The following is a 114503-nucleotide window of genomic DNA, read 5'->3' as shown; positions in this document are numbered from 1 at the left end:
TCATCCTCGATTCCACCTGCGAGATCGGCACGCAGGACCGCGTGGGCCTGGACTACAAGGACCTGCCGCGCGATGTCGGACCCGGCGACGTGCTGCTGCTGAACGACGGCTTGATCGTGCTGGTGGTCGATCGCGTGCTCGGCACCGAGATCTTCACGACCGTGCGCGTGGGCGGCGATCTGTCCAACAACAAGGGCATCAACCGCCAGGGCGGCGGCCTTTCTGCGCCGGCGCTGACCGCCAAGGACATGGAGGACATCAAGACCGCCATGGCGCTTGGCGCGGACTACGTGGCCGTGAGCTTTCCGAAGAACGCCACCGATATGGAAATGGCGCGGCAGCTGGCCAACGTGGCGGGACAGCCACATGGCCACAAGGCCCGCATGATCGCCAAGATCGAGCGCGCCGAGGCGATCCGCCCGGGCGTGCTCGAAGAAATCCTGCAGGCCTCGGACGGCATCATGGTGGCGCGCGGCGACCTGGCCGTGGAAGTTGGCAACGCCGCGGTTCCCGCGTTGCAAAAGCGCATGATCAAGCTAGCGCGCGAAGCCAACAAGCTGACGATCACCGCCACCCAGATGATGGAAAGCATGATCGTCAATCCGGTGCCGACGCGCGCCGAGGTGTCCGACGTGGCCAACGCCGTGCTGGACGGCACCGACGCCGTGATGACGTCGGCCGAAACCGCCGCCGGCCGCTATCCCGTGGAAACCGTCGAAGCCATGGCCGCAATCTGCCTGGAAGCGGAAAAATCCGAAGTGGTGCAGCTCGACACCGACTTCCTGAACCAGACCTTCGCGCGCATCGACCAGTCGATCGCCATGGGTGCGCTGTTCACGGCCTATCATCTAGGCGTGAAGGCCATTGCCGCGCTGACCGATTCCGGCGCCACCGCGCTGTGGATGAGCCGCCACCGCATTCATGTGCCGATCTACGCGATGACGCCCAACCTTGCCTCGCAGCGCAAGATGCAGCTGTACCGCAACGTGGTGGCGCTGCCGTTGCAGTCCAGCACGGACCGCGACGAAGCGCTGGAGCAGGCCGAGGAGCTGCTGCTTGCGCAGGGCGCCGTGCAGCGTGGCGATTTCATCGTGCTGACAATTGGCGAGCCGATGGGCCAGCCGGGCGGCACGAACACGCTCAAGATCGTCCGGGTGGGCGGCGGCCGATAGGAAAACGTCCCATGTGGCGCGGCGGACAGACCGGGGCGCCACCGATGCGCGAACCTGCCCGGCGCAGCATCCAGAAGAATTCAGACATACCCAAGCTTTTTACATTCAGGAGTTAGACATGCCACTCGTATCCATGCGCCAGCTGCTGGACCATGCCGCCGAGAACAACTATGGCCTGCCGGCCTTCAACGTGAACAACCTCGAACAGGTGCAGGCGATCATGCAGGCCGCCGACGAGGTCAATGCTCCGGTGATCATGCAGGCGTCGGCCGGCGCGCGCAAATACGCTGGCGAGCACTTCCTGCGCCACCTGATCGAAGCCGCCGTGGAAGCCTACCCGCACATCCCCGTGGTGATGCACCAGGATCACGGTCAGTCGCCGGCGATCTGCCAGGGCGCGATCGATCTCGGCTTCTCGTCGGTGATGATGGACGGCTCGCTCAAGGAAGACGGCAAGACGCCGTCCGACTACGAATACAACGTCGACGTGACCCGCAAGGTGGTGCAACTGGCCCACGCCGTGGGCGTGACAGTGGAAGGCGAACTGGGCTGCCTGGGCTCGCTGGAAACCGGTGAAGCCGGCGAGGAAGACGGCATCGGCGCCGAAGGCAAGCTCGACCACTCGATGCTTCTGACCGATCCGGAGCAGGCCGCCGACTTCGTCAAGGCCACCCAGCTGGACGCCCTGGCGATCGCCATCGGCACCTCGCACGGCGCCTACAAGTTCACGCGCAAACCCACCGGCGACATCCTCGCCATCGGCCGCATCAAGGAAATCCACGCGCGCATTCCGAACACCCACCTGGTGATGCACGGTTCGTCGTCGGTGCCGCAGGAGCTGCTCGAGGAAATCCGCAAGTTCGGCGGCGACATGAAGGAAACCTACGGCGTGCCCGTGGAAGAAATCCAGGAAGCCATCAAGTACGGCGTGCGCAAGATCAACATCGATACCGACATCCGCCTGGCGATGACCGGCGCGATCCGCCGCTTCTTCGTGGAGAACCCGAGCAAGTTCGATCCGCGCGAATACCTGAAGCCGGCCCGCGAAGCCGCCAAGCTGGTGTGCAAGGCCCGCTACGTGGCGTTCGGCTGCGAAGGCCAGGCCAGCAAGATCAAGGCCGTGTCGCTGGCCGACGTGGCTGGCCAGTACAAGGCCGGCAAGCTCGCCCAGGTCGTGCAGTAAATCGCATTGCCGCCCCGGCCGCGCTGCGCGCGCACGGGGCGTTCGTACTTCATGGGGCTTCGCATCGTGCGTGAAGCCCCGCTTGTTTTCAGCCGCCGCCGCACTCACACCATGTCTGACGCCCTCTACGAATCCTCCATCCAGTCCCTGCCGCTGCTCGGCCGAGGCAAGGTCCGCGACAACTACGCCGTCGGCGACGACAAGCTGCTGATCGTGACCACCGACCGCCTGTCGGCATTCGACGTGATCATGGGCGAGCCGATTCCGGCCAAGGGCCGCGTGCTGAACCAGATGGCCAATTTCTGGTTCAGGAAGCTGGCGCATATCGTGCCGAACCACGAGACCGGCGTGAGCGCCGAAAGCGTGGTGGCGCCCGACGAAGTGGCGCAGGTGCGCGGCCGCGGCGTGGTGGTCAAGCGCCTGAAGCCGATCCTGGTCGAGGCAGTGGTGCGCGGCTACCTGGCCGGCAGCGGCTGGAAGGACTACCAGAGCACCGGCAAGGTGTGCGGCATTGCGCTGCCGGCCGGTCTGCAGAATGCGCAGAAGCTGCCCGAGCCGATCTTCACGCCGGCGGCCAAGGCCGAGATGGGCGAGCACGACGAGAACATCTCGTTCGAGGAAGTCGAGCAGCGCATCGGCCGCGAACTGGCCGAAAAAATGCGCGAGATCTCGATCCGCCTGTACAAGGAAGCGGCCGAATTCGCCGCGACGCGCGGCATCATCATTGCCGATACGAAGTTCGAGTTCGGCCTGGACGAAGACGGCACGCTGACGCTGATGGACGAAGTGCTGACCGCCGATTCGTCGCGCTTCTGGCCGGCCGACTCCTATCAGGTGGGCACCAATCCGCCATCGTTCGACAAGCAGTTCGTGCGCGACTGGCTCGAAGCCGTGCGCATCGACGGCAAGCCGTGGCCGAAGACCGCGCCGGCCCCGAAGCTGCCCGACGACGTGGTGCGCAAGACCGCCGACAAGTACCAGGAAGCACTGACGCGCCTGACCGGCGAGCAGCTGCAATAAGCCGCAAGAGGTTCCAGACATGAGTGATGCAGCAAAGCCGGTGGTGGGCGTGGTGATGGGCAGCAGTTCCGATTGGGACGTGATGCAGCACGCCGTGGCCATGCTCAAGGATTTCAATGTGCCGTTCGAAGCGCAGGTGGTTTCCGCGCATCGCATGGCCGACGACATGTTCCGTTACGCCGAAAGCGCGCGCGGTCGCGGCATTCGCGCGATCATCGCGGGCGCCGGCGGCGCCGCCCATCTGCCGGGCATGATTGCCGCCAAGACCATCGTGCCGGTATTCGGCGTGCCCGTGCCGTCCAAATACCTGCGCGGCGAGGATTCGCTGCTGTCGATCGTGCAGATGCCCAAGGGCGTGCCCGTGGCCACGTTCGCCATTGGCGAAGCCGGTGCCGCCAACGCCGCGCTGCACGCGATCGCCACGCTGGCCGCCACCGACGACGCGCTGGCCAACGCGCTCGAAGCGTTCCGCGCCCGTCAGACCGAAGCGGCCCGCGCCATGACGCTGCCCGTGTAAGGCCGTCCGCCGCCGCAGCCACATCGCATCCACGTCGTAGTTGCCGTACCCGACCCCGTAGTTACCGAAGCCGAGCCATGCCGACCGATATCCATCCTCACCTGTCCGAAGCGCACACGCCGGAGTCGCGCGCCGAATTCGGCGTTGGCGGCCCCAGCGCCCCGATCCTGCCCGGCGCGTGGCTGGGCATGCTCGGCGGAGGCCAACTGGGCCGCATGTTCACGCATGCCGCACAGTCGATGGGCTATCGCGTCTGCGTGGTCGATCCGGACCAGGACAGCCCCGCCGGCAATGTGGCCGATCGCCATATCTGCGCGGCCTATACCGACGAGGCCGCGCTGGCCGAAGTGGCGAGCCTGTGCGAAGCGGTAAGCACCGAGTTTGAAAACGTGCCGTCGATTTCGCTCGACCGGCTCGAGCAAGCCGGCGTGTTCGTCGCGCCGCGCGGCTATTGTGTGTCGATCGCGCAGAACCGGATCGGCGAGAAAAAGTTCTTTGCCGCGTGCGCCGAGCGCACCGGCGTGCCGCCCGCGCCGCACTGGGTGATCCAGCATGACGCCGATGTCGACAACGTGCCCGAGCACGTGCTGCCCGGCATCCTGAAGACCGCACGCATGGGTTACGACGGCAAGGGCCAGGCCCGCGTGAAGACGCGCGACGACGTGCGCGCTGCCTGGAAGGCGATGCAGCACGTGCCGTGCGTGCTGGAACAGATGCTGCCGCTGCAGTACGAGGTCTCCGTGCTGGCGGCGCGCGCCGCCGACGGCAGCACCGCGACCTGGCCGCTGGCGGAAAACGTCCATCGCGACGGCATTCTGTTTGCCACCACGATGCCGTCGACCAGCGTCTCGGGCGACATCGCCACACGCGCGCGCGCTGCCGCCGCGATGATCGCGTCGGAAATGGGTTATGTCGGCGTGCTGTGCATCGAATTCTTCGTGCTGACCGACGGTACGCTGGTGGCTAACGAAATGGCGCCGCGTCCGCACAATTCGGGCCACATCACGATGGACGCCTGCGAAACCAGCCAGTTCGAGCAGCAGGTGCGCGCCATGGCCCGCCTGCCGCTGGGCAGCACGCGCCAGCATTCGGCCGGCAAGATGCTCAACCTGCTGGGCGACTGCTGGTTCGAATTCGGGTTGGAGCGCACGCCGGCATGGAACGAGGTGCTGGCGCAGGCCGGCGCCAAGCTGCATCTGTACGGTAAAAACGACGCGCGCCCGTCGCGCAAGATGGGCCACGTGAACTGCGTGGGCGACGACGCGGCCGCCGCGGCCGCCGCGTTCGATGTTGCCGCGCGCGCCTTGCATATCGCGCTCTGATTCCGGGCCATACCGAATGTCCTCACGTATGCCCACGGCCGCCGAACTTGACGAAGCGGTCCGTCTGCTCGAAGCGGGCCAACTGGTGGCCTTTCCGACCGAGACCGTGTACGGGCTTGGCGCCGATGCCGAAAACCCGGAAGCCGTCGCGCGCATCTTTGCCGCCAAGGGCCGTCCCTCGAATCACCCGGTGATCGTCCATGTGGTGGACGGCGCCGATGTCAGCTACTGGACCGACGAGGTCCCCGAGGCCGCGCACAAGCTCATCGATGCGTTCTGGCCCGGCCCGCTGACGATCATCCTCAAGCGCGCCGCGCATATTCCGGCCGCAGTGGCCGGTGGCCAGGACAGTATCGGCCTGCGTTGCCCATCGCATCCGGTAGCCCAGGCGTTGCTGGCGCGCTTCAAGCGCGGCCGCGGTGGTATCGCCGCACCTTCCGCGAACCGTTTCGGACAAGTGAGCCCGACCACCGCGGAACACGTGCGCGACGAGTTCGGCGGCACGGTGTACGTGCTGGAGGGCGACGGTGTGGACGTGGGGATCGAATCGTCGATCGTCGATCTGTCGCGGCTCGATACGGCGGGGCCGGTGCTGTTGCGCCCCGGCGCCATCACCGCGGCGATGATGGCCGATGTGCTGGGCACGGTGCCGCTGCCGCCCGACGCCGCCGCGCCGCGTGCGTCCGGTACGCTCAAGGCGCACTACGCGCCCCGCACCACGCTGACCCTGGCGCAGCCCGATGCGCTGCCGCAATACGTGCAGGCGTTGCCGGAAGGCCAGCGGCTGGCGTTCATCGGCCATGCGCCGGCCAGCGCCGACCCGCGCTGCGTCTTCGTGCAGGCGCCGGCCACGCCGGAGGCCTATGCGCAGGCGCTGTACGGGCTGCTGCGCCGGCTAGACAAGGAAGGCTATCAGCGGCTGGTGTTCGAGCCCGTACCCGATGACCATGATTGGGACGGTGTGCGGGATCGCCTGGGCCGCGCGGCGGCGGCATTCGAAGATCGCTGAGCCGTCAGCACAACGCCTCGGGCCCGACAGCGGCCCGCCTGCCGACAACAAAGGGCGCCGCGGCGCCCTTTGTCATGGATGCGATGCGCGCGCCCGGGGCCGTGCCGGATCCGCGAACCAAGGCACGGTGGACCGGGGCGCGCCGATTCATGCGCCGATCAGCGCGCTGAGCTCGGCGTCACATGGCACGACCGGTCAGGGCGCGCCCTTGTAGACCCATTGCATCAGCGCGTCATGCGCCTCCTGCGCGGCGGATGCGTTGGCATGGTTGATGTAGGCCACCACCACATAGCGCTCGCCGTTGAGCGCATCGACGTAGCCGGCCAGTGCGCGCGTATCGGACAACGTGCCGGTCTTCAAATAGGCGTTGCCCGCCGCATTGGCGCGCGTGAGCCGGTTGCGCAGCGTACCGTCAACGCCCAGGATCGGCAGCGAATCCATCAGCACGGGCCCGACGTCGCTGGCCAGCGCCTGCTGCAGCAGGCGCGCCATGTCGTAGGCGCTGATCCGTTCGTCGCGTGACAGCCCCGAGCCGTTCTCCAGCACCAGCCCTGGCATGTCCAACCCCTGGCGGGTCAGCCAGCGCTTGATCACGCGCGTCGATTTCTCGGTGCTGGCCGGGCCGGCGCGTTCCATTTCCGCGCCGATCGTCAGGAACAGCTGGCGCGCCATCACGTTGTTCGAAAACTTGTTGATGTCGCGCACGATGCTCGACAGTGGCTGGCCATAGTGGCGCGCCAGCAGGAACGCGCCACGCGGCACCGTGCCGCTGCGCAGGCCCGGCGGCCTGGCGAAGCGCCCGCCCGCCGTCTGCCATTCGGCGACGAAGCCGCCCCAGATGAAATCGCTGTGCGACAAGGTGGCCAGATTGACGACCTGCTCGCCGCAATCGCTTGAATACGCGCCGTCGAACGACGCGATCACGGTGCCGTCCGGCTGCGGCATGATGCTCGGCGTGGCGCGCGATCTCCCGTCGCCGCAGCGGCCGTTGGCCAGCGTCATGTGATTGTCGACCCGCAGTTGCGCCAGCGCGGGCGTCACGGCGACGTCCACGCTGCGCTTGGCGGCGTCCGGTGTGATCGTGAACGAGAGCGTCTTGAATGCGTACAGCAGCGCATCGGGATTGACGTTGTAGGCGCGCTGCGATTCGCCGTCGATGGTGTAGCCGCTATCGCCGCCCTCGGCAAAGAAGCTGCGGTCGAGCACGACGTCGCCATTGATCGTGGTGGCGCCCGTGGCGCGCGCCGTGGCCACCAGCTTGGCCATTTCTTCGGGCACCAGCTTCGGGTCGCCACGGCCGCGCAGATAGACGTTGCCGTTGATCACGCCGTCCGGGCCCGGCTGGCCGTCGGCGTACAGCGACGTCAGCCAGCGGTATTCGGGGCCCAGCAGCTGCAGGCCCGCAAACGTCGTGACCAGCTTCATGGTCGACGCCGGGTTCATCGGCGTCTGCGCGTTCCAGCTGACGCGGGCCTGCGGCGCGCCCACTTTGACGACATAGAAGCTGGTGGCGGACAGCGGCACGTGCGCACGCTGCAAGGCTGCGGTGACCGTAGACGGCAGACCGGAACGCGCGGCGGCCGGATCGGCGGAGGCCGCTGTCTTGGTCGAGGCGTGCTGCGTGCTGGCGGCCTTGGCATGCCGGACGGGTTTGGCGTGGGCTCCGGACAGGCCGAAGACGAGCAGCACAGTCGTCGCGATGACCGGAGACAGGCTGCGAAGGAACAGGGGCGGGCGGTTTGGCATGGCGAGCATGTTAACGCATGGCCCATGCCTGCCGGATGACGTCATGCGGCCGTTTCAGGCCCTATTTCCTTGCGGAGGTCGACCACGCGCCGCGTGGCCGAGCCGTGAGGCGATTTTAGTTTGCCGACTGGCAATCCTGCGTGGCGACATTGGCCGCGGCCGCCGGCCTGGCACCCGAATTTGCGCCCGGCGTGGCGTTCGGGATCGGGAAGATCAGGTCATACGCCCAGTTGTAGAAGAACGCATAGACCATGTAGAAGCCCGCCACCGCAATATCCATGATGAAGGCGTCGATCAGGCTGATGTTCAGGTACCACGCCACCGACGGCAGGAACACCAGCAGCAGGCCGCCTTCGAACAATATCGCGTGCAGCACGCGCACTGGCGTGGACTTCTTCAACTGCCCGGTGTAGCGCAGCATCGCGCGGTCGAACAGGATGTTGTAGACGTAGTTCCAGGTGGCCGCGATCAGCGATGCCACCGCGCCGACGATCCCCATCTGGTGCAGCTCGTAACCAAACACCAGACTGGCAAGCGGCGCGAAAGCCATCAGGCCGATGAGCTCGAAGCCTACGGTATGACGGATCCGGTCTGCAGTGGTGCGCATGGTGCTCTCCTCGTTGCCAAATATGGCGAAACAGCGATGGGTACGGATTCTATCGGCAAGACAGCTAACGGCAAGTTGGATACCATCTGGTTTTCCGATACATCGCCGCCCGAAGCGCAGAGGAGCCGTCATGAGCCTGTCGATCGATCAACTGCAGGCGTTCGCCGCCGCCGCGGAAACGGGATCGTTTTCGGCTGCGGCACGCCGGTTGGGCAAGGCGCAATCGGCGGTCAGCGCGGCGGTCGCCAATCTCGAAATCGATCTGGACAGCGTGCTGTTCGACCGGAGTGCGCGCTATCCGGTGCTGACGCCGGCCGGCGAGCGATTGCTGGTGGAAGCGCGTGTGATCCTGGAGCGCTGCGAGCATTTTCGCGGCGTGGCCCGCAGCCTTGGCGAAGGCGTGGAGTCGCGTCTGACGCTGGCCGTCGACGAGCTATATCCGGAAGAGACGCTCGGCGTGCTGCTCGACGAGTTCTCGCAACGTTTTCCCGCCGTGGAACTGGAGCTGCTGTTTCCTCTGATGGAGGACGTCAGCCGCCTCGTGCTGAGCCAATGCGCCGACCTCGGCATCATGTGGCGCCAGGAAGTGTTGCCCCCTGAACTGGCGTTCCACGCGCTGGGGTGGGTCCCGATGCCGATCATCTGCGCGCCCGACCATCCGCTGGCAGCGCAGACGCGCGTCGACTTCGAGGAACTGAAGCGCTATCGCCAGTTGATGGTGGCCACGCGCAGCGACAGCGAAGAGAAGAAGCGCTTGCGTATCGCCGCCGAAGTCTGGTGGGTGGAAAGCCAGTGGGTGATCGTCGAACTGGTCAAGCGCAGGCTGGGCTGGGCCTTCGTGCCCTGGCACGTCGCCGCCAACTCGCCCGCGGCGGCCGGGCTGGTGTCGCCGCACCTGACCTTCCAGGACCAGGACTGGCCCGTGGCGATGGAACTGGTGTGGCACAAGCAGCGCCGCCTCGGCAAAGCCGCCGCGTGGCTGCGCGAGCGCGTAAGCCAGCAGGCGTTGCCGGTGCCGGAGGGGCGGTAGGCGCGGGGGCGTCTAGCGGTCGATAAACCATCGCCCGAAGTTGGCGGCACGCCAATCCGCCCGGGTCGGCGGAAACGCGATGGTCTGGATTTCGAACGTGCCATCGCCGGCCTCCACGGCGGCATCGGTGTAACGAATCTCGCTCCCACCGATGACGAATTGATTGCGGTGTGACCACGGTTGGAAATGGTAGTGGCGTTGCGCCAGTAGCTCGCCGCCCACGGTGTAGACGCGCAGGCGCGCATCGTTCAGCTTGCTACCGGGCTCCCCGTCGATGTTGCAAACTTCGATGACATATTGCGAGCCGGCGATCATCTCTTCGACGGACCCGCAGTCCCACGCTCGGGGCTTCAGGTTAGCGGCATGGACGATGACGGCGATGAACAAAAGGAGACAGGTTACGAACAGCGTGCGCAGCCGGATGTAGATCTTCTCGGACATGATTGGAAGCGCTCAAGGATCGTAGGTCAGGCGGACGACGTTGGCCGTCAGCCAGTCCCAGTACGTCGGAGGAAACCGCAGGAATTTCTCTTCCGGGAGATCGATGTTCTGGGTTTTTGTGGCGTCGGTGTAGCGGATGCCGTCTGCGAGATATTCAATCTCGCCCAGCCGGGAAAACCGCAGTATCAGAAAGGAGCGCTGCGCCAGCAGGCGGCTTTGATCGACTGAGTAAACCCGCAACCGGCCCCGCTCTTCGCCCGTCTCGAAATTCACGTGGAAGCAAAGTTCGGTTCGATATTCCACACCTGAAAACGTCCTGACTGGTCTGTCGCAAACGCGTGCTTCGCGATCCGAATAAGTCGCCGCGAGAAACAGGCCGAATGGAATCGCCACAAGCGCAAACAGATAGGCGAGTATCAACAGGGAAATGTGCGCGGTTTGAAACAGCCTTTTCAGCATTGCTTTTCCAGGTCGACGTGTATCGGATGCGACAGACGCAACGTTGCGAAATCCGAATAAATCAGAAAGTCGCCCCCACGGTTGTGCTCAGCCTGCCAGGCCCGAAAATCCCGGTTACGGACCGGGTAGTACACGCTTTCTGGCTCAAGCCTGTCTTTGATCGCCACCGGAAGCAATTTCGTGTCATCGGGTTCCAGTCTCACATCGAGCCAGGATCCTTCTTCGACTAGGTCGCTCAAAAAATGGGCGAGCGCGGCGACAGGTAGCACTACCAAGCCCCGTTTGTTCCAGTGTCCCAAGTACTGTGATGAGCGGTGCGAGTCTTGAAACGAATAGCTGTCGCGCATGTACAGATGCACATGAGTGATGCATGCATGAACCCGATAACAAGTGGGCTCGCTCTCGCTGACGCTGGTCCGAGGAAGCTGCTCCCGCGATAGCTCTGCCTGTGCGATGGCCGCGTAAAAGTTGAACCTGCCAAGCGCGGCCGACAGGTCCGTCATGCCGATAGGCAGCCATTTCCCACCGCTGACCGGCGCATGAGACAAAGTGTGTTGCATCCCGACGCCCACATATTGGTATTGAAATTCGCTGTGCAGCTTCTGCAAATCTCCGCGACAGTAGGCGAACGTATCAAGGACGCCGGTGAATTGCGGCTCAGTCTGCAGAAATTTCTCCAGATTTTTCCGCAGCGCTTCCCTCGATATTCTCGTGTCGAGTTTCCTCAAGAGTTCGTCATACCGCTCGCGAACCCGTCCAAATCTGAACAGCCATTTCAACCGGATCGTCTTGGTATCGATCATGTCGGGGTCATATCGACCCTCGACATAGGTCCGCTTCTTGGCGTCATACCGATGCGCATTAAACCGCCGTCCGTGGAACCAGCGTTCGGCGAACTGCGCGGCAACTGGAAAATCCTCCGCGCGCATGGCGGCCGGCAAGTCATACAGGTCGAAGGGCGCGAGCCCGCGTGCCTGTTGGGCCGGGGCACTATCAAAGAAGCGATAGGTGGGTCGCGCGGTAACTGGCGGTGGGTGCTCCGCCTTGGATGCGTTTGCTGCGTCAGTTGAATCCGCGCCACGGGGCTGCGCGGTGTAGTACGGCCAGTCAAATAGAGGTGGCGGAGCCTTATGCAGGCTCAGGCCGAAATCCTTGATGTCCATCGGCGTGCAGGCACGCCGCCCGTCATAGAGCTTCCAGCGTCGCTCGATCGCCAATATCGGATCGAGCTTGTTGCGGATGTATGGCTGTGGTGCCTTGAACTCTTTGGCGCCTTCAAAAGACATGTCGCCCCCTGGGAAATTGGGGGCGACAGCCGGAACGCTAGCGCGATCGTTCCTGGCTGTCTCTCATCGTTTTACGACATCACTGCGTCGCCGCCGCCGACCCACCCGCCCCCTCCGCCTTCCCCACCTCCACGTCATGCCCATGCCATCCGCCGCCCAGCGCCTTGATCAGCGTGATGGCTGCCGTGTACTGGCGGCCCATGATTGTCAGCGTGGTGTTTTCCGCCGTGTAGGCTGCGGTTTGCGCGGTCAGCACATCGAGCAGGCCGGCCGTGCCCGCCTTGTAGCGGTTGTTGACCAGCGCGAGCGCTTCACGCGCGGAACGCAGCGCGTCGTTCTGCACCGCCGACTCTTGTTCCAGCACGCGCGCCGACGCGAGGTTGTCCTCGACTTCCTGGAATGCCGTCAACACCGTTTGCCGATAGTTGGCGACCGTTTCGTCGTACGCTGCCACCGCCTGCGCCTTGTTCGCGGCGCGCAGGCCGCCGTCGAACACGGTGCCGGCCAGGCCCGCGCCAAGTGACCACACGCGATCGGGCAGCGACAGCCAGCGCGCCAGCGTGCTGGCTGTCAGCCCACCGGTGGCTGACAGCGAAAGCGTCGGATAGTAGGCCGCCTGCGCCACGCCGATGTTGGCATTGGCCGACGCCATGCGCCGCTCCGCGGCAGCGATATCGGGACGGCGTTCGAGCAGTTGCGAAGGCACTGCCACCGGCACGACCGGCAGCGTATCGCGCGAATCGACCGCAGCGATGTTGAGTTCCGCGGGCGGCTTGCCGACCAGGATCGCGATCGCATGTTCCAACTGCGCGCGCGTGATCTGGATGTCGAGCTGCTGGGCCTGCGCGGACTTGAGCTGCGTTTCCGATTGCAGCACGTCGGAGCGCTGCGCGGTGCCGGCCTTGTACTGGTTCTGCACCAGTTGCAGCGACTTGGCGTAATCGGCCACCGTACGATCGAGCAGTGCGCGCTGCGCATCGGCCACACGCAGCAAAAAATAGCTTTGCGCCAGCGTGGCCTGCGTCGACAGCAGCGTCGATGCCAGATCGGCCTGACTTGCCTGGGCGCCGGCTTCGGCGCTTTCCACCTGCCGCCGCACGCGTCCCCAGACGTCGATCTCCCAACTGGCCGACAGCGTGGCGCTTTGTCCGTTCACCACGGCGCTGTTTGCTCCGGCCGCCCCGCGCGACACCTTGGCGTTGGCGCCAAGCGTGGGGAAATAGCCGGCGCGGGCCGCTGCCAGCGACGCCGCGGCCTGCCGATAGACCGCTTCGGCTGCCTTGATGTTCTGGTTGGACACCTGCACCTGCGACATCAGCGCATCGAGCGCGGGATCGTTGAAGACGCGCCACCAGTCGGGGCGCGACATCGCGTCCTGCGGCTCGGCGGTCTTCCAGTCGCCCGTCCACGCGGGCATCGTGTCGCTGGCTTCCTTGAACGCTTGCGGCACGGGCGCATCGGGACGCTGGTAGTCGGGGCCCACGGCGCAGCCGGCCAGCATCGCACAGGCGAGCGCGACAACCGGGAAGGAGGGGTAGCTACGAAACATGACAGTTGCCTTCTTCAGTGTTCGAGACGCGGCGCGGCGCCATCGCCTGCGTCGCGGCGACGCCGCGCGCGCCAGGCGTTGACGCGCAGACGCCAGCGATCCAGCGTCAGATACACCACGGGCGTGGTGTAGAGCGTCAGCAATTGGCTGACCACCAGGCCGCCCACGATCGAGATGCCCAGCGGCGCGCGCAACTCGGCGCCGTCGCCACGGCCCAGCGCGAGCGGCACGGCGCCCAGCAGCGCAGCGGCCGTGGTCATCATGATCGGGCGGAAGCGCAGCAGGCAGGCGCGATAGATCGCTTCGCGCGGCGTGAGTCCCTCGCGCCGCTCCGCGTCGATGGCGAAGTCGATCATCATGATCGCGTTTTTCTTCACGATACCGATCAGCAGGATCACGCCGATCAGCGCGATGATGCTGAAATCGGTCTTGAACAGCAGCAGCGCCAGCAGCGCGCCGACGCCCGCCGAAGGCAGCGTCGACAGGATCGTCAGCGGATGCACATAGCTTTCGTAGAGGATGCCCAGCACGATATAGATCGTGATGATCGCCGCCAGAATCAGGATCGGCTGGCTCTTGAGCGAATCCTGGAACGCCTTGGCGCCGCCCTGGAAATTGGCCTGCAGCGTTTCCGGCGCGCCAATTTTCGCGAGCGCCAGGCGGATCGCGTCGGTGGCCTGCGACAGCGAGAAGCCTTCGGCGAGGTTGAACGAGATCGTCGACGCGGCGAACTGTCCCTGGTGGTTCACGCCAAGCGGCGTGCTGGTCGGCGTCACGCGCGCAAAGGCCGACAGCGGCACGCGGTGGCCGCCGCCGGTGACCACGTAGATGTCCTGCAGCGCGTGCGGACCCTGCAAATATTCCGGGCTCAGTTCCATCACCACGCGGTACTGGTTCAGCGGGTGATAGATGGTCGAGACGAGCCGTTGGCCGAACGCATCGTTGAGAATCGCGTCGATCTGCTGCGCCGTGACGCCAAGTTTCGATGCGGCATCGCGGTCGATGATGACCGAGGTCTGCAGGCCCTTGTCGTTGGTGTCGGTGTCGACATCCTCGATGCCCTTGATGTTGGAGATCGCCGCGCGCACCTTGGGCTCCCACTCGCGCAGCACGTCCAGGTCGTCGGACTGCAGCGTGAACTGGTACTGTGAACTGCTTTGCCGCCCGCCCACGCGGATGTCCTGCACCGATTGCAGGAACAGGCTTGCGCCTGGCTCCTTGGCGAGCTTGCCGCGCAGCCGCGCGATGATCTGGTCGGCCGATTCACGGCGCTCCGACAGCGGCTTGAGCGTGACGAACATCTGCCCCGTATTGCGCTGCGATCCGCCGGTGAATCCGGTGACGTTGACCACCGCCGGGTCGGACTGCACGATCTTGATGAAGTTGTCGAGCTTGGTGCGCATCAGCTGGAACGACGTCGCCTGGTCCGCGCGGATAAAGCCGATCAGGCGGCCGGTGTCCTGCTGCGGGAAAAATCCCTTCGGCACGATCACATACAGATAGACGTTCAGCGCGATGGTCAGCAGCAGCACCACCCACACGACCGGACCGTGCCTGAGCGCCACGCCCAGCGTGCGCGCGTAGCCGTTCTGCAGCGACATGAACATGCGCTCGGTGGTGCGGTGGAAACGTCCCTGCGTTTCCTCGCGCACCGGACGCAGCAGCTGCGCGCACATCATCGGCGTGGTGGTCAGCGACACCACCAGCGAAACCAGGATCGCCACCGACAGCGTGATCGCGAATTCCTGGAACAGCCGGCCGACGATGCCGCCCATCAGCAGCAGCGGGATGAACACGGCGATCAGCGACAGGCTCATCGACAGTACCGTGAAGCCGACTTCGCGCGCGCCGCGCAGGGCCGCCGCCACCGGTTTCATCCCTGCCTCGATGTGGCGCGAGATGTTCTCCAGCACCACGATCGCGTCGTCGACCACAAACCCGGTGGCGATGGTCAGCGCCATCAGCGACAGGTTGTTCAGCGAGAATCCCGCCAGGTACATGATCGAGAACGTGCCGACCAGCGACACCGGCACGGCAACGCTAGGGATCAGTGTGGCGCGCACGTTGCGCAGGAACACGAACACCACCATGATCACCAGCGCCACCGAGATCATCAGCGTCTGCTCGACTTCGCGCAGCGACGCACGAATGGTGGGCGTGCGGTCCATCATCACGTCCATCGAGATCGTGGCCGGAATCATCTTGCGCAACTGCGGCAGTATCTCGTTGACGCGATCCACGGTCTCGATGATGTTGGCGCCAGGCGAGCGATTCAGCACCAGCAGCACCGACGGCTTGCCGTTGGCCGACCCCGCATTGCGGATGTCCTGCACCGAATCGACCACGTTGGCCACGTCCTGCAGCCGCACCGGCACCGCGAACGAGTTGGGCCCGCGGTTGTTGACGTTGCCGCCCGTGGCGCCGGTGCTGATGGTGGTGGTGCCGCTGCTGGTGGTGATGGTGGTGGTGGTGACGCCGTTGACGGTCTTGGTGCTGACGTTGCCGCCCGCCGCCGCGTTGGCGGTGCTGGCGATCAGCGCGCCGGCCGAGGTCGACGAATAGGTGCCCGGCGTCGCGTAGCGGATGATCAGCGGCATGTAGTCCTGAGCCGCCATCGCCTGATCGTTCGCGTACACCTGCCACGCCGTGTTGGCATTGTCGAGAATGCCCAGCGGACGATTGGCGTTGGTGGCGCTGATCGTGTTGCGCACATCCTCCAGCGAGATGCCGTAATGATTGAGCGCCGTGGGATTGAGCTCGACACGCACGGCGGGCAGCGACGATCCGCCGATCGTCACCTGACCCACGCCTTCCACCTGCGAGAGCTTCTGCGAGAGGATCGTCGACGCCGCGTCGTAGAGCTGGCCGCGCGTCATGGTTGGCGACGTCAGGCCGATGATCATGATTGGCGCGTCGGCCGGGTTCACCTTGCGGTAGGTCGGGTTGTTCGGCAGGCTGGTCGGCAGCGTGGCGCGCGACGCATTGATCGCGGCCTGCACGTCGCGCGCCGCGCCGTCGATGTCGCGCGACAGGTCGAACTGCAGCGTCACGCGCGTGGAGCCCAGCGAACTGTTGGACGTGATCTCGGTGACGCCGGCGATCGCGCCGAGCGCACGTTCCAACGGCGTGGCGACGGTGGCGGCCATCGTCTCGGGACTGGCGCCGGGCAGCGAGGCCGATACCGAGATCGTCGGAAAATCCACCTGCGGCAATGGCGAGACGGGCAGCAGCCGGAACGCGGCAATCCCGGCCAGCAGGATGCCGATGGTCAGCAGCGCGGTGGCGACCGGGCGATGGATGAAGGTGGCCGACAGGTTCATCAGAGATTCGGCTCCTGCGGACGCGCGGCCGGCCCGTTGGTGCCGTGTCCGTCGTTGCCGCCGTGTCGATCGTTGCCGCCGCCCTCGTCGGGATCGCCGAACTTGCGGCTGCGCCATGCCTTGAGGCGATACGCGACGCGATCGAAGGCCAGGTAGATCACCGGCGTGGTGAACAGCGTCAGCACCTGGCTGACCAGCAGGCCGCCGACCATCGTGATGCCGAGCGGACGGCGCAGCTCAGACCCGATGCCGGTGCCCAGCATCATCGGCAGCGCGGCCAGCAGGGCGGCCATGGTGGTCATCAGGATCGGGCGGAACCGCAGCAGGCACGCCTGATAGATCGCATCGCGCGGCTTCATGCCGTGTTCGCGCTCGGCCTCCAGCGCGAAGTCGATCATCATGATGGCGTTCTTCTTGACGATGCCGATCAGCAGGATGATGCCGATGATCGCGATGATGCCGAGGTCCTGGCCCGACACCAGCAGCGCCAGCAATGCACCCACGCCGGCCGACGGCAGCGTCGAAAGAATCGTCACCGGATGGATCGTGCTTTCGTACAGCACGCCCAGCACGATATACATCGTCACCACCGCCGCCAGGATCAGCCACAGTGTGTTGGAAAGCGATGCGCGGAACGCCAGCGCGGCGCCCTGGAACTCGGTGGCCATCGAGATCGGCAGGCCGATTTCCTGCTCGACCCGCGTGATCTTGTCGACCGCGGCGCCCAGCGATTCGCCCGGCGCCAGGTTGAACGAGATCGTCGCCGCCGGAAATTGCCCCTGGTGGTTGATCACGAGCGGGCCGGTGCGCTCGGAGATGCGCGCGATCGACCCCAGCGGCACCTGGCCGCCCGACGACGACGGCAGGCGCAGTTCGGCCAGCGAGGCCGGACTGACGCGGAACTCGGGCATCGTCTCCAGCACCACGCGATACTGGCTCGACTGCGTGAAGATGGTCGAGATCAGGCGCTGGCCGAACGCGCTGTACAGCGCGCTGTCGATCACCGCCGTGGTGATGCCAAAGCGCGCCGCGGCGTCGCGGTCGATCTCGACGAACGCGCGCAAGCCGTTGTTCTGCTGGTCGCTGGCCACGTCGCGCAACTCGGGCTCCTGCTTCAGACGCTCCACCAGCTTGGGCACCCATTCGGCCAGCACGGCCGGATCCGGATCCTCGACGGTGAACTGGTATTGCGTGCGCGCCACGCGGTCCTCGATGGTCAGGTCCTGCACGGGCTGCATGTATAGCGATACGCCGCCCAGCTTGTGCACCGCGTCCTGCAGGCGCTGCGTCACGACTTCCATCGAATCGCGCTCACCCTTGGCCTTCAGGTTGATCAGCATGCGGCCCGCGTTGATGGTCTGGTTGGTGCCGTCCACGCCAATGAACGACGACACGCTGGCCACCGCAGGATCCTGCAGGATGATCTTCTGCACGGCTTCCTGCTTGCGTCCCATCGACTGGAACGAACTGGTCTGCGCGGCCTCGGTGATGGCCTGGATCACGCCGGTGTCCTGCACCGGGAAGAAGCCCTTGGGCACCAGCAGGTAGAGCAGCCCAGTCAGCACCAGCGTGCCGACGGCCACCACCAGCGTCGCGGTCTGGCGCGCCAGCACCCAGTCCAGTGCGCGCCCATAGTGGTGGATCACGTTGTCGAAGAAGCGCCCGGTGGCGATATGGAAGCGCGACAGTTCGCTCTCGGGCACATGGCGCAGCAGGCGCGCGCACATCATCGGCGTCAGCGTCAGCGAGACCACCGCCGAGATCAGGATCGACACCGCCAGGGTGATGGCGAATTCGCGGAACAGCCGGCCCACAACGTCGCCCATGAACAGCAACGGGATCAGCACGGCCACCAGCGAGAAGGTCAGCGAGATGATGGTGAAGCCGATCTGTTTCGATCCCTTCATCGCCGCTTCCATCGGTGGATCGCCTTCCTCGATGTAGCGCATGATGTTCTCGATCATCACGATGGCGTCATCGACCACAAAGCCGGTGGCGATGGTCAGCGCCATCAGCGTGAGGTTGTTGATCGAGAACCCCGCCAGGTACATCACGCCGAAGGTGCCCACCAGCGACAGCGGCACGGCCACGCCCGGGATGATGGTGGCCGGCACGTTGCGCAGGAACACGAAGATCACCATCACCACCAGCGCGACGGCCAGCAGCAGTTCGAACTCGACGTCCTCGACCGAGGCGCGGATGGTGGTGGTGCGATCGGTCAATTGCTGCACGTGCACCGAGGCCGGCAGCGACGACTGCAACTGCGGCAGCAGCGCCTTGATGCGGTTGACCACCTCGATCACGTTGGCGCCGGGCTGGCGCTGGATGTTCACGACGATGGCCGGCCGAGCGTTGGCCCATGCGGCCAGCCGGCTGTTCTCGGGACCGTCGACGATCTCGGCCACGTCGGTGATGCGGATCGGCGCGCCGTTCTGGTAGCCGATGATGATCTGCCGGTATTCGTCGGCCGATTTGAGCTGGTCGTTGGCGTCGATGGTGGACGCGCGCGCCGGACCGTCGAAGCTGCCCTTGGCGCCGTTCACGTTGGCGCTGCCGATGGCCGTGCGCAGGTCGTCGATCGACATGCCCAGGTTGGCCAGCGCCGTGGGATTGGCCTGGATGCGCACCGCCGGCCGCTGGCCGCCGCTGATGGTGACCAGGCCCACGCCCTGGATCTGCGAGATCTTTGCCGCCACGCGCGTATCGACCATGTCCTGCAGCTTCGGCAGCGGCAGCGTGTCCGACGTCATCGCCAGCGTCATGATTGGCGCATCGGCCGGATTGACCTTGCTGTAGACCGGCGGCATCGGCAGATCGGCCGGCAACAGGTTGCTGCCCGCATTGATAGCGGCCTGGACTTCCTGCTCCGCCACGTCCAGCGACAGCGACAGTTCGAACTGCAGCGTGATGACCGACGCGCCGCCCGAAGACGACGAGGACATCTGCTTGAGGCCCGGCATCTGCCCGAACTGCCGCTCGAGCGGCGCAGTGACCGACGAGGTCATCACGTCGGGGCTGGCGCCCGGATAGAGCGTGGTGACCTGGATGGTCGGGTAGTCGACCTCGGGCAGGGCGGAGAGCGGCAGCAGCCGGAATGCCACCAGCCCCGACAGCAGGATGGCCAGCATCAGCAAGGCCGTGGCGACCGGCCGCTCGATGAAAATGCGTGAGGGATTCATGCCGCTCCTCGACTCCTCGCGTTACTGCTGCGGCCGCTGGCCGACGCTGGCGGCGGGATTTGCCGGCGTGTTGGTGGTCGGATTCGGATTGGTGTCCGCGTCGCGCAGGCGGCGGCGCTCGCCGCCCGCGGCGGATGCGTCGCTGGCAGCGCCATGCGCGCCGCTCGCGCCACCGTGTGCCGCGCCGTGCGCACCGCTCGCGCCATTGCGCCGTCCGCGCGCGCGCGCCGAGCTCGCTGGCGTCAGTTGCGCCGCCCGCGCGGCCGGGTCCACCGCTTCGACGACCATGCCTTCCTTGAGCCGGTCGGCGCCGTCGACCACCACACGCTGGCCCGGCTCCAGGCCCTTCAGCACGACGGTGCGGCTGCCATCGGTCGGTCCCAGTGTCACCACCTGCACCTTGACCGCGCTGTCGTCGCCGACCACATAGACGAAGGTGCCTTGCTGGCCGCGTTGGATCGCCGCCACCGGGATCACGGTGGCGTCTTCCATGGTGTCCACGCGCGTGCGTACATTGACGAACTGGTTCGGGAACAGCATGCCGTCGGTATTCTGGAAAATGGCCTTGAGCTTGACGGTGCCGGTGGTGGTGTCGATCTGGTTATCGGTGGTCAGCAGCGTGCCTTCGGCCAGTTGATTGCGCATCTGGCGATCCCACGCCTGCACCGACAGCTTTTCGCCCGCATTAAGCTTCCGGAGCACGGTCGGCAGGTTGTCCTCGGGGATCGTGTACAGCACGGTGATCGGCTGTATCTGCGTGATCAGCGCAATGCCATTGGTGTCGCCGGTGCTGACGATATTGCCCGGATCCACCTGGCGCAGGCCGATGCGGCCGGAGGTTGGCGCCACGATGCGCGTGTAGCTGAGCTGCAGCCGCGCGTTGTCGACGTTGCCCTGGTCGGTCTTGACCGTGCCTTCATACTGGCGCACCAGCGCGTCCTGGGTATCCACCTGTTGGCTTGAAATCGAATCCTGCGCCAGCAGCGTCCTGTAGCGTTTCTGGTCCAGCCGGGCGTTGGCCAGCAGCGCCTGGTCGCGCGCGAGCTGACCCACCGCCTGGTCGAGCGCGGCCTGGAACGGGCGCGGGTCGATTTCCGCCAGCACGTCGCCGGCCTTGACCATCTGGCCTTCCTTGAACAGCACCTTGATCAGCGGACCCGACACCTGCGCGCGCACAGTGACGTTGGCCACCGGCGTGACGTTGCCCAGGCCATTGAGCACCACATCCATGTTGCGTTTGCCGACCGTGTTGACCACCACCGGCGAGCGCGGCATGGCGTTCGGCCCACCGGGGCCGCCCCCTGCGCCCGGCCCGCGCCTGCCCGCCGCGCCGCTGGCGCCCGCGGGCGCGGCGACGGCGCCTTCCTGCGCGGCCTTGCGCTGGCTGTGCCAGTACCAGCCGGCGCCTGCCAGCACGACGATCACCGCGACGGCGATCCAGACACGGCGGCGCGAGCGGGCCGGGCCGCGCGGCGGATTGGGGGGAAGAGGCTGACCTTGTTCTGGGTGGGACATGACCGGAATCCTGGGAACGGCACGACGAAAAAGGAGCGCGTGCCAAACGGTATTCGCACAGCGACTTGTGACGGCGAAGTGGCAGCAGTATGCCGCATCGCGAGGGCAGGGCGACTCGCCGTCTGATGGGATGGCGCCCGGCAGGGCGCGTCATGGGATGAAGAATAATGTGCCGCCGCCATCCCACGTATTTCGCCCCTTCCCGCTTTTATTACAGCGGATTACGAGCGGCGCGGGTGTAACCTCCGGAAACAAAACGTCTGAGCCGATTTGCAATGTGCAGGCAGCGGCCTGACTATCATGGTGCCTATGCGAACGAATCAGCCTACCCAGATTCTCGTCGTCGATGACGATCCCGAACTGCGCGACCTCCTGCGCGAATACCTGACATCGCAGGGCTTTGCCGTGTCGGTGCTTCATGACGGCGACGGCCTGCAGGCCCGGCTCGAGCGTGAGCGGCCGGCGCTGATCGTGCTGGACCTGATGATGCCCAAGGTGGACGGCCTGACCGCGCTGCGCAACCTGCGGGCCAAGAACGACGACATCCCGGTGATCCTGCTGACCGCGCGCAGCGACGAGATCGACCGCATCGTCGGCCTGGAGATTGGCGCCGACGACTATCTCGGCAAGCCGTTCTCGCCGCGCGAGCTGCTGGCGCGCATCAACGCGGTGCTGCGCCGCAAGCTGGCACGTCCGGCTGCCGCGCCGGAGGACCGCGAATCGATGACCTTCGGGCCGTTCCGCGTCAATTTCCGCCAGCGCTCGCTCGATCGCAACGGCCAGGCCGTGTCGATCAGCGACACCGAGTTCGCCTTGCTCAAGCTGCTGCTGATGCATCCGCTCGAAGTGCTGTCGCGCGAGCGGATCGTCGAGCTGATGTACGGCACGGCGAACGGCATCAGCGATCGCGGCATCGACGTGCAGATCTGGCGCCTGCGCCGCCTGCTCGACGAGGACGCGCAGCGCCCGCGCTATATCCAGACCGTGCGCGGCCGTGGCTATACCTTTGTGCCGGACGAGGCCGAGGACAGTATTCCGCAATGAAGCTCCGGATCGACACCCTGTTCGGCCGCATGGCGCTGCTGATTGCCGCCGTGCTGGTGATCAGTCATTTCTCGTGGCTGGCGATCCTGCGCATGGACCGGCGCCAGCAGCAGATCGACTATTCCGTCGAACAGATGCTCTTCCAGCTGGACAGTATCGAACGGGCGCTTGACGCCCGGCCGCCCGTGCAACTGCCCAGCCTGGTGGAAGTGGCCGACAACGCCGAGGCGGACCAGCATGCGGCGGCGCCGCGTGCGGGGCGGCCGCGCCGGCTCGTCGAACAGTTCACGGGACGCTTGCCGCAGGGTTCCGAGGTCAGGCTCGAGGACGAAGCCTCCACGCCACGGCTGTGGATCAAGCTGCCCAATCGCAACCGGTGGATTGCGATGCCGATCCTGTTTGTGCACAACCCGCCGCCGGACAACCGGCTGATTCCGGGCGTGGTGCTGGTGGTGGGCGTGGCTATCGTGTTTGCGCTGTTCGTGGCATGGCAGCTCCAGCGGCCCGTGCGCGACATGGCCGAGGCGGCCGAAAAGCTCTCGCGCCAGCAAAGCGTGGCGCCGCTGCGCGAGCGCGGTCCGCATGAATTACGCCAGTTGATCGAGCGTTTCAATCGCATGGTGGCCGATCTGGTGCGCATCGACCAGGAGCGCAACACCATGCTGGCTGGCATCGCGCACGATCTCAAGACGCCGCTGGCGCGGCTGCGGCTGCGCGCCGAGATGCTGGCCGATCCGAAGGCCGCCGCCGGCGTTACGCGCGACGTCGATTCGATGTCTGCCATCGTCGAGCAATTCCTGACCTTTGCGCAGAGCAGCGAGCCGACCGCGCGGCCCGTGCCGGTGGACAAGCGCATCGTCGAACTCGCCGCATCGCTGCAGGAACAGGATCGGCAGGTGGTGTTGGAACTCGCCGCCGGCGAGGGCTTCCGCATGATCGCCACGCAGCTGGACCGCATCATCGGCAATCTCGTCGACAACGCCTACGCCTACGGCGCGCCGCCCGTGTACGTGGCAACGGCGCGCACGCAGGAAGGCTGGCGCCTGACGGTGGAGGACCAGGGCCCCGGTATTCCGGACGACGCCATCGAGCGCGTCACCATGCCGTTCGTGCGGCTGGATCCGGCGCGCGGCGGCAATGCGCATTCGGGGCTGGGGCTGGCCATCGTGGATCGGCTGGTCAGGCAGTCGGGCGGACGCCTGTCGATCGCCAATCGCACGGAAGGCGGCTTGCGCGTGGAGATGCTGTTTCCGTTTGCGGCCATCGCCCAGGCGGCCTGAGCAAAAGGCGCCGGGCCAGATTTATCGCGCCGAGCCATGCATCGATCGGCGCGCACCATGCAGGCTGGGGCAGGAAGGCTGTGGTCCTCAGGCCTTCTTCTTTTCGCCGATGCGGCTTTCCTTGCCTGCCAGCAGCTTGGCGATGTTGCCGCGATGACGCACGATCAGCAGCACGCTGATGACCAGAATCGCGCCCGCCACGATATCCACGCCTTCGATCAGCACGTAGAAGAACGGCGCGAAGATCGCCGACACCAGCGCGGCCAGCGACGAATAGCGGAAGAAGAACGCGATGATCAGCCATGTGGCCAGCGTACCGGCGCCGAGCACCGGATCGATGGCGAACAGGATGCCCGCGGCCGTGGCCACGCCCTTGCCCCCCGCGAAGCGGTGGTAGAGCGGAAACAGGTGTCCGAGGAACACCGCCAGCGCCACCATCGCGATGCCGGTTTCATCCACGCCGTACGCGGGCCCGAAATGCTTGGCCAGCACGACCGCCACGTAGCCCTTCAGGCCATCGCCGATCAGCGTCAGGATGGCGGCCTTCTTGTTGCCCGTGCGCAGCACGTTGGTGGCGCCGGGATTGCCGGAACCGTAGCTGTGGGGATCGGGCAGGCCCATGACCTTGCTGACCACGACGGCGAATGAGACCGATCCGATCAGATAGGCGATGACGGCAAAAATCAGGTTGACCATTATGTGGGGACAAGACAAGGGATTTCAGGCTGGCGCGATTGTAGCGCGCCGTCGCGTCCGGGGACTCCGTGATTTCCCGGTATCGACGCATCAGTCCGGCAGCGCGCATTCCACGGGCTTTGCGCCCAGCACGTCGGTCAGCACGGCCGGCGCGATGCTGACCAGATAGCCGCGGCGCCCGCCGTTGATGTACAGCGTGTCCAGCGCCAGCACAGATGCCTCGACATAGACCGGCAAGGTCTTGCGGGTGCCGAACGGCGACGTGCCGCCCACCATGTAGCCGCTGTGGCGCTGCGCCACTTCAGGCTTGCACGGCTGTACGCTCTTGCAGCCGATCTGGCGCGCCAGATTCTTGGTCGATACCGAGCAGTCGCCGTGCATCAGCACGATCAGCGGCCTGGCGGCTTCGTCCTCCATGACCAGCGTTTTCACCACCGCATGCTCGGGCACGCCAAGCTGGCGCGACGATTCCGCGGTGCCGCCGTGGTCGACGTAGTCATAGGGATGTTCGCCGAATGCCACGTTGTGCTTGCGCAGCCATTGGGTAGCGGGAGTCTCGGAAACGTGCTTGGTCTTGCTCATGATTCGTCGAAACCGCACGGCGTCAGCCGCGCGGATGGTGGTGCAGGTGCAGCTCGCGCAGGCGTTCGCGCGCCACGTGCGTGTAGATCTGCGTGGTGGAAATATCGGCGTGTCCCAGCAGCATCTGCACGACGCGCAAGTCGGCGCCGTGGTTCAGCAGATGCGTGGCAAACGCGTGGCGCAGCGTATGCGGGGACAACGGCGCATGCACGCCCGCCGCGCGCGCGTGTTTTTTGATCAGGTGCCAGAACGTCTGGCGCGTCATGCCTTCGCCGCGTTGCGTGACGAACAGTTCGTCGCACGCGCGGCCGGCCAGCAGCACCGGCCGGGCTTCGGCAAGGTAGCGCCGCAGCCAGTCGCCGGCCTGCACGCCAAACGGCACCAGCCGCTCCTTGTTGCCCTTGCCGCCCACCACGCGCGCCACGCCTTCGTTGAGGCCGATCTCGATCGTCTTCATGGTGGTCAGCTCCGACACGCGCAGCCCGCTCGCATACATCAACTCCAGCATCGTGCGGTCGCGCAGGCCCAGCGGCGTATCGGTGTCGGGCGCTTCGAGCAGCGCTTCCACCTGGCCTTCGGTGAGCGTCTTGGGAAAACGCGGCGGCTGCTTGGCGGGGCGCAGCAACAGGCATGGATCGGCCTCGATCAGATGCTCGCGCAGCGCCCAGTGGTAGAAGCGGCGGAATACCGCGAGGCGGCGATTGGCCGACGATGCGCGCGTCTGGCCGTGTCGCGCCGAGAAATATCCGGACAATGCCGCATCGTCGACGGTCAGCAGCGCGCATGTTTCGCTCTCGTGCAGCCAGCGCGCCAGCATCGCCAGATCGCGACGGTACGCGTCGATGGTATTGCGCGACAGGCCGTCTTCCAGCCAGAGCGCATCGCAGAACCGGTCGATCAGCGACAGGTCGTCGTCGAGCGTGGCCGTCATAGCAGCATCGCGCCTTCGTGGCGCAGCAGCCAGCGCTTGACGCCCAGATGAAAGCCTTCCTCGCCGTGATGCGCGAAGCCGCCCAGCCCGTTGGCCGCCACCACGCGATGGCATGGAATCACGATCGGAAACCAGTTCTGCCCGCAGGCCTGGCCCACGGCGCGCGGCATGCTCTGCAGCGTCTTGGCGATGGTCCCGTAGGTGGTCAGTCCGCCGCGCGGCACGGCGCTGATGGCGTGCCATACCTTGCGCTGGAAATCGGTGCCGCGCGTGGCCAGCGGCAGGTCGAAGCGGTAGTCGGGATCGTCGTAGTAGGCGGCCAGCTGTGCGGCCACGCGCTGCGCCAGGGCGCCGGACGGTGCGATCGCGGCAAAGCTGTCGGGCAGGTAGACGATCTCGTGGACAAGCGCGCCATCGTCATCGACACGAATGCCGACTTTGCCGAACGGTGCGGGCAGGATGGCATCGAAGGGACGTTGCATGGCAAAAGGCAAGGCGGAGGCGCCGGTTGATAGGGCAGGCATGAATTTTATGCCGATTTCGCGCGCCTGCCGCCGCCCACGAAAAAGGGCCACCGAAGTGGCCCTGAATTGGCGGCTGCCGGCTTGCCGGAGCCGTCCGGATTACTGTTCGAGCTTGATGTTCTGAACCTTCACCAGGGTCTTCATCTTGTCGAATTCCTTCTTGATCTCGGCGGCGTGCTGCGCCGGCGTGTTGCCGGACGGCTCGGCGCCGGCGGCGCGCAGCCGGTCGGCAAAGCCCTTGTCCTGCAGCGCCTTGACGACCGCGCCGTTGAGCTTGGCGATGACGTCGTCAGGCGTGCCGGCCGGCGCCACCAGACCATACCAGGCCGGATCGTTCGGCTCCTTCAGGCCCATTTCGCCGAAAGTCGGCACATCGGGCAGGCCGTCCACGCGCTTGTTCCACGCCACCACCAGCGCGCGCAGCTTGCCGGCCTTGATGTACGGCATCGACGACGGCAGGTTGTCGACCATGATCGGCACCTGGCCGGCCAGCACGTCGTTCAGCGCCGGGCCCGCGCCACGATACGGGATGTGGACCATGAAGGTCTTGGTCGATACCTTGAACTGTTCGCCCAGCATGTGGCCGAAGCCGCAGGTGCCCGACGAAGCGTACGAATACTTGCCCGGATTGGCCTTCAGCACGGCCAGGAATTCCTTGTAGTCCTTGGCCGGGAAGTTCGGGTTCACCGCGATCACGTTGGCCACGTTCGCCACGTTGGCGATGGGCTTGAAGTCCTTGATCGGATCGTAGGAGAGCTTCGGGTTGCAGGCCGGGTTCACGGCCATGGTCGACACCGTCGAGATGCCGATGGTGTAGCCGTCCGGGGGGGACTTGGCGATCGCGTCGGCACCGATCGAGCCGCCGCCGCCGGCGCGGTTTTCCACCACCACCGGCTGGCCCAGGATGCGGCTCATCTGGTCGGCCACGCCGCGGCCCACGATATCGGTGGTGCCGCCCGGCGCAAACGGAATGATCAGGCGGATCGGCTTGGTCGGATAGTTGCTTTGCGCGTGTGCGATCGAAGCCACCGACGCGGCGGCCGCGATGGCGATGGTCAGTGCGGTTTTGCCAGCTTGCATTTGAAGAGAGTCTCCCGTTCTAAAAGCCGGGCGGATCGCGCCCGGGGAGGTCATGAATCGCCGGCGTGCCGCGGGTTGCGGCGGTGCGCCGGCGTGCTTGAATTCAGCCGCCCAGCAAGCCGCGCTTCAGATCGCGGTCCACCGGGTGTTCACCGAGAAAAATGCGCAGTACGGCCTGGTAGAAATCTTCACCCGGAATGGTCTGCCCGCGCGGAATGCCGTTCAGAGTCACGGCGGTGCCGCCGTCGGGGGTGAAATCGAAATTGATGATGTCGCCGCGGTGCGCCGCGCCCATCTGCGTCATGGTCCGTTCCAACTGCGCCACGCGATCGGACAGCGAGCGCATTTGCAGCGCCGAATGGTTGTCGCGCAGGCCTTCGTTGAGCGCCTTGACGAACGTCGCCGAGTCCACCTCGCGCAGCGGACGGATCTGCAGGCGCTTCGGCCCCGGCGTACCCAGCACCACCGTGGCGTTGCGCGCGCGCTCGGGCAGGTACAGCGCCGCGGCGTAACCCTTGATCACGAAGACTTCGCGCAGGCCCGTGCCATTGAGCGGCAGATGCTTGCCGCCCAGCCGCGCCGCGTCGTCGAAGCGCACGCCTTCGATCTCCTTGGCCGATGCCGTGGGCAACAGCAGGCCGAACGCCAGCGTTGCGCACAGCGAGGCGGCAAGGCGGCGGGGAAATGCGGATCGGCGGGGCGTTGACGGCTCGGACTTCATGGTGCGACGGGCGGCGAGAAGCTGCCGGCAAGACGAAATTCAGCGTGCCATGCTGCAGGAAGTCTGAAAGAATACCCATCCGGATCTGCCCTAGGCTTCACTTTTGGCGAAGCCTGCCGTCGGCCCCGACGACAACCAGAAAAATATCTCGAGACATGTCTTCCGCCCTGTTGCTGGTGCCGGATTTCAGCCTGATTCTGATCGGCTGGCTGCTGGTGCGATACACCTCCTTCGATCGCGGTTTCTGGGGCGGCGTCGAGCGCCTGGTGTATTTCGTGCTATTCCCGGCGCTGCTGTTGCAATCTACCAACAGTGCCAAATTCGATTTTTCCTCCACGTCGGCGATGCTTGGTCTGGCGCTGGCGACCATGGCCTTCGGCATGGTGACCGGCTATCTGGTCAAGTACGTGCTGCGCCCGGATCCGATCGATTTCGCCTCGGGTTTGCAGACTGCATTCCGCTTCAATTCGTATATCGCGCTCGCGCTGGCTGCGCGCCTGGGCGGCAGCGAGGGGTTGGCGATGATGGCGCTGGTGGTGGGCGTGACCGTGCCGATCTGCAATATCGTCGCGGTGTGGGCGCTGGCCAAGCATGGCGAAGCGAAATTGCTGCGCGAACTGGCGCGCAATCCGCTGATCGTCGCCACGGCCATGGGCCTCGTCACCAACCTGCTCGGCCTCCATCCGCCCGAGGTGATCGCGATGACGTTGAGCCGTCTCGGCTCGGCGTCGACGGCGCTCGGGCTGATGACCGTCGGCGCCGGGCTGCAGCTGAGCGGCGCCACGGGCAGCGTGGGGCCGATGGCGTGGTGGACCGGCGTGAAGCTGCTGGCGATGCCGTGTTTTGCATGGATCGTCGGCCGTCATCTGCCGCTGACCACGCTGCAGTACCAGATCGCGGTGGTCTATGCGGCGTTGCCCACGGCTTCCAGCGCCTACATCCTGGCGGTGCGTATGGGTGGTAATGGGCCGATGGTAGCGGCGACGATTTCGGCGATGACGATCGCTGCCATCGTCACCACGCCGGTGTGGCTGTCGCTGGTCAGCTGACGGCGGCGCTTTCCTGGGCCAGCGCCCAGTCGATATGCTCGCGCACCAGCGGCGTGGCGTCGTTGCGCCGGGCGAGCAGGGCGGCCCGGATGCGCGCGGCCAGCGCCGCATTGTCGTGCGACGCCGCGCGCAGGCTGTTGCCCAGGCCCACCGCCAGGTTGCGCAGCCAGCGTTCATGGCCGATGCGCCGGATCGGGCTGCCTTCCAGCCGCTGATTGAATTCCGCCTCGCTCCAGCCGAACAGCTCGACCATGTCGGGCGAATCGAGGCCGTTGCGCACATCGAAATCGGGCAGCGTGGCGCGATGCGCAAACTTGTTCCACGGACACACCAGCTGGCAGTCGTCGCAGCCATAGACGCGATTGCCCATGGGGGCACGCAACGGCTCTGGGATCGCGCCCTTGTGCTCGATCGTCAGGTAAGAAATACAACGGCGCGCGTCCAGCCGATACGGTTCCAGGATCGCGCCGGTGGGGCAGATGTCGATGCAGCGGCGGCAGTTGCCGCAATGCGGCGCTTCCGGGGCATCGGCCGGCAACGGAATATCGACCAGGATTTCGCCGAGGAAGAACATCGATCCGCCATCGCGATCGAGCAGCAACGTGTGCTTGCCGCGCCAGCCCAGGCCGCCCTGGCTGGCCAGCGCCACTTCCATCACCGGCGCGGAGTCCGTGAACACGCGATAGCCGAACGTGCCGATCTCGGCTTCGATGCGCGCGGCCAGTTGCTGCAGCCGATTGCGCAAGACCTTGTGGTAGTCGCGGCCGCGCGCATAGAGCGAGATCGCTGCGGTGGCCGGATCTTCGAGCCGCGCCAGTTCGTGGCGGCGCCAGTCCTGCGGGCCCTGCGCGGGCAGATAGGGCATGCGCGCGACGATCGCGCGCACCGTGCCGGGCACCAGTTCGCCGGGCCGCGCGCGCTTTGTGCCGTGGTTGGCCATATAATCCATGTCGCCGTGGTAGCCCGCCTGCAACCACGCCAACAGGCCCGCCTCGGCGTGCCGCAGGTCGACATCGGCGATGCGTATCGCATCGAATCCCAGCTCGCAGCCCCAGGCGCGAATCGACGCCGTCAGCCGCGCCATGTCCTCCTCGCCTGCCTGCCAGGACGCATCAGGCGCCTGCGCGGCGGACTGCGGGGACGTCGCGGACACGGAAGACAACGGAGAGGGGGCGGGCGCTGCACGGTCGATCATCCCTGAATTGTACGCAATGCCTTTGCTCGAAGAACGCATCCTGCCGCTTCCCGATGAAGCCGCCACGCACCGGCTGGGCGCCGCACTGGCCCAGGCGGTGAGCCAGATGCCGCCGCGCACGGTGCATGTGCAACTGTCCGGCGACCTCGGCGCGGGCAAGACCACGCTGTCGCGCGCCGTGCTGCGCGCGCTCGGCCACGCCGGCAAGGTGCGCAGCCCCACCTACACGCTGTGCGAGCCCTATGCCGTGCAGCGCGCCGATGGCTCGGCGCTGACCGTTTACCACTTCGACCTGTACCGTTTTGCCGATCCCGAGGAGTGGATCGACGCCGGTTTTCGCGACTGCTTTGCCGAGCCCGCCTTCAATCTGGTGGAATGGCCCGAAAAAGCCGGTCGCCTGCTTGGGGAACCCGATTTGCACGTGTTGCTCCAATCGGACATTCGCGGGCCGCGAATCGTCGATAACGAGGCCGAAGCGGGCGCCGATCGCCGCATGGCAACATTGCGCGCCTATACTCCCACTGGACTTATCCTGCTGAACGCATGCTGATCAAGCGACTCGCCACCGACCGACCCGATGGACCCGACGGACTGCTGCAGGCCCGCCGCAAATGGATGGCGCAGGCCCTGAAGTTTGGCGCCGGGACGGTGGTGCTGTCCCTGGCCGGACCGCAGATCGCGTTCGGCGCCGGCATCGTGGCCGTGCGCGTCTGGCCCGCGGAAGACTACACGCGGGTGACGATCGAATCCGACGAGAAGCTCGTCGCCGTGCATCAGATGATCCGCAATCCGGACCGCCTGGTGGTCGATATCGACGGCCTGGACCTGTCGCCAACGCTGCGCGAACTTGTCGCCAAGATCACGCCGAACGATCCCTATATCCAGTCCGTGCGGGTTGGCCAGAACCGGCCGCGCGTGGTGCGGATGGTGTTCGATCTCAAGGAAGACGTGTCGCCGCAGGTGTTCACGCTGCTGCCGATCGGCGACTACCGCAACCGTCTGGTATTCGACCTGTATCCGGTCAATCCGCCCGACCCGCTCTGGAAGCTGGTGCGCGACACCGAAGACAAGCAGCGCCGTTTCGCCGCGACCACGCCGCCGCCGGGCAACGATGCGGTGGCGGGCGCAGCGGCCGGAGCCGAGGAAGACGCGATCGGCGCCATCGTGCGCAAGTTCGAGGATCGCGGCCAGCTGCCGCCGGCCACCACCGCGCCGCCGCCGGCTGTGGCGGCCGTGAAGCCGAAGCCGTCCACGCCGTCCGCGTCCGACAAATCCACCGTTGCACCGCCGCCCATTGCGCCGCCGATCGCCCAGACCAACGTGCCGCCGCCGAGCCAGTTCAAGATGCGCCGGCTGCTGACCGTGGCCATCGACCCGGGCCATGGCGGCGAGGATCCCGGCGCAATCGGCGCGGCGGGCTCGCGCGAAAAGGATGTGGTGCTGCAGATCGCCTCGCGGCTGCGCGCCAAGATCGATGCGCAGCCCAACATGCGCGCGATGATGACGCGCGATTCGGATTTTTTCGTGCCGTTGAACGTGCGCGTGCAGAAGGCGCGCCGCGTGCAGGCCGACCTGTTCGTGTCGATCCACGCCGACGCCTTTGTGTCGCCGGAGGCCAAGGGCGCATCGGTGTTTGCGCTGTCCGAGCGCGGCGCCTCCAGTTCGGCCGCGCGCTGGCTGGCCAACAAGGAAAACAACGCCGACCTGATCGGCGGCACCAATATGGGCAACAAGGACGCTCAGGTGTCGCGCGTGCTGCTCGATCTTTCCACCACGGCGCAGATCAACGACAGCATGCAGGTCGGCAAGGCCGTGCTGTCGGAAATCGGCGGCATCAACCGGCTGCACAAGGGCAGCGTCGAACAGGCCGGCTTTGCGGTGCTCAAGGCGCCGGATATTCCGTCGATCCTGATCGAGACCGCGTTCATCAGCAACCCCGAGGAAGAACGCAAGCTCAACGACGACGCGCACCAGGAGCAATTGGCCAACGCCATCCTGCGCGGCATTCGCGCCTATTTCGCGAAGAATCCGCCGCTGTCGAAAAACCCGTCGGTGTGAGCGGGGATACGCCGCAATCCGCGGCAATCGGTGGCAACAAAAAACGGCGCCGAGGCGCCGTTTTTCATGTGCGGGCGGGCGATGTCACGCGCGCACCGCGTTGCGTTCTTCCTTGACGTCGTCGCGATTAGCGTAGCGCGCGGCAATCACCGAGCAGACGATCAACTGCAACTGGTGATAGACCATCAGCGGCAGCACCAGCAGGCCCAGCGCCGGATGTCCGGCAAACAGGATCTTGGCCATCGGGATGCCGTTTGCCAGGCTTTTCTTCGAACCGCAGAACACGGCCGTGATTTCGTCCTCGACCGAAAACCCGAGGCGTCGCGCCGTAAAGGTGGTGGTGCCCAGGATCACGAACAGCAGCACGGCGGCGATGCCCATCACGGCGCCAATGGTCTGCCAGTGGTACTGGTGCCACAGTCCGGCGGCGGTGGCATCGCAGAACGACGAGTAGACGATCAGCACGATCACGCCGCGGTCGATCTTGTTGGTGATCTGCTTTTTCTTGGCCAGCCAGTTGCCGATCAGCGGACGCGCGGCCTGCCCGAGCGCGAACGGCAACAGCAGTTGCAGCGCCACGCCCATCAGTGCGCGGCCCAGCGGCATCGATGCGCCGCTGGCGCTGATCACCAGGCCCATCAGCAACGGCGTCAGCGCCATGCCGATCAGGCCAGAGATCGTCGCGTTGAAAATGGCGCCCGGGACATTGCCGCGTGCCATCGACGTCATGGCCACGGAGGACGAAACGGTCGACGGCAAAGCGCACAGGTAGAACACTCCCAGCAGCAATTCGGGCGGCAGCGTGTTGCGCAGCGACAGCATCAGCAGCGCGCCGACGATCGGAAACACGATATACGTGAAGCTCTGCACGAACACATGCAGTCGCCAGTGCTTTGCGCCGGCCACCAGTTTGTCGCGCGACAATGCCGCGCCGTGCAGGAAGAACACCAGCGCGACACCGAGATTGGTGACGATGCCAAGGTGCAGCGGGCCGTCGCCGGTGCCGATTTGCGGGGCGATCAGCGCGATGCCGATGGCGGTCAACATGATCAGGACGAATCCGTCGATCAGGTCATAGATTTTCTTGAAGGGAGCGAGGATGGCGGACATCGGGATAGTGCGTAAGGGTTTCCGCTTGGTATTGGACGCCTGTCTTGTCTAGAATGCAAATTCATTTATTTCATTCATTCATTTGACCGTTGCATGAATTACACATTGCGGCAGTTGCGGGTGTTTCTGGCGGTGGCGGCGCATGGCAGCTTCAGCCGCGCGGCGGACGCCGTGGGCCTGACCCAGCCCGCCGTCAGCCGCGGCGTGGCGGAGCTTGAGGAAGCACTTGGCGTGCGCCTGCTGGATCGCACCACGCGCGAGGTGGTGCTGACCGATGCGGGAACGGCATTGGTGCCGGCGTTGGAGCGCCTGTTGGGGCAGTTGGACGACACGCTTGAGGAAACGCGCCAGCTTGGCGAGCGTTATCGCGGCCGTGTCGTGATCGCCAGCGCGCCGACGATTTCCGCGCGCCTGATGCCAATGTACGTCGCGGCCTGCGCGAGCCAGTATCCCGAGATCCGACTGTATGTGCGCGACAACGTCCAGGCCGACGGCCTGGAGCAGATCCGCGCTGGCGCCGTGGACTTTGGGGTGCTGATCGACCCGCTGGCGCGAGAAGGGCTGACCATCGCGCCGCTGGCCACCGACCCGTTCTGTTTCGTCTGCCGCCGCGACCATCCGCTGGCGAATGCCGATTCGGTGCCGTGGCGTGCGCTGCACGGCGAACGGCTGGTCCTGCTCGACTTCGCGTCCGGCAGCCGGCCGCTGATCGACCGGATTCTGGCGCGGCACGGCGTGGCGCCCCAGGTCGTGCAGGAACTAGGGCATTCGGCCAGCGTGTTCGGCATGGTGGAAGCGGGCATCGGCGCGTCGGTGCTGCCGTCGTTCTCGCTGCCGTTGCCCGAGGCGTCGCCGCTGGTATCCCGGCCGCTCACGCCGCGCGAAGAGCGCAGCATCGTCATGGTCCGGCGCGAAGACCGGTCGCTGTCGCCAGCCGCCGCTGCGGTCTGGCACATGGTCCAGACCATGCCGATTCCGTCCGAGGCCGTCGCCGTCTGACTACAGCGCGCGTGGCACGGCGGTGATCATCGCCGCTTCGAGCGCAAAGCTGCCATCTGGCTGCACGCGATAGCGGTCACGCACTTCGGCGGGCGCCTTCTGCCACAGGTGCAGGATGGCCGCTTGCGCAACCTCCGGCGTGCGCATGCGCGCTACCCAGCTGTCGAATTCGATGTCGATGCGCCAGACCGGCGACACATCGACACTGAATCCCGCCGTCTCGCACATCTGCGCCCATGCCGTCGGGGTGTAGTCGCGGATGTGCGACGGATCGCGCAAAAGTTCCACCGATTGAAGCCAGGTGTCGCAAAGCGGATCTTCGGCGCCGACGATGTCGATCAGCACGATCTTGCCGTTCGGCTTGAGCACGCGGCGGATCTCGCGCAGCGCGGCCGGAACATCGCGCCAATGATGCGCGCTCATCCGCGACACCACGGCGCAGAAGCTGGCGTCGGCGAACGGCAGCACTTCGGCTGCGCCCTGTTGCGTTTTGATATGGCTCAGGCCGCGATCGCGCGCCGCGTGGGCCACCACATCGAGCATTTCCGCCGACAGGTCGTACGCCACCACTTCGCTGGCCATTGCCGCCGCGGCGAAGCTGGCGTGCCCCGCGCCGCAGCCCAGGTCGAGCACGCGGCTGTGCGGCACCGGTTTGAGGTGCGCCAGTGCCAGCTTGAGTTGTTCCAGATCGGCGCCTTGCGCATGCACGGTGCTGGTGAGGTAGGCGTTGGCGGTGGCGCCGAATTGGGCGGCGACGAGTTCTTGTTGTTGCATGAGGGGTGCCTCGTTCTTGTGCAGGTGAAAAAAGGTTGTCCGGCCCCGGGGGTTCACGTACTGTAGACGCCGTGTTTTCCCGGTACAAGTCACACTTTTATCCTGGTATAAGAGTCACCAGCCATGCCTGTAGAACCGGTGGGTCCCTCTTCGCGAGAAGCCGAACTTGGCGCATTTCTACGCAGTCACCGCGAGCGCCTGACGCCGGCCGATGTCGGCCTGCCACCGGGCAGACGTCGCCGCACGCCCGGCCTGCGGCGCGAGGAAGTGGCGCAGTTGTCCGGACTCAGTGCCACCTGGGTGACTTGGCTGGAGCAGGGCAGGCCGGTGGCAATGTCGGCGCGCGCGCTGACAAGCCTGGCGCTGGCGCTGCGACTGTCGCGCGCCGAGCGCGCCTATCTGTTCGCGCTGGCAGGCAAGCCCGAACCGCGGCAGGACGCCGAGCCCGCGGTCCCGGCGGCGCTGCTGGCCAGCGTGCAGGCGATTGCCGCGCCAGCGTATTTGCTCGATCGGCAATGGACGGCGCTGGCCTGGAATGCCGCCGCGGCGTCGCTGTTCGTGGGCTGGCTCGATCCAGATAGCGAGGAGCGCAATCTGTTGCGTGCGATGTTCCTGTCGCCGCCGCTGCAGGCGCTGGTGGAAGACTGGCCGCATCGCGCCGCGCGGCTGGTGGCCGAATTTCGCGTCCATAGCCTGCGCCACGCCGAGGATCCGCCCACGCGCGCGCTGATCGATCGGCTGCTCGAGGACAGCCCGGCTTTTGCCCAGGCATGGCGCTCGCAGGATGTGGAAGAGCGGCAGGGCGGCCGCCGCGGCTTCCATCACCCGGCGCGCGGGTTGGTCTACTACGAGCAGTTGTCGCTGGTGCCGCCGGCGTCGCCGGGCCTGATGCTGGCGATGCTGTTGCCGGCGGAGACCATTGCGGGGACGTAGCGCTTACTTCGGCTGCATCCGGATCGCGCCGTCAAGGCGGATCACTTCGCCGTTCATCATCGGGTTGCCGATAATGGCCTGCACCAACCTCGCATATTCGGCCGGTCGCCCAAGCCGCGGCGGGAACGGCACCATCTTGCCCAGTGCGTCCTGCACTTCCTGCGGCATCCCCAGCAGCATCGGCGTTTCGAACAGTCCTGGCGCGATCGTCATGCAACGCACGCCATCGCGGGACAAATCGCGTGCAATGGCCAGCGTCATGCTGACCACGCCGCCCTTGGACGCGGCATACGCGGCCTGGCCGATCTGGCCGTCGAACGCTGCCACCGATGCGGTATTGATGACGACGCCGCGCTCGCCCTCGGCGTCGGGCGTGTTCTGCACCATGGCCGCCGCCGCCAGCCGGATCATATTGAAGGTGCCGATAAGGTTCACGCGGATCGTCTTTTCGAATGCATCGAGCGGATGCGGGCCGTTCTTGCCCACGGTCTTCGACGCCACGGCGATTCCCGCGCAATTGACCAGCCCGGACAGACGGCCCAGCTTCAGCGCGGCGTCGACCGCGGCCTGGCCGTCGGATTCGGACGCGACATCGCATTTCACGAATTGCCCGCCCAGTTTGCTGGCCAGCGCCGTGCCGGCCGCTTCGTTGAGATCGGCGATCACGACCTTGCCGCCGGCGTCGGCCAGCATTTGGGCGGTGCCCGCCCCCAGACCCGACGCTCCGCCGGTGACGATGAAAACGTTCCCCTGGATGTCCATCCGCTTGTCTCCTTGTTGTGAGTGCCGTTTACGTTAACGTAAATCGGTGCGCAAGGAAACGGGAACGATGAAGGGTTTGCCACCGGGCCTGCGGGCGGCCCCGGCGTTTCCCCCAAACGGGTGTCGCAAACAAAAACGGCCTGGGAAAACCCAGGCCGTTTCGGTGTCGGATGCGGATCGTGCGACTTACTTCAGCGCATCGAATACGCTGGCCGTGATCTTGTCGACATCGCCGACGCCCGAAATCTTGCGGTATTTCGGCGGTGCGACGCTGGCCGAGGCGTCGCCCTTGGCGGCCCAGTCGGAGTAGTAGTCGACCAGCGGACGGGTTTGCTGCGAATAGACCTCGAGGCGCTTGCGCACGGTCTCTTCCTTGTCGTCGTCGCGCTGAATCAGGGGTTCGCCAGTCTCGTCGTCGACATCGGGCGTCTTCGGCGGATTGAACTTGACGTGATAGGTGCGGCCGGATGCCACGTGCACGCGGCGTCCGCTCATGCGCTCGATGATCGCGTCGAACGGCACGTCGATTTCCAGCACGTAGTCGATGGCCACGCCGGCTTCCTTCATGGCCTCGGCCTGCGGGATCGTGCGCGGGAAACCGTCGAAAAGATAGCCTTTGGCGCAGTCGGGCTGCTTAAGACGGTCTTTCACGAGGCCGATAATGATGTCATCGGACACCAGACCGCCTGCGTCCATCACCTTCTTGGCTTCGATGCCCAGCGGCGTGCCGGCCTTGACCGCGGCGCGCAGCATGTCGCCCGTGGAAATTTGCGGAATGCCGAACTTCTCGCAGATGAACTTGGCTTGCGTGCCTTTGCCGGCGCCAGGCGCGCCCAACAGGATCAAACGCATTTACGGGTCCTCAAGGTATTTGAATTCGGTCTGGCGGGAGGTATCGACGGAGGGTAACGCCGCAACTTGACGCAGGACTTACGCGTCGTCATGCCGGACGTGAAGGTCAAGGCATATGGCGCGGTCCACGCATGCACGGCGCCCGAAGCGCTGCGGCGACTGGCCGGTCGTGTCGACGACGGCAGCGGCGCGCATCCGGGCTGGCTCGATCTCTATCTCCCCACCGAGCCTTTGCCGACGCGCGCGGCGCGCCAGCGGGCTCTGTATCGGCAGGCATTATGCCATGGCGCATAACGATTCGGCCTGCACTGAAGTTGCAGCAGTATGAACTTCAACGGACAACTGCGGTCTATGCGGCCGCCAGCCACGCCCGTGGCAGCCTCAGGGGCCGTCCTGCGCCATGCCTTGCGCCCACAGTGCGCGCACCCGTTCCAGGTCCGCCGCGGTATCGACGCCCGGTGCCGGCGCGGCATCGGTGACCATCACGCCGATGCGCTCGCCGTGCCACATCGCGCGTAACTGTTCCAGCGCTTCGGTTTGTTCGAGCGGCGCGGCGGCCAGCGTGGGAAAGCGGCGCAAAAATCCAGCGCGATACGCATAGATACCGATATGACGCAGCACCGGCATGTCCGGCAGCGGCACCTGCGCCGAAGCGGCGGGTTGCTGCGGCACGGCGGCCCAGGCGTCGCGCGCCCAGGGGATCGGCGCGCGAGAAAAATACAGCGCGCGCCCCGCGTTGTCGCACACCACCTTCACCACGTTCGGATTGAACACGTCGGTCACGTCATGCAGCGGATGGGCGGCCGTGGCCATGGCGCAGTCCGGATGGGCAGCCAGATACAACGCGACTTCGTCGATCAGGGTCGGGTCGATCAGCGGTTCATCGCCCTGCACATTGACCACGATGGCGTCGTCGGCAAGCTGCAGTTGCGCGGCGACTTCGGCCAGGCGGTCGGTGCCGGAGGCGTGGTCGGCGCGCGTGAGCGTAGCCTGCACGCCGTGCGCGGCGCAGGCCGCCGCCACTTCGGGCGCGTCCGTGGCGACCACGGTGCGCTGGGCCGACGACGCATGCGCGCGTTCGGCCACGCGCACGATCATCGGATGGCCGCCGATATCGGCCAGCGGCTTATTGGGCAAGCGGGACGATGCCAGCCGGGCCGGTATCACCACCGTGAATGCGGGAATGCTCATGGGCGTCGACAGGGAAGGACGGCGGATCAGTTGCCGGCCGGGCCGGCCGGTTCCACGGGCACCACGCGCCCCGGCACGGTCTGGCGCGCTTCATCGGCCAGCATGACGGGGATGCCGTCGCGGATCGGGTATGCGAGTTTGTCCGCGTGGCAGATCAGTTCCTGAGCGGCGCGGTCGTATTCCAGCTTGGCCTTGCACAGCGGGCAGACGAGGATTTCAAGCAGCCGGTTGTCCATCCTGGTGTTCCTTGTCGAGACCGTTCGTCGCGCCCGTGGCGGTGGTATGCCCGGTGGTAACGGGAGTGGCGACGGACGGGTTGCGCGCCATCACGGCGCGGCGGATTTTGTCGATCAAGCCCGCATCGATCACGGGCGTGGTGGGAACGACCCAGATCCTGGGGTCGTCGAAGCGCTCGCATTTTACGGCATCCTTCTCGGTGATCAGGATCACGTCGGCATCGAGCGCGCTGTCGTTGCCCGCAAACGGGTCGTCGGCAAAGTCGTAATGGTCGGGCAACGGCATGGTGGCGGTCGGCGACAGTCCCGCGCGCCGCAGGCTGGCGAAGAAGCGTTCCGGATTGCCGATGCCGGCGGCAGCCAGCACGCGTTTGTCGGCAAACTGCGAGACCGGGCGCGCCATGGTCGGATCGATCAGTTGCCACGCCTGCTCCAATTCCAGGCGCATGCCGTAAACATCGGGTTTGTCGGGCGTCGCCTTGAAGTTGGGGTCGTTGATCAGCGTGGCGTCGCGCGGACGGCTCAACGGTTCGCGCAGCGGGCCGGCCGGCAGCAGCAGCCCGTTGCCGCCCATGCGCGCATCGAACATCACGATCTCGAAGTCGCGCTGCAACCGGTAGTGCTGCAGGCCGTCGTCGAGCAACAGCACGTTCACGCCGGGGTGCGAGACCAGCATCGTCTGCGCGCATAACGCGCGATCGGGGAACACCCAGACCGGCACATCGGCAGCGCGTGCAATCAGCAGCGGTTCGTCGCCGACATCGCTCGCCTTCGAGGTGGGCTTGACGCGGCGCGGGTGCCGCAGCTTCACGCCATAGCCTCGCGACACCACGCCGGGCCGCAGGCCCGCCTCGCTCAGCGCCTGCGCCAGCGCGATCACGGCCGGCGTCTTGCCGGTGCCGCCCACCGTGACATTGCCCACCACGATCACGGGCATCGGTAGCCGCGTGGACTTGAACCAGCCGCGCTGGTAGGCGATGCGGCGCGTGCGCGCGATGAGCCCGAACAGCAGCGACAGCGGCCACATCAGCCAGGCAAACCAGCCGCGGCGTTGCCACTGGGCGGTGACGAAGTCGGCAATTCCGTGTCGGGGAGCGGGCATGGGCAGCGGTGAAAAGGGGCGGAGCGGACGCCCCCGTCGCCGGGACGTCCACTGAATGCAGACATTATGGGCATCGCGCGGCGCACGCGGCAAGTTTGCCGTCCATCTCACGCGGCGCGGCCGGAACGGCGCCTCAGCGCTGCTGCGTGCTTTGCGTGGCGAAGGTCAGGCGCGACAGGCCGGCCACACGCGCGGCCTCCATCACATTGATCACGGCCTGGTGCGTGGCCTGGGCGTCGGCATTGACGATGACCACCGGCGGCGGTCCGTTGCCGGCCGGGCCCGCCGCGCTGCGTAACTGGTCGGCCAGGCTGGTGACGTCCTTCTGTTCGAGGATCTGCTTGTTGACGGAATAGACGCCGCGCGCCGACACCGACACGACGATTTCGCTCGGACGCTGCTGCGCGCGGTCGGCGTCGGCCGTGGGCAGCTGGATCTGCAGTTCGGTAAAGCGCGAGTACGTGGTCGTGATCATCAGGAAGATAAGGATCACGAGCAGCACGTCGATGAGCGGGATCAGGTTGATCTCCGGCTCCTCGCGCCGCTGGCGGGAACGGAAACGCATGTTGGCGTGCTCCGGTGCGCGTCAGCCCCGCCGTTGCGGCAGGATGGCGTCCAGGAAGGCGGTGGCGCGGAATTCCAGCTCCGCCACATAGTCGTCGACCAGTCGGCGGAAATAGCGCCAGAAGATCAGCGCGGGAATGGCCACGATCAGGCCGAAGGCGGTGTTGTAGAGCGCCACCGAGATACCGTGCGCCAGTTGCTCGGGATTGGCGCCGGTGCCGCCCTGATTGCCGAAGATCTCGATCATGCCGACCACGGTGCCCAGCAGGCCCATCAGCGGCGCCACCGAGGCAATCGTGCCGAGCGCATTGAGGTAACGCTCGAGCTCGTGCGCAACGATGCGGCCGGCTTCCTCGACTACGTCCTTCGCGGCATCGCGCGAGGTCTGCGGCTGCAGCACCACGTGGCGCAGACCGGCGGCCAGCACGCGGCCGAGCGGCGAATTCTTTTCGAGATTGCTGACGACTTCCGGCGTGGCCTTGCGCTGCTGCGCGGCGGACAGCGCCTCGTCATAGAGCTTGGGCGGCAGGATCTTGCTGCGCTTGAGGGAAACGAAACGTTCGACGATCAGTGCAAGCGCAATGACAGACGCGAGCAGCAGCGGCCAGATCGGCCAGCCGGCCGCTTGAATGATGGAAAACACGTGGACCCCCGAATTCTACGAACGAACGACAGACCCGAAACGGAACAAACGGAACAGCTAGCTGGACGAAATGCGTGGCAGCCTTTGATGCACGTCGACTTCGCAACGTGCAGCGGCAATGCTCGAAAAATTGCAGGCGCCACTCTAACCCGCGCCTTGGCGCGCGGCAAGCCACGGGGATCAAGCCCTTGTCTGCGGCTTTCCACACCAAACCGGGATAGTGCTGTGGACGGTTTGTGGAAAGCCTTCGGAAAAGCCGGCTAAGCCTTTGATCGTAAAGGACATCGCAGGGCCTGCCTGATTTTTGGGCAAAGCGCCCGAAACAGGCCGCCCATCCGCCGCAGGGGGGTGTCTGCAACTGTTTTCGCACGGTTGGTAACCATTTCGAGGGGCTTTCCACACGTGGCAGGGACAGCATTGTGGACCGGCTGTGGAAAGCAGTCTAAGAACCACCCTAAAGTACTGATTTAAAAGCCGAAGTTTTCCGCTGCTCAAAGAATGTGCAAACGACGTCCGGGCAGATAAGGATCGTCAATCAGACAAGTCGCAGAGTTTCCACATGGAAACAGGACAGGACTGTGGACCGGTTGTGGATAAGCGTGGGAGAAGCGACGTAAACCGTTGATCCGTATGGAAAGCCCGCGTTGTGCCTAAAAAACGGGCAACCGATGGTATTAGCCTGTCCGGCTGATTGACATGGGCATCGGCAGACGCGGGCCGTTACCACAGCACAAGCCGGCTGGGAACGTATACGTTGTCCACAGATCCAGCTCTTGACAAATCATTTATCCAAAACTTCTGTGGATAACTTTGTGAACAAGCCCGCACCGATTTCGATAAGTGTTTGACGCGTAAGGTTTTCTCTTACATTGCCTGTTTTTTGGCCCCGGCCGAAAATTCATAAGAATCAATGGCTTGTACGGAAGTATGCGGATCCTGGGGAAATGCATGTGAGGTGTGCGCTGCCTCTTGACAGACCCGTTATGCTGTGGACATGTCCATCCGACGCCGCCTGTGCGGTAGCCGCGCCATGCCAGAGAATGAGAACCCTTCGCGTTTTGCGCCGCCTCAGCCGCTCTCCCGCACCCGTGACGTCATCCCCGTCAGCGAACTCAACCACGCCATCGCCGGTGTGCTCGAACGCAGTTTTCCACTGGCGTGGGTAAGGGGAGAAATCTCAAATTTCACCCGCGCGGCCAGCGGGCATTGGTATTTCTCGCTCAAGGACGCGCGCGCGCAGATCCGCTGCGTGATGTTTCGCGGCCGCAACCAGCATGTCGACTTCGCCCCGCGCGAGGGCGAAGCCGTGGAGGTGCGCGCCGTGGTGTCGATGTACGAGGCGCGCGGCGAATTGCAGCTCGGTGTCGAGGCGATGCGCCGCGCGGGCCTTGGCAATCTCTACGAAGCGTTCCTGCGGCTCAAGGAAAAACTTGCACAGGCCGGTCTGTTCGATACCGAACGCAAGCGGCCGATCCCGTCGCATCCGCGCGCAATCGGCGTGGTGACCTCATTGCAGGCGGCCGCGATGCGCGATGTGCTGACGACGCTCCAGCGGCGCGCGCCGCATGTGCCGATCATCGTCTATCCGGTGCCGGTACAGGGCGCCGGCGCCGCCGAAAAGATCGCCGCGATGCTCGATGTGGCCAGCGCGCGGCGTGAGTGCGACGTGCTGATCCTGTGCCGCGGCGGCGGCAGCATCGAGGACCTGTGGTCGTTCAACGAGGAAGTGGTGGCGCATGCGATCGCGCGCAGCGCGATGCCGGTCGTGTCCGGGGTCGGCCATGAAACGGATTTCACGATTGCCGATTTTGTGGCCGACGTCCGCGCGCCGACGCCGACGGGCGCGGCCGAACTGGTCAGCCCCGATCGCGCGCATCTGTTGCAGGCCACGCGCCGCGCCCGCGATGCGCTGGCGCAATGCATGGATCGCCAGCTCGAACGGCGCGCCCAGCACCTGGAATGGCTGGCGCGGCGCCTGCGCAGTCCGCAGTCGCAACTGCAGGAGCGCCGCGCGCGCGTCGACAATCTGGCGCGACACTTGCGTGCGGCATTGCGCGATACCGTGTCGGCGCAGCGGCATCGTCACGATGTCCTTAAGATGCGCTGGCGCGCCTGCAAGCCCGATGTGGCGCGCGCGCAGGCGGAACTGACGCGGCTGGCCGCGCGCATGGAAGCGGCGGCCGAGCGGCGCCACGAGCGCGAGTCGCAGCGGCTGGCGCGGGTATCCGGCGCGCTGGAGTTGCTGGCGCCGCAACGCACGCTCGAACGCGGCTATGCGGTGTTGCTCGACAATCGCGGCCGCGCATTGCGATCACCGGCCGAATTGCGCGCGGGCAGCGTGATCGAAGCGCGGCTTGCGCAGGGCAGTGCCGACATCGAAATCGCCGGCGTGCAAGCCAAGCTGGAGACGTTCTAGATGCATTCCGTTGAGACTGATTCTCAATCGATAGAACGGGTTTCCTGACTGGCCGCGCGGGAAACTAACATGACACCAGGGGGCTTTCCGGGGCCGTTTGCGCGGGTCTGGCAAGTCACCTACAATCGGCCACTCTCCCCACCCAACAGAGACAGAACAATGGAACACACGCTCCCTCCTCTTCCGTACGCGCATGACGCCCTGGCTCCGCACATCTCCAAGGAGACCCTGGAGTTCCATCATGACAAGCACCACCAGACCTACGTCACGAACCTGAACAACCTGATCAAGGGCACCGAGTTCGAAAACGCGTCGCTGGAAGAAATCGTCAAGAAGTCGTCGGGCGGCATCTTCAACAACGCTGCCCAGGTCTGGAACCACACCTTCTACTGGGAATCGATGAAGCCGAACGGTGGCGGTCAGCCGACCGGTGCCCTGGCCGACGCGATCAACGCCAAGTGGGGTTCGTTCGACAAGTTCAAGGAAGAATTCACGAAGGTTGCCGTCGGCACGTTCGGTTCGGGCTGGGCCTGGCTGGTCAAGAAGACCGACGGCTCGCTGGACCTGGTGTCCACCTCGAACGCCGCCACGCCGCTGACCACCGACGCCAAGCCGCTGCTGACGTGCGACGTGTGGGAACACGCCTACTACATCGACTACCGCAATGCCCGTCCGAAGTATGTCGAGGCATTCTGGAACGTCGTGAACTGGGATTTCGCCGCGAAGAACTTCGCCTGAGCGAATCTGTAGCGTGACAAGATAGTTTTAAAAGCGGCGCGATAGTCTGGAAAAAATCTAAACGATCGCGCGCTAAAGTTTTGTGAATGGCACCCCAAAAGTTGGAGACCGACTTTTGGGGTGTTTTCATTTATGGGTACGCCCGCGCTGTTAAGACAGACAGACGGACAGACGGTCGTTCAGTCGCGTCCCAGCGTGTTACGCCGCAATAGGGGTCCGGGCTTCCCGACGCAATTCCTGAGGGCTTGCGCCATAGGTGCTGACGAAGACCTCGCGGAGGTGGTTGCGGTCACGAAAGCCGGTTTCTCGCGCGATGACTTCCAAGGGGTGGCGGCCGCGCTCAATCATGGTGCGTGCCGTCTCGATGCGTAGCTGTTTTATCGCCTTGGCTGGCGATTGGCCGGTCTCGGCCTGGAAAATGCGCAGAAACTGCCGCGTACTGAGATGGGCGGCGCGTGCCAGTTCCTCTACGCGCAGGGGTCGTGCCAGGTTCTGGCGCGCGTATTCGAGTGCAGTCTGGATGCGGTCCGATTTCGGCGCGAGCTTCAGCATTGCGGACTGCTGGGACTGGCCGCCGGCGCGTCGCTGGTTCATGACCATCACGCGCGCGACTTTGGTTGCCACTTCATGGCCCAGGTCTTGTTCGACCAGACCGAGGGCGAGGTCCATGGCAGCGGTCAAGCCAGCCGATGTCCAGATGCCGCCATCCACAACGAAGATGTGGTCGGATTCGATCTGCGCGTTGGGGCAGCGGGCCTTCAGCGCATCGGCGTAGGCCCAATGGGTGGTGGCGCGCTTGCCGTCGAGCAGGCCGGCGTCTGCCAGAACGAATGCGCCGGTACAAAGTCCCGCGGTCCGGCGCGAACGTTTCGACGCCGCCCGGACAAAATCCAGTTCCGCAGCCGTGCTGGAGCGCTGGGTCGGGTCGACAATGCCGCTGATCATCCAGGTATCGGCATCAGTGCTCTTGTGAATGGGCTCGGTCTTGACGGAGATGCCTAGCGACGCATGGACGTCCCCACCCGATAGCGAGTAATTGGTCACGGCGTACACGCGCTCGCGGGCCACGACGTTGGCGAACTCGAACACGGATTGTGTACCGATGGCCATGACCTGGAATTCGTCCGTCAGAAAATATCCGATTCGATGCATCGCTCCACCCGCACTGCTATCCGAAAAACCGGATTATAGGTGGCTCGCGAAATATATGCCGGTCAGGAAAAATCGACGCTGGCCCCCGGTGGCGATCGCCGTACTCGATGCTTCGGCGCTCTCAGGCCGGGGTGCAGGCGGCTTCCAACGCGGTGCGCGTTTTGTCTTCGGATGCTGGGCGGCTGCCGGCTGTCTGGCAGCTTTCCAATGCCGAGGACAGCCAGTCCACAAAAACGCGCAGCGCCATCGATTCACGCGTCCTGCATGCATAGATGGCATGGATCGGCCGGGCTAGCGGGCGGCAATGCGCGAGCACCTCCTTGAGCCGTCCGCTGGCAAGGTACGGCGTTGCCACGGTATCCCAGACCTGAATGACCCCGCCATTCTGCAAACCATATTGAAGCAGCAGGTCCATGTCGTCGAAGACGATGGATTCGGGCAGCGGGTGCCGGATGCTTCGGCCGTCCAGTGCGAAGCCGAATTCCAACGGTCTGCCGTCGCCCTGATGGGAAGCGTGCGCCGTGCGATGCGATGACAGGCTTTGCACCGTGTCGGGACATCCATGTCGCGAAATGTAGAGACCGGCTCGCCACCGTGATCAACTGGTACGTTCCAACCTGACGGCTGAAATGGCACGAATCCTCGAGCTCGCCCAGCCGGACCGCGCAATCGATGCCATCGCGGATCAGGTTCGACGAATGCCGTGGCGTGGAAACCTGCAGGCTGACATCCGGATATTGGAGACGGAAGCGGGCGATGTGTGGCATCAACTGGCGTGCAATGTCGCCGGGCAGTTCGACACGCAACTTGCCGCTCGCTTGTCCTGCACACGATCCGATCTTGGATCTAAGGTCGGTAATGTCGGCGAGAATCTTCAGACAGTATTCGTAGAACGTCATGCCGGCGGACGTCGGCCGAACCTGGCGGGTCGTGCGGTGCAGCAGCTTTACTTGCAGATGAACTTCGAGCTGCTGAATCAGCAAGCTGGCGGACGCCTTTGGTATGCCCAGAAGGTTGGATGCGCGCGTGAAATTCTCGCATTCGACGATCCGCGCAAAGACTTCCATCGCTTGCAGCATGCGTTCCATGGACCTTCCCCCCCTGTGTCACGCCTTGATGATGGTTCGAGTGTAGGGGCGGCGGCGCCGATGCAACAGTCGCAATTGGCGCATGGTGGACGACACGTTCGTATAGTTTCCCTGCTCTGTGGCCGGGCCGCCGGTATCAGGGGGCTGTGTTCAGCACCCGGGACAGCCAGCCGACCAGGTCGTCCGGGTCCACCGGTTTGTCGAGCATGCACACCGCGCCGTGCTTCCTGGCCTGTTCGCGGCAACGCGACGTGGCATTGGCGGTCACGAAGATGCATGGCGTATGCACGCCTGCGGCGCGCAGTCGGCGCAGCAGTTCGATGCCCGAGATGGCTTCCAGCGCGATATCGCAGATCAGGCAATCGTAGGCAGTGTGGCTCGGATGGGCCATGAAGCCTTCCGCGGAGGAGAAGAAGGCTGCGCCCCAGCCAAGTGAACGAATCAGCGCGCCAGTGGATCTACGAACGGATGGGTCGTCATCGATGACACAAACAATCTTGGCGGGCACGGGCATCAGCGTTGGAACGGGCAAAACATAGGGGAGCGCCTTGCGTGGGTGCGCGCGCTTGATGGGACATTAGCGCAATCACGGTACGGGGACACTTATACGGGAGTATCGCGTTGCCTACGCCATCGCACATCGGGTTTGCACCGAAGGGTGTCGCGATGCCGCGCTTGCCATCGGCATGAGCGCCACAGCCGTCGGCGCTTGAGGCTATACATTCGTATAGTTGCCGACACATTCGCCGCATGGCATTGCTACCATGGCGGACGCAGACCCGCCGCAACAATATTCTTCTCTATGCGCCATCCCGATACCGACGTTTCCGCGCGTCGCTGCAAAATTGAACCGGAGGGAAGTGAACGTGTGGAATCCACCAGCCAGATCGTGGACGAGACCTTTCGCTTCGCGCCGATTCCCATCCTTGTGGAAGATTGGTCCGGCATACGGCAGTGGGTCGATGAGCGCAAGGCCGAGGGGGTGCAGGATCTCGACGGCTATCTGGACGAAAATCCCGCGGCGATCCAGCAGTTGCGCGACTGCCATCACCGCTTCGTGGATGCGAACGACGCAGCATTGAAGTTGTTCGATGCCGCATCGCGCGAAACGTTCTTCGCCGCGGCAAAGGCATTGCTGCCGGCCAGCCGCCCCAGCAATTCAAAGGTACTCAAGGCCATGTTCGATGGTGAGACCGCCTGCCAGGGCGAACGTACCCTCACATCGCTGACGGGCCGGACGATTCCCATCGTGTGGCGTTGTTCGTTGCCAACGGACCCCGCCCGCTATACGCGGCTGCACTTCTATGCGTTCGATATCTCCGAGTATCAGGAGAACATCAACCGCCTGCAGGTCATGCGTGCGGAGATGGCGCGCGCGGGACGCATTGCACTGGTGGGGCAACTGGCTGCATCGATCACGCACGAGATCAGCCAGCCGTTGTCTGCCACGCGGACATCGATCGAAGCCGCTGCGCGGTGGCTCGATCGTGATGGACCCGATATCGCGGAAGCCATGGCGTCCGTACGTGACGCGCGGCGCTGGGCGCGGGATGCTACCGACATCTGCCACAGGCTGCGCGGATTCATGACGCACACGCCCGTGCAGGCGCGGTTGCTGTCCGCAGCCGAAGTGGTGGCATCGGCGATCTACCTGATCTCGCCAGAAGCGCGAGCCAGGGCCATCGAGGTCGAGACGTCGGTGGACGAAGGCCTGCGCGTGCTGGTGGATCGTCTGCAACTACAGCAGGTACTGGGCAACCTGCTGCTGAACGGCATACATGCCATCGAGGCCACGTCGGACGCGCGGGCACGCAAGCTGACCGTGCACGTCGAACCGGAGGGTGATGCCAGCCTGCTGTTCAAGGTGGAGGACACCGGCCATGGCATCGATGCCGCGTCGCTCGAAACACTGTTCCAGCCGTTCTCCACATCGAAGTCAGAAGGCATGGGCGTGGGACTCTCCATTTCCAGATCCATCATCGAAGCGCACGGTGGACGCATCTGGGCCGAATCGGTCGAGGGAAAAGGCGCGACTTTATGCTTCACCTTGCCCGGCGCAAAGGCCTTCGCCGCATAGTCAGTAGCGGACGCGCGTCTGGTGATGCTGTAGCGCCCTCACCGCCGCGATAGCGCCCAGGGCCGCGGCCGAAATCGTCCAGGCTGCGGCCATCCGGCTTCCCGCCCATGCATTCCACGTGGCAACCAGTGCCGGGGCCGTGCCGCCGAACACCGCGACACCGACTGCATAGATAAAGGAAAGCGATGTGGCGCGCGACGTGCTGCGCACTGTCGACAGCAGCAGGGCGACAGTCGGCCCGGCGGCCAGACAACTCGCGGCCGTCACCGCGACAATGCCAGCGACAAAGAAGCCGTTGCCCACGCCATGCACTGCAGCGAGATAGGTGGGCACCACGGCGATGATCGAAGCCAGACGCGCCCAGATGACGACGGTGGCATATCCGAGACGATCGGCAAGCCATCCGCCGACGATGGATGCCGCGGACGTGATCGCGCCCAGGGCGAGCGTTACGAGAAACGATTGCCGCAGCGTTGGCATGGTGCCCGCCATTTCGAACGGGGCAGTGAAGGTGGCGACATAGGTTGGCACGGTGCCGCCTGCGATCAGCAGTGTCCCGAGTGCAAGGACTTTCCAGCCTTGCAGGCGCCCGACATCAACCTCCGCAGTAACCGGCCGAGGAATGTCGTGAGTCAACAGGCGCCGACGCAACAGCACCTGGACCGGGATCATCATGACAGCCAGAAGAAAAGGGATTCGCCATCCCCATGCGTCGAGCTGCGCGGCGGTGAGCAGGTCATTCATCAGGAAGCCGCAAGCGCCGATAGCCAGCAACGCGAGCCCCTGCCCGGCAAGCAACCAGCCGCAGTAGAGGCCGCGGCGCGCCGGCGCACATTGTTCGATCAGGTACGCACCTGCCGCGCCAATTTCCCCACCAATGGCGAATCCCTGAAGCATCCGGCAAGCCAGCAGCAGAAGCGGTGCTGCAACGCCCAGGACGTCGTAGCCGGGCAATAAAGCCATGCCAAGCGTGCCCGCGGCGACCAGTGTGATGTTGAGCACCAGCGCGGGCTTGCGTCCCACGCGATCCGCATAGGCGCCCAACACCAGCGCACCGATCGGACGCATCAGAAACCCCGTGGCAAAGGTGCCGAACGCGGCCAGCGATGCGACATCCGAGTTGCCATGCGGGAAGAATGCCGCGCCGATGAAGCGGGCAAACGTGGCGTAGGCGAAGTACTCGAAGAACTCCAGTGCATTGGCAAGGACCACCGTCGCCAGCGCGCGGGGATTCAATGTCTTTGTCACGGACAAGGCGCTGTGCTAGCGGGACATCGGCTCGATGCCGAGTACCTGCGCCTTGCGCACCAGATCGGCAACGGAGTTCGATTTCATCTTCTTCATGGCGGTGCCGCGATGGACCTTGACGGTAATCTCGCTGATGCCGATGCCGGCTGCAATCTGCTTGTTCAATGCGCCGCCGACCACGTAGGCCAGCACCTCGCGCTCGCGCGAGGTCAGGGATTCGTACAGATCGATGAGGGTGCTGCGCTGGTAATCGGCCTCAAGCCGCTTCTTGTCCTGCGCCAGAGCGGCCGTGACGGCATCGATGACGTCCTGCTCGGCCAGCGGCTTGAGCAGAAAATCAGCGGCGCCCGCTTTCATCGCCTTGATACAGATGCTCACGTCTGCAAATCCCGTCATGAAGATGATGGGCATTTGCTGGTTGGCCTTCTCCTGCTGCTGGAAGAACAAGCCGCTTTCACCGCGCAGGCGAACATCGAGCAGCATGCAACTGGGTCCGGCGTTCTTCTCCGACGCCTTGAATGCCGCCGTACTGTCGAAGCTACGGACCGTGAATCCCACGGAGCGCAGGAGGTTATGCAATGACGAGCGGGTGGATTCCTCGTCGTCGATGATGTAGACGACTGAAGTCGCATCCTGGCTTTGGGCATTACTGGACATGCTTCAATTCACGGGTTTGGTAAGACTGTCGAATCGCGTTGGCGAAGACGTGATTGCAAGCGTCACGGTCGCGGCGATTGTCGCATAACCGTCCCGCGCAGGTTGGCCGAAAACGGCCGCAAAAACACCTGTCGAAGCGGATCACGCAACGTCTGCCCTGAACGATTGTTCGGCTTGGATGGAAGTACTGTTCAGGCGTCCACGCTTTATCAGCTCTGGCTTTGCGGCTAACTTTCATATCGAAGCAGCGCTCGGAAATGATGCTGCCGATGGGTGAGCACGACGCTCCTGGATGGGTTTCGATGTCCGAAAACCTCACGATAAATGTCGTTTCCGATGGATCGGAAAAGGGCAATGATGAGGTCTGGGATACGTGTTCACGTCGCATCGATGGTCAATGCAAGGTTGGACAAAATGAATGCTTCAATGGCCGAAGCCTCGGCAAGCCTTAACGCCAGAACCCGGTTCGTCGATGTGCCGGGGCGGCGTCTCGCCTATCGCACATTCGGCAGCGGCAAGCCGATTGTCCTCTGTGTCCGCTTCCGCGGCACCATGGACGCCTGGGATCCGCTGTTCCTCGATAGCCTGGCGGGCCAGGGCTTCCAGGTAACGGTGTTCGACTACAGCGGCTTGGGGCAATCCACCGGCGACCCTACCTATCAGCCTGCGGCGCTGGCCCGTGATGCGATCGATCTGATCACCGCGCTGGACCTGGGCCGCGTCATCATTGGCGGCTGGTCGGTTGGCGGCATCGCGGCACAGCTCGTGATGACGATGGCGCCGCAACTGGTCAGCCACACCGTGCTGATCGGCACCACCCCGCCGGGCACTCTGGCCAAGCCCGGCGAGGCGCTCTTCTATACGCTGGCAAAGCGCGAGAACGACTTTGATGATTTTGTCAGCCTGTTCTTCGAACCAACCTCCCCCGAGAGCGTGGATGCGGCCAGGCTGTCAGCCGATCGGCTCGCTGCACGCAAGCTCGATGTCAGTCCGGAAGTGCCGTGGCAATGGGCCGCGACGCAGCTTGGCGACGGTCCAAAGAATCCGGTCTTTCCGGTTGACGCGGTGCTGCAAGCGCTCAAGTCCACACGGATCCCTGTCCTGCATCTCGGCGCCGATCACGACATCGTGTTTCCGGTGGAGAACTGGTACGCGCTCAACAATCAGTTGCCGACCTTGCACCTGGTGACTTTTCCGCGCGCCGGCCACGGTCCACAACTCCAGTACCCCGAGGCATCCGCGCGACATATCGCCGCGTTTGTCGACGCCCACGCGTAGCGCAATTCCGCCGGTATCCGGCGCGTGAGTGGCGCCGCGCCAGGAACTTCGAGCCCAGCCTCGAAGCGAATGGTCTCGCGCTCAAAAAAGCAAACCAAGCAGAAGGTAAAACATGTCTGACCTGATCAATTTCGCCATCGATGCCGCGGGCGGCCTCGAACGCTTCCAGCAATTCAAGCGTGTCTCGGCGCGCCTGCACCACACCGGAATACTGTGGAATCTGAAACAGCGCGAAGGGGTGCTGACCGATTCGCGCGTGACCGTGGACCTGCATGCGCAGCGGGTCTCGCATGAGCCGTTCGCACCGACCACCAATCATTCCGTCTTCACGCCGGATCGTGTCGAGATCCGGCAAGCGGACGGCACGCTCGTCGAAGCGCTCGATCATCCGCGCGCTTCGTTCGCTGGGTTCGAACTCGAAACCCCCTGGTCGAATCCCCAACTGGCGTATTTCGCGGGCTACACGATGTGGACGTATCTGACGTCGCCATTCGTGCTGCGTCATCCCGGCGTGGTAGCGACCGAGATCGAGCCGTGGGTCGTCGATGGCCTGTCCTGGCGCCGTCTGCGTGTGAGATTCCCGGATACGGTGGCGACGCATAGCGCGGAGCAAACCTATTACTTCGACGCGGACGGCATGCTGCGCCGTCATGACTACGAAGTGGACATCCAGGGCCGCAATGCAGCCGCCCGCTACCTCAGTGATTATGTCGAGGTGCAAGGCATACGCATGCCCACGCGCATGCGCATCTATCCGCGTACGCCAGAGAATCTCGCGATGCCCGAGCCGCTGATCGTGGGCGTGGATCTGTCCGACTTCCGCTTCGAGTGAGGCCATCACGATGACCGCAAATCGAACCTACCGCGCTGCGGTAGCCGTGGCGCCCGGCAAGTTGGCGATGATCGATCGGCCGATCGAGGAACCTGGGTTCGGGCAAGTCCGCATTCGCGTCGAAGCCTGTGGTGTCTGCCACTCTGACAGTGCGACGGTGGCGCGGGCACCGGCGGACCCGGAACATCCACTGACGCCCGGCCATGAAGTCGTAGGCCGCATCGAGGCGCTGGGTAACGGCGTCGAGGGCTGGCAAGTGGGCCAGCGCGTAGGGGTGGGCTTTCTGGCCGGCGAAGACCGCACGTGTCCGTCGTGCCGCCAGGGCGATGTCGTGAATTGCCAGAATCCGGTGATCACGGGCATGACGACCAACGGCGGCTATGCCGAAAGCATGCTGGCAGAAGCGCGCGGTCTGGTGCGTGTTCCCGATGCGCTCGATGCCGCCGAAGCGGCGCCGCTGCTGTGCGCCGGCCTGACGACATTCAACGCCCTGCGCAATGCGAATGCGCGGGCAGGCGATGTGGTCGCGGTGCATGGCCTGGGCGGCCTGGGCCACCTCGCCGTGCAGTTCGCCCGCAAGATGGGTTTCCATACGGTGGCGATTGCGCGCGGCGCAGACAAGGCCGAACTGGCGGCCCAACTCGGCGCCCATCGCTATATCGATTCTGAAAGCGAAGATGCCGTGGCGGTGTTGCGCAGCCTGGGCGGCGCGAAGGTGGTGTTGGCGACGGCGCCGACCGGTGCCGGCATGTCCGCGCTCGTTCCGGGCATGGCGGCGCGCGGTCAGTTGATCGTGGTGGCCGTTCCGGGAGATCCCATCACGCTGCCCGCCACGGATCTCGTGTTCGGTGCGCGTGCAGTGGTGGGTGCACTGACCGGAACCGTCTTCGACAACGAGCAGACATTGGCCTTCGCCAATCTGCAGGATGTGCGTCCCATGATCGAAACGTTCCCGCTGGAACAGGCCCAGGCGGCATATGACCGCATGATGCGCGCCGATGTGCTGTTCCGTGCCGTGTTGGTCATGCCGGCCTACGCCGGCCCCTCCGTATGAAGGATGCCACGATGACTCGCATGAATTCCTCGAATGCCCCCACCCAGTACGCCGAGGCGGCTGGCGTGCGCTATGCGTATCGCCGCTTCGGCAACGCTAATGGCGGGCTGCCGCTGCTTTGCCTGCAGCATTTCACGGGCACACTCGACAACTGGGACCCGGCCATCGTCGATGCACTATCGGCGGATCGCGAGATCATCCTGTTCGAGAACGCTGGGGTTGGCAGATCCGGCGGCACCGTGCCGGCATCGATCACAGCGATGGCGGATCACGTTCTGCAATTCGTTGGCGCCATCGCGCTGTCGAAGTTCCACATCCTTGGCTATTCGCTCGGCGGATTCCTGGCGCAGGAGATTGCCATCGCAAAACCTGAGCTGGTTGCACGCATCGTCCTTTCCGGCAGCGCGCCAGAAGGCGGCAAGGGCGCCGGCATGGATCGTCCGGAACTGCTTGCCATCTATACCGATGCCGAGATGCCGATGCACGAGAAGCTCAAGCGGCTTTTCTTCCCGGAGACGCCCGATGGCAAGCAAGCTGCACAAGCCTTCGTGGATCGTCTGGCGTCGCGAACCGGCGAAGCGGACCTGCCGGCCAATGCCGAGGTCGCGCCGGCGCAGCTTGGCGCCATGATCGCCTGGGCGAACTGGCCGGGCGATGTGGCGCACAAGCTGGCGTCGATCCCGCATCCGGTGCTGGTTACCAATGGCGACAACGACACCATGATTCCCACGCGAAACAGCTTCGTGCTTGCGGAGGGGCTGCCGAATGCCACGTTGATCATTTATCCCAACGCTGGCCACGGCGCGCTGTTCCAGTATGCGTCTACCTACGTCGCACATGTGCGAGAGTTCCTGCGCGGCGCGTGAGCGCGCGTTTTTGCCCTATCGAGGAGTCATGCAGAATGAAAGCGATTGTTTACGACAAGGCTGGCCTGCCGATCGAAGACCCGCGTGCCCTGTACGAGATGGAACTGCCGCGACCGGAACCGCAAGCGCGTGACTTGCTGGTCAGGATCGAGGCGATTGCGGTGAACCCGGTGGACAGCAAGCTGCGTCTCGGTGTGCAGCCGGGTGGCCCGCGCGTGCTGGGCTGGGATGCGGTCGGCACCGTGGAAGCCGTTGGCGCAGCGGTGGAACTGTTCAAGGTGGGCGACAAGGTCTGGTACGCCGGCGACATCACGCGACAAGGCAGCTACGCCGAATACGGTCTCGTCGACGAACGGATCGCAGGCCACTGCCCCAAGTCACTGAAGACCGCCGATGCTGCGGCCCTGCCGTTGACGAGCATTACCGCGTGGGAATTGCTGTTCGATCGCTTGCGTATTCCGGAGGGCGGCGGCCAGGGACAAAGCCTGCTGGTGATCGGTGCCAGCGGCGGCGTCGGCTCCATCCTGATCCAGTTGGCACGCAAGCTGACGGCGCTGACCGTGATCGGCACGGCGTCGCGACCCAAGACCCAGAAGTGGGTCGGGGATCTTGGCGCGCATCACGTGATCGACCACAGCCAGCCGCTGCAGCCGCAACTGGCTGCGGCAGGCATCGACCAGGTGGACCACGTCATCAGCCTCACACATACGGACAGCTATTACGCGCAGATCGTGGAACTGCTCAAGCCGGAAGGCCAGTTGGCATTGATCGACGATCCTGCCACGCTGGACGCGATGCCGTTGAAGCGCAAGTCGATTTCCCTGCATTGGGAGTTCATGTTCACGCGGTCGATGTACCGTGCGGCCGACATGATCGAACAGCACAAGCTGCTGGATCGCGTGGCCGCGCTGCTCGACGAAGGTGTGCTCAAGACGACGGTCGGCGAGCACTATGGCGACATTACGGCCGACAACCTGCGTCGTGCGCATGCGGCGCTGGAGAGCAACAAGACCGTGGGGAAAATTGTCCTCGCGCGTAGCTGACCTTGCTTCCAGGACACACCATGACTGACAGCGCAGCAACGGTTCCCGTCGCCGAGACGCCGAACGGGTTTTCGATTCCGGCCTCTGCGATGGGCATTGTGCTCGGCATGGCCGGTCTGTCGAACTGCTGGCGAGTCGCGCACACATTGTGGGGCGTCGGGACGGACATATCCGACATCCTGTTTGCAGTGACGACGCTCATCTGGGCGGTGCTCGTGCTCGCCTTCGCCGCCAAGTGGCTGACGCATCGTGACGAGGCGCTGGCCGAAGCCCGACATCCGGTTGCGTGCTGCTTCATCGGGCTGGTACCGGTGGCCACGCTGCTCGTGGCCGTCTGGCTGCACGGCTTTGCTGAGGCACTGGGCACGACGCTGATCGTAATTGGTGTCGTCGCCCAATTGGCTTTCTCCACGCTTCGCAGTGGCGGCATGATGCGTGGCGGCCGCAAGCTCGGTGACACCACAGCGGTCATGTATCTGCCCACAGTGGCCGGCAATTTTGTCTCTGCGATGGCCGTGAGCTCGCTCGGTTGGATGGATCTGGGCAAACTGTTCTTCGGAGCAGGGCTGTTCTCGTGGTTCGCCCTCGAGTCGATCATCACCTATCGGTTGCATCTGGGCGACGAACTGGCACCTGCGCTGCGGCCGACGCTGGGCATCCAGTTGGCGCCGCCGGTGGTTGGCGCCACTGCATACCTTGCGGTCACAGCAGGCAGCGTGGACTGGCCTTTCTATGCCATGTTCGGCTACGGAGTCTTGCAACTGCTGTTCCTCGCCAGACTTGCACCGTGGTTTCTCAAGTCCGGCGCGACCCCGGGATTCTGGGCCTTCAGCTTCGGCATCACCGCGCTCGGGTTGTCGTGCATGCGCGCGGCGACCCTTGCGCCGGGTTCGTTGTTCGCGAGTCTTGCGTTGCCGCTGTTCATCTTCGTCAATGTTGCAATCGGCGCGCTGATCGTGCTGACGCTTCGGCTGCTGTGGCAAGGTCGCTTGTTCCGTCGACTTGCCTGACCGGCTGAACCCCCGGCGATAGCGGTATTCGGCCGCCGCGACTTCCGAAAGTGGCGGCGGCCGCCTGGCACGCTGGCTGATATCAGGATTTGGCCAGACGGCGCTGGCCGTATGAATCGACGTCCAGTGCGTCGTGCTTAGTACTCGGTCACCGGCGCATGGATCGGCGCGATCGACGGGTGCGGCGTGGCGGTGCGCTGCGCGGCCTTGTGGACCATCGTGTAGGCGTAGTCGATGCCCATGCCGTAGGCGCCCGAATGTTCCTTCGCCAGGCCGGTTACCGCGTCATACGTTTCCTTGTTCTTCCAGTCGCGCTGCCATTCCAGCAGCACTTGCTGCCACGTCACGGGCACCACGCCGGCCTGGATCATGCGCAGCATCGCGTAGTCGTGCGCTTCCTTGGTGGTGCCGCCCGAGGCGTCGGCCACCATGTAGATCTCGTAGTCGCCTTCGAGCATCGCGGACAGCGCGAAGGTCGTGTTGCACACCTCGGTCCACAGCCCGGCCACGACGATCTTCTTGCGACCGTTGGCGGCCAGCGCGTCGCGCACCTTCTGGTCGTCCCAGGAATTCATCGAAGTGCGTTCGAGCGTCTGCTTGCCGGGAAAGACGTCGAGGATTTCGGGATAGGTGTAGCCGGAGAACGATTCGCTTTCCACGGTGGTGATGGTGGTCGGCACGTCGAAGATCTTCGCCGCCTTGGCCAGGCCCACGACATTGTTCTTCATGGTCTGGCGGTCCATCGACTGCACGCCAAAAGCCATCTGGGGCTGGTGGTCGATGATGATCAGCTGGCTGTTGCGCGGGGTCAGGACTTGCAGTTTGGCGTTCGACATGAGATTTCTCCGGTAAAAAATATTCAATTGGTTTGAGGTTTGGTCTGGCAGCGCTGATTTGGCTTAGTTGCGTTGCTGCGCTGTCCATGTGCAGAACTATAGCGATCGGCTCGGCGGCGAAAGTGATCGATCGTTGCAATAGTTATTCAAATAAATTGAATCGACATTTTGGGAGGAATGTCACCGATGAGAGGTTTCCGCGTAGCATGGCGGCGCCCCAATCGTTCCGAAGCCTGACTCCAGGCACCATTCAGCACCGCAACATGCGATCCATGTCCTTTCCGCTGGCCAACGTCGATCTCAAACTGGAGGCCGACTGGGAAGATGGCGACCGTATATTTGGCCGTTGCCGGCGCTTTCACGCCGACGCGCTGGTGTCGCAGACGCTGGCGGTGTGGCCCGCTGGCGATCACAGCGCGCCTGCAACGCTGACGCGGCTGGCGCATGAGTTCGGACTGCGCGACACGCTGCACGGCAGTTGGGCCGCGCGGCCGCTGGAATTGCTGCGCGAGGGCGGCAATACCGTGCTGCTGCTCGAAGACCCGGGCGGCAGTCCGCTGAGTGGGCTGATCGGGCGTCCGATGGCCATCGGACAGTTCCTGACGATCGCCATGGCGATTGCCGCCGCGGTGGGCGGCCTGCACCAGCGCGGCCTGATCCATAAGGACCTCAAACCCTCGCATATCCTGGTCGCCGATTCGCACCGGCATGCATGGCTGCTAGGCTTTGGCATCGCCTCGCCGATTCCGCGCGAACCGCAGTCCTACAGTAGCCTCACCGAGATCGCCGGCACGCTTGCCTACATGGCGCCCGAGCAGACGGGCCGCATGAACCGGTCGATCGACACGCGCAGCGACCTGTATGCACTGGGCATCGTCTTCTATCAGATGCTCACCGGCGAGCTGCCGCTGCAAGCGTCGACGACGCTGGACTGGGTGCACAGCCATCTCGCGCGCCAGCCGGTTCCGCCCGCCGATCGGTTGGCCTCGATTCCGCCGGTCGTCTCGGCGCTGGTGATGAAGCTGCTGGCCAAGCCGGCGGAAGAGCGCTACCAGACAGCGGCAGGCCTCGAGGCCGATCTGCGCCGCTGCCTGCACGCATGGGAAGCGCGGCAACACGTCGATACGTTCACGCTCGGAGAACACGACCTGTCGGACACGCTGGTGATTCCGGAACACCTCTACGGCCGCGAGCGGGAGATCCGCAGGCTCGTGGCGGCGTTCGACCGCGTGGCCGCGGGCGGCGGCATGGAAGTGGCGCTGGTGTCGGGCTACTCGGGCGTGGGCAAGACCACGATCGTGCATGAATTGCAGCGCGCCACCATGCATCGGCGCGGCATGTTTGCGGCCGCGACGGCCGATCAGCATGGCGAGCGCATCCCGTTCGGCGCGCTGGCGCACGCGGTGCGCGGGCTGGTCCGCTCGCTACTGGGCAAGGACGAAAGCGAACTGGCCGAGTGGCGCAGGGCGCTGGCGATGGGACCGTACACGGCGCTGCTGCTGCCGCTGATTCCTGAACTGCAGCAGTTGCTGGGCCCGTTGCCGGCGCCCGGCGAAACGCCGCAACGGGAAGCCTCGCACCGCATCGCGCTGGCGTTTGGCGGCGTGATCCGCGTGTTCGCGCAACCGGCACATCCGCTGACGCTGTTCCTGGACAACCTGCAATGGCTCGACGCCGCCACGCTCGATCTGCTGCAACGCCTGGTCAGGCAATCCGAGATCCGCCACTTGCTGCTGGTCGGCACCTATCGCAGCAACGAAGTCGCTCCGGGCAGCGCCTGGGAAGCCACCGCCGAGTCGATCCGGCGCAGCGGCGCAGCGGTGGAGAACATCGAACTGGAGGGTCTCGATGCGGCCAGCATGAGCCAGTTGCTTGCCGACGCGCTGCACGTTGCCGCGCCGATCAGCGCGCCGCTGGCGCGTCTGGTGCACGAGAAGACCGCGGGCAATCCGTTCTTTGCGATCAGCTTCATTACCGAACTGGCCGAGGAAGGGCTGCTGCATTTCGATCACGGACGCGCGCGCTGGGCCTGGGACCTGGCGCAGATCCAGGCCAAGGATTACACCGACAACGTGATCGAGCTGATGCTCGGCAAGCTGGGTCGCCTGCCGCCTGCCACGCAGCAGGTGATCATGCACCTGGCATGTCTGGGCAACGACGCATCGTTTGCCAATCTGCAGATGGCGTGGCGCGGCGAAGCCGAAACGCTGCAGTCGGCACTGTGGGATGCGGCGCGCACCGGGCTCGTGATCCGCGGCGAATCCGCCTATCGTTTCCGGCACGACAAGATCCGCGAAGCGGCGTATGCGCTGATTCCCGAGGATGCGCGTCTGCACATGCATCTGGCCATCGGATGGCGCCTGGCCGGGAAAACGCCGCCGTCCGAGCTGGCGCCCAATATCTTCGCCGTTGTCGGGCAGCTCAACCGCGCGGTCGACCTGATCGACGCCGCCGCAGAGCGCGAGCGCCTTGCCGAGCTGAACCTGCTGGCGGGCCAGCAAGCCAAAGGCGTATCGGCCTACGCCATCGCGCTCGATTACCTGATCGCGGCTGCGGCGCTGCTACCGCCCGTCGCTGCCGAAAGCCAGCAAGCGTTGGCGTTCGCGATCGATTTCGGCCGCGCCGAATGCGAATTCATGACCGGCCAGTCGGACCTCGCGCAACAGCGCCTGCGCGCATTGGTGCAGCGTGCCGAGAGTCTGCCGGCGCTGGCGAAGGTCACGCAGTTGCAGCTCGAACTGCTGCTGACGGGCGGCCAGCGGCAGCAGGCCGTGGAGGTGGGGCTTGCATATCTGCGGCGCACCGGCATCGACTGGACCGCCCGGCCCGGCGCGGACGATGTGCGGCGCGAACGCACGCGGATGTGGCAGCAGCTTGGCACCCGGCCCATCGAAGCGTTGGGCAGCTTGCCACCGATGTCGGACGCACAGGCGTGCGGCACGATGGGCGTGTTGAGCGCGTTGATGCAGCCCGCCTGGTACACCGACGACAACCTCCGCGCGATGGTGATTCTGCGCATGGTCAACATGAGCCTCGACTACGGCAACGCCGATGCGTCGTGCGTCGGCTATGCGTGGCTGAGCATGATCCTGTCCGCGCAGGGCGGCACGTACGACGAAGGCCTGCGCTTTGGCCGGATGGCCATGGAGCTGGCGGAACAGCGCGGCCTCGATCGCTTCCGGGCACGCGTCTACCAGATCGTCGGCGGCAACGTTCTGCACTGGACGCAGCCGATTCGCAACGCGCGCAGTGTCTTGCGCCGCGCGCTCGATGTCACAGAGAAGCTGCGCGATTTCACCTACGCGTCGTATATCTACAGCAACGTGGTCACGCAATCGCTGGCCGGAGGCGACCCGCTCGACCAGTTGCAGGGCGAGGTGGAGGCCGGAAACGTGCGGTCTTGGGGCGCGCGGTACGGACTCGTGGCGGACCGCATTGCGCCGCAGTTGCAGCTGATCCGCACGCTGCGTGGGCTCACGCCGAGCTTCGGCAGCTTCGACGACGACAGCTTCGACGAGGCGGCCTTCGAGCAGCGCGTCGCCGGCGATGTCGGCCTGTCGCTTGCGGCGTGCTGGTACTGGATCAGGAAGCTGCAGGCGCGCTATCTGGCGGGCGACCACGCCGCCGCCTTGCAGGCGGCCGAACGCGCCAACGTGCTGCTATGGACCTCGCCGTCGTATTTCGAACAGGCGGAGTATCAGTTCTTTGCCGCGCTGGCCCGCGCGGCCAGTTGCGAGCAGGCTTGCGAAGGCGATCTGACCTACCATCTGCACGCGCTGGCGGCACATCGTCGCCAACTGGAGGAATGGGCTGGAAATTGTCCGTCGACGTTCGGCAATCGCGCGGCGCTGGTGGCGGCGGAAATCGCGCGGATCGAACGGCGCGATATCGACGCGATGCGCGAGTACGATCTGGCGATCGCCTCTGCGCGCGACAACGACCTGCCGCATGTGCAGGCCCTTGCCGCCGAACTGGCCGGACGCTTCTACCTGGGCCGGGGCATGGAGCGCGTGGCGCGCAGCTATCTGCAAGACGCGCGCGCGGGCTACCTGCATTGGGGCGCGCTTGGCAAGGTCTGGCAACTCGATGCGCAGTATGCGGGTTTGCTGCGGGCAGAGCGCGCGGCGTCATCGGCCGGTACCATCGACACGCCGTTGCAGCTGCTCGACCTTGCTACGGTGATTGCGATATCCCAGGCCGTGTCCGGGGAAATTCGTCTCGACAGGCTGATCGAGATCCTGATGCGCACGGCGATGGAGCAGGCCGGCGCATCGCGCGGCGTGCTGATCCTGCAGGACAAGACCGATCGTCACGTTGCGGCGGAAGCGACCATCCAGGGCAATGCCATCGCCGTGCAACTGCGCAACTGCGCGCTGTCCGAGCATGACCTGCCGGTCTCGGTGATCCACCATGTGCTGCGCGCGGCCGAACATATCGTGCTGGACGACGCCGTTGCGCAGCGTCCTTATTCCACCGATCCCTATCTGCGCCAGCGGCGCGCGCGATCGATCCTGTGCCTGCCGCTTCTGAATCAGGCCAAGCTGATCGGCGCGCTGTACCTGGAGAACGATCTGGCGACGCGGCTGTTCGTGCCGGCCCGCACCGAAGTGCTGAAATTCCTCGCATCGCAAGCCGCCACCGCGCTGGAAAACAGCCGCCTCTATCGCGAAAGCCAGCGCGCCGACGAAGCGTTGCGCCAGGCCGGGGCCGAACTTGCGCACGTGTCGCGCGTGATGACGCTGACCACGCTCACGGCGTCGATCGCGCATGAAGTCAGTCAGCCGCTCGCCGCCATGGCCATCAACGCCAACGCGGCCCTGCGCTGGCTGAAACGACCGGAGCCCGACTTGCGCGAGGTGGAGTCGTCACTGCACGAGATCGTGGCCGCCGGGGAGCGCGCCACGTCCGTGATCGCCGGCATGCGCGCGATGCTGAGGAAAGCCGATGTGGTGGTGGCGCCGTTGTCCATCAATGCGGTGATCCGCGATACGGTCACGCTGATTGCCGGCGAGCTGGCGCGCCACGATATCGCGCTTCATCTTGCGCTGCATGACGCGTTGCCCGATGTGGCGGGCGACAAGGTGCAACTGCAGCAGGTAATCCTGAACCTGGTGATGAACGGCATCGAGGCCATGAAGGACGTGGTGGCGCAGCCGCGCGAACTGTGGATCGAATCCTCGTCGTTGTCGTCAACGTCGTCCGCGTCCGATGGCGTGACCGTCGCAGTGCGCGATGCGGGGCCCGGATTTTCTCCGCAAGACGCGGAACGGCTTTTTGAAGCGTTCTACACCACCAAAGGCGAGGGGATGGGCATGGGGTTGTCGATCTGCCGCGCGATCATCGAAGCCCACGGGGGAGAGTTGCGCGCCGCGCGGAATCATCCATCGGGCGCGGTGTTCCAGTTCACACTGCCACGCGCGGCATCGGTTGCGGCCAGTCCCAGCGCATCCGCCGGACCGTGACCGGCCGTCGCGCCGCCAGGTCTGTTGTGCTCGATGGCGCGACGATGGCGCCATCGTCGCGCGTTATTGCGCGGTCCAGCCGCCGTCCATGGCCCACGCCGCGCCGCGCACCTGATCGCCAAAGGGCGAGCACAGCATCAGCACCAGATTGCCGAGCTGTTCGGGCGTGACGAACTGGCCCGACGGCTGCTTGTCCGACAGCAGCCGCGCCTGCGCCGCCTCGCGGGTGATGGCGTCGCGCTTGGCGATGGCATCGATCTGCGCGGCTACCAGCGGCGTGAGCACGAAGCCCGGGCAGATGGCGTTGCAGGTCACGCCCGTGGCGGCCGTTTCCAGCGCCGTCACCTTGGTCAGGCCCACCAGCCCGTGCTTGGCGGCCACGTACGCGGCTTTGCCAGCCGAGCCGACCAGCCCGTGCACCGACGCGATGTTGACGATGCGGCCCCAGTTGCTGGCGCGCATGCCCGGCAGCGCGAGGCGCGTGGTGTGAAAGCTCGAGGTGAGATTGATCGCGAGGATGTCGTCCCACTTGTCGACGGGAAAATCCTCTACCGGCGCCACATGCTGGATGCCCGCGTTATTGACCAGGATGTCGACGCCGCCGAAGCGCTCGCGCGCCATCGTCATCATCGCTTCGATCTCGTCGCCATGCCGCATGTCGGCGGCGTGATGCAGCGCCTGCGCGCCGGTGGCGCGGATCGTCACGAGCGCAGCGTCGACATCGCCAAAACCGTTCAGCACGATATTGGCGCCAGCTTGCCCCAGCGCCTGCGCGATGCCGAGGCCGATGCCGCTGGTGGATCCGGTGACCAGTGCGGTCTTGCCTTGCAGATTGACCATGAAAAACTCCGGCAAACGTTAGACGAGACCCGTGGTGTAGAACACCGCGATCACAAAGAACACGGCCAGCGTCTTGATTACCGTGATGGCAAAGATGTCGCGATACGACTCACGGTGCGTCAGGCCCGTGACGGCCAGTAGCGTGATGACCGCGCCGTTATGCGGGAGGGTGTCCATGCCGCCGCTGGCCATCGACACCACGCGGTGCAGCACTTCGAGCGGAATCTGCGCGGCCTGCGCGCCCTGGATGAAGACGTCCGACATTGCGGCCAGCGCGATGCTCATGCCGCCCGACGCCGACCCGGTGATGCCGGCCAGCGTGCTGACGGAAACCGCCGCGTTGACCAGCGGATTCGGAATGCTGCGCAGCGCGTCGCTGACCACCAGGAAGCCGGGCAGCGCGGCGATCACGCCGCCGAAGCCGTATTCGGAAGCGGTATTCATCGATGCCAGCAGCGCGCCGGACACGGCGCTCTTGGTACCCTCCGCAAAGCGCTGGCGCACGGCGCCGAATGCGGTGACCAGCACGATCACGATGCCCAGCAGCAGCGCGCCCTCCACGGCCCAGATCGCGGTCACGCTGGCGATCTTGGTTTCCACCGGCTTGGGCAGGCCCGGCAGCGACACGCTATTGGATTGGCCGTACCACAGCGGAATCATGCGCGTGAGCCAGAAGTTGGCCACGCCCACCACGATCAGCGGCAGGATGGCCAGCAGCGGCGGCGGCAGCTTGCCGCCTTCCACGCGTTGCGGCTCGTTGATCAGGTTGGTGCCGTAGCCTTCGCCGCGCGCGGCAGCCGCGCGACGCCGCCATTCCAGATACGACAGCCCCACCACGATGATGAACAGCGATCCCGCCACGCCCAGCGCCGGCGCGGCCCACGACGTGGTCTTGAAGAACGTGGTGGGAATGATGTTCTGGATCTGCGGCGTGCCCGGCAGCGAATCCATCGTGAACGAGAACGCGCCCAGCGCGATGGCGCCCGGCATCAGCCGCTTGGGAATATTGCTTTGGCGATAGAGTTCGGCGGCAAACGGATAGACCGCGAACACCACCACGAACAGCGACACGCCGCCGTAGGTCAGCAGCGCGCACACCGCCACGATCACGGCATTGGCGCGCGAGCGGCCGATATAGCGGATCGCCGCGGCCACGATCGATTCCGAAAAGCCCGACAGCTCGATGACCTTGCCGAATACCGCACCAAGCATGAACACCGGGAAATACAGCTTCACGAAGCCAACCATCTTCTCCATGAAGATGCCGGTAAACACCGGGGCCACGGCGGAAGGATCGGTCAGCAATACCGCGCCCAGCGCGGCGAGCGGCGCGAACAGGATCACGCTGTAGCCGCGATAGGCGGCAAACATCAGGAACGCCAACGCGGCGAGCACTACGACAAATGACATGGGGTCTCCATTGCTTGTTCTTGGATTGCAGTCCGCCGGCAGCGCCGCGCGGATGCAAAGGGTCCCTGATGCATGTGACAGGGGATCGCTCTGTTAGCAGTCTCCATGCCACGCCGGAAAGTTGCGGGTAAGACGCAAAACTCCGACTATAAACCATCGTGTCTCGTGTGTGAGACACAGCACCCGCCCACGTCGCCGTCACGTCTCGAATATGAGACACTCCGCATCTACAGAATGAGACAAAACGGAGACACTCGATGCAAAAGATCGCCGAACCAGGCGGCGCGCTGCTGTTCGACTACGACGATGTGGCGCGCCGCGCCATGGAAACGCTGTTCCGCACCTTCGAAAATTTCAGTGAAGGCACGTTCGTGGTCGACGAGCACGCGCGCGTGGTGTGGATCAACAAGCGCTACGCCGCGCGCTTCGGCTTTACCGACCCGCAGGCGGCGATCGGGCTCGACTGCGAGCAGGTGATCCCAAACAGCCTGATGCGCGAGGTGGTGACCTCGGGCAAGCCGATCCTGCTGGACCTGCTGGAAACCGACCGCGAGCCGATGATCGTCACGCGCCTGCCGATCAAGGACGACGCCGGCCGCACCATCGGCGCGGTGGGGTTTGCGCTGTTCGACGAGCTCAAGGCGCTGACGCCGATCTTCGCCCATTACTCGCGCGTGCAGGCCGAACTGGCCGCGGCGCGCAAATCGCTCGATCAGGTGCGGCGCGCCAAGTACACCTTCGCGAGTTTCGTCGGCACCACGCCGGCCGCGCAGGAGGTGAAGCGCCAGGCGCGGCGGGCGGCGCTGGTCGAATCGCCGGTGCTGCTGCTGGGCGAAACCGGCACCGGCAAGGAACTGCTGGCGCATGGCATTCACGCCGGCTCCGCGCGCGCCGAGCAGCCGCTGGTCACGGTCAACGTGGCGGCGATTCCCGACACCCTGCTTGAAGTCGAGTTCTTTGGCGCTGCGCCGGGCGCCTATACCGGCGTCGACCGCAAAGGGCGCGTGGGCAAGTTCGAACTGGCAGATGGCGGCACGCTGTTCCTCGACGAGATCGGCGAGATGCCGTTGGCCCTGCAGAGCAAGCTGCTGCGTGCGTTGCAGGACCGCGAATTCGAACCGCTGGGATCGAACCGCATCGTGCGCAGCGACGTGCGCATCATCGCCGCCACATCGGCCGACCTGCCCGCGCTGGTGGCGGCGGGGCGTTTCCGCGCGGATCTCTATTACCGGCTCAATGTGCTGACGATCGAATTACCGCCGCTGCGCGAGCGGCGCGACGATCTGCTGCCGATGGTCTACGCCATCATCGAGGAGTTGAGCATCAAGGCCGAACGGCATCCGCTCGGCCTGCGCGACGACGCGCTGAAGCTGCTGCGCGACTATGACTGGCCGGGCAACGTGCGCGAACTGCGCAACGTGCTGGAGCGCGTGGTCATGCTGTGCGACGAGGACAGCGTCGACGCCGCCGCGCTGGCGCCGCTGCTGGGCACGCGTCGCGCTTCGGCGCCGGGTCATGCGCCGGCCGATGCGCCAGCGCCGCCGCCAGCCGTGTCCGGGGTGGCTGCCGATGCGGACGGGGCCGATTCGGCGCACGCTGCCGCCGTCGCCCCGGCCGTCCTGGCGCAAGCCTCCGCAATGCCCGCCGCGGCGACCTGGCCCGCCACGCAAAACTATGCCGAAGCGATGGCCCGCTTTGAGACCGCGTTCCTCACGCAGGCGCTGGAAGCGTGCGGCGGACGCGTCGCGGAGGCCGCCGCACGCGTCGGCATCAGCCGCGCCGCGTTCTACCGCAAGCTGGCCGCCGCGCGGTGATCACGCGCTGATCGACTCTGCGCCCGGCCCGCGCGCGCCGAAGTGGGACGAAGCGGGCCGGGTATGTCCGCTGGTGCATCGCGCCGATCGTCACGCCGCCGTGATAACGTCGCGCGAGGCACAGGTCACAGGAGTTTTCATGCATTCGGGCATCGTCGACGCCGGCTATGGTTCCGACCCAGTCGGTCTGGTCAGCGGCTATCTGTTCGAACCCGGCAAGCCCGCGCGCGAGATCGACTCTCATGGCGCCGCCGCGTGGCTGGCCGCGCACGCCACGCCGTCGAGCGCCGATGCGCCGGGGCGCGAAGGTCCGTTTATCTGGCTGCACTTCAACCTGTCGCACAGCGCGTGCGAGCGCTGGATGCGCGCGCAGCTCGGGTTGCCCGAGGACTTCTTCGAGGCGCTGCGCCAGGGCTCGCATTCGACGCGCATCGAACGTCAGGACGCGGCGCTGCTGGCGGTGGTCAATGACGTGATTTACAACTTCGGCGTGACATCGACCGATATTTCCACGCTCTGGGCGCATGCCGACCATCGGCTCCTTGTGACGGCGCGTGCCCGCCCGCTGCGCTCGGTCGACCGGCTGCGCGCCGCGGTGCGTCGCAACGAGCCCTTTCGCTCGCCGCTCGACCTCGTGGTGCATCTGCTGCGCGACCAGGCCGACGTGCTGGTGCAGATCGTGCGTGAAACCGGCGTCAATGTGGATCAGATCGAGGATCAACTGCTGTCGCAGCGTCTGCAATCGAACCGGTCCGATCTCGGCGCGATGCGTCGCGGGCTGGTTCGCCTGCAGCGATTGCTGGCGCCGGAGCCGGGCGCGCTGTTCCGGTTGCTGAATCGTCCGCCGACATGGTTGCAGGAAAGCGATCTGCAGGAACTGCGCGAATCGACCGAGGAATTCTCGCTCGTGCTCAACGACCTGGCCGCGCTGGTGGAACGGATCAAGTTGCTGCAGGAAGAAATAGCGGCCAAGCTGAACGAACAGACCAACCGCACGCTGTTCACGCTGACGCTGGTCACCGTGCTGGCGCTGCCGATCAACATCGTGGCGGGCTTTTTCGGGATGAATGTCGGCGGCATTCCGCTGGCCGATCATCCACATGGATTCTGGGTATTGGTGGTGCTGGTGGCCAGCTTCACCGTGCTCGCGGGGCGCTGGGCGTTCCGCAAGCAGCAGGGGTAAAGCGCGGCGCGCGGTGTGACGCGGCGTGCCTCTATGACAGTTCATCGAACCGTCATGCTGCCTGCGTACGATGGCGTGCCCCGAACGGGACATGGGCGATGGAGGAAAGCGATGGACTACAACGACGAGGCGCTGATCCGGCGCATTCACCGCGAAGTCGCGGACTACTACGACGAAGAGCTGGAACTGGAGCTCGAGGACCGCGATCCCGCGCTGGTCCAGCGCGTGCTGTCGGGCGAGGCGGGCGGCCCGGGCGACAACAGCAATCTCAACGGCGATGAGGCCGAGCGCGCCGAGCGTCATCTCTATTTCCGCGAACTGTTTCGCCTGCAGGGCGAATTGGTGAAGCTGCAGAGCTGGGTGGTGGCCACCGGGCACAAGGTGGTGATCCTGTTCGAAGGCCGCGATGCGGCAGGCAAGGGCGGTGTGATCAAGCGCATCACGCAGCGTCTGAACCCGCGCGTATGCCGCGTGGCGGCGCTGCCGGCGCCCAATGACCGCGAACGCACCCAGTGGTATTTCCAGCGCTACGTCTCGCATCTGCCTGCGGCCGGCGAAATGGTGCTGTTCGACCGCAGCTGGTACAACCGCGCCGGTGTCGAGCGCGTGATGGGCTTTTGCACCGACGACCAGTACGAGGAATTCTTCCGCTCGGTGCCCGAGTTCGAGCGCATGCTGGTGCGCTCGGGCATCCAGGTCATCAAGTATTGGTTCTCGATCACCGACGAAGAGCAGCATCTGCGCTTCCTGAGCCGCATCCACGATCCGCTCAAGCAATGGAAGCTGAGCCCGATGGATCTGGAGTCGCGCCGCCGCTGGGAAGACTACACGCGCGCCAAGGAAATCATGCTGGAACGCACGCATATTGCCGAGGCGCCATGGTGGGTGGTGCAGGCCGTCGACAAGAAGCGCGCGCGCCTGAACTGCATTCATCATCTGCTGCAGCAGATGCCGTACGTGGAGCCGTCGCAGCCCACCATCGTGCTGCCTGAGCGCGAGCGCCACGCCGACTACACCCGCCAGCCGGTGCCGGACAGCATGGTGATCCCCGAGATCTACTAGCGGCCTGGTGGACCCGTTCGCCGATCTGTTCGACCGATCGTTCGCCAGACCTGCGGCCTCGCCACCGCTGCGCTGTCGATTTATCGATTCGTCGATCCGCTTGCTCTGGTCGCCCCGCGCACGACACACGGTCGTGGCGGGGCTTTTGCTATTGCTCGCGGCGCAAGCCTGCGCCAGCCAGTGTGCGTATACGACGGATTGAACTCGCGTCAGCGCCCAATATGGCCGGCACCGCACGGGCGGCTGATGAACCGCCACCCTAAATCTGCCCGGTTATGCGTCGTTATTGGAAGACCCCCCCTCCAGAGCGTTGCAGGCTACGGCTGCGCCGCTGCTGCTGGAGAACGTCCAGATTACGGAGTTCCAAGATGCGTCGCATGAATGCGCGTGCCGAAGCACGCTTTCGCTTCTCCACCCGGTTGTCCGGTCTTGCCGGGCTGACGGTCATTGCCGCACTGGCGTTGGCCGCCTGTGGCGGCGGAGGCGACGGCGGAACGCCCGCGCAGCCGGCGGTCGCCAACACCCCGAACACCAATCCATCGACCGATCCGCTGCTGGTTTCCGGCCTCGATCTGGCCTGCACCGGCTGCGGTGCGGCCACCGGCAGCACCTACGCGGGCAGCCAGGCCGGCGTCTGGGGCAAGGCCAATACGACCGGCAGCGCCATCGATGTGCAATATTCGATTTCCGGCCTGGCGGGCAAGACGGTTTCGATCATGCTGTCGAATCTCGGCGACGCCGCGGTGACCATGCCGGCGGGCATTTCGTCCAGCGTTGTCGCGGAAATGGTGTCGCCGCAGGCGCTGAGCGTCGCGTCTACCGAAGAGGCCGCGCAACGCGCAATCGGCGAATACAACCGCGCCGGATGGGTCGATGCCACGCGCGCCAGTTCCAATCCGATGCTGACCACGCTCGGCGTGCCGGCGCCGCTGGCGGCAAGTATCGGCACCACGGGCCTTGGTCCCGGCGCCAGCCGCAGCTGGTATCACATCGATGGCACGTCGCGGCCGGCCACACTGCGCCAGCAGGTGTCGGCCAGCGATGGCACGGTGATCAACATCTGGGTCGAAACTACCGAAGCGGCCGCTGTCACCGACACCATGGTGTCCGAACTGGCCGCGGCCTTTGCCGGCGGCGGCATGGTCTATGACCGGCTGGTCGGCGTGGGCGGTGCGCTGTGGGGCGCCAACGATTTTGGCGCGTCGATGCTGCCCGCCGGCATGCCGATCGACATCGTGGTGCTCAACTTCAACCGCGATGGCAAGGCGTATGGCACGGTCGGCTATTTCTGGGGCCTGCACAACATGCTGAAGACGCGCGAGCCCAACAGCAACGAATCGATCTCGCTCTATCTGGATAGCGAAACGCTGTCGCTCGGCGGTCCCGACGGCCTGCGCGCGATCAAGACCACGATGGCGCATGAGGGCACGCACATGCAGAACTTCTATCGCCGTCAGGTGAAGATGGGCGCCGAGTATGCGTATGACACGTGGCTCGAAGAAATGACCGCGATGCAGATGGAGGACTTCCTGAGCGGCATCATCGCCACCGGCTACAACCCGATCCGCGATGTCCGCCTGCCCGACTACTACCGCTACAGCGACTACAACTGCAACCTGATGCAGTTCACGGGCTTTGGCGCCACGTGCGAAAGCTATGCGGTGTCCGGCAGCTTCGGCGGCTTCCTCAATCGACAACTCGGCATCGACTTCTATCGCGACCTGCTGACGCGCAAGGTGTCCGGGTCCAGGCAGGTGCTCGATGCAGCAATCACCGGCGCCGGCTGGAAGTTCAACGACGCGCTGGTGAACTGGCGCATCACGACCAACAGCACGATGCCGCTGGCCACGTCACCGGAGCGTTACGGCTACCCGGCATGGACCGACGGCACGTTCACGCTGCCGTTGATCGACCCGTCGGCCACGTCGTTCACCACGCTGCGCAAACTGCCAGCCACCGCGCCGTCCATGCTGCAGGGCTGGGCCAGCTTCATCGCGCCGCGCACGCCCGCCAACGGCGTGTACAGCGACAAGGTGCGCGTGCCTGCCGGGGTAACGCTGTCGGTGGTGGCGTACTGATCGGGATGCCGTTACGTTGGAGGCCCGCTGAGGCGGGCCTTTCCGTCCAGCGCGCCAGTCATGGCGCCATCACAGGCTGACGCCCGGAAACGCCTCTTCGAACGTCATCACGGTGCCGGTCAGTTCGCCGTTGTAGCCCGGTAGCGCGTTGACACGTTCGCGGTAGCGGCTGTCGTTCATCGCGGCGACCGCGCCGACCAGCGCGGGGCTTTGCAGCGCGCGTTTTTCGAGCGCGAAGAAGTAGCGCTCCTGCAGCACGGGGACGAATTCCAGGCCGAAGCGCCGCGCGGCGGTTTCCACGCCAAAGCCAACGTCGGCCATGCCGCTGCCGATATAGGCGGCCACCGCCGCGTGCGTGAACTCGCCGTTGCTGAAGCCTTCGATGGTGTTGGCGTCGATGCCGCGTCGCGCCAGCATCAGGTCAAGCAGCAGGCGCGTGCCGGAACCAAGCTGGCGGTTGACGAACCGCACGTCGGCGCGCGCCAAGTCGTCCAGCGTGTTCACGCCCAGCGGATTGCCGGGCCGCACGAACAGACCCTGTTGCCGCGTGGCCAGGTGGATCAGGCAATGGGTGTCGGGACGCAGCCAGCGCGTGAAGCGGCGCAGCGTTTCTTGCTCGAATTCGCCGATCGGCACATGGAATCCCGCCACGTCGCACGCCCCTTCGGCCAGCGCCGCGGCGGCCTCAAGGCTGCCGCAGTACTTCACGTCGTGGCGGATTTTTTGCTCATCGAGAAAATCGCGCAGCGCGGCCACCGCAAAACCATGGCTGGCGTGGATGCGCACGGCCGGGTCGCTGGCCGCCATCAGCTTCTTCAGTTCGATTTCCAGTTCGGACGCCAGACTGTCCAATGTCGGTGACAGCCGGGCCGCAATGCGCTTGCTGGCCCACACCAGTTGCTGCGCCAGCGGCGTGAGCGTCGATCCGCGGCCACGGGTCTTGGCGATCAACGCACCGCCGAACAGTGTTTCGGCGTCGCGTAGGATGCCCCATGCGTAGCGATATGACAACGCCATCGCTTCGGCCGACTGCGCGATGTTTCCGGTCGATTCGATATGCGCCAGCAGCGCCACCAGACGCGACACATCCAGCGCTGGCGCGGGTGTCGGCGCGCTGTCGTCGCGGATCTGCAGGTGCGGGAGGATCGAAATGCGAAGCATATGCGGAAAATAGCATATTGAACGGCGTCAATCACGAACCTATAGTCGCACAAAGCGCCCAGAAAGCCCGTTGTGGTGTTCCCGAATATGTACAAAAAAGCCGGTATTGCGGCGGGTGCCGATAAAGAATACGGAGACAAAGCCAATGCCACAATTCGCCACCCCCACGGCGTCGGCCGGCAATGAAGGAGCCGACGCCATTGCGCGCATCGTTGCGGCCAAGCGCGACATGCCTGGCGCCTTGCTGCCGATCCTGCACGAGATCCAGGATCGCCACGGATTCGTTCCCGACGATGCGGTACCGGCCATCGCCCGTGCGCTGAACCTGTCGCGCGCCGAAGTGCATGGCGTGATCACCTTCTATCACCATTTTCGCCAGCAGCCCGCGGGCCGCCATGTGGTGCAGATCTGCCGCGCCGAGGCGTGCCAGTCGGTGGGCGCGGAGGCGCTGGCCGCGCACGCCTGCAAGGCGCTGCGCTGCGATTTCCACGAGACCACGCCGGACGGCCAGTTCACGCTGGAACCGGTCTACTGCCTGGGGCAGTGCGCCACCGGGCCGGCCATGACGATTGGCGAGAAACTCTACGCGCGCGTCGATGCGCAACGCTTCGACAAGCTGATCGACGCCCTGCGGGACGACGCGGAGGTGCGCGCATGACCACCACGATTTTCGTACCGCGCGATTCCACGGCGCTGGCCCTGGGCGCCGACGAAGTGGCGCAGGCCATTGCGCGCGAAGCGGCGCGACGTGGCGACGACGTGCGCATCGTCCGCAACGGCTCGCGCGGGATGTTCTGGCTGGAGCCGCTGGTGGAAGTGCGCACCGACGCCGGGCGCGTGGCCTACGGCCCGGTGACCGAGGACGATGTCGCCGCACTGTTCGACGCGGATTTCCTCGCCGGCGGCGCGCATCCGCTGGCGCATGGGCCGACCGACGAGATGCCGTTCCTGAAGAACCAGGAACGCCTGACGTTTGCGCGCGTGGGCATCACCGATCCGTTGTCGCTCGACGACTACATCGCGCACGAGGGCTTTGCCGGCCTGACGCGCGCACTGTCGATGACGCCCGCGCAGATCGTGCAGGAGGTGCTCGATTCAGGCCTGCGCGGCCGCGGCGGCGCGGCGTTCCCGACCGGCATCAAGTGGAAGACCGTGCTGGCGGCGCAGGCGCCGGTCAAGTACATCGTCTGCAACGCCGACGAAGGCGACTCCGGCACGTTCTCCGATCGCATGGTGATGGAAGACGATCCGTTCATGCTGATCGAAGGCATGACGATCGCGGGTCTGGCCGTCGGCGCCGAGGCCGGCTACATCTACACGCGCTCCGAATATCCGCACGCGATTGCCGCGACCGAAGCGGCCATCGAGATCGCGACGCAGGCCGGCTGGCTTGGCGACAACATTCGCGGCAGCGGCAGGCGCTTCCGGCTTGAGGTGCGCAAGGGCGCCGGCGCCTATGTGTGCGGCGAGGAAACGGCGCTGCTGGAAAGCCTTGAAGGCAAGCGCGGCGTGGTGCGCGCCAAGCCGCCGCTGCCCGCGCTCAAGGGGCTGTTCGGGCAGCCCACGGTGATCAACAACGTGATCTCGCTGGCCACCGTGCCGGTGATCCTGGCGCGCGGCGCGGCGTTCTACCAGAACTACGGCATGGGCAGGTCGCGCGGCACGCTGCCGTTCCAGCTGGCTGGCAATATCCGCCAGGGTGGACTCGTGGAAAAGGCGTTCGGCATCACGCTGCGCCAGTTGATGATCGATTTCGGCGGCGGCACGCGCAGCGGCCGGGCGATTCGTGCGGTCCAGGTGGGCGGGCCGCTCGGCGCGTATCTGCCCGAGGCGCGTTTCGATACGCCGATCGACTACGAAGCGTATGCCGCGTTCGGCGCCGTGGTCGGCCATGGTGGCATCGTGGTGTTCGACGAAACCGTCGACATGGCGAAGATGGCGCGCTACGCGATGCATTTCTGCGCGATCGAATCGTGCGGCAAGTGCACGCCATGCCGGATCGGCTCCACGCGCGGCGTCGAGGTGATCGACCGCATCATCGCCGGCGACGAGCCGGTCAAGCACGTGGCGCTGGTGCGCGACCTGTGCGACACGATGCTGGCAGGGTCGCTCTGCGCGATGGGCGGCATGACGCCTTATCCGGTGCTGTCCGCGCTGAATGAATTCCCCGAAGACTTCGGACTGTCCGCCAAACCGGCCAAGGCAGCCTGAAGCATGGCCCGCCTGCCACGCACGGCGGGCCGTATAGAACCGACGCATCCCTCAGGGGTGCGCATCCTCACAGCAGTGCATGACGGGAGACGTCCGTGAACGCTCGCGACGATTTTGACTACGGCACGCCAGCCAGCGATGCCGATACGCAGGTAACGCTGGAAATTGATGGGGTGTCCGTGACCGTGCCCGCCGGCACGTCGGTGATGCGCGCCGCCGCCGAGGCCGGCATCGGCGTGCCCAAGCTTTGCGCCACCGATTCGCTGGAGCCGTTCGGCTCGTGCCGCTTGTGCCTGGTGGAAATCGAGGGGCGTCGCGGGTATCCGGCGTCGTGCACCACGCCCGTCGAAGCGGGCATGAAGGTGCGCACGCAAAGTGGCAAGCTTGGCGATCTGCGCCGCGGCGTGATGGAGCTGTACATCTCCGATCACCCGCTCGACTGCCTGACGTGCCCGACCAACGGCAACTGCGAGCTGCAGGACATGGCCGGCGTGGTGGGCCTGCGCGAGGTGCGCTATGCGGATGGCGCGGGCGGCGCCGCGCCGATCGCCACGCACACGCAGATGAAGAAGGACGAATCGAATCCGTACTTCACCTACGATCCGTCCAAGTGCATCGTGTGCAACCGCTGCGTGCGCGCCTGCGAGGAAACCCAGGGCACATTCGCGCTGACCATCAGCGGCCGCGGCTTCGATTCGCGCGTGGCGGCGGGCACCAGCCAGCCGTTCATGGAATCGGATTGCGTCTCGTGCGGCGCATGCGTGCAGGCGTGCCCGACCGCCACGCTGACCGAGACCTCGGTGATCCAGCTTGGCCAAGCCACGCACAGCACGGTGACGACCTGCGCCTATTGCGGCGTGGGCTGTTCGTTCAAGGCCGAGATGAAGGGCAACGAAGTGGTACGCATGGTGCCCTACAAGGACGGCGCCGCCAACGAGGGCCACGCCTGCGTGAAAGGGCGCTTTGCCTGGGGCTATGCGACCCACAAGGACCGCATCCTGAAGCCGATGATCCGCGCCCGGATCACCGACCCGTGGCGCGAGGTGTCGTGGGAAGAGGCGATCGGCTATGCGGCGTCGCAGTTCAAGCGCATCCAGGCCGAGCACGGCAAGGATTCGATTGGCGGCATCGTGTCGTCGCGCTGCACCAACGAGGAAGGATATCTGGTGCAGAAGCTGGTGCGCGCGGCGTTCGGCAACAATAACGTCGACACCTGCGCGCGCGTCTGCCATTCGCCGACCGGCTACGGCCTGAAGACCACGCTGGGCGAATCGGCTGGCACGCAGACCTTCCGCTCGGTGGCCAAGGCCGACGTGATCATGGTCATTGGCGCCAACCCGACCGACGGCCACCCGGTGTTTGCATCGCGCATGAAGCGCCGCCTGCGCGCCGGGGCAAAGCTGATCGTGGTCGATCCGCGCCAGATCGATCTGGTCGACTCGCCGCATATCCGCGCCGACTATCACCTGCAGTTGCGTCCGGGCACCAATGTCGCGCTGGTCAGCGCCATGGCGCATGTGATCGTTACCGAAGGGCTGCTCGACGAAGCGTTTATCGCACAGCGCTGCGAGGACCGCGCCTTCCAGCAGTGGCGCGATTTTGTCTCGCTGCCAGAGAATTCGCCCGAGGCAATGGAAGCCGTGACGGGTGTGCCGGCCGATGCGCTGCGCGGCGCCGCGCGGCTTTACGCCACGGGCGGCAATGCGGCGATCTACTACGGGCTGGGCGTGACCGAGCACGCGCAGGGATCGACCACCGTGATGGGCATCGCCAACCTGGCGATGGCCACCGGCAATATCGGCCGCGAAGGGGTGGGCGTGAATCCGCTGCGCGGCCAGAACAACGTGCAGGGCTCGTGCGATATCGGCTCGTTCCCGCACGAGCTGCCAGGCTACCGGCACGTGTCCGATTCCACCGTGCGCGGCAGCTTCGAGGCGGCATGGGGCGTCGACATCAATCCCGAGCCGGGCCTGCGCATCCCGAACATGTTCGATGCGGCCATCAGCGGCACGTTCAAGGGGCTGTATTGCCAGGGCGAGGATATCGTCCAGTCCGATCCGAACACGCAGCACGTGGCGGCGGCGCTGTCGTCGATGGAATGCATCGTCGTGCAGGACATCTTCCTGAACGAGACTGCCAAGTATGCGCACGTGTTCCTGCCGGGTTCGTCGTTCCTGGAAAAGGACGGCACGTTCACCAATGCGGAGCGCCGCATTTCGCGCGTGCGCAAGGTGATGCCGCCGAAGGCCGGCTATTCGGACTGGGAAGCGACGATCCTGTTGTCCAATGCGCTCGGCTATCCGATGTCGTATCGGCATCCGTCCGAGATCATGGACGAGATCGCGCGCCTGACGCCGACGTTCGCGGGCGTCAGCTACGAAAAGCTCGACGCGCTGGGCAGCATCCAGTGGCCTTGCAACGCCGAGGCGCCGCAAGGCACGCCGACCATGCACGTCGACGCGTTCGTGCGCGGCAAGGGCAAGTTCATCATCACCAAGTACGTGGCCACCGACGAAAAGGTCAATCGCAAGTATCCGCTGATCCTGACCACCGGGCGTATCCTGTCGCAGTACAACGTTGGCGCGCAGACGCGGCGCACTCACAATGTGCACTGGCACGACGAGGACCGCCTGGAAATCCATCCGCACGACGCCGAGGAGCGTGGCATCAAGGATGGCGACTGGGTCGGCGTGCAAAGCCGCGCCGGCGAAACGGTGCTGCGCGCGATCGTGAGCCAGCGCATGCAACCGGGCGTGGTGTACACGACATTCCACTTTCCGGAGTCCGGCGCCAACGTGATTACCACCGATAATTCGGACTGGGCCACCAACTGTCCCGAATACAAGGTGACGGCGGTCCAGGTGATGCCCGTGGCCCAGCCATCGACCTGGCAGCGCAACTATCAGGCATTCAACGAGGAGCAGCTTGCGCTGCTGCGCGCGGCCGGCGAAACCGCGTCGGCGGGCTAGCCGCAAAGACCGAGGATCAAGTCATGAAGCGTGATGTGCCATCTCCAGACAGCGCGGCAGGCACCGGCGAGGTGCCGGCGCAGCGCACCTTCGCCGTCAAGCGCTGGCGACACGGCGCGGTGGCCAGCGAGGTGGACCATCTGGCCGAGGAAGTGCCGGTGGCGCTGGAATTCAACGGCATCTCGCATGCGGTGATGCTGGCCACGCCGGCGGACCTGGAAGACTTCGCCATCGGCTTCAGCCTCAGCGAGGGCATTGTCGGGCGCGTGAGTGACATTTACGGCATCGACGTCGAGCCGGGCGCGCAGGGCATTACGGTCAAGGTGGAAATCGCAACGGAATCATTCGTGGGGCTCAAGGGACGCCGCCGCGCTCTGGCCGGGCGCACCGGCTGCGGCTTGTGCGGCACCGAATCGCTCGATGAGGTCATGCGCACGCCTGCGCCGGTGCACAGCGCGGTGGCGTTCGATCCGAGCCTGTTCGAACAGGCATTCGCCACGCTGCACAGGCGGCAGGCGTTGCTGCGCGACACGGGCGCCACGCACGCGGCGGCCTGGATGCGCGCCGACGGCGAGATCGCCCTGGTGCGCGAAGATGTCGGCCGTCACAACGCGCTGGACAAGCTGGCCGGCGCACTGGCGCGCGGCGCGCACGAAGATATCGGTCAAGGCGCGGTGATCGTCACCAGCCGCGCGAGCTATGAAATGGTGCAGAAGACCGCGGCAATTGGCGCGGGCGTGCTGGCGGCCGTGTCCGGACCGACCGCTATGGCCGTGCGCCTGGCGGATGCAGCCGGCGTGACGCTCGCCGGCTTTGTGCGCGGGGGCACGCTGGTGGTCTACACCCATTCCCAACGACTTCACATCGCATAGGGTCCGCCATGCATATCGAAAACCTGGTCAAGATGGCCAACCAGATTGGCGGCTTCTTCGAGGCGATGCCCGACCGAGACGAAGCGCTGGCCGACATCGCCGGCCACATCAAGAAGTTCTGGGAACCGCGCATGCGCCGCGCGTTTCTGGCGCACATCGACCAAACGGGTGGCGAAGGGCTCGACGCCATCGTGCTGCACGCCGTGGCGCGGCACCGCGCGAAGCTCGAGGTAGCGCAGCCTGCCGCCGCTTGATTGCTGGCTTTATCGCGGACATCACCGTTTTTTCACGCGATAGAGCAGCTGCAGGATCGCCAGGCCGAACAGCGTGGCGATCACCGCGGTGCTTTCGCGGCCCATCCCGCAGGCCACGCCGATGGCTGCCACTGTCCAGATGCTGGCGGCTGTGGTCAGTCCGCGCACATCCTTTTCGCTGTCGAGCTTGATAATGGCGCCCGCGCCCAGAAAGCCGATGCCCGATATCAGTCCCTGCAGGACGCGGCTCATGTCGACCAGCGGCACGCCGGCCTGCAGCGGCACCAGCACGAACAGCGCCGTGCCCATTGCCACCAGCATGTGCGTGCGCAGGCCAGCCGGCTTGCCGGCGGCCTCGCGCTCGTAGCCAATCAATCCCCCAAGCACGATCGCCAGGGAAAGGCGCAGCAGCAGGCGCGTCAGTTCCTTGACGTCGGGCACGTCCGCAAATTCGGCACGCAGCGTGCCGTAGATATCGCCCCAGAGTCCTTCCATGGCTTGTCTCCCCGGCTGTCCTGTGCCGATGGCTGGCAGGCTAGCACGCCATATCGGGACCGCGCAGTCGGGCGTCCGCTGACACGCCGTCATGCCGCGGCGCGGCAAAACGCGAGCGGACCTAGTCGCTCAGCGCAGACGTAATGGTTCCAGCAACGCGCTGTCGTACTGCGCGCGCGTGATGCGGCCCAGTTCCATCATCCGCAGCAGGATGTACGTCTGCCGCTGCCGCGCGCGGCGCGGATTGACCACGGGGTTATTGGCCGACGGTGCCTTGGGCAACCCGGCCAGCATCGCGCATTCGGCCAGCGTCAGTTGGTCGACCGGCTTGCCGAAATAGGTGTCGGCCGCCTCGGCAAATCCGTAGGCGCCCTGGCCCAGGTAAATCTTGTTCAGATAAAGCTCGAGGATCTGGTCCTTGCTCAGGGCCTTCTCGATGCGGTACGCCAGCAGGATTTCGTAGAGCTTGCGCGTGTAGGTCTTCTGCCGGGACAAGAAGAAGTTGCGCGCCACCTGCATGGTGATGGTCGACGCGCCCTGCGAGAGATCGTCCGACAGATTGGCGATGCCGGCGCGCATCACGCCCACGTAGTCGACGCCATCGTGCAGATAGAAGCGATCGTCCTCGATGGCGACCACGGCTTCGGGCAGCGTGTGCGGAAATTTGTCGAGCTGCACGTAGCCCGGCGATTGCCGGAACGCCATCAGCGCATCGAGCGACGGCAACTGCCGGCTGGCCATCAGCACGGCAAACGAAATCAGCAGCGCGCCGCCCACCACTGCGAGCAGCACGACCTTGACGAAGGCGGACCAGAGACGTTGCATGGCGCGTATTGTGCCATCGTCGTCGGACGTCGCCCACTGGTTGGGATGACGACCATGATCTCCGCTTCCCACGCGAAGCCTCCTTCCGATATCCGGGCGACGACCTGCCCGCGCATCCCACCGCAAGCCGTCACGCACGCGCCTTGCGCAGCATTGCCCCACGCTGCATCCGCCGGCGCTGGCCATTGTTCTTGACCAAAGCCAACGACGGCTGGAAACGAAACGCAAGAAGATCCCGAATCCCCATTGCTCCGCCTGCTTCGCTATGTCAGGCGTTCGATGTGTGCGCAACGAAAAGCATTCTTGGTTTCTGAAATGAACTTACGCAAAGGGAGACGCATGACGGGATTTATCAAGGCGATCGCAGTGGCGGTTTGGCTGGTGATGGTGGGCGGGTGTGCCATCGGGCAACCCCGCGATTGGGTGGAGGCCGCAGCTTGGGCTGCGAACTACACCGAGGACTTTATCTATGACTTCTCGATTTTGACTGCAGACGGGAAACGTACAGGGGTTAGCGGCACTCAGGTTAGTGAATTTTCGAGAAGGGGAACCTCCGGAGGCCACATCTGCTGCAGCTTTATGCCGGGTGTGGGTCAGACCGTCAAGGTGGTCTGGCGTGTGGGTGGGCGTCAGGAGGACAAATCGCAGTGGAGAACGTATGAACGGGTCGTCGTTGTCACGGGACAAGTCTCGAGGAACGCAAGCCGGCACAGCTATCTGATCGTGAGATTTTTCCCAGACCATGAAGTGGAGGCCGAATTTATTCCGGGAGACGATCCCCGCGGCGCGAGATATCCACGTGTCGACAAGCTGTTCTTTACAGGCCCGCGCGTGATGCGCCAGAAAGGGGAATAAAGATGCAGGACTGGTTCACAGACTCCCACGACTCTGGAGTCAATTACACAAGAAAAGGAGATGCATGAGGAGATTCATCAAGGCGATCGCAGTGGCGGTTTGGCTGGCGATGTTGGGCGGGTGTGCAAGCGGGCAACCTCGCGGCTGGGTAGAGGCAGCAGGGTGGGCCGCGAACTACACCGAGGACTTTATCTATGACTTCTCGATTTTGACTGCAGACGGGAAGCGCACTGGGGTAAGCGGCATTCAGGTCAGTGAATTTTCGAGAAGAGGGACTTCGGCGGGGGACATCTGCTGCGGCTTAATGCCGGGCGTTGGCCAGACCGTCAAGGTGGTCTGGCGTGTGGGCGGGCGTCGGGAAGAAGAGGCGCTGTGGAGGACGTACAGCCGCGATGTCGTGGTCATGGGCGCAATGCCAAAAAAGAAAGATGCTTACAACATCCTATTGGTCAGATTTTTCTCAGAGCACGAGGTAGAGGCGGAGCTTATTCCTGATCGCGGCGAAGCTGGCGGGTTGCCGAGCCCACGCGTCGACAAGTTGTTTTCAGGTCAACGTGTTATGCGAAAAAAAGGAGAATAAAGATGCAGGACTGGTTCACAGACTCCCACGAGTCGTTTGCGAGGACGGTTGAAACCATGATCGGACTGTACGACGGAGACTTCGAGGCATGCGCGACCTGCGAGGAGCAGCCTTGGTTCAGCTTCTTTTTCGACGGGACCGGAAATAATCGTGATATCGATAGACCACTGAATAAATTGTCCAACGTAGCGCGATTGTATGAAGGGCATATTGCAGACGACCAGCCTCTTGTTTATCGATTTTACTACCCTGGCGTCGGGACGCCGCTCAATGCGAGCGATCCGACCTGGTGGGAAAAGCTGCGCGACAGCGAAGTGCTAGGTGGCGGCGCGGGGTTGGGCTGGGATAGTCGCTTGACAATGGCTGAGGAGAATCTGCGCTTTGCTTTGACCGCCAACCACCGAGTCACCCGCATCGACATCGCCGTATTCGGTTTCTCGCGCGGTGCGACGTTGGCACGCGCGTTCGTCAACCGGCTGCTTGCCAAATGCACGATGAAGGATGGTGTGCCGCACTGGCCGTGTGGGACCGCACTGGACGGAGAGTCCGCGCCGCTCCATATCCGCTTTCTCGGACTATTCGACACGGTGGAATCGGTGGGCCTGCCCGCGCACAACCTGAGCGACATGCTTGTGCATATTCCCGAACAGGTCGAGCGCTGCTGCCATATTGTCTCGGGCCACGAACTGCGTGCCTGTTTCCCGCTGACGCCGGTGGGCGATACAGCCGCAAGCTGCGACGAGCTGGTCTTTCCCGGTGTGCACTCGGATATTGGCGGCGGTTATCGTCCCAATGAGCAGGGTCGATCTGATCTGCTCGGCCGCCTCGCGCTGAACCGCATGCGGCTGGAGGCGGTCATGTGCGGGGTGCCATTCACACCGCCCACGGATCTGGCGAAAACCACAGCTGAGCTCTTCGAATACGACGAAGAGCTCAAAACGTTGTTCGATGAATACATGGCCACGATTGGCCGATGCAGCGGGATCGAGGATCAGGTCTTTCGGCACATGCGTCTCTTCTATGGCTGGCTGAAGGTGCGCTTTGGCCACGCGCCGTGCGAGCTGTACGAGAACATGTGTTCGACGGATCCCGAAATCCAGGAATCACTGCAAAGAATCCAGCAGTACCACGGACGCCTGAAGGTCGAGGCCGATACGATGAACTGGCGTTCCTATCTGACCCGGCTCTGGAACACCGACCGCAGCGAATACCTGCGCACGATCGAGACGGCGGGCGGGCGACGCGTGACAAACGAACCGCTCTCCGCAGATGAACTGGCGTACTGGAAGGCGTGGTTGAATCCGCCCGAACTGTCCGCGAATCTGATCCGATTCTTCGATCGGTATGTGCATGATTCACGCGCCGGTTTTATCCGCATCGATGGTGGCGGATATTTGCTGCCACGCCAGATCGTTGCGATCTCGGCGCCCGAAAGCATGACGGCGCACGCGACGGTGCGCCCATTGCCAGCGGAACCACTCACCCTGTCCGAAGCTCGATGAGATCGGCCGTTTGCGTTTCGGATTGCATGGCGAACGTGGCGATATCAGTGACTAAATCGGTCAAACAGCGATCGTCGGGAATCCATCGCGTGGATCGATAAACGCCACGACCATGCGTGCGCCGTTTCAGGCATTCGGCTTCCCGAAATGGCCCTACGCCGCTGGCGCATCCACTCCAAGATCTTTCGCCAGCGCCTCGAGGTTGCGCCAGATATTCGCGTTGATCTCCAGATGCGTCGATGCCGCCGCGCGGTTGGCGGCTTCGTATTCGCCGGGATATTGCACCTGATCGAAGCCCGGGGCGGTCGGCGTGTCGTGCAGGTATTTGATGAAAGCCTCGACCTCGCCGCGCTCCCAGTTCAGGCCAAGATCGAACTCGGGGTTCAGCAGCACGCCGAACAGATTGTTGGTGGCCACGCCACCGCGCGGGTTTTCGGGCTGGATCGTACCCCCGCCGGACAGCACGCCAGCCAGCAGTTCGGCCACTACGCCGAGCGCATAGCCCTTGTGCAGGCCGAACGGCAGCAGCGACCCCGGATGATCGCCGAACATGACCGATGCGTCGGTAGTCGGGTGTCCATCGGCGTCGATGATGCTGTGCTCGGGCGCGGGCTCGCCTTTCTCGGCCAGCACGCGCGCCTTGTTGATGGCGATGGCGCTCGTCGCGATGTCGACTACCAGCGGCGGCCGGCCATTCGGCATCGGTCCGGCAAAGCAGAGCGGGTTGGTGGTGAGGCGTGGCACGCGCCCGCCGTAGGGCGCCACCACGGGCGGCCGGTTGATCACGTTGGTAAAGCTCAGCAGGACAAAACCGGCGTTGGCCACCATTTCGCCATAGTGGCCCATGCGGCCCAGATGGTGCGACTTGCGCAGCGTGACAATGCAATGGCCATGCTGGCGCACGCGCTCGATGGCCTGCTGCATCACGGTCTTGCCGACATGTTGGCCAAAACCGCCGTGGCCGTCGAACACCATCATCATGTCGCGGTCGAGCACGCATTCGGCGCGGCCTTCCGGGTTGACGTTGTTGCCGACGATGGCGCGGCGATAGTTGGGCAGGATCGACAGGCCGTGGCTGATATAGCCGCAGCGGTCGGCTTCAACCAGATGCTCGGCCACATCGTCGGCGATGTCGGCCGGCACCTGCTGGGCGACCAGGATGTCGCGCGCGAAGCTGCGCGCGCTATTGAGCGATAATTTCATGGCAGGGGCGTCTTTCCGGGCGTTGTCGATCCGGGTCGGGTTGATAGAGGGTCGAGCGGCGGCAGCGGTGCGGTCGTTGGTCAGATCCAGCCGAGCCAACGCCAGTACGTGCTGGCAAACACCAGCATAAGCAGGTAGCCGATGATCGTGACCGGGATACCGATTCGCGCGAATTGCTTGCCGTTGAAGGTATCGGTGCCCAGGCAGACCATGTTCTGCGGCGCATTGATTGGCAGGATGAAGCCGAAGCTGACCGTGTAGCCCAGCAGCATCGTCATGCCGATCTTGTTGATGTCGCCTGGCAGCGTTTGCAGCACCGAGATCAGGATCGGCAGCAGCGCGGCCGTCAGCGCCGTGGCGCTGGCAAAGCCCAGATGAATCAGGATCAGGAAGGCCGCCAGAATGGCGAAGATCAGGATCGTGCCGTGGTTGGCCAGACCGGAATGCGTGACGACGAACTTTCCGAGCCACTGTCCGGCCTGCGTGGTCAGCAGCGCGGAGCCGAGGCTGATGCCGACGCCGAACACGATCAGCGTGCCCCATGGCGTGCGTTGCTGCATCGTCTTCCAGTCCATCACGCCGATGCGCGGCATCATCAGGATCACCAGGCCCACGAAGGTGATGGTGGCGGTGTCGAATGCATGGAGCTTGCCTTCGGTGGCCCAGAACAGCAGCAGGCCGATGGCCACTGCGGCCAGGCGCTTTTGCGGGCCGGTCATCGGACCCAGCGCGGCGAGTTCGCGCTCCACGGCTTCCTTGCCGCCGGCGATGGCGTCGGTCTCGGGCGGCAGCAGCCACCGCACCAGGAAGTACAGCACCACCGACATCACGATGGCCCACGGCGCGCCGGCGATCAGCCATTGCAGCCACGTGACACGTTCGCCAAGCAGCTTGTCCATGAAGCCTGCGGTCAGCAGATTCTGTGCGGCGGCGGTCTGGATGCCGACGTTCCAGACGCTGGTGGCCTGCGCCACCATGATCATGATGCCCGCCGCGATATTGGATTTCTTGTCGACGCCGAACGCGGCGATCACGCCCATCATGATCGGCACGGTACAGGCGCTGCGCGCCGTCGCGCTGGGCACCACGAGGCTCAGGATGATCGTCACCGCGATGGTGCCGATCAGGATGCGCCGTGTGCTGGTGCCGATTGCCGACAGCGTGACCAGTGCGATGCGCCGGTCCAGCCCGGTCACGGTCATTGCCGCCGAAATGAACAGCGCGGCGGCCACCAGCGCGAGCGCGGTGTTGGAGAATCCGGCCAGCGCCATGCCAAGCGCGCGCGACGTGCCGTACATCGTGTCGGGGTCGTTGACCATCGGCGCGAAGCCGATCAGCGCCGCCATCAACGACGTGATCATGATGGCGCTGGTTTCGTAGGTCACCGCTTCGGTGATCCACACGACCACGGCGAAGGCGAGGATCGCCAGCATGCGGTGACCGGCAACGGGCAGATCGGCCGGCAGTGGGATCATCAGCGCGCCGATCAGGACGGCCACTGCAAGATACAGGCCCCAGTGAATGCGCAACTTGGGGGTGGCGGGCGCGGCGATTGCCGCTGTGGCGCTGCCGGGTGGGGCAGGCGAGGTGTTATCGGACATGCTTGACATCCCTTGTGTGGAACACTCTGTCGGACGTGTCGCGACGCAGGGTCGCCGCGTTCGACATACGGGCATTATGTGAAGCCGACGGGGGTGCTGCCAAGGTGATGAGCGGTTTGGAATTGTCCTGGATCAATTCGCGTTGGCATCGATATTTGTCAAGCTAAATGGCTTGTTTCAGTCGTAGCAACGGTTCGCGGGACATCCGCCGACGCAGGGTGCCCGCCGACGGAACGATCTGAAATAATTGACGCCAATGCTGAACGTTTTCGTACGCGTGCACGACAGTACGCCTGAGAGATATGCAAACAGATAATGACAAGTCAATGAAGCCGGACATGCGGACGTGCCTGGCACTGGAGACCATCGTCAACGCGCGGGACCTGGGCGGGTTGATCGGATTTGACGGACGTCAGGTCAAACGCCGCAAGTTGTATCGCAGCGCCAATCCGGCGCTGGGCTGCGCTGCCGATCTGGACAAACTCCACGCGCTTGGCCTTGACATCGTGGTGGACTTTCGATCACCGGGAGAGAAGTCGCCGGACGAGGCCGGCTTCGGCGAGCGCTTCCGCTGGCTGGCGGTGCCCGTGCTGGACGGCTCCATGGCGATGGATGTGCTGATGCCGCGCCTGCGCGAAAGCAACGCCGCGCAAATGCACGGTTTCATGCTCGACGTGTACCGCGATTTCCCGATGCGCTACCGCGATGCGTTCGGCACGTTCATGCGTCACGCCGAGGCCGGCCAGACGCTGTACTACCACTGCACGGCGGGCAAGGACCGCACCGGCTTTGCCACGCTGCTGCTGCTCGCCGCGCTGGGCGTGAAGCAGGACGACATCGTGGCGAACTATCTGGAATCGAATCACTGGAACCAGCGCTTCAACGACAGGATCCTCGCGGGTATGTCGCAGGCCGGTGTGTCGGCCGATGCGATGCGGCCGTTGCTCGAGGTGCGGCCGGAGTATCTGGAAGCGTCGATGGATGCGATGGAGCGTGCCTACGGCGGCGTCGAACGTTTTGTCACCGGGCAACTCGGCGTCGATATCGGGCGTCTGCGCGCGCACTACCTGGAAGCGTAAACGCGCGGCTGCGCAAGCACCTTGCCCCTTTTGCAGCCGCCACGCGGTGAAAGGATGCGCCAGATGTCGCTATAGTCCGCCGTTGTCGCGCAGGATCCGCGCGGTCGACAGCGCGATCATCCCTTCCTCGTCGGTCTGCAGTGCCCAGACCGGCACGCGCGAATTGGCGTGGCTGACAAGTTGCCGGTTGGCGTTGTTGGCCGCCTCATCGATCACGATTCCGAACAGGCCGGTCAACTGCGCGCAGATGCGCGCGCGCACCTGGGGCGAATTGGCGCCAATGCCGGCTGTGAAGACCAACGCGTCGAGCCCGCCCAGCGTGACCGCCAGCTTGCCGATTTCCTGTGCGGCGCGGTACGCGTAGAAATCGACGGCCAGCCGCGCACGCAACGCGTCGCTGGCCAGCAGCGCGCGCATGTCGCTGCTGATTCCGGAAATGCCTTTGAGGCCCGATTGGCCGTACAGCATCGACTGGATCTCGTCGGCGCTCATGCCCTGCGCGGCCAGCCACAACACCGCGCCGGGATCGATCGAGCCGCAGCGCGTGCCCATCGGCATGCCGTCCAGCGCGGTCAGCCCCATGGTCGATTCCACACTCTTGCCGCCGCGCATCGCGCACAGGCTCGCGCCGTTGCCCAGATGCGCGACGATCACGCGGCCATCGGCCACGTCGGGCGCCACCTGTCCAAGCTGCCGCGCGATATAGGCGTACGACAGGCCGTGGAATCCGTAGCGCCGGATGCCACGCTCGTAAAATTCGTACGGCAGCGCCATCAGCTGCGCCAGCGGATCGTGGCCCGCGTGAAACGCGGTATCGAAGCACGCCACCTGCAGCAGGTCGGGCACCGCCCCGCGGATTGCGCGGATCGCCGTCAGGTTGTGCGGCTGATGCAGCGGCGCCAGCGGTACCAGCGCTTCGAGCTTCTCGATGACCGCGTCGTCGATGCGCACCGCGTCGGCAAAATCGGCGCCGCCGTGTACCACGCGATGCCCGATCGCCACCGGCGGCGTGTCGCGCAGGCCGATGCTCAGCGTGAGGCGGATCAGCCGGAATGCCGCATCGTGATCGGCGACCTGTTCGACCGGAAACGACTCGTCGGCGACGGTGCGGCCATCGGCCATGCGCGCCACCAGGCGCGGCGCCACGCCAATGCCTTCGATCTGGCCGTGGGCGGCCAGCGCGGGCTGGATGTCGGCGTTGTCGTGCGCGGAATCCGGCACCATGTAGACAGACACCTTGACGCTGGACGAACCGGCGTTAACGACAAGAATGACGGGATGCAAAGTGGCCACGCGCAACTCTCCTTGTTCGCTCTTCAGACGGTAGCGGTGGCGTCGCCGATGCGGCGCGCGTGCGCCAGCAATACGGCGATGGCGCAACTGCCGATGCGCGCGCGCACGCTGTCGGCGCGGCTGGTCAGGATGATCGGCACGCGCGCGCCTAGCACGATGCCCGCGGCCTCCGCGCCGGCCAGAAACGTCAGCTGCTTGGCCAGCATGTTGCCGGCTTCCAGATCGGGCACCAGCAGAATGTCGGGGTCGCCCGCCACTTCGGACTTGATGCCCTTGGTATCGGCCGCCGCCCTGCTGATGGCGTTGTCGAACGCCAGCGGGCCATCGAGAAGGCCGCCTTCGATCTGTCCGCGCAGGCTCATCATGCACAGCGCGGCAGCGTCGATGGTCGACGGGATTTTGTCGGTCACGGTTTCCACCGCGGACAGGATTGCCACCTTGGGGCGCTCGATGCCAAGCACGTGCAGCAGGTCGATGGCGTTGCGCACGATGTCCGCTTTTTCGTTGAGCGTGGGAAAGATGTTGACCGCCGCGTCGGTGATGAACAACGGCTTGTGGTAGCTCGGCACATCCATGGCAAACACATGCGACAGGCGCCGCGCGGTGCGCAGGCCGCTGGTGCTGCGCGTGACCGCGTGGAGCAGCTCGTCGCTATGCAGGCTGCCCTTCATCAGCAGTTCCGCCTGGCCCGTGCGCACCGCTTCGACCGCGGCTTCAGCCGAGGCATGGCTGTGGGGCGCGTCGATGATCACGCTGTCGCCAAGTGCCAGGCCGTGCTCTTGCGCCACGGCGCGGATACGTGCCGCGGGCCCAACCAGGATCGGCACGATCAGGCCCAGCCGCGCGGCCTCCAGTGCGCCGTCCAGCGATGAATAGTCACACGGGTGCGCCACTGCGGTGGGGATCGGCGGCAAGCCTTCGCAGCGTCCCAGCAGAATGGCGTATTTGTCGGCGGTCGGGGGTGTCGGCGTGGGTTGCATGCGTGGAATCCAGGTTATCCGCATCCGCCGCAGGGCAGGCGGATGCTGCGTTGCGCAATCGTGCCGGGAAAGTATAGGCGAACGCCCGCGGCGCGGTGTCGGCTTGGGAAGTGTCATATTCGGCGCCGTCAGCCGCCGTTCGGTAACTTCGGTTGTCATGCTGCCCGGACACTGGTAGATTTTTGTCTGTTGCGTCGCAGCAAGCCATTTTCTCTTGGTGACACTGCATCCCCTGCTCGCTCCGCCAATCCATCGGGAGAAACGGAAATGAATGCACGTCAACCTGTGACAGGGTCCGGCCCTGACCAGGGCGCCCCACACGCCTCCAATCCCACCGGCAGTACAAACACCAGCAACACCAGCGATACCAGCGATACCAGCAGCGCCCCGGGCTCATCGCCGGCATGGCCGGCGTTCCCGTTTGCCGCGTTTCCGCCCGTGCCCGCGACACCGCTGGCGCAGGCCGCGTGGGAATACGGCGTCGATGCGTGGCAACGGTCGATCCTGTTTCTCGACATCCTGCGCCAGCGCGGCAACGAAACCGCCGAGCATGAACGCAGCGGCATGCCGCCGGTGCTCGCGTTCGAATACGAAATGCTGATCGATGGCCGCGACCTGCCGAAGCCCGTCAACTACGCGCTGCTGCGGATCGTGCCATCGCCGGAATTTCCCACCGATATCGCCAAGCGGCCGTTCGTGGTGATGGATCCGCGCGCGGGCCATGGCCCCGGCATTGGCGGCTTCAAGGCCGACAGCGAAATCGGCAACGCCATCCGCACCGGACATCCGTGCTACTTCATCACGTTCTTCCGCGACCCGTGTCCGGGCCAGACGATCGAGGACGTGGCGCGCACCGAAGGCAAATTTCTGCGCACCGTGGCAGCACGCCATCCCGATGCGCCGGGCAAGCCGTTCGTCGTCGGCAATTGTCAGGCCGGCTGGGCGCTGCTGATGCTCGCGGCCGCCGCGCCCGATGTCACTGGCCCGATCCTGCTGGCCGGCGCGCCGGTAGCGTATTGGTCGGGCGTGCGCGGCAAGAATCCGATGCGCTATTCCGGCGGGCTGCTCGGCGGCACGTGGCTGTCGTCGCTGGCCGCGGACATGGGCAACGGCCGCTTCGACGGCGCGTGGCTGGTGCAGAATTTCGAAAAGCTTAATCCCTCCAACACGCTGTGGGAAAAGCTCTACAACGTCTATGCGAAGGCCGATACCGAAGGGCCGCGCTTCCTGGAATTCGAACGCTGGTGGGGCGGCCACTTCCTGATGAACCGCGCCGAGATCGACTGGATCGTGCAGAACCTGTTCGTCGGCAATCATCTGACCGCCGGCGAGGTACGCAGCGACGATGGCCGGACCGTGATCGATCTGCGTAATGTGCGCTCGCCGGTGATCGTGTTTGCGTCCTGGGGTGACAACATCACGCCGCCGCAGCAGGCGCTGAACTGGATTCCCGATCTGTACGCCAGCGTCGACGAACTCGTCGCCAATGACCAGACCATCGTCTACTGCTTGCATCCGTCGATCGGCCACCTGGGCATCTTCGTTTCCGGCAGCGTGGCCAACAAGGAACACTCCGAACTGTTCAGCGCGCTGGACTTGATCGATGTGCTGCCGCCGGGTCTCTACGAGGCAAAGATCGAGGACGTCGCGCCCGACGCGCCGCACCGCGATCTGCTGGAAGGGCGCTATCTGGTGCGCTTCGAACGGCGCACCATCGACGATATCCTGTCGCTCGACGACGGCCGCGCCGACGAGCAGCCGTTCGAAGTCGTGCGCCGCGTGGCCGAGATCAACCAGCATCTGTACGACACATTCGCCTCGCCGGTGGTCCGCGCGCTGTCCAACGAAACCACCGCGGAAGCGGTGCGGGCGATCCACCCGTCGCGGCTCGAGCGGTCGCTCGCCAGCGACACCAATCCGTGGATGCAGTGGGTTGCCGCGATGGCGCCGGCGGTGCGCGAGGCCCGCCAGCCGGTCTCGCCGGACAATCCGTTCCTGGCGATGCAACAGGCCGTGTCGGACCAGATCGTGCGCTCGCTCGACCAGTATCGCGACGCGCGCGACGCATGGCAGGAGCGCACGTTCGAAGCGCTCTACGCCAATCCGTGGCTGCCGGCGATGCTGGGCATGACGGACCGGCCCAAGCGCGCCGAATCCCCGGCCATCAGCGCGCTGCGCAAGGAAGTGGCCGAACTGCGCCAGCGCGAGGCGCTGCGGCATATCGGTTCCGGCACGTCGCTCGACGCGTTCCTGCGGATCCTGTCTTACGTCACGCAGGGGCGATCGGCCATCGAGGAACGTCCCTTCAATCTGCTGCGCAAACTCGCGCGTGAGAACCCGCCCGAAAAGCGCATCACGCTGGCGCAGTTCAAGGATGCCGTGCGCAGGCAGAGCTATGTCGTCAGCCTCGATCCCGACGCCGCGCTCAAGGCGCTGCCCGATATCGTGCCCGACATGAAGGAGCGGCGCCGCATCATGGTGCTGGCGCATCGTGTGCTGACGGTGGGCGGGCCGCTCGATGACGAGTGGCTGGCGCGCTATCGCGAAGTCGCGGAGGTCCTGGGCACCGATCACGGCAACGGACGTGCAAGCCCGCAGGCCGAAGCCTGACCCATCGTCCCTGCACATCCAGCAAGGACATGCAGCAGTTGTTCCACCGGCAGGCGTGCTGCAACGCGGCGCGCCTGCCGACACGGCGTCGCCGGCTTATACGCGGGTGCGCCGTCATCGCAATCGGAGGCTTCCCATGGTGCAAGTACCCAACCCGCCGCTGCGCGGCGCCCGCGTGCTGGTGGTGGGCGTTGCCAACGAGGATTCGATCGCGTGGGGCTGCGCGCGCGCTTTTCATGAACTCGGCGCCGAAGTGGCGCTGACCTACCTGAACGACAAGGCGTACCCGCACGTGGCGCCGCTGGCCGCGCAGATCGGCGCGCCGATCCTGATGCCGCTCAATGTCGAGGACGACGCGCAGATGGACGCGCTGTTCGCGCATATCGCGCAAACGTGGGGCCGGCTCGATTCGGTCGTGCATTCGGTGGCGTTTGCGCCGAAGGCCGACCTGCAGGGCGGCCTGCTGAATTCCTCGGCGCAGGGCTTTGCACGCGCGATGGACGTCTCGTGTCATTCCTTCATCCGCATGGCGCGCCGCGCGGCGCCGCTGATGACGCAAGGCGGCACGCTGTTCGCGATGAGCTATGACGGCGCCAACCGCGTAGTGCCGAACTACGACCTGATGGGCCCGGTCAAGGCGGCGCTCGAGGCAAGTTGCCGGTATCTGGCCCATGAACTCGGGCCCCAAGGCATCCGCGTGCATGCCATCTCGCCGGGGCCGCTGAAGACGCGCGCCGCGTCGGGCCTCAAGGATTTCGATCTGCTGCTGGCCGAAGCGGCGGGGCGGTCGCCGCTGGGCGAACTGGTCGACATCATGGACGTCGGGTTCGCTACCGCCTATCTGGCAACGCCGTACGCGCGCCGCGTGTCGGGCAATACGGTGTACGTGGATGGTGGCGTGCACATCATGGCCTGAAACGTGCGATAGCCGCATCGCCCGGCCGCCGCGATGCGCGGCGCGGCCTACAATACAGCCATCCGCACTTCCCTACAGGAGATGCAATGCAGGTACTGATTCGCGGGCTGCATCGAGATGTGACCGAGGAAATGCTGCGCGAAAAATTCAAACAGTATGCGCCGGTCAATTCGGTCGAGATCGTGCGCGATGGCGATCCAAACCATCCGTGGGCATGGATGGATCTGGCGGTGGACCCGTTCACCGCGTGGCGCCTGCTGCGGCAGTTCGACAAGCAATACTTCGCCGGCAGCATCATGCGCTGGTATATCCCCGCACACCAGAGCTAGCGCGGTACCATACCGCATCTTCATTCTCGGACACGTCAGCTCATGCTGGAACTCCAGGGCGCCATCTGGTTTCGCGCCGGCAAGCAGGACTGGGGCGGCCGCGATCGCATCGCGCTGCTGTCCGCCATCGGCGAGCACGGCTCGATCACAGCTGCCGCGCGCGCGGTGGGCATCAGCTACAAGCATGCGTGGGATGCCATCGATGCGATGAACAACAGCGCGGGCGAGGCCCTGGTGGTGCGCGTGGCAGGCGGCAAGGGCGGCGGCGGTACAAAGCTGACCGCACGCGCCGCGCGGCTGATCCGCACGTATCACGCGATGGAAGCCGAGCACGCACGATTTCTCGCCCAGCTCGAAAAGGCCGGCAGCGCGATGTCCGATGCCGACGTCGACGATATCCACCTGATCCACCGTCTCATGATCAAGACCAGTGCCCGCAACAAGCTGTTCGGCCGTGTGCAGACCGTGCGCCCCGGCGCAGTCAATGACGAGGTCACGCTGGTGCTGGCCGGCGGGCAGCATATCGTTTCCACGCTGACGCATGAAAGCGTCGAGGCCCTGGAACTGACGCCGGGCGCCGAGGCGTTCGCGCTGGTCAAGGCGTCGTCGGTGATGATTGGCCTGCCCGATCCGGGCACGCGGCTATCGGCGCGTAACCAGCTGGCCGGCACCGTCGCGCGCACCGCGCCGGGCGCCGTCAGTGCCGAGGTCGTACTCGATCTCGATGGCGGCGGCACTGTGGCAGCCATCATCACCAACACGGCGATGCACGATCTGGAGCTCAAGCCGGGCGTGCACGCACTGGCGATATTCAAGGCGTCGAGCGTGATCCTGGGCACGATGATCTGACATGGCGCGCAATATCGAAATCAAGGCGCGCATCGACAGCGTCGAGTCACTGACGCCGCGCGCCGCGGCCATCGCCACGCAAGGGCCCGAACGCATCGAGCAGGACGATACGTTTTTCCCGTGTCCGAACGGACGCCTGAAGTTGCGCGCCTTCAGCGCCGCGCGCGGCGAACTGATCTTCTATGCGCGCCCCGACCAGGCAGGGCCGAAGGAAAGTTTCTACATCCTGTCGCCCACCGCGTCGCCCGATACGCTGCGCGCCGCGTTGACCGCCGCACATGGCGCGGGCGGACGCGTTCGCAAGGTGCGCACGCTCTTCCTGGTAGGGCGCACGCGCGTGCACCTGGATCGCGTGGAAGGGCTGGGCGATTTTCTGGAACTCGAAGTGGTGCTGCGCGACGGAGAGCCGCTCGATGCCGGCGTGGCCGAGGCCCATGCGCTGATGGCGCACCTCGGGGTGGCGCCGGACGCGCTGATCGAAGGCGCCTACGTCGATCTGCTGCAAGCCCGCGCTTGAGGATACGGCGCGAGACCGGTCAGGCGATCCGCGCCGGCTGCTGGGCGTAGACCGGCGGGTGCCGGTGCTCGCGTCCGCCGGCAAAGATGCGGCCGTCGCGGATTTCCAGTACGTGATCGCCCAGCACTTCCACGTCCTGCGGATCGTGCGAAATCATCAACATCGGCACGTCCAGGCTTTCCTGCAACGCGCGCAGTTCGTTACGCATGCGCACGCGCAGCGCGGGATCGAGTGCCGAGAACGGTTCGTCGAGCAGCACGATATCGGGCCGCGCCACCAGTGCGCGCGCCAGCGCCACGCGCTGTTTCTGTCCACCCGATATCTGCGCCGGATACTGCCCGACGATCTCGCCGAGCCCAAACGCATCGACCCAGCGCGCGGCCTCGGGCGGCAAGCCACGTCGCGAAGGATTGCGCCAGCCGCGCCTGAGCCCAAACGCAATGTTTTGCGCCACGGTCAGATGCGGAAACAGCGCGTAATCCTGGAACAGGTACGCGACGCGGCGTTCCTGCGGGCGCACGTCGATGCCGGTTTCGCTGTCGAACAGCGTGCGGCCATTCAGCACGATGCGTCCGCTGTCCGGTGCCATCAATCCCGCAATCGCGCGCAGCGTCAGGCTCTTGCCCGCGCCCGATGGACCGAACAGTGCGATGCGGCGGCTGTCCGAAGCGAAGCCGATATCGAGCACGAAATGACGATCCTGCGATGCCATGCGCTTGCGAATGGAAATCTCCATGGTCATGGCGATCTCACCTCGCTGCGGCTTCGCGCCGGAACCTGCGGCGCTCGTAGCCATCGCCGCGCCGCGTGGGCGGCACCAGCCGCGCGGCAATCACCAGCAGCACGATGCAGGTGACCGACGTCACCAGCACCAGCAGATTGGCGGTGTCGTCGTTGCCGGCCTGCACGGCTTCGTAGATGGCAACCGACAGCGTCTGCGTGCGGCCCGGCAGATTACCGGCGATCATCAGCGTCGCGCCAAATTCGCCAAGCGCGCGCGCAAAGGCCAGCAGTACGCCGGCGACGATGCCCGGCATTGCCATCGGCAACGTCACCCGAAAGAAAATGCCGGCCTCGGAAATGCCCAGCACGCGCGCGGCATTCTCCAGTTGATGGTCGACGCCTTCGAATGCGGCGCGCGCCGACTTGAGCACCAGCGGAAACGCCACAACTGTGGACGCCAGCACCGCGCCTTGCCACGTGAAGACCAGTTCGATGCCGATGCTTTCCAGCCACGCGCCGAACACACCGCGCCGGCCCACCAGCACCAGCAGGTAGTAGCCCAGCACGGTCGGCGGCAGCACCAGCGGCAGCGTCAGCAGCGCATCGACGACATCGCGCGCCGACGAGCGCCAGCGCGCGATCGCGAAGGCCGCCGCCACGCCAAGGATCGCGTTGAGCAGCGTGGCGCATCCGGCAACCTTCAGCGACAGCAGTAGCGGTACCCAGACGGCGTCCATTTGCGGCATCCCGAACGGTGTGGCAATCAGACTCAGGGTTTCTGGAAGCCGAAGCGGGCCAGCGTGGCCTGGCCTTCGGCCGACAGCACATATTGCACGAAGGCGTTGGCCTGCTGCGCCTGCTTCGATTGCGCAGTGACGGCGATCGGGTAGGTCACCGGCGTGGTCGTCGGCACGCGGGCGGCTACCTTGACCTTGTCGGCCATCACGGCGGCGTCGGTGGCAAACACGAAGCCGGCGTCGACTTCGCCCCGTGCGACGTAATCGAGCGCCTGGCGCACGTTCTGCGCGGGCACGCCCTTGGCGGCCACAGCGTCCCACAGGCCCTGCGCTTCCAGCGCGCCGCGGGTGTAACGGCCCACGGGCACCGAGGCCGGATTGCCGTAGGCGATGCGCTTGACGTCGGCGCGCGCCAGGTCCTTTGGCGTCGCGATATTGAGGCGGCTGTCGTGCGGCACGATCAGCACGATCGCATTGGCCGCGAAATCCTTGCGCGTCGCCGCTTGCACCACCTTCTCGGCCTCGGCCTTGTCCATCGCGTTCTGATCGGCGGACGCAAACACGTCGGCCGGCGCGCCCTTGATGATCTGCTGCATCAGCACGTCGGACGCGCCGAAGTTGAGCACGACCTTGGTATCCGGGTGCGCACGCTCGAATTGCTCGCCCAATTGCCTGAAGGCGTTGGTCAGGCTGGCGGCGGCCGACACCACCAGATCGGCGGCAAACGCCGAGGACGTGCCCAGCGTCAGGGCGACCAGTGCGGCGGCGGAGGCGGCACGACGCAGCAGGGGCAGGGAACGGAGGCTCATGACGGAGGCAGGCAGGTTCGGAGGGATGGGCGCCACGCGGGGCGGCGTGCACAAGGGCGCACCTTCGCAATATAAGCGCGTATATAGCGCAGCGTCAATTCGCCGAATGGATACCGTTCTTCACCGGTGCGTGATGTTGCCGGCGCGTCAGCATCGTTGATTCCGCAAGTTCGATGCGGACGATAAATATGTGGTTTTTGCCATATTGTGACGATTGTCACGAGAATGACGCCGTTTCGCCACTTTCCTGCCATCGCGGATTCCCACAATTGCAGGCGCGGCAGACAAACAAAAAACACATCACAGGGAATCCGAACCATGCAATTTCATCGCATCCGGACCGCGGCGGGCATCGCCGCGCTGGCCGGCGTAACGGCGTTGGCGTTGGCTGCCTGCGGCTCCGACGACAACAATGCCAACAACGGCAACGGCGGCAATAACAGCGGCAACGGCACGCCCGCCCAAATCGCCGCCGGCACCAAGACCACCCTGGCGCTGCTGGAGACCACCGACCTGCACACCAACGTCCTCAGCTATGACTACTTCAAGCTGGCCGAAGACAAGTCGCTGGGCTTCGAGCGCGTGTCCACGCTGATCAAAGCGGCGCGCCAGGAATTCCCGAACAGCCTGCTGCTCGACAACGGCGACACGATCCAGGGCACGGCGCTGTCCGACTACCAGGCGCTGGTCAAGCCGGTGTCGTGCAATGAAACGCTGGCGATGTACAAGGTGATGAACGCGGCCAGCTATGACGGCGGCGGCATCGGCAATCACGAATTCAACTATGGCCTGCAGTATCTGAGCCAGGTCACTGGCAACCGCTTCAACGTCGACGGCCTGCCCGAGCCGGCCGCGCAAACCACCTGCGCCGGACCGAAGTTTCCTCAGGTGCTGGCCAACGTCTACAGCGTCAAGACGCGCCAGCCGCTGTTCCAGCCGTATGCGATCCTGACCCGCACGCTCAGCGCCACGGGCCCCGACGGCAAACCTGTGTCCGCGCAGGTCAAGGTCGGCATCATCGGCTTTGCGCCGCCCGCGATCCTGAGCTGGGACAAACGCTGGCTCGACGGCAAGGTCTACACCGAAGGCGTGGTGGAAACCGCGCAGAAATATATCCCCGAGATGCGCGCAAAGGGCGCCGACCTGATCGTGGTGATCTCGCACGGCGGACTCGATAATTCGACCTATTCGCCAACGATGGAAAACGGCAGCTATCACCTGTCGAAGGTCGATGGCGTCGACGCCATGCTGATCGGCCACTCGCACCAGATCTTCCCCGATGCCGCCAGCACGGTAGGCCAATTCAACCTGCCGGGCGTCGACAAGGTCAAGGGCACGGTCAATGGCGTGCCGACGGTCATGGCCAACTACTGGGGCAAGCATCTTGGCGTCGTCAACCTGGCGCTGAACCATGACGGCAAGAAATGGAATGTCGACCGCGCCAATACAAAGGTCGAAGCGCGCTCGATCCAGAACGCCGACAAATCCTATGTGGCGGCCGACGCCAGCGTCGCGCCCGCGATCGACACGGAGCACCAGGCCACCATCCAGTACGTGAAGACGCCGATCGGCTCGACCAACTACCGCATGACGAGCTATTTCGCCGATGTGGGCGATCCCGGCGCGATCCAGATCGTCAACATGGCGCAGGCCGCGTATGTGAAGGACTACATCGCCGCCAACCTGCCCGCGCTGGCGTCGCTGCCGGTGCTGTCGGTGTCGGCGCCGTTCAAGAGCGGCTTTGGTGGCGGTAACGACTACACCGACGTTGCCGCGGGCAACCTGGCCATCAACAACGCGGCCGACCTGTACCTGTATCCGAACACCGTGTACGCGGTGAAGGTCAATGGCGACGAGGTCAAGGCGTGGCTGGAAACGGCTGCCAAGCGGTTCAACCAGATCGATCCGGCAAAAACCACCGAGCAGCCGCTGATCAGCACCTTCCCGGGCTACAACTTCGATATGTTCACTGACCCGGACATGCAGTATGAGATCGATGTGACCCAGCCCGTGGGTAGCCGCATCAAGAACCTGACGTACCAGGGCGCGCCGGTCACGTCCGCGATGAACTTCATCGTGGCGACCAACAACTATCGCGCCAGCGGCGGCGGCAACTTCCCGGGGCTCGACGGCACCAAGACGGTCTACGCGTCGCCCGATGCCAACCGCGACGTGCTGATTTCGTACATCAAGAACGTCGGGGCGTTGACGCGCGCCACCAACGGCAGCGCGCGCAGCTGGCACTTCACCAAAGTGGCCACCGCCGGCGACGTGGTGTTCAGTTCCGCGGTGGGCGTGCAGGCGCTGGCCGTGGCAGGCGGCGTGGCAGGCGTCACGCTGCTGGCCGCCGACGACGGGTCCGGCAAGAATCTGTCGAAGTACAAAATCGACCTCAACCAGTAAGCCGGCGCGGCCGCCCATTCCGTCCCCGATCGCAACGATGCAAGCCACTGTTTCCGGCGCCAGCGCCACCATCACCACCCACGCGGCCGGCGCCGCCGTGCCGGCCGTGCGCGGCACGGCACGGCGCCTGCCACGCATGCATCCGCTGTTTGCCGCGGCGTCGCTGGCTGTGGCGATCGCTGCGGCGGGCGTCGCCGGCGCGGCGCTCTGGCGGCACAAATCCGACGCGCGCCAGATCGAAATCGCCCAATGGCAGCGGCTGGCCGCCTCCACGGGCGATGCGCCGTCGCTGCGCCAGCTTGCCATGGCTGCCGCCGCGGGCGAGACGGCGGCGCGCGCTGCACTGGGAGAAACGCTGATGTCGCAGTCCGACGCCGCCGCGCGTGCGCAAGGCGAGCGCTGGCTGCGCATGGCAGCCGAAGCCGGCCACGCTCGCGCCCAATTCGTGCTTGGCAAGGCCGCGATGCTCGGCGGACTGGCGTCGGGCCAAGCCGATTTTGCGCTGGCATGGCAGCAGTTGCAGCCGGCTGCGCAGGCGGGCGATGTCGGCGCCGCCTACTATCTGGGCCTGCTGTATCGCGGCGGCCATGGTCGTGACGCCAATCCGGCCGAAGCGGCGCGCTGGCTGCGGGCGGCTGCCGAAGGCGGGGTGGCGCAGGCGATGTTCCTGCTGGCCAATGCCTACCGCGCAGGCGACGGCGTGCCGCGCGACGACGCGCGCGCGCTGGTGTGGTATCAGGCCGCCGCCGAACGCGAGCATCCGGCGGCCACGCAGGCGCTGGCGATGGCGTATCGCGACGGCGAACTGGGCCTCGCACCCGACGCCGAGAACTATCGCCAGCACATGGCCGAGGCCGCGCACGCGCTCAAGCATCCAGCGCTCAATCCCTAGCGTTCGGCCAGGCGGATTCGGCGCGACCGGGCAAGGCCTGCGGTATGCTTCATGCCGTCCCCACGGAGGCGCCCATGAAGACCATTTACCTCGCCGGTTTCGCCGTATTTCGCAAGGATGCGCTCGCCTGGGGCGAGCATCTGAAGGCGCTCTGCGCGCGGCACGGCTTCGAAGGGCTGTATCCGCTCGACAAGGCCGCGCCGAAAGGGCTGTCCGGTCCCGACACCGCGCAATGGATCTACGAGGCCAATGTCGCGCTGATCCGGCGCGCCGATATCGTGATGGCCAACCTCGACGACTTTCGGGGCCCTGGCGAGCCCGACAGCGGCACGGCGTTCGAAGTCGGCTTTGCCGTGGCGTTGCAAAAGCCCGTGTGGGGGTATGCCGCCGACGCGCGCGCGCTGATCGAGCGCGTGCGCGACTCTACCGACGACGATGGTGAGGCGCGCGATGCGCGCGGCTATGTGGTCGAGAATTTCGGCCTGCCGATCAACCTGATGCTCGCGTGCAGCGTGCGGCTGGTGCATGGCGATGCCGAGGCGTGTCTTGCCGCGATGGCCGAAGCGGACCGCCGGCGCATCGCGCGGCGCGCGCAGGCGTCAATGCAGGGCGGCCCGGAGGACTAGGCGCGAACGCTCAGCGCAGCGGCGGGTTGCCGCTCTGCACGCGCAGCGACTGCACGCCGCCGGCAATCTCCGCAGCGGTCGCCGCCACGATCTGGCGATACGCGTTGACCAGGCCGTCGGCCTCGCCCGGCGCCGGCAGATCGGATTCCGTGCGGCCGCTCAGCACCTTGCCATCGGGCAGGCGGCGCACTGCCCAGACGATGGTCGCGGCGGCGCGCTGGCCCATGCTGGCGTCAAGCCTGACCACTTCGGTCGTGACGCGGAACACGGGCTCCACATCGGACAAACCTTGCTGGTAGGTATCCACCGCGCCCAACTGCGTCTGTAATTGCTGCGACAGCGCATCGCGCAGTTCGTCGGGCAGCGGCGCGGACCAGCGCGACAGGTCCAGCAGCCTGATCTGGCCGGTATCGCCGTCGGACACCACAAACTGCGCGCGATTGAGCCGTTCGGGCACCCTTACCGGCGCGACCTCGATCCAGACCGGCTGGGCCGTGGCCGGCGCGGCGCGCGATGGGCCACTCGACGCGCCTGCCGTGGCGGCCTGCGTGGCGCCGCCGCTGGCCAGCGTGTAGTAGCGCGGTTCGGGCGATGCACAGCCGCCCAGCCATGCGGCGGCCAATGCCATCGAGGCAACCATCAGCGTGCGTTTCATTTGTCCTTCTCCGTCTTGCCGCGCAGCAGTGCTTCGGGGTGCCGCTCCAGATAATCGGTCAGCGCACGCAGCGACACCGCGGTGCGCGTCAGTTCCTGCAGCATGCGCCGCGTGTCCTGCTGCAGCGGCGCATCGGACGCCAGCGTGCCGTTGGCCGCCGTGAGCGTGCGCCGCGCGTCCTGCAGCGCGGCCAGCACCTGCGGCGCCACGTCGCCGTTGAGCTGCGCCACGAGCTTGTCGGCGGTGTCGATCATCTTGTTCATCGACACCATGGCGGTGCGGGCTTCCTGACCGATCTGGTCGAACGGCACCTTGTCGATCTTGTTGACGATATCGCCAAGCTTGGCCTGCAGTTCGTCGAATGTGCCGGGCGTGGTCGGGAATTCAGGCATCGGCGCGTTGACGTCGATGTCCTTGGCCGGCGGCGCCTTCGGGAAGAAGTCGAGCGCCACGTAAAGCTGGCCGGTCAGCAGGTTGCCGGTGCGCAACTGCGCGCGCATGCCGCGCTTGACCAGCGCCTGCACGATGACGTGCTTGCGCGCTTGATCCACTACGTCGCGTTCGCGGAAGCCCATGCGCGATGGATATAACTCCACCACCACCGGCATGCGGAAGGCTTTCTTGTCGCGCTGGTATTCAATGCCGATCGAGCGCACCTGGCCGACGATCACGCCGCGGAAGTCGACCGGAGCACCCGGCGTCAGGCCGCGTACCGACTGGTCGAAGTTGAGCACGGCCAGCGCGGGCGCAATTTCATCGCGTTCCTTCATTGCTTCGCCCTGGTCCGCGGCCAGCAGGAATTGCGTGTTTTCGGCTGCGGCTTCCTGTGCGTCGCTGTTGTCCGGCGCCTGGAACGCCACGCCGCCGAGCAGCACCGTCACCAGCGACTGCGTGGACAACTTCAGCCCGCTGGCATCGAGCTTCAGGTCGACGCCGCTGGCGTGCCAGAAGCGCGTGTCGGCAGTGACCAGCTTGTCATAGGGCTTGTTGACGAACACGCGCAGCGTGATGTCGCGCCCGTTCGGCTCCAACTGGTAGGCGACAACCTGCCCAACCTGCACGCGACGATAGTAGACCGGCGAGCCGATATCGAGCGACCCGAGGTCCTGCGCGCGCAGCACGAACTGCCGTCCGGAGGCGTCGGTGGTGACCACCGGCGGCACTTCCAGTCCGGTGAAGCTGCGCCGGCTCTCGGCGGACTTGCCGGCATCGACGCCGATGTAGGCGCCCGACAGCAGCGTCTCCAGGCCGGATACGCCGCTGATGGCAAAGCGCGGCCGCACCACCCAGAAGCGCGTGTCCTTGACCGCGAAGCTTTCGGCGTCCTTGGTCAGTTCGATAATGGCCGCGACATGGGACCGGTCCGAGGCGAGCCGTACCGATTTGACCAGTCCGATATCGACGTCCTTGTAGCGCACGGCGGTCTTGCCCGGCGTCAGGCCCTCGGCCGTGCTGAACGTGACGGTGATCTCCGGGCCGCGCGACGCCAGCGTGTTGATCAGCAGCGAAATGCCGACCACGGCCGCGACGATCGGAATCAGCCAGACCAGCGACGGCAGCCAGCGCGCGCGCCGCTTGCGCGCGGGTTGCGGCACGCCGGAGGGTGGGGAAGGGAGATCAGGATCGGGCATTGTCGGATTCCGGCAGATTCGGCAGATTCGGCGGACGGTGGATGTTCACGTCCGCGCGGGTGTCGGCATGGGCGGCGGTATGTGCCGCAACGTTTGCTGTAGTCCTGGTCGCGCCATTCGGCGCGGGATTCGGCGCGGGATTTGGTGCGGCGTCGCCTGGATTGGCGTCGCCTGGCCGCGCGCGTTCGAGCGAATCCCACAGCAGGCGCGGGTCGAAGCTCAGTGACGCCAGCATGGTCAGCACCACCACCGAGGCAAAGGCCAGCGCCCCGCCGCCGGGGATGATCGTGGCCAGCGCACCGGCCCGCACCAGCGAGGCCAGCAGCGCCACGACAAAGATATCGAGCATCGACCAGCGCCCGATGATCTCGACCAGCCCATACAGGCGTGTCTGCTGGCGCAGCCGCCAGCCGGAGCCGAAGTGCACCGAGACCAGCAGCAGCGTCAGGATCATCATCTTCAGCAGCGGCACCACGATGCTGGCGATCAGCACCACCCCGGACAGCAGATGCGATCCGGACAGCCACAGATAGATCACGCCGGACATGATGGTGTCGCGCTGCGTGCCGAGGATCGACTCGGTCACCATCACCGGCAGCAGATTGGCGGGGATGTACAGGATATATGCAGCCAGAAGGAAGGCCCAGGTGCGCGCCACGCTGGCGGGCTTGCGATGATGGAGCGTTGCGCCGCAGCGCGGACACGGCTCGCCTTCGAGCGCGATCGGGCTGACGAGGTCGCAGGCGTGGCACGACAGCAGCCCGCGCGACGCCGCCGTGGGTACCTGCGGCAGCGGCTGGTCCTCGTCGTCGTCGGTCAGGTCGGCCACCACGCCGGCGGCCAGGCGGCGCGACCGCGCCAACTGCTCGCGCGCCAGCGCCGCGCGCGACTTGCGCGACGCGCCGGCTGGCCGAGGCGGTTCCGGTGGCGGCAGGCTCATGGCGATGGGTTCACCGGCGGTTGCGGCGGCACTTCGTCGGCACCGGCCGGTTCGAGGTAATGCCAAAGGTCGCGCGGATCGAACGACAGCATGGCGGCCAGCACCACCACCAGTGCGCCGAATGACCACAGCGCGACGCCGGGCAGCACCTGCGCCATGGTCGACAGCTTCACCACCGTCACCAGCACGCCGATCATGAAGACCTCGATCATGCCCCACGGCCGGGTCTGGCGGATGCCGCGCACGATGCGCTCGAACCCGGGCGGCATGTGCCGGCGCGCCATCGGCACCAGCAGATAACACATCATCAGCATCTCGGAGAGCGGAAACAGGATCGTGGTGCCGAACACGAGCATCGCCACCAGCGTCATGTGGTCGGCATGCAGCGCCTGCACGGCGCCCCACAGCGTGGTCGCGGTCCGCACGCCCTTGAGGTCCATCTCGACGATCGGATAGGTATTCGAGATCAGGAACAGGATCAGCGCCGTCACCACCAGCGGCAGCAGGCGACGGTAGGCGCGCGAGCTTTCGCGATACAGCGCACCGCCGCAGCGCACGCACACGGCGCGCTCGCCCGGTTCCAGCGCAGTGCGCTCATGGAGCGCATCGCAGTACTCGCACGCCACCAGCCGGTGCAGGTCCTGCGTCGGGTCGCCGGGCGTTGCGATCGGTTGCGTCATGCGTTGGATGTCGGCAGTTGCGCGGGGCGGATCATGCGTCAGGGGTCAGCTGCGTGGGCGGTGCCGGTGTGACCGCAGTGACGGCCGGGCGTTCCTGCGACCCGACGGTCCAGTCGCGCAGCAGCGCATAGGCCACCGCCAGCATGGTCGGGCCCAGGAAGACGCCGAGAAAGCCGAATGCCAGTGCGCCGCCAAGCACGCCCATCATGATCCAGATCAGCGGCAGGCTGGTGCCCTTGCTGATCAGAAGCGGCTTGATCACGTTGTCGGCCATGCCTACCACCACGCCGCCCCACACCACCATGAAGATGGCCCAGGCGGTTTCGCCGCCGTGATAGAGCCACAGCGCGGCGGGAATCCACACCAGCGGCGGCCCCATCGGCACCACCGACAGGAAGAACGTGATGAAGCCGAGGATGGCCGCGCCGGGCACGCCCGCGATCCAGAAGCCAACGCCCGCCAGCACGGCCTGTACGAACGCCGTGCCGAGCACGCCGTAGACCACGCCCTTGACCGTGCCCCCGGCCAGCGCCAGCAGGTGGTCAGCGCGCTCGCCCGCGACCCGGCGCATGCCGCCGCGCACCCAGTCGACGGCCAGCTCGCCGCCGGTATAGAAGAAAAACGCCAGCACGATCGACAGCGCCAACTGGCCCAGCCCGGCGCCGATCGACAGGCCCGCGCCCAGCAGCGCATGCCCAACGGGTGCGATCAGCTTGCGCAGGTTGGCCACCATGTCGGAATCGGCGTGGATCACCTGATCGTAGGCCGATTGCAGTTGCGGCCCCACATACGGCAGGCTGCTGAGCCACTCGGGCAACTGCGGCAGCCCGCGTTCGGCGTAGCGGTTGACCAGTGCAGTCAGTTCGTCGATATGTGCGGAGAAGCTTGCGCCGGCATAGACGAACGGGCCCAGCACGATGACCGTGGCGATCAGCACGCAGAGCAGCGCCGCCAGGCCGCGCCGATTGCCCAGCCAGCGCGTCAGCACCGTATACGGGTACCACGAGCTGTAGGCCAGGATCGCGCCCCACAGCAGCGCGGTGGCGAATGGCGCCAACACCAGCAGCGATCCGCCGATCAGCACGATCAATGCAAAAACCGCGGCAAGCTTTTCAATCAGTTGTCCGGAACTCATCGTCGTGCGCCGGCCCACGGCGTCCATGTTGCGAGAACGCCGTAAGCATAGCGGAATTCGATGAGCGGGCTTTGGGGTTTTCCCTTGCGTTAGCGGCCGTGGCCACGCCGGTGTTGTGCAGCAGGGCGGCTACGAGGTCCGATTGGGTGACCATGCCGACCACGCGCCTGTCGGCGTCGAGCACCGGCACGTGGTGCAGGCCGCCATCGGAAAAGGCCTGCGCCAGATCGACAATCGGCTGGTCGGCGCGCGCCGTGACGACCGCTCGCGTCATCAGGTCGCGCACCGCGCCATTGACGCGCCGCGAGTTGACGCGATGCGCGCGGAAGAAGTCGCTTTGCGTGACGATGCCCAGCAGACGGCGCTGACGATCCACCACCGGCAGCGCCTTGATGTGATGGCGCGTCAGCAGCGCCGCCGCATCGGCGGCGAGCTGGCCGGGACGCACCGCCACCACGTCGCGCGACATGATGTCGTCGCAGCGCACCTCGCCAAAGCGGCGCGAATAGGCGCGCAGCTCCGCCGCCACCAGGATCGCTTCGAGATCATCTTCTTCGATATCGAGGAATTCGCCGCGCGCCTGCAACACCGCGTCGAGGTCGGCCCGCGTGACGCCAAGCCGCTTGCTGGGCGGCGCGTCGCTGGTGTGATGGTGCGTGGCGGTTTCCGGCGGGCGGTGCGGATAGCGGCGGCGGGTGACGTTGTTGAACGCCAGCGCGGTCAGCAGCAGCAACATCGAATTGATCGCCACGGGCATCACCACGAAGCCGAATCCCAGCGCGTGCACGGCCGGGCCGCCAAACACCGCGGTCACTGCCACTGCGCCGCTGGGCGGGTGCACGCAACGCAACTGGAACATCAGCGCGATGGCGCCGGCCACCGCCACGCCGGCCGCCAGTCCAGGGTCGGGAATCCACTGCGCGCAGGCCACGCCCATCGTCGCGGCCACCAGATTGCCGCCGACGATCGCCCATGGCTGCGCCAGCGGACTGGCCGGCACACCGAACAGCAATACCGCCGATGCGCCCATCGGGGCGATGAACCACGGGTTGAAGCCTTGCAGAAACTGGCGACTGATCCACTCGGTCAGAAACAGTCCGATCAACGCGCCCACGCAACTCTTGATGCGCTCGCGGCGGCTGGCCGTAATCGGCATCGGGACGAAAGTGCGTAACCACGCACGCGCGTCGGCAAAGGAACGGGATGGATCAAATGCGGCGGGCATCGAAGTCGGTGGGCTGGGGGCAGGGGCGTTGGGGCGCCACGTCGCGTGGCGCGGGCAGGCGAATATATCATGACGTGATATATATCGCTGGCCGCAGGCCGGTCGGGCAACGTGGCCCGCATCGGTCAGAGTTTGTAGCTCGACAGCAAAATGCTGGTCTCGGTGGCCGCGATGCCGTCGATCAGGCGGATCCGGTCGAGCGTGCGGTCGAACTGCTCCAGTGTGTCGGCACGCAGTTCAGCGATGATGTCCCAACGGCCGTTGGTGGTGTGCAGCGTCTGCACGCTGGGATCGCCGCGCAGCGCCTGCAGCACCTGGCGCCCTTTGTTGCCTTCCACGGCCACCGTCATCCATGCGCGGATCCGGTGTGGTTCTGCCTCGGGCTTGAGCCGCACGGTGTAGCCGACGATCTGCCCGTCCTTTTCCAGTTTCTCGATGCGGTTCTGAACCGTGGCGCGCGACACGCGCAGCGCCTTGGCCAGCGCCGTTACGGGCGTGCGTGCGTTGTCACGCAGTAGCCCCAGCAGTTGACGATCCGTCGCATCCATCGCGCTCTCCCAGGCCCATTCGCGGCGATGCTGGCATATTGCCAGCCAGATGCGGCGAATTGTTTAGCGAACATAGCAATTTGTCCAGTTTGCTAACTATTCGTTGGCGCACGTGGGCATCACAATCCACAGCATGGCACCCGCCGCGCGCCGCCGGCTTTGCGCCGCGTGTCCCAGCCGTCCGAGCCAGACAAGTCCGATATCGAGGAATCCGTCAACCGAGGAGCGCCGCCGTGATAGACCGTCCCACCATTCTGCTGATCGCCCCGACGCATTACGACGTGTCCTACAGCATCAATCCGTGGATGGATCCGCAGGCGTGGTCGCGCGATCCGCGCGGCATGCACCGTCAGGCGGTGGCGTCGTTCGAGGCGCTGCGGCACGCGCTGGAGGCGTCGGGCTTTGCCGTCGAGGTGGCGCAGGGCGCGCCGGGTCAGCCCGACATGGTGTTTCCGGCCAATGCAGCCGTGGTGCTCGACGGCAAGGCCGTGCTGGCGCGCTTCCGCTATCCGCAGCGGCGCGGCGAGGAAGCGCCGTTCGCCGCCATCTTCGACACGCTGCGCGCGCGCGGACTGATCGACAGCGTGGCGATGTTGCCAGAGGGTTGTTACCAGGAAGGCGCGGGCGATTGCATCTGGGATGCGCAGCGTGGCCACTTCTGGGCCGGCTTCGGCCCACGCTCGTCGCGCAAGGCGGCCGCGGCGATGTCGCGCCATTTCGACCGCGACGTGGTGGCGCTGGAACTGGCGACCGAGCAAAGCTATCACCTCGATGTCTGCTTCTGTCCGCTGGCGGGGGGCGAGATCCTCTACTACCCGCCGGCTTTCACGGCCGCCGCGCTGCAGGCGCTGCATGCGCGCGTGCCGGTGGCGCAGCGCATCGAAGCCACCGAGGACGATCTGCGCCACTTCAGTGTCAATGCGGTGAATCTGCACGATCAGGTGGTGATGACGCGCACTACGCCGCATCTGCGCGATGAATTGGCACGGCGCAGCTATCGGCTGCGGGAGGTCGACCTTGCACCGTACATGATGTCCGGCGGCGGCGCCTATTGCATGACGCTGCGGCTGGACCGCACCAGCGCGCCGGTGCGGCGCGCGGTGGCCGCATGAGGAGCCGCCATGAAACCAGCGCTTGCGAAACCCATCGCGATGACGCGATTTCTTGACGCGAACGATGTCGCGGCACTGGTGCGCGGCATCGGCGTGGCCGAAGCCATCGTCCAGGTGGCCGCGTGCGTCCGGCAGGACTTCTCCCGCTGGGCCGATTTCGAAAAATCGGCGCGACTGGCAAGCCATTCGAGCGTCGGCGTGATCGAGCTGATGCCCGTCAGCGACGGCACGCACTACGCCTTCAAGTACGTGAACGGGCACCCGCGCAATGCGCAACTCGCGCTGCCCACGGTCATGGCGTGCGGCATGCTGGCCGAGGTGGCGACTGGCTTTCCAATATTGCTGGCTGATCTGACGCTGGCCACCGCACTGCGCACCGCGGCGACATCGGCGCTGGCCGCGCAGGCCATGGCACGGCCGGGCGCGCGCACCATGGCGTTGATCGGCAATGGCGCGCAGGCCGAATTCCAGACACTGGCGTTTCACGCCATGCTGGGTGTCGATACGGTCCGCGCGTTCGACATCGATGCGTCGGCCACGGCGCGATTGATGCGAAATCTGGCAGGTGTGGCGGGTTTGTCGATTCATGCCGCGACATCGGTTGACGACGCCTTGCAGGGGGCCGATATCGTGTCCACAGTCACTGCCGACAAGACGCGCGCCACGATCCTGCGCGCCGAAATGGTGCGGCCGGGCATGCATCTGAATGCGGTGGGTGGCGACTGCCCGGGCAAGACCGAGCTTGACGCCGATATCCTGCGCCGTGCGCGCATTGTGGTCGAGTACGCACCGCAATCGCGCATCGAAGGCGAGATCCAGCAATGGCCAGAGGCGCCGGTGAGCGAGCTGTGGGAAGTGCTGAGCGGAGCGGCACCGGGGCGCGTCAACGATGCCGACGTGACGGTGTTCGATTCGGTCGGCTTCGCGCTCGAGGATTACGCGGCGCTGCGCTGGCTGCATGCCGCCGCCATGGCGCGCCACGCCGGACGTTATGTGGAACTGGTTGCGATGGCGCCCGATCCGCGCGACCTGTATGGCTGGATGATGGCGGGCGATGTCAGTGCTGGCACACCCGGCGTGCGCCCGGCGCAAATCGGCGAGGCGGCCAGTTTCGTCATGGCGTGAGCGCGCGGATGCGGGCCGCGCGCGGGCATGCATCGACGGGGCATGCGTCGATGTGACATCGGTCGTAGCCGCGTGCAAGCGACGTCGATCGTCGCCGCCCGGATCGACGTCACTCAACCTATGTCCCGATCGACTTCCCCGATCGACGTCCCCGGATTAACGCCACATTAAGCGCCGCCCATGGAAAAACGGCCCGGAGGTAGGTCCGGGCCGTGCCATGTCGGGGAATTGCCGTGGGCTACGCGCCGGCGCGTCCCATCATCAGCTGCGCGCGCAGAAAGCCTTTGATCTCTTCCAGCGACGGCGTCTTCAGGAACACCATGATGCCCCATTGCTGCAGTGCATCGGCCACGCCGTCATAGGCCTGGCGATTGGTGATGACCGCGAAGATCACGCGTTGCCGCGAGAAGAAATTCTGCAGCTTCTCGATCGTGGCCGATTCCGCGTCGTTCAGTTCTTCTACGTAGTAGAGCACCACGCGCGGCCGCGCATCGACCGATGTGATCACGGTATCCACGACGTCCTCGAGCACCTGGGTTTTCAACGGCAGCGACCACTTGCCCAACTGGGCGCTGATGCGCTGCGCTTCGGTATGGTTGGGATGGAAGACCACCAGGTCGAGGTTGTGCTCGATGGTGGTATCGGGAACCTGCCGGTTTGCCAGCAGACGGTGGACAGTTTCCTTGTGAATGCGCCGGTGTCCGCCATTGGTTTTCCACGCGCCAAGCTCGCCGCGTTCCACCATTTTCTGGACAGTGCCCAGCGATACGTTCAAGAGCTTCGCCGCTGTTCGCGTGCTGTAGTAAGGCTTTTCAGCCAGTTCTGGATCCAGTTTCATCCAATCACCCGTAGTATTTATCCGCAGCACAGCGAGACTTGCACGCTGTGTGGCGCCCTCGGACGCGCCACGTCAGTCATTGACCGGGCTGCCGTGTTGCTGACCCTGATGTTGACCCGCTCCCCGGCCGGTCTTGTTGATTTATTTGCAGCTTGTTGACGTAGCAACGGCTTCAGGTGGCCGGTACGTTCGATGTCGGCGATCTTTGCCGCCTGGCGGACGCAATCACTCACGCCCGGTCATCTCAATGCCAATAGTATGGCGTCATGGTGTAGCGCCGCCAGAGGGAAAACCAACGATGGCGTCACACTTTTGTTGCTTAACGAACATCGAGCCGAATCGGTGGACAAAATGTCATGACGACCGACATTTATCTCTTGGACGTTGTGCACCGGAGACAGACCTTCAATGCGCGGGGCGGGTTCCCCGTTGGCATACATTTGGTACATTGGGTGCGTTTGCGCACGCATTGCAGATAGATCGAGACACTCGATGACCGAAATCATGCAGTGCGTCATCACAGGCCGTACTTGCGCACCTTGTCGAACAGCGTTGTTTTGGCCACGCCCAGCGCCTCGCCGGCGCGCGTCAGGTTGCCGTCGTGACGGCGCAGGGCATCGGCAATCAGCGCGCGTTCGAATTGCTCGACGGCGCGCGGCAGCGGCAGCGCGGCTGGCGGCGCGGTGTTCTGCACCGGATCGCAGCCCAGCCCGAGCACATGACGCTCCGCCAGATTTCGCAGTTCGCGCACATTTCCCGGCCACGGATATGCCACCAGCGCGGCCAGTTCGGCCGACGTGGCCGGCATCGCTTCGCGTTCGAAGCGCAGCGCGGCCTGCGCGACGAAATGTTCGAACAGCAAAGGCACGTCCTCGCGGCGTTCGCGCAATGGCGGCAACTCGAGCGTGACCACATTCAGGCGGTAATAGAGATCGGCGCGAAACTGGCCGGCATCGGCCAGCGCGCGCAGGTCGGCCTTGGTGGCGGCCACCACGCGCGTGTTGACCGGCACCGGCTGGTTTGAGCCGAGCCGCTCCACCACGCGTTCCTGCAGTACGCGCAGCAGCTTGATCTGCATTGGCATCGGCATGCTCTCGATTTCGTCGAGAAACAGCGTGCCGCCTTCCGCGTGTTCGATCTTGCCGATTCGCCGCTTGGCCGCGCCCGTGAACGCGCCGGCCTCGTGGCCGAAGATCTCCGACTCGAACAACTGCTCGGGCAGGCCACCGCAGTTGATCGGCACGAAATGCCGCGTGCGCCGGCCGCTGGCTTCGTGCAGGCAGCGCGCCACCAGTTCCTTGCCGGTGCCGGTCTCGCCGTGGATCAGCACGTTGGCCGCCGTGTCGCCAAGGCCGGCGATCATCTGGCGCAGCCGCTCGATGGCCGGCGAATTGCCGATCAGCCGTGCGGCCAGCCCTTCGCGGCCGGCCAGGCGCGCGCGCAGATCCGCCACCTCCAGCGCCAGGCGGCGCTTTTCCAGCGCGCGGCGGCAGGTGGCGACGAGGCGCTCGGGCGAGAACGGCTTTTCCAGGAAGTCGTAGGCGCCTTGCTTCATGGCCTGCACCGCCAGCGTGATATCGCCGTGGCCGGTGACCATGATGACCGGCAGCGTGGCGTCGCGCGCCGCCAGCGTGCGCAGCAGCGACATGCCGTCCGCGCCGGGCAGATGGATATCGCTGACCACGATCCCGGCGTAGCCGGCTTCAACCTCACGCAGCGCCGCTTCCGCGCTGGCCACCGCGCGCGTGGCGATGCCTTCGAGCGCGAGCGCCTGCTCGCAGCCCAGCCGCACATCGGCGTCGTCTTCGACGATCAGCACGCGCAACGCCTGCGGCGCGTCCGCCATGGTCGCGTCGTCGTCGCGCATCAATGCCACGGGTTCAGCCGACATGACGGTGCTCCTCGCGCGCCTGCGGCAGCGCCAGCGTGAAACACGCGCCACCGTCGGGATGGTTGATGGCGGTCAGGCTGCCGCCGTTTTCGTTCAGGATGCCGGCCGACAGCGTCAGCCCCAACCCCAGGCCTTCGCCCGCCGGCTTGGTGGTGAAGAACGGCTCGAACAGCCGCGCGAAAGCGGCTTCGGACAGACCCGGGCCGTTGTCGCGCACGGTCAGGTGCACCATGCCGCCCGCTTCATACGCATGCAGCGACAGTTGCGGATCGGGGCGGTCCTTGATCGCATCGAGCGCATTGCCGATCAGGTTGACCAGCACCTGTTCCAGACGATTCGGATCGCACGCCACGGCCAGATGTGGCTCGATGTCGCGTGCGATGCGCGGCCGGATTGCCGCCACGCGCGTTTCCAGCAGGAACAGCGCATTGTCGACCGCCTCGCCGAGGCGCGCGGCATGGCGCTGGCCCGCGGCGGGGTTGCGCGCGAAGGACCTGAGCGCGCCGGTGATGCGACCCATCCGTTCCACCAGGCCGACGATTTTTTCGAGATTGCCCTGGGCGGTCTGGTAATCGCCGCGCGCCATGAATTTTTCGGCGTTGCCGGACAGCGTGCGCAGGGCCGCCAGCGGCTGGTTCAGTTCATGCGCGATGCCGGCGGACATCTGTCCCACCGCTGCCAGCTTGCCGGCCTGCAGCAGCCCGTCCTGCGCCTGACGCAGCACCGCTTCGGTGCGGATCCGTTCGGCGACCTCGGCCTGCAACTGCTGGTTGGTGGCGGACAGGTCCGCGGTGCGCTCGGCGACCTTGCGCTCCAACTCGCTGTTGGCGGCCTCGAGCGCGGCGCGCGCCGCCTGCCGTTCGCTGGCGATGCGGCGCCGCACGTTCCACGCGGCGGCCAGCAGCAGCACGAAGGCGGCCAGCACGCCGGCCAGCGCCGCGCTGTTGAGCGCGGCCACGCGCGCCTGCGAGGTGTTGGTCAGCAGCGTCAGGTCCCAGTCGGTGCCGGGCAGGGCCAGATGCTGCGCCAGCATCGGCGGGCCCTGGCGCAGACGCACCAGGGCGTCGCCGCCCTGGGCCGGCCCGTTGGCGAGCGGGCGCACCAGGCTCAGCGCCAGCTGCGGCAAGGGCGCGCGATTGTATTGCAGATTGCGGTCGAGCCTGGCGCGCTGTTCGTCCGACAGCGGACGTAGCACGGCCAGTTTCCAGGACGGATCGGAGGCCAGGATCACCACGCCGTTTTCGTCGGCCAGCAGCATCTGACTGTCGTTGCCCTGCCAGCGGTTTTCGAGCGGTTCGAGTCCGATCTTGACCACTGCCACGCCCACCGGCCGGTCGCGGTCGCCAAGCGGCGCGGACAGGTAATAGCCCGATTCGCTGCGCGTGGTGCCCACGCCGTAGAAGCGGCCCAACTGGCCTTCGATGGCGCTGCGGAAATACGGGCGGAAGCTCAGGTCTTCGCCCAGGAAGCTGTCGGGGCGCTGATAGTTGCTGGTCGCCAGCACGCGGCCCTTGGCATCGAGCACATAGACCACACGCGTGCCGGCGCGGCCGTTCAGCGCGGCCAGGTATGCATTGGCCTGCGCCACGCGCTCGGGCGAGCGCGGA

General features: G+C 65.3%; 100 protein-coding genes and 2 pseudogenes (2 of these 102 cut by a window edge). 48 read left to right on the top strand and 54 right to left on the bottom strand.

All coding sequences use genetic code 11. From position 1 onward, the window contains the following. From pyk to AC1RKI_RS00990, 6 genes are all read left to right on the top strand, one after another. Window positions 1-1172 carry the 3' portion of a pyruvate kinase gene (gene pyk, locus AC1RKI_RS01015; RefSeq protein ID WP_061954912.1) on the top strand. 271 nt of this gene lie to the left of the window's left edge, so 1172 of the gene's 1443 nt are visible here — the last part of the coding sequence; its start codon lies off the left edge, out of view; the stop codon is at window positions 1170-1172. A 118-nt stretch (window positions 1173-1290) separates the two neighbouring features. Continuing rightward, on the top strand, window positions 1291-2355 hold the full coding sequence (gene fba / locus AC1RKI_RS01010) for a class II fructose-bisphosphate aldolase (protein WP_061954914.1): 1065 nt from the start codon (window positions 1291-1293) through the stop codon (window positions 2353-2355). A 111-nt stretch (window positions 2356-2466) separates the two neighbouring features. Then, window positions 2467-3375 (top strand): phosphoribosylaminoimidazolesuccinocarboxamide synthase, encoded by a 909-nt coding sequence (locus AC1RKI_RS01005; RefSeq protein WP_061954916.1) that lies wholly within the window; start codon window positions 2467-2469, stop codon window positions 3373-3375. 19 nt (window positions 3376-3394) lie between these two features. Beyond that, window positions 3395-3892, top strand: coding sequence for a 5-(carboxyamino)imidazole ribonucleotide mutase (gene purE / locus AC1RKI_RS01000; protein WP_227458110.1), 498 nt, complete (start codon window positions 3395-3397; stop codon window positions 3890-3892). A gap of 77 nt (window positions 3893-3969) precedes the next feature. Then, on the top strand, window positions 3970-5214 hold the full coding sequence (locus AC1RKI_RS00995; RefSeq protein ID WP_061954920.1) for a 5-(carboxyamino)imidazole ribonucleotide synthase: 1245 nt from the start codon (window positions 3970-3972) through the stop codon (window positions 5212-5214). 16 nt (window positions 5215-5230) lie between these two features. Further along, entirely contained in the window at window positions 5231-6223 is a 993-nt protein-coding gene (locus AC1RKI_RS00990; RefSeq protein ID WP_061954922.1) for an L-threonylcarbamoyladenylate synthase, read from the top strand. 195 nt (window positions 6224-6418) lie between these two features. Here the strand turns inward: AC1RKI_RS00990 and dacB are convergent, their stop codons facing one another. After that, complete coding sequence (gene dacB / locus AC1RKI_RS00985) at window positions 6419-7978, bottom strand: D-alanyl-D-alanine carboxypeptidase/D-alanyl-D-alanine endopeptidase (RefSeq protein WP_492794175.1); 1560 nt, start codon at window positions 7976-7978, stop codon at window positions 6419-6421. A gap of 106 nt (window positions 7979-8084) precedes the next feature. Next, on the bottom strand, window positions 8085-8576 hold the full coding sequence (locus tag AC1RKI_RS00980; RefSeq protein ID WP_150980049.1) for a PACE efflux transporter: 492 nt from the start codon (window positions 8574-8576) through the stop codon (window positions 8085-8087). Window positions 8577-8706: 130 nt separating this feature from the next. On the opposite strand from AC1RKI_RS00980, the gene AC1RKI_RS00975 reads away from it, so the two are divergent. Then, on the top strand, window positions 8707-9606 hold the full coding sequence (locus AC1RKI_RS00975; protein ID WP_061954928.1) for a LysR family transcriptional regulator: 900 nt from the start codon (window positions 8707-8709) through the stop codon (window positions 9604-9606). A gap of 12 nt (window positions 9607-9618) precedes the next feature. On the opposite strand, the gene AC1RKI_RS00970 is transcribed toward AC1RKI_RS00975, so the two are convergent. The 7 genes from AC1RKI_RS00970 to AC1RKI_RS00940 form a co-directional block, all read right to left on the bottom strand. Continuing rightward, window positions 9619-10047, bottom strand: coding sequence for a hypothetical protein (locus tag AC1RKI_RS00970; protein ID WP_492794177.1), 429 nt, complete (start codon window positions 10045-10047; stop codon window positions 9619-9621). A 12-nt stretch (window positions 10048-10059) separates the two neighbouring features. Further along, a complete protein-coding gene (locus AC1RKI_RS00965; protein ID WP_492794179.1) occupies window positions 10060-10506 on the bottom strand; it encodes a hypothetical protein in 447 nt (148 codons plus the stop codon). After that, window positions 10500-11792: a DUF6402 family protein gene (locus AC1RKI_RS00960; protein ID WP_492794180.1), complete on the bottom strand. Its 1293-nt coding sequence runs from the start codon at window positions 11790-11792 to the stop codon at window positions 10500-10502. Before AC1RKI_RS00960 ends, AC1RKI_RS00965 begins: the two co-directional genes overlap by 7 nt. 79 nt (window positions 11793-11871) lie before the next feature. Next, window positions 11872-13341, bottom strand: a complete 1470-nt coding sequence (locus AC1RKI_RS00955) for an efflux transporter outer membrane subunit (RefSeq protein ID WP_492794182.1) — start codon at window positions 13339-13341, stop codon at window positions 11872-11874. Between the two features lie 14 nt (window positions 13342-13355). Further along, window positions 13356-16661, bottom strand: coding sequence for an efflux RND transporter permease subunit (locus AC1RKI_RS00950; protein WP_150980044.1), 3306 nt, complete (start codon window positions 16659-16661; stop codon window positions 13356-13358). Then, the gene (locus AC1RKI_RS00945; RefSeq protein WP_492794184.1) at window positions 16661-19840 is read right to left on the bottom strand and encodes an MdtB/MuxB family multidrug efflux RND transporter permease subunit; all 3180 of its coding nucleotides are present in this window, start codon (window positions 19838-19840) and stop codon (window positions 16661-16663) included. The genes AC1RKI_RS00950 and AC1RKI_RS00945 overlap by 1 nt, the downstream gene beginning before the upstream one ends. 21 nt (window positions 19841-19861) lie before the next feature. After that, window positions 19862-21355 (bottom strand): MdtA/MuxA family multidrug efflux RND transporter periplasmic adaptor subunit, encoded by a 1494-nt coding sequence (locus AC1RKI_RS00940; RefSeq protein WP_223505656.1) that lies wholly within the window; start codon window positions 21353-21355, stop codon window positions 19862-19864. Between the two features lie 309 nt (window positions 21356-21664). Here AC1RKI_RS00940 and AC1RKI_RS00935 point away from each other — a divergent pair, with 309 nt between their 5' ends. Together AC1RKI_RS00935 and AC1RKI_RS00930 are read left to right on the top strand one after the other, a co-directional pair. Beyond that, window positions 21665-22399, top strand: coding sequence for a response regulator (locus tag AC1RKI_RS00935; protein WP_061960153.1), 735 nt, complete (start codon window positions 21665-21667; stop codon window positions 22397-22399). After that, entirely contained in the window at window positions 22396-23679 is a 1284-nt protein-coding gene (locus AC1RKI_RS00930) for an ATP-binding protein (RefSeq protein ID WP_061960152.1), read from the top strand. The genes AC1RKI_RS00935 and AC1RKI_RS00930 overlap by 4 nt, the downstream gene beginning before the upstream one ends. An 87-nt stretch (window positions 23680-23766) precedes the next feature. Here the strand turns inward: AC1RKI_RS00930 and plsY are convergent, their stop codons facing one another. The 6 genes from plsY to AC1RKI_RS00900 all read right to left on the bottom strand — a co-directional run bounded on the left by plsY (window position 23767) and on the right by AC1RKI_RS00900 (window position 28213). Beyond that, entirely contained in the window at window positions 23767-24375 is a 609-nt protein-coding gene (plsY, locus tag AC1RKI_RS00925; RefSeq protein WP_492794187.1) for a glycerol-3-phosphate 1-O-acyltransferase PlsY, read from the bottom strand. A 90-nt stretch (window positions 24376-24465) separates the two neighbouring features. Next, a complete protein-coding gene (locus AC1RKI_RS00920) occupies window positions 24466-24957 on the bottom strand; it encodes an aminoacyl-tRNA deacylase (protein ID WP_150982192.1) in 492 nt (163 codons plus the stop codon). 22 nt (window positions 24958-24979) lie between these two features. Further along, on the bottom strand, window positions 24980-25888 hold the full coding sequence (xerD, locus tag AC1RKI_RS00915) for a site-specific tyrosine recombinase XerD (RefSeq protein ID WP_492794189.1): 909 nt from the start codon (window positions 25886-25888) through the stop codon (window positions 24980-24982). Then, window positions 25885-26370: a methylated-DNA--[protein]-cysteine S-methyltransferase gene (locus AC1RKI_RS00910; RefSeq protein WP_490713623.1), complete on the bottom strand. Its 486-nt coding sequence runs from the start codon at window positions 26368-26370 to the stop codon at window positions 25885-25887. Before AC1RKI_RS00910 ends, xerD begins: the two co-directional genes overlap by 4 nt. A 141-nt stretch (window positions 26371-26511) precedes the next feature. Then, window positions 26512-27492, bottom strand: coding sequence for a tripartite tricarboxylate transporter substrate binding protein BugE (locus AC1RKI_RS00905; protein WP_061958295.1), 981 nt, complete (start codon window positions 27490-27492; stop codon window positions 26512-26514). Between the two features lie 103 nt (window positions 27493-27595). Continuing rightward, window positions 27596-28213 carry a chalcone isomerase family protein gene (locus AC1RKI_RS00900; RefSeq protein ID WP_150982191.1) on the bottom strand — a complete coding sequence of 206 codons (618 nt, stop codon included), beginning with the start codon at window positions 28211-28213 and terminating at the stop codon, window positions 27596-27598. Window positions 28214-28368: 155 nt separating this feature from the next. Between AC1RKI_RS00900 and AC1RKI_RS00895 the strand changes: the two genes are divergently transcribed. After that, window positions 28369-29262: an AEC family transporter gene (locus tag AC1RKI_RS00895; RefSeq protein ID WP_061958293.1), complete on the top strand. Its 894-nt coding sequence runs from the start codon at window positions 28369-28371 to the stop codon at window positions 29260-29262. Here AC1RKI_RS00895 and queG read toward each other — a convergent pair. After that, window positions 29255-30346: a tRNA epoxyqueuosine(34) reductase QueG gene (queG, locus tag AC1RKI_RS00890; protein WP_341247854.1), complete on the bottom strand. Its 1092-nt coding sequence runs from the start codon at window positions 30344-30346 to the stop codon at window positions 29255-29257. The genes AC1RKI_RS00895 and queG overlap by 8 nt on opposite strands. Window positions 30347-30473: 127 nt before the next feature. On the opposite strand from queG, the gene tsaE reads away from it, so the two are divergent. Continuing rightward, a complete protein-coding gene (gene tsaE / locus AC1RKI_RS00885; protein WP_061958291.1) occupies window positions 30474-31007 on the top strand; it encodes a tRNA (adenosine(37)-N6)-threonylcarbamoyltransferase complex ATPase subunit type 1 TsaE in 534 nt (177 codons plus the stop codon). Then, window positions 31001-32515, top strand: a complete 1515-nt coding sequence (locus tag AC1RKI_RS00880) for an N-acetylmuramoyl-L-alanine amidase (RefSeq protein WP_061958290.1) — start codon at window positions 31001-31003, stop codon at window positions 32513-32515. Before tsaE ends, AC1RKI_RS00880 begins: the two co-directional genes overlap by 7 nt. An 84-nt stretch (window positions 32516-32599) precedes the next feature. Here the strand turns inward: AC1RKI_RS00880 and AC1RKI_RS00875 are convergent, their stop codons facing one another. Continuing rightward, a complete protein-coding gene (locus AC1RKI_RS00875; protein WP_150982188.1) occupies window positions 32600-33625 on the bottom strand; it encodes a bile acid:sodium symporter family protein in 1026 nt (341 codons plus the stop codon). Window positions 33626-33718: 93 nt separating this feature from the next. Between AC1RKI_RS00875 and AC1RKI_RS00870 the strand changes: the two genes are divergently transcribed. Beyond that, window positions 33719-34624: a LysR family transcriptional regulator gene (locus tag AC1RKI_RS00870; protein WP_061958288.1), complete on the top strand. Its 906-nt coding sequence runs from the start codon at window positions 33719-33721 to the stop codon at window positions 34622-34624. Here AC1RKI_RS00870 and AC1RKI_RS00865 read toward each other — a convergent pair whose 3' ends face one another. Further along, window positions 34625-35398 (bottom strand): class I SAM-dependent methyltransferase, encoded by a 774-nt coding sequence (locus AC1RKI_RS00865; protein ID WP_492794193.1) that lies wholly within the window; start codon window positions 35396-35398, stop codon window positions 34625-34627. Window positions 35399-35521: 123 nt separating this feature from the next. On the opposite strand from AC1RKI_RS00865, the gene AC1RKI_RS00860 reads away from it, so the two are divergent. Beyond that, entirely contained in the window at window positions 35522-36331 is an 810-nt protein-coding gene (locus AC1RKI_RS00860) for a helix-turn-helix transcriptional regulator (protein ID WP_150982186.1), read from the top strand. A 3-nt stretch (window positions 36332-36334) separates the two neighbouring features. Here AC1RKI_RS00860 and AC1RKI_RS00855 read toward each other — a convergent pair whose 3' ends face one another. Further along, the gene (locus AC1RKI_RS00855) at window positions 36335-37093 is read right to left on the bottom strand and encodes a 3-hydroxyacyl-CoA dehydrogenase (protein ID WP_341247856.1); all 759 of its coding nucleotides are present in this window, start codon (window positions 37091-37093) and stop codon (window positions 36335-36337) included. A 186-nt stretch (window positions 37094-37279) separates the two neighbouring features. Beyond that, a complete protein-coding gene (adk, locus tag AC1RKI_RS00850; protein WP_061958284.1) occupies window positions 37280-37945 on the bottom strand; it encodes an adenylate kinase in 666 nt (221 codons plus the stop codon). A gap of 90 nt (window positions 37946-38035) precedes the next feature. Here adk and AC1RKI_RS00845 point away from each other — a divergent pair, with 90 nt between their 5' ends. Continuing rightward, the gene (locus AC1RKI_RS00845) at window positions 38036-38239 is read left to right on the top strand and encodes a hypothetical protein (RefSeq protein ID WP_061958283.1); all 204 of its coding nucleotides are present in this window, start codon (window positions 38036-38038) and stop codon (window positions 38237-38239) included. Between the two features lie 87 nt (window positions 38240-38326). Here the strand turns inward: AC1RKI_RS00845 and kdsB are convergent, their stop codons facing one another. The 5 genes from kdsB to AC1RKI_RS00820 all read right to left on the bottom strand — a co-directional run bounded on the left by kdsB (window position 38327) and on the right by AC1RKI_RS00820 (window position 41681). Beyond that, window positions 38327-39136, bottom strand: coding sequence for a 3-deoxy-manno-octulosonate cytidylyltransferase (kdsB, locus tag AC1RKI_RS00840; protein ID WP_061958282.1), 810 nt, complete (start codon window positions 39134-39136; stop codon window positions 38327-38329). Window positions 39137-39162: 26 nt separating this feature from the next. Continuing rightward, window positions 39163-39372, bottom strand: a complete 210-nt coding sequence (locus AC1RKI_RS00835) for a Trm112 family protein (protein ID WP_061958281.1) — start codon at window positions 39370-39372, stop codon at window positions 39163-39165. Next, the gene (gene lpxK, locus AC1RKI_RS00830; RefSeq protein ID WP_061958280.1) at window positions 39353-40474 is read right to left on the bottom strand and encodes a tetraacyldisaccharide 4'-kinase; all 1122 of its coding nucleotides are present in this window, start codon (window positions 40472-40474) and stop codon (window positions 39353-39355) included. Before lpxK ends, AC1RKI_RS00835 begins: the two co-directional genes overlap by 20 nt. A gap of 133 nt (window positions 40475-40607) precedes the next feature. After that, window positions 40608-41039 carry an ExbD/TolR family protein gene (locus tag AC1RKI_RS00825; RefSeq protein ID WP_061958279.1) on the bottom strand — a complete coding sequence of 144 codons (432 nt, stop codon included), beginning with the start codon at window positions 41037-41039 and terminating at the stop codon, window positions 40608-40610. A gap of 21 nt (window positions 41040-41060) precedes the next feature. Next, the gene (locus AC1RKI_RS00820) at window positions 41061-41681 is read right to left on the bottom strand and encodes a MotA/TolQ/ExbB proton channel family protein (protein ID WP_061958278.1); all 621 of its coding nucleotides are present in this window, start codon (window positions 41679-41681) and stop codon (window positions 41061-41063) included. Window positions 41682-42711: 1030 nt separating this feature from the next. Here AC1RKI_RS00820 and xseA point away from each other — a divergent pair. Further along, a complete protein-coding gene (xseA, locus tag AC1RKI_RS00815; protein ID WP_244786778.1) occupies window positions 42712-44097 on the top strand; it encodes an exodeoxyribonuclease VII large subunit in 1386 nt (461 codons plus the stop codon). Between the two features lie 159 nt (window positions 44098-44256). Then, on the top strand, window positions 44257-44835 hold the full coding sequence (sodB, locus tag AC1RKI_RS00810) for a superoxide dismutase [Fe] (protein ID WP_061958276.1): 579 nt from the start codon (window positions 44257-44259) through the stop codon (window positions 44833-44835). A 198-nt stretch (window positions 44836-45033) separates the two neighbouring features. On the opposite strand, the gene AC1RKI_RS00805 is transcribed toward sodB, so the two are convergent. From AC1RKI_RS00805 to AC1RKI_RS00790, 4 genes and pseudogenes are all read right to left on the bottom strand, one after another. After that, window positions 45034-45987, bottom strand: coding sequence for a GlxA family transcriptional regulator (locus AC1RKI_RS00805; RefSeq protein WP_150982181.1), 954 nt, complete (start codon window positions 45985-45987; stop codon window positions 45034-45036). A gap of 121 nt (window positions 45988-46108) precedes the next feature. After that, window positions 46109-46474, bottom strand: coding sequence for a LysR substrate-binding domain-containing protein (locus AC1RKI_RS00800; protein WP_492794198.1), 366 nt, complete (start codon window positions 46472-46474; stop codon window positions 46109-46111). A gap of 97 nt (window positions 46475-46571) precedes the next feature. Further along, window positions 46572-47054: pseudogene (locus AC1RKI_RS00795) on the bottom strand (LysR family transcriptional regulator); the annotation flags it as partial. A gap of 157 nt (window positions 47055-47211) precedes the next feature. After that, on the bottom strand, window positions 47212-47589 hold the full coding sequence (locus AC1RKI_RS00790; RefSeq protein ID WP_492794199.1) for a response regulator transcription factor: 378 nt from the start codon (window positions 47587-47589) through the stop codon (window positions 47212-47214). 354 nt (window positions 47590-47943) lie between these two features. Here AC1RKI_RS00790 and AC1RKI_RS00785 point away from each other — a divergent pair, with 354 nt between their 5' ends. Then, window positions 47944-49152, top strand: a complete 1209-nt coding sequence (locus AC1RKI_RS00785) for a sensor histidine kinase (RefSeq protein ID WP_223505660.1) — start codon at window positions 47944-47946, stop codon at window positions 49150-49152. Here the strand turns inward: AC1RKI_RS00785 and AC1RKI_RS00780 are convergent, their stop codons facing one another. Both AC1RKI_RS00780 and AC1RKI_RS00775 read right to left on the bottom strand, forming a co-directional pair. Then, the gene (locus tag AC1RKI_RS00780) at window positions 49153-50400 is read right to left on the bottom strand and encodes an MFS transporter (protein WP_061958271.1); all 1248 of its coding nucleotides are present in this window, start codon (window positions 50398-50400) and stop codon (window positions 49153-49155) included. A gap of 15 nt (window positions 50401-50415) precedes the next feature. After that, entirely contained in the window at window positions 50416-51057 is a 642-nt protein-coding gene (locus AC1RKI_RS00775; protein ID WP_061958270.1) for a response regulator transcription factor, read from the bottom strand. 324 nt (window positions 51058-51381) lie between these two features. On the opposite strand from AC1RKI_RS00775, the gene AC1RKI_RS00770 reads away from it, so the two are divergent. The 6 genes from AC1RKI_RS00770 to tehA all read left to right on the top strand — a co-directional run bounded on the left by AC1RKI_RS00770 (window position 51382) and on the right by tehA (window position 57140). After that, window positions 51382-52335 carry an alpha/beta fold hydrolase gene (locus AC1RKI_RS00770; RefSeq protein ID WP_492880739.1) on the top strand — a complete coding sequence of 318 codons (954 nt, stop codon included), beginning with the start codon at window positions 51382-51384 and terminating at the stop codon, window positions 52333-52335. Between the two features lie 112 nt (window positions 52336-52447). Next, complete coding sequence (locus AC1RKI_RS00765; protein ID WP_061958269.1) at window positions 52448-53167, top strand: hypothetical protein; 720 nt, start codon at window positions 52448-52450, stop codon at window positions 53165-53167. Window positions 53168-53177: 10 nt separating this feature from the next. Beyond that, window positions 53178-54221, top strand: a complete 1044-nt coding sequence (locus AC1RKI_RS00760; RefSeq protein ID WP_492794204.1) for an alcohol dehydrogenase catalytic domain-containing protein — start codon at window positions 53178-53180, stop codon at window positions 54219-54221. 20 nt (window positions 54222-54241) lie between these two features. Continuing rightward, window positions 54242-55087 (top strand): alpha/beta fold hydrolase, encoded by an 846-nt coding sequence (locus tag AC1RKI_RS00755; protein ID WP_223505661.1) that lies wholly within the window; start codon window positions 54242-54244, stop codon window positions 55085-55087. A gap of 35 nt (window positions 55088-55122) precedes the next feature. Next, the gene (locus AC1RKI_RS00750; protein WP_492794206.1) at window positions 55123-56130 is read left to right on the top strand and encodes a zinc-binding alcohol dehydrogenase family protein; all 1008 of its coding nucleotides are present in this window, start codon (window positions 55123-55125) and stop codon (window positions 56128-56130) included. A 20-nt stretch (window positions 56131-56150) separates the two neighbouring features. After that, the gene (tehA, locus tag AC1RKI_RS00745) at window positions 56151-57140 is read left to right on the top strand and encodes a dicarboxylate transporter/tellurite-resistance protein TehA (protein WP_150982175.1); all 990 of its coding nucleotides are present in this window, start codon (window positions 56151-56153) and stop codon (window positions 57138-57140) included. 137 nt (window positions 57141-57277) lie between these two features. On the opposite strand, the gene AC1RKI_RS00740 is transcribed toward tehA, so the two are convergent. Continuing rightward, window positions 57278-57976, bottom strand: a complete 699-nt coding sequence (locus AC1RKI_RS00740; protein ID WP_341249546.1) for a hydrolase — start codon at window positions 57974-57976, stop codon at window positions 57278-57280. Window positions 57977-58239: 263 nt separating this feature from the next. Between AC1RKI_RS00740 and AC1RKI_RS00735 the strand changes: the two genes are divergently transcribed. Further along, complete coding sequence (locus tag AC1RKI_RS00735) at window positions 58240-63438, top strand: trifunctional serine/threonine-protein kinase/ATP-binding protein/sensor histidine kinase (RefSeq protein WP_492794209.1); 5199 nt, start codon at window positions 58240-58242, stop codon at window positions 63436-63438. A gap of 63 nt (window positions 63439-63501) precedes the next feature. Here AC1RKI_RS00735 and AC1RKI_RS00730 read toward each other — a convergent pair whose 3' ends face one another. Together AC1RKI_RS00730 and AC1RKI_RS00725 are read right to left on the bottom strand one after the other, a co-directional pair. Further along, complete coding sequence (locus AC1RKI_RS00730; RefSeq protein WP_492794211.1) at window positions 63502-64278, bottom strand: 3-hydroxybutyrate dehydrogenase; 777 nt, start codon at window positions 64276-64278, stop codon at window positions 63502-63504. Window positions 64279-64296: 18 nt separating this feature from the next. Continuing rightward, the gene (locus AC1RKI_RS00725; RefSeq protein ID WP_061958263.1) at window positions 64297-65688 is read right to left on the bottom strand and encodes a GntP family permease; all 1392 of its coding nucleotides are present in this window, start codon (window positions 65686-65688) and stop codon (window positions 64297-64299) included. 257 nt (window positions 65689-65945) lie between these two features. Between AC1RKI_RS00725 and AC1RKI_RS00720 the strand changes: the two genes are divergently transcribed. The 4 genes from AC1RKI_RS00720 to AC1RKI_RS00705 all read left to right on the top strand — a co-directional run bounded on the left by AC1RKI_RS00720 (window position 65946) and on the right by AC1RKI_RS00705 (window position 71825). Next, window positions 65946-67502: a sigma-54 interaction domain-containing protein gene (locus AC1RKI_RS00720; RefSeq protein ID WP_492794213.1), complete on the top strand. Its 1557-nt coding sequence runs from the start codon at window positions 65946-65948 to the stop codon at window positions 67500-67502. Window positions 67503-67641: 139 nt separating this feature from the next. Then, window positions 67642-68685: a transporter gene (locus tag AC1RKI_RS00715; protein ID WP_061960031.1), complete on the top strand. Its 1044-nt coding sequence runs from the start codon at window positions 67642-67644 to the stop codon at window positions 68683-68685. 111 nt (window positions 68686-68796) lie between these two features. Next, window positions 68797-69747 (top strand): polyphosphate kinase 2, encoded by a 951-nt coding sequence (gene ppk2, locus AC1RKI_RS00710; protein ID WP_061960021.1) that lies wholly within the window; start codon window positions 68797-68799, stop codon window positions 69745-69747. 368 nt (window positions 69748-70115) lie between these two features. Beyond that, window positions 70116-71825, top strand: coding sequence for a M30 family zinc metallopeptidase (locus tag AC1RKI_RS00705; protein ID WP_492794215.1), 1710 nt, complete (start codon window positions 70116-70118; stop codon window positions 71823-71825). A 69-nt stretch (window positions 71826-71894) separates the two neighbouring features. Here AC1RKI_RS00705 and AC1RKI_RS00700 read toward each other — a convergent pair whose 3' ends face one another. Next, window positions 71895-72986 (bottom strand): substrate-binding domain-containing protein, encoded by a 1092-nt coding sequence (locus AC1RKI_RS00700; protein ID WP_492794217.1) that lies wholly within the window; start codon window positions 72984-72986, stop codon window positions 71895-71897. Window positions 72987-73131: 145 nt separating this feature from the next. Here AC1RKI_RS00700 and AC1RKI_RS00695 point away from each other — a divergent pair, with 145 nt between their 5' ends. The 5 genes from AC1RKI_RS00695 (at window position 73132) to AC1RKI_RS00675 (ending at window position 79292) form a co-directional block, all read left to right on the top strand. Then, on the top strand, window positions 73132-73644 hold the full coding sequence (locus AC1RKI_RS00695) for a formate dehydrogenase subunit gamma (RefSeq protein ID WP_492794219.1): 513 nt from the start codon (window positions 73132-73134) through the stop codon (window positions 73642-73644). Further along, window positions 73641-75197 (top strand): formate dehydrogenase beta subunit, encoded by a 1557-nt coding sequence (locus AC1RKI_RS00690; protein ID WP_244786800.1) that lies wholly within the window; start codon window positions 73641-73643, stop codon window positions 75195-75197. Before AC1RKI_RS00695 ends, AC1RKI_RS00690 begins: the two co-directional genes overlap by 4 nt. A 95-nt stretch (window positions 75198-75292) precedes the next feature. Further along, on the top strand, window positions 75293-78166 hold the full coding sequence (fdhF, locus tag AC1RKI_RS00685) for a formate dehydrogenase subunit alpha (RefSeq protein WP_150982167.1): 2874 nt from the start codon (window positions 75293-75295) through the stop codon (window positions 78164-78166). Window positions 78167-78189: 23 nt separating this feature from the next. Beyond that, complete coding sequence (gene fdhD / locus AC1RKI_RS00680; protein WP_061960027.1) at window positions 78190-79038, top strand: formate dehydrogenase accessory sulfurtransferase FdhD; 849 nt, start codon at window positions 78190-78192, stop codon at window positions 79036-79038. 8 nt (window positions 79039-79046) lie between these two features. Beyond that, window positions 79047-79292 carry a formate dehydrogenase subunit delta gene (locus AC1RKI_RS00675; protein ID WP_492794222.1) on the top strand — a complete coding sequence of 82 codons (246 nt, stop codon included), beginning with the start codon at window positions 79047-79049 and terminating at the stop codon, window positions 79290-79292. Window positions 79293-79313: 21 nt separating this feature from the next. Here AC1RKI_RS00675 and AC1RKI_RS00670 read toward each other — a convergent pair whose 3' ends face one another. Beyond that, the gene (locus AC1RKI_RS00670) at window positions 79314-79787 is read right to left on the bottom strand and encodes an MgtC/SapB family protein (RefSeq protein ID WP_061960029.1); all 474 of its coding nucleotides are present in this window, start codon (window positions 79785-79787) and stop codon (window positions 79314-79316) included. A 129-nt stretch (window positions 79788-79916) separates the two neighbouring features. After that, window positions 79917-80612 (bottom strand): transglycosylase domain-containing protein, encoded by a 696-nt coding sequence (locus tag AC1RKI_RS00665; RefSeq protein ID WP_150982165.1) that lies wholly within the window; start codon window positions 80610-80612, stop codon window positions 79917-79919. 339 nt (window positions 80613-80951) lie between these two features. Between AC1RKI_RS00665 and AC1RKI_RS00660 the strand changes: the two genes are divergently transcribed. The 3 genes from AC1RKI_RS00660 (at window position 80952) to AC1RKI_RS00650 (ending at window position 83549) form a co-directional block, all read left to right on the top strand. Next, window positions 80952-81467, top strand: coding sequence for a DUF3304 domain-containing protein (locus AC1RKI_RS00660; RefSeq protein ID WP_492794225.1), 516 nt, complete (start codon window positions 80952-80954; stop codon window positions 81465-81467). A gap of 64 nt (window positions 81468-81531) precedes the next feature. Next, window positions 81532-82047, top strand: coding sequence for a DUF3304 domain-containing protein (locus AC1RKI_RS00655; RefSeq protein ID WP_492794227.1), 516 nt, complete (start codon window positions 81532-81534; stop codon window positions 82045-82047). A 2-nt stretch (window positions 82048-82049) separates the two neighbouring features. Beyond that, window positions 82050-83549 (top strand): T6SS phospholipase effector Tle1-like catalytic domain-containing protein, encoded by a 1500-nt coding sequence (locus tag AC1RKI_RS00650; RefSeq protein ID WP_492794229.1) that lies wholly within the window; start codon window positions 82050-82052, stop codon window positions 83547-83549. Between the two features lie 153 nt (window positions 83550-83702). Here the strand turns inward: AC1RKI_RS00650 and AC1RKI_RS00645 are convergent, their stop codons facing one another. Together AC1RKI_RS00645 and AC1RKI_RS00640 are read right to left on the bottom strand one after the other, a co-directional pair. Further along, window positions 83703-84752 (bottom strand): Ldh family oxidoreductase, encoded by a 1050-nt coding sequence (locus tag AC1RKI_RS00645; protein ID WP_227460036.1) that lies wholly within the window; start codon window positions 84750-84752, stop codon window positions 83703-83705. An 80-nt stretch (window positions 84753-84832) separates the two neighbouring features. Then, complete coding sequence (locus tag AC1RKI_RS00640) at window positions 84833-86353, bottom strand: DASS family sodium-coupled anion symporter (RefSeq protein WP_061956754.1); 1521 nt, start codon at window positions 86351-86353, stop codon at window positions 84833-84835. A gap of 326 nt (window positions 86354-86679) precedes the next feature. Between AC1RKI_RS00640 and AC1RKI_RS00635 the strand changes: the two genes are divergently transcribed. After that, window positions 86680-87432, top strand: a complete 753-nt coding sequence (locus tag AC1RKI_RS00635; RefSeq protein ID WP_325169624.1) for a tyrosine-protein phosphatase — start codon at window positions 86680-86682, stop codon at window positions 87430-87432. A gap of 69 nt (window positions 87433-87501) precedes the next feature. On the opposite strand, the gene AC1RKI_RS00630 is transcribed toward AC1RKI_RS00635, so the two are convergent. Continuing rightward, complete coding sequence (locus AC1RKI_RS00630) at window positions 87502-88725, bottom strand: acetate/propionate family kinase (protein ID WP_150979482.1); 1224 nt, start codon at window positions 88723-88725, stop codon at window positions 87502-87504. A 23-nt stretch (window positions 88726-88748) separates the two neighbouring features. Beyond that, window positions 88749-89705, bottom strand: a complete 957-nt coding sequence (locus AC1RKI_RS00625) for a phosphate acetyltransferase (protein ID WP_492794233.1) — start codon at window positions 89703-89705, stop codon at window positions 88749-88751. 267 nt (window positions 89706-89972) lie between these two features. Here AC1RKI_RS00625 and AC1RKI_RS00620 point away from each other — a divergent pair, with 267 nt between their 5' ends. The 5 genes from AC1RKI_RS00620 to AC1RKI_RS00600 all read left to right on the top strand — a co-directional run bounded on the left by AC1RKI_RS00620 (window position 89973) and on the right by AC1RKI_RS00600 (window position 94926). Further along, window positions 89973-92315 carry a DUF3141 domain-containing protein gene (locus AC1RKI_RS00620; RefSeq protein ID WP_492794235.1) on the top strand — a complete coding sequence of 781 codons (2343 nt, stop codon included), beginning with the start codon at window positions 89973-89975 and terminating at the stop codon, window positions 92313-92315. 136 nt (window positions 92316-92451) lie between these two features. Next, entirely contained in the window at window positions 92452-93231 is a 780-nt protein-coding gene (gene fabI, locus AC1RKI_RS00615) for an enoyl-ACP reductase FabI (RefSeq protein ID WP_061956760.1), read from the top strand. Window positions 93232-93317: 86 nt separating this feature from the next. After that, window positions 93318-93560, top strand: a complete 243-nt coding sequence (locus tag AC1RKI_RS00610) for an RNA recognition motif domain-containing protein (RefSeq protein ID WP_061956762.1) — start codon at window positions 93318-93320, stop codon at window positions 93558-93560. Window positions 93561-93602: 42 nt separating this feature from the next. Further along, the gene (locus AC1RKI_RS00605; RefSeq protein ID WP_492794238.1) at window positions 93603-94409 is read left to right on the top strand and encodes a TOBE domain-containing protein; all 807 of its coding nucleotides are present in this window, start codon (window positions 93603-93605) and stop codon (window positions 94407-94409) included. A gap of 1 nt (window position 94410) precedes the next feature. After that, entirely contained in the window at window positions 94411-94926 is a 516-nt protein-coding gene (locus AC1RKI_RS00600) for a class IV adenylate cyclase (protein ID WP_492794240.1), read from the top strand. 19 nt (window positions 94927-94945) lie between these two features. Here the strand turns inward: AC1RKI_RS00600 and AC1RKI_RS00595 are convergent, their stop codons facing one another. Genes AC1RKI_RS00595 through modA form a run of 3 tightly spaced genes read right to left on the bottom strand, consistent with a single transcriptional unit; the run spans window position 94946 to window position 97195 of the window. Further along, complete coding sequence (locus tag AC1RKI_RS00595; RefSeq protein ID WP_492794242.1) at window positions 94946-95668, bottom strand: ATP-binding cassette domain-containing protein; 723 nt, start codon at window positions 95666-95668, stop codon at window positions 94946-94948. Between the two features lie 7 nt (window positions 95669-95675). Continuing rightward, window positions 95676-96386: a molybdate ABC transporter permease subunit gene (gene modB / locus AC1RKI_RS00590; protein ID WP_061956775.1), complete on the bottom strand. Its 711-nt coding sequence runs from the start codon at window positions 96384-96386 to the stop codon at window positions 95676-95678. 32 nt (window positions 96387-96418) lie between these two features. Then, window positions 96419-97195, bottom strand: a complete 777-nt coding sequence (gene modA, locus AC1RKI_RS00585; RefSeq protein ID WP_492794244.1) for a molybdate ABC transporter substrate-binding protein — start codon at window positions 97193-97195, stop codon at window positions 96419-96421. Window positions 97196-97513: 318 nt separating this feature from the next. Here modA and AC1RKI_RS00580 point away from each other — a divergent pair, with 318 nt between their 5' ends. The 3 genes from AC1RKI_RS00580 (at window position 97514) to AC1RKI_RS00570 (ending at window position 101116) form a co-directional block, all read left to right on the top strand. Continuing rightward, complete coding sequence (locus AC1RKI_RS00580) at window positions 97514-99598, top strand: bifunctional 2',3'-cyclic-nucleotide 2'-phosphodiesterase/3'-nucleotidase (protein ID WP_341248629.1); 2085 nt, start codon at window positions 97514-97516, stop codon at window positions 99596-99598. Window positions 99599-99635: 37 nt separating this feature from the next. After that, window positions 99636-100490 (top strand): tetratricopeptide repeat protein, encoded by an 855-nt coding sequence (locus AC1RKI_RS00575; protein WP_492794246.1) that lies wholly within the window; start codon window positions 99636-99638, stop codon window positions 100488-100490. 74 nt (window positions 100491-100564) lie between these two features. Continuing rightward, on the top strand, window positions 100565-101116 hold the full coding sequence (locus AC1RKI_RS00570) for a nucleoside 2-deoxyribosyltransferase (protein WP_492794248.1): 552 nt from the start codon (window positions 100565-100567) through the stop codon (window positions 101114-101116). 10 nt (window positions 101117-101126) lie between these two features. On the opposite strand, the gene AC1RKI_RS00565 is transcribed toward AC1RKI_RS00570, so the two are convergent. The 7 genes and pseudogenes from AC1RKI_RS00565 to AC1RKI_RS00535 form a co-directional block, all read right to left on the bottom strand. After that, entirely contained in the window at window positions 101127-101771 is a 645-nt protein-coding gene (locus AC1RKI_RS00565; RefSeq protein ID WP_492794250.1) for a PqiC family protein, read from the bottom strand. Beyond that, window positions 101768-103402: a PqiB family protein gene (locus tag AC1RKI_RS00560; RefSeq protein ID WP_492794252.1), complete on the bottom strand. Its 1635-nt coding sequence runs from the start codon at window positions 103400-103402 to the stop codon at window positions 101768-101770. Before AC1RKI_RS00560 ends, AC1RKI_RS00565 begins: the two co-directional genes overlap by 4 nt. 184 nt (window positions 103403-103586) lie before the next feature. After that, window positions 103587-104342: pseudogene (locus AC1RKI_RS00555) on the bottom strand (paraquat-inducible protein A); the annotation flags it as partial. Then, window positions 104339-105022, bottom strand: a complete 684-nt coding sequence (locus tag AC1RKI_RS00550) for a paraquat-inducible protein A (RefSeq protein ID WP_150979471.1) — start codon at window positions 105020-105022, stop codon at window positions 104339-104341. The pseudogene AC1RKI_RS00555 and the gene AC1RKI_RS00550, both read right to left, overlap by 4 nt. A 31-nt stretch (window positions 105023-105053) precedes the next feature. Then, the gene (locus AC1RKI_RS00545) at window positions 105054-106157 is read right to left on the bottom strand and encodes an AI-2E family transporter (RefSeq protein ID WP_061958989.1); all 1104 of its coding nucleotides are present in this window, start codon (window positions 106155-106157) and stop codon (window positions 105054-105056) included. Next, the gene (locus tag AC1RKI_RS00540; RefSeq protein WP_492794255.1) at window positions 106135-107382 is read right to left on the bottom strand and encodes an HPP family protein; all 1248 of its coding nucleotides are present in this window, start codon (window positions 107380-107382) and stop codon (window positions 106135-106137) included. Before AC1RKI_RS00540 ends, AC1RKI_RS00545 begins: the two co-directional genes overlap by 23 nt. A gap of 125 nt (window positions 107383-107507) precedes the next feature. Beyond that, window positions 107508-107930: an Lrp/AsnC family transcriptional regulator gene (locus tag AC1RKI_RS00535; RefSeq protein WP_061958961.1), complete on the bottom strand. Its 423-nt coding sequence runs from the start codon at window positions 107928-107930 to the stop codon at window positions 107508-107510. Window positions 107931-108163: 233 nt separating this feature from the next. Between AC1RKI_RS00535 and AC1RKI_RS00530 the strand changes: the two genes are divergently transcribed. Next, complete coding sequence (locus AC1RKI_RS00530) at window positions 108164-109042, top strand: dimethylarginine dimethylaminohydrolase family protein (protein ID WP_061958962.1); 879 nt, start codon at window positions 108164-108166, stop codon at window positions 109040-109042. A 9-nt stretch (window positions 109043-109051) separates the two neighbouring features. Continuing rightward, complete coding sequence (ocd, locus tag AC1RKI_RS00525; protein WP_280519604.1) at window positions 109052-110167, top strand: ornithine cyclodeaminase; 1116 nt, start codon at window positions 109052-109054, stop codon at window positions 110165-110167. A 238-nt stretch (window positions 110168-110405) separates the two neighbouring features. On the opposite strand, the gene AC1RKI_RS00520 is transcribed toward ocd, so the two are convergent. From AC1RKI_RS00520 to AC1RKI_RS00510, 3 genes are all read right to left on the bottom strand, one after another. Further along, window positions 110406-111005 (bottom strand): helix-turn-helix domain-containing protein, encoded by a 600-nt coding sequence (locus AC1RKI_RS00520; protein WP_061958964.1) that lies wholly within the window; start codon window positions 111003-111005, stop codon window positions 110406-110408. A gap of 517 nt (window positions 111006-111522) precedes the next feature. Beyond that, window positions 111523-112896, bottom strand: coding sequence for a sigma-54-dependent transcriptional regulator (locus AC1RKI_RS00515; RefSeq protein ID WP_084004172.1), 1374 nt, complete (start codon window positions 112894-112896; stop codon window positions 111523-111525). Further along, window positions 112886-114503, bottom strand: partial view of a sensor histidine kinase gene (locus AC1RKI_RS00510; RefSeq protein ID WP_061958965.1) — the 3' portion only. Its footprint extends 266 nt past the window's final position; the window shows 1618 of its 1884 coding nt (coding positions 267-1884); the start codon falls outside the window, past its right edge; its stop codon occupies window positions 112886-112888. The genes AC1RKI_RS00515 and AC1RKI_RS00510 overlap by 11 nt, the downstream gene beginning before the upstream one ends.

It is taken from the genome of Cupriavidus sp. GW822-FHT06G04, from assembly GCF_058799075.1.
Note: the sequence above shows the minus strand (reverse complement) of the source record. Positions and strands in the feature narration are given on the sequence as shown.

Coding starts and splice junctions, on each gene's coding strand:
- fba (WP_061954914.1), top strand. CDS start 1,291: ATGCCACTCGTATCCATGCGCCAGCTGCTGGACCATGCCGCCGAGAAC.
- AC1RKI_RS01005 (WP_061954916.1), top strand. CDS start 2,467: ATGTCTGACGCCCTCTACGAATCCTCCATCCAGTCCCTGCCGCTGCTC.
- purE (WP_227458110.1), top strand. CDS start 3,395: ATGAGTGATGCAGCAAAGCCGGTGGTGGGCGTGGTGATGGGCAGCAGT.
- AC1RKI_RS00995 (WP_061954920.1), top strand. CDS start 3,970: ATGCCGACCGATATCCATCCTCACCTGTCCGAAGCGCACACGCCGGAG.
- AC1RKI_RS00990 (WP_061954922.1), top strand. CDS start 5,231: ATGTCCTCACGTATGCCCACGGCCGCCGAACTTGACGAAGCGGTCCGT.
- dacB (WP_492794175.1), bottom strand. CDS start 7,978: ATGCTCGCCATGCCAAACCGCCCGCCCCTGTTCCTTCGCAGCCTGTCT.
- AC1RKI_RS00980 (WP_150980049.1), bottom strand. CDS start 8,576: ATGCGCACCACTGCAGACCGGATCCGTCATACCGTAGGCTTCGAGCTC.
- AC1RKI_RS00975 (WP_061954928.1), top strand. CDS start 8,707: ATGAGCCTGTCGATCGATCAACTGCAGGCGTTCGCCGCCGCCGCGGAA.
- AC1RKI_RS00970 (WP_492794177.1), bottom strand. CDS start 10,047: ATGTCCGAGAAGATCTACATCCGGCTGCGCACGCTGTTCGTAACCTGT.
- AC1RKI_RS00965 (WP_492794179.1), bottom strand. CDS start 10,506: ATGCTGAAAAGGCTGTTTCAAACCGCGCACATTTCCCTGTTGATACTC.
- AC1RKI_RS00960 (WP_492794180.1), bottom strand. CDS start 11,792: ATGTCTTTTGAAGGCGCCAAAGAGTTCAAGGCACCACAGCCATACATC.
- AC1RKI_RS00955 (WP_492794182.1), bottom strand. CDS start 13,341: ATGTTTCGTAGCTACCCCTCCTTCCCGGTTGTCGCGCTCGCCTGTGCG.
- AC1RKI_RS00950 (WP_150980044.1), bottom strand. CDS start 16,661: ATGAACCTGTCGGCCACCTTCATCCATCGCCCGGTCGCCACCGCGCTG.
- AC1RKI_RS00945 (WP_492794184.1), bottom strand. CDS start 19,840: ATGAATCCCTCACGCATTTTCATCGAGCGGCCGGTCGCCACGGCCTTG.
- AC1RKI_RS00940 (WP_223505656.1), bottom strand. CDS start 21,355: ATGTCCCACCCAGAACAAGGTCAGCCTCTTCCCCCCAATCCGCCGCGC.
- AC1RKI_RS00935 (WP_061960153.1), top strand. CDS start 21,665: ATGCGAACGAATCAGCCTACCCAGATTCTCGTCGTCGATGACGATCCC.
- AC1RKI_RS00930 (WP_061960152.1), top strand. CDS start 22,396: ATGAAGCTCCGGATCGACACCCTGTTCGGCCGCATGGCGCTGCTGATT.
- plsY (WP_492794187.1), bottom strand. CDS start 24,375: ATGGTCAACCTGATTTTTGCCGTCATCGCCTATCTGATCGGATCGGTC.
- AC1RKI_RS00920 (WP_150982192.1), bottom strand. CDS start 24,957: ATGAGCAAGACCAAGCACGTTTCCGAGACTCCCGCTACCCAATGGCTG.
- xerD (WP_492794189.1), bottom strand. CDS start 25,888: ATGACGGCCACGCTCGACGACGACCTGTCGCTGATCGACCGGTTCTGC.
- AC1RKI_RS00910 (WP_490713623.1), bottom strand. CDS start 26,370: ATGCAACGTCCCTTCGATGCCATCCTGCCCGCACCGTTCGGCAAAGTC.
- AC1RKI_RS00905 (WP_061958295.1), bottom strand. CDS start 27,492: ATGCAAGCTGGCAAAACCGCACTGACCATCGCCATCGCGGCCGCCGCG.
- AC1RKI_RS00900 (WP_150982191.1), bottom strand. CDS start 28,213: ATGAAGTCCGAGCCGTCAACGCCCCGCCGATCCGCATTTCCCCGCCGC.
- AC1RKI_RS00895 (WP_061958293.1), top strand. CDS start 28,369: ATGTCTTCCGCCCTGTTGCTGGTGCCGGATTTCAGCCTGATTCTGATC.
- queG (WP_341247854.1), bottom strand. CDS start 30,346: ATGGCGCGGCTGACGGCGTCGATTCGCGCCTGGGGCTGCGAGCTGGGA.
- tsaE (WP_061958291.1), top strand. CDS start 30,474: ATGCCTTTGCTCGAAGAACGCATCCTGCCGCTTCCCGATGAAGCCGCC.
- AC1RKI_RS00880 (WP_061958290.1), top strand. CDS start 31,001: ATGCTGATCAAGCGACTCGCCACCGACCGACCCGATGGACCCGACGGA.
- AC1RKI_RS00875 (WP_150982188.1), bottom strand. CDS start 33,625: ATGTCCGCCATCCTCGCTCCCTTCAAGAAAATCTATGACCTGATCGAC.
- AC1RKI_RS00870 (WP_061958288.1), top strand. CDS start 33,719: ATGAATTACACATTGCGGCAGTTGCGGGTGTTTCTGGCGGTGGCGGCG.
- AC1RKI_RS00865 (WP_492794193.1), bottom strand. CDS start 35,398: ATGCAACAACAAGAACTCGTCGCCGCCCAATTCGGCGCCACCGCCAAC.
- AC1RKI_RS00860 (WP_150982186.1), top strand. CDS start 35,522: ATGCCTGTAGAACCGGTGGGTCCCTCTTCGCGAGAAGCCGAACTTGGC.
- AC1RKI_RS00855 (WP_341247856.1), bottom strand. CDS start 37,093: ATGGACATCCAGGGGAACGTTTTCATCGTCACCGGCGGAGCGTCGGGT.
- adk (WP_061958284.1), bottom strand. CDS start 37,945: ATGCGTTTGATCCTGTTGGGCGCGCCTGGCGCCGGCAAAGGCACGCAA.
- AC1RKI_RS00845 (WP_061958283.1), top strand. CDS start 38,036: ATGCCGGACGTGAAGGTCAAGGCATATGGCGCGGTCCACGCATGCACG.
- kdsB (WP_061958282.1), bottom strand. CDS start 39,136: ATGAGCATTCCCGCATTCACGGTGGTGATACCGGCCCGGCTGGCATCG.
- AC1RKI_RS00835 (WP_061958281.1), bottom strand. CDS start 39,372: ATGGACAACCGGCTGCTTGAAATCCTCGTCTGCCCGCTGTGCAAGGCC.
- lpxK (WP_061958280.1), bottom strand. CDS start 40,474: ATGCCCGCTCCCCGACACGGAATTGCCGACTTCGTCACCGCCCAGTGG.
- AC1RKI_RS00825 (WP_061958279.1), bottom strand. CDS start 41,039: ATGCGTTTCCGTTCCCGCCAGCGGCGCGAGGAGCCGGAGATCAACCTG.
- xseA (WP_244786778.1), top strand. CDS start 42,712: ATGCCAGAGAATGAGAACCCTTCGCGTTTTGCGCCGCCTCAGCCGCTC.
- sodB (WP_061958276.1), top strand. CDS start 44,257: ATGGAACACACGCTCCCTCCTCTTCCGTACGCGCATGACGCCCTGGCT.
- AC1RKI_RS00805 (WP_150982181.1), bottom strand. CDS start 45,987: ATGCATCGAATCGGATATTTTCTGACGGACGAATTCCAGGTCATGGCC.
- AC1RKI_RS00790 (WP_492794199.1), bottom strand. CDS start 47,589: ATGCCCGTGCCCGCCAAGATTGTTTGTGTCATCGATGACGACCCATCC.
- AC1RKI_RS00775 (WP_061958270.1), bottom strand. CDS start 51,057: ATGTCCAGTAATGCCCAAAGCCAGGATGCGACTTCAGTCGTCTACATC.
- AC1RKI_RS00770 (WP_492880739.1), top strand. CDS start 51,382: ATGTCGTTTCCGATGGATCGGAAAAGGGCAATGATGAGGTCTGGGATA.
- AC1RKI_RS00765 (WP_061958269.1), top strand. CDS start 52,448: ATGTCTGACCTGATCAATTTCGCCATCGATGCCGCGGGCGGCCTCGAA.
- AC1RKI_RS00760 (WP_492794204.1), top strand. CDS start 53,178: ATGACCGCAAATCGAACCTACCGCGCTGCGGTAGCCGTGGCGCCCGGC.
- AC1RKI_RS00755 (WP_223505661.1), top strand. CDS start 54,242: ATGAATTCCTCGAATGCCCCCACCCAGTACGCCGAGGCGGCTGGCGTG.
- AC1RKI_RS00750 (WP_492794206.1), top strand. CDS start 55,123: ATGAAAGCGATTGTTTACGACAAGGCTGGCCTGCCGATCGAAGACCCG.
- tehA (WP_150982175.1), top strand. CDS start 56,151: ATGACTGACAGCGCAGCAACGGTTCCCGTCGCCGAGACGCCGAACGGG.
- AC1RKI_RS00740 (WP_341249546.1), bottom strand. CDS start 57,976: ATGTCGAACGCCAAACTGCAAGTCCTGACCCCGCGCAACAGCCAGCTG.
- AC1RKI_RS00735 (WP_492794209.1), top strand. CDS start 58,240: ATGCGATCCATGTCCTTTCCGCTGGCCAACGTCGATCTCAAACTGGAG.
- AC1RKI_RS00730 (WP_492794211.1), bottom strand. CDS start 64,278: ATGGTCAATCTGCAAGGCAAGACCGCACTGGTCACCGGATCCACCAGC.
- AC1RKI_RS00725 (WP_061958263.1), bottom strand. CDS start 65,688: ATGTCATTTGTCGTAGTGCTCGCCGCGTTGGCGTTCCTGATGTTTGCC.
- AC1RKI_RS00720 (WP_492794213.1), top strand. CDS start 65,946: ATGCAAAAGATCGCCGAACCAGGCGGCGCGCTGCTGTTCGACTACGAC.
- AC1RKI_RS00715 (WP_061960031.1), top strand. CDS start 67,642: ATGCATTCGGGCATCGTCGACGCCGGCTATGGTTCCGACCCAGTCGGT.
- ppk2 (WP_061960021.1), top strand. CDS start 68,797: ATGGACTACAACGACGAGGCGCTGATCCGGCGCATTCACCGCGAAGTC.
- AC1RKI_RS00705 (WP_492794215.1), top strand. CDS start 70,116: ATGCGTCGCATGAATGCGCGTGCCGAAGCACGCTTTCGCTTCTCCACC.
- AC1RKI_RS00700 (WP_492794217.1), bottom strand. CDS start 72,986: ATGCTTCGCATTTCGATCCTCCCGCACCTGCAGATCCGCGACGACAGC.
- AC1RKI_RS00695 (WP_492794219.1), top strand. CDS start 73,132: ATGCCACAATTCGCCACCCCCACGGCGTCGGCCGGCAATGAAGGAGCC.
- AC1RKI_RS00690 (WP_244786800.1), top strand. CDS start 73,641: ATGACCACCACGATTTTCGTACCGCGCGATTCCACGGCGCTGGCCCTG.
- fdhD (WP_061960027.1), top strand. CDS start 78,190: ATGAAGCGTGATGTGCCATCTCCAGACAGCGCGGCAGGCACCGGCGAG.
- AC1RKI_RS00675 (WP_492794222.1), top strand. CDS start 79,047: ATGCATATCGAAAACCTGGTCAAGATGGCCAACCAGATTGGCGGCTTC.
- AC1RKI_RS00670 (WP_061960029.1), bottom strand. CDS start 79,787: ATGGAAGGACTCTGGGGCGATATCTACGGCACGCTGCGTGCCGAATTT.
- AC1RKI_RS00665 (WP_150982165.1), bottom strand. CDS start 80,612: ATGCAACGTCTCTGGTCCGCCTTCGTCAAGGTCGTGCTGCTCGCAGTG.
- AC1RKI_RS00660 (WP_492794225.1), top strand. CDS start 80,952: ATGACGGGATTTATCAAGGCGATCGCAGTGGCGGTTTGGCTGGTGATG.
- AC1RKI_RS00655 (WP_492794227.1), top strand. CDS start 81,532: ATGAGGAGATTCATCAAGGCGATCGCAGTGGCGGTTTGGCTGGCGATG.
- AC1RKI_RS00650 (WP_492794229.1), top strand. CDS start 82,050: ATGCAGGACTGGTTCACAGACTCCCACGAGTCGTTTGCGAGGACGGTT.
- AC1RKI_RS00645 (WP_227460036.1), bottom strand. CDS start 84,752: ATGAAATTATCGCTCAATAGCGCGCGCAGCTTCGCGCGCGACATCCTG.
- AC1RKI_RS00640 (WP_061956754.1), bottom strand. CDS start 86,353: ATGTCCGATAACACCTCGCCTGCCCCACCCGGCAGCGCCACAGCGGCA.
- AC1RKI_RS00635 (WP_325169624.1), top strand. CDS start 86,680: ATGAAGCCGGACATGCGGACGTGCCTGGCACTGGAGACCATCGTCAAC.
- AC1RKI_RS00625 (WP_492794233.1), bottom strand. CDS start 89,705: ATGCAACCCACGCCGACACCCCCGACCGCCGACAAATACGCCATTCTG.
- AC1RKI_RS00620 (WP_492794235.1), top strand. CDS start 89,973: ATGAATGCACGTCAACCTGTGACAGGGTCCGGCCCTGACCAGGGCGCC.
- fabI (WP_061956760.1), top strand. CDS start 92,452: ATGGTGCAAGTACCCAACCCGCCGCTGCGCGGCGCCCGCGTGCTGGTG.
- AC1RKI_RS00610 (WP_061956762.1), top strand. CDS start 93,318: ATGCAGGTACTGATTCGCGGGCTGCATCGAGATGTGACCGAGGAAATG.
- AC1RKI_RS00605 (WP_492794238.1), top strand. CDS start 93,603: ATGCTGGAACTCCAGGGCGCCATCTGGTTTCGCGCCGGCAAGCAGGAC.
- AC1RKI_RS00600 (WP_492794240.1), top strand. CDS start 94,411: ATGGCGCGCAATATCGAAATCAAGGCGCGCATCGACAGCGTCGAGTCA.
- AC1RKI_RS00595 (WP_492794242.1), bottom strand. CDS start 95,668: ATGACCATGGAGATTTCCATTCGCAAGCGCATGGCATCGCAGGATCGT.
- modB (WP_061956775.1), bottom strand. CDS start 96,386: ATGGACGCCGTCTGGGTACCGCTACTGCTGTCGCTGAAGGTTGCCGGA.
- modA (WP_492794244.1), bottom strand. CDS start 97,195: ATGAGCCTCCGTTCCCTGCCCCTGCTGCGTCGTGCCGCCTCCGCCGCC.
- AC1RKI_RS00580 (WP_341248629.1), top strand. CDS start 97,514: ATGCAATTTCATCGCATCCGGACCGCGGCGGGCATCGCCGCGCTGGCC.
- AC1RKI_RS00575 (WP_492794246.1), top strand. CDS start 99,636: ATGCAAGCCACTGTTTCCGGCGCCAGCGCCACCATCACCACCCACGCG.
- AC1RKI_RS00570 (WP_492794248.1), top strand. CDS start 100,565: ATGAAGACCATTTACCTCGCCGGTTTCGCCGTATTTCGCAAGGATGCG.
- AC1RKI_RS00565 (WP_492794250.1), bottom strand. CDS start 101,771: ATGAAACGCACGCTGATGGTTGCCTCGATGGCATTGGCCGCCGCATGG.
- AC1RKI_RS00560 (WP_492794252.1), bottom strand. CDS start 103,402: ATGCCCGATCCTGATCTCCCTTCCCCACCCTCCGGCGTGCCGCAACCC.
- AC1RKI_RS00550 (WP_150979471.1), bottom strand. CDS start 105,022: ATGACGCAACCGATCGCAACGCCCGGCGACCCGACGCAGGACCTGCAC.
- AC1RKI_RS00545 (WP_061958989.1), bottom strand. CDS start 106,157: ATGAGTTCCGGACAACTGATTGAAAAGCTTGCCGCGGTTTTTGCATTG.
- AC1RKI_RS00540 (WP_492794255.1), bottom strand. CDS start 107,382: ATGCCCGCCGCATTTGATCCATCCCGTTCCTTTGCCGACGCGCGTGCG.
- AC1RKI_RS00535 (WP_061958961.1), bottom strand. CDS start 107,930: ATGGATGCGACGGATCGTCAACTGCTGGGGCTACTGCGTGACAACGCA.
- ocd (WP_280519604.1), top strand. CDS start 109,052: ATGAAACCAGCGCTTGCGAAACCCATCGCGATGACGCGATTTCTTGAC.
- AC1RKI_RS00520 (WP_061958964.1), bottom strand. CDS start 111,005: ATGAAACTGGATCCAGAACTGGCTGAAAAGCCTTACTACAGCACGCGA.
- AC1RKI_RS00515 (WP_084004172.1), bottom strand. CDS start 112,896: ATGTCGGCTGAACCCGTGGCATTGATGCGCGACGACGACGCGACCATG.